The 115,343-nt window shown below is 56.1% G+C and carries 93 protein-coding genes, 1 tRNA gene and 1 pseudogene (2 of these 95 only partly in view); 57 read left to right on the forward strand and 38 right to left on the reverse strand.

The annotated features are described in order from the left end of the window. The 3 genes from ACQK2L_RS22030 to ACQK2L_RS22040 form a co-directional block, all read right to left on the reverse strand. Positions 1 to 1,676, reverse strand: partial view of an efflux RND transporter permease subunit gene (locus tag ACQK2L_RS22030; protein WP_425399206.1) — the 5' portion only. The gene continues 2,317 nt to the left of window position 1, outside the view; 1,676 of the gene's 3,993 nt are visible here — the first part of the coding sequence; it begins with the start codon at positions 1,674 to 1,676; the stop codon falls past the left edge of the window. Positions 1,677 to 1,748: 72 nt separating this feature from the next. Then, entirely contained in the window at positions 1,749 to 4,052 is a 2,304-nt protein-coding gene (locus tag ACQK2L_RS22035; RefSeq protein WP_425401117.1) for an efflux RND transporter periplasmic adaptor subunit, read from the reverse strand. A 133-nt stretch (positions 4,053 to 4,185) separates the two neighbouring features. Further along, positions 4,186 to 5,058, reverse strand: coding sequence for an anti-sigma factor family protein (locus ACQK2L_RS22040; protein WP_425399207.1), 873 nt, complete (start codon positions 5,056 to 5,058; stop codon positions 4,186 to 4,188). A gap of 271 nt (positions 5,059 to 5,329) precedes the next feature. On the opposite strand from ACQK2L_RS22040, the gene ACQK2L_RS22045 reads away from it, so the two are divergent. From ACQK2L_RS22045 to ACQK2L_RS22125, 17 genes are all read left to right on the forward strand, one after another. Beyond that, complete coding sequence (locus tag ACQK2L_RS22045; protein WP_425399208.1) at positions 5,330 to 5,746, forward strand: hypothetical protein; 417 nt, start codon at positions 5,330 to 5,332, stop codon at positions 5,744 to 5,746. 127 nt (positions 5,747 to 5,873) lie between these two features. Beyond that, positions 5,874 to 7,187 (forward strand): hypothetical protein, encoded by a 1,314-nt coding sequence (locus ACQK2L_RS22050; protein ID WP_425399209.1) that lies wholly within the window; start codon positions 5,874 to 5,876, stop codon positions 7,185 to 7,187. A 1,047-nt stretch (positions 7,188 to 8,234) separates the two neighbouring features. After that, a complete protein-coding gene (locus ACQK2L_RS22055) occupies positions 8,235 to 8,936 on the forward strand; it encodes a cation transporter (RefSeq protein ID WP_425399210.1) in 702 nt (233 codons plus the stop codon). Further along, positions 8,933 to 9,481: a hypothetical protein gene (locus tag ACQK2L_RS22060; RefSeq protein WP_425399211.1), complete on the forward strand. Its 549-nt coding sequence runs from the start codon at positions 8,933 to 8,935 to the stop codon at positions 9,479 to 9,481. The genes ACQK2L_RS22055 and ACQK2L_RS22060 overlap by 4 nt, the downstream gene beginning before the upstream one ends. Positions 9,482 to 9,546: 65 nt before the next feature. Further along, complete coding sequence (locus tag ACQK2L_RS22065; protein ID WP_425399212.1) at positions 9,547 to 10,716, forward strand: ABC transporter permease; 1,170 nt, start codon at positions 9,547 to 9,549, stop codon at positions 10,714 to 10,716. A 57-nt stretch (positions 10,717 to 10,773) separates the two neighbouring features. After that, positions 10,774 to 12,399, forward strand: coding sequence for an efflux RND transporter periplasmic adaptor subunit (locus tag ACQK2L_RS22070; RefSeq protein ID WP_425399213.1), 1,626 nt, complete (start codon positions 10,774 to 10,776; stop codon positions 12,397 to 12,399). 51 nt (positions 12,400 to 12,450) lie between these two features. Continuing rightward, on the forward strand, positions 12,451 to 13,161 hold the full coding sequence (locus ACQK2L_RS22075; RefSeq protein ID WP_425399214.1) for an ABC transporter ATP-binding protein: 711 nt from the start codon (positions 12,451 to 12,453) through the stop codon (positions 13,159 to 13,161). 16 nt (positions 13,162 to 13,177) lie between these two features. After that, on the forward strand, positions 13,178 to 14,320 hold the full coding sequence (locus ACQK2L_RS22080; protein ID WP_425399215.1) for an ABC transporter permease: 1,143 nt from the start codon (positions 13,178 to 13,180) through the stop codon (positions 14,318 to 14,320). A gap of 114 nt (positions 14,321 to 14,434) precedes the next feature. After that, a complete protein-coding gene (locus ACQK2L_RS22085) occupies positions 14,435 to 15,847 on the forward strand; it encodes a TolC family protein (RefSeq protein WP_425399216.1) in 1,413 nt (470 codons plus the stop codon). A gap of 133 nt (positions 15,848 to 15,980) precedes the next feature. Beyond that, positions 15,981 to 16,394 (forward strand): hypothetical protein, encoded by a 414-nt coding sequence (locus tag ACQK2L_RS22090; RefSeq protein ID WP_425399217.1) that lies wholly within the window; start codon positions 15,981 to 15,983, stop codon positions 16,392 to 16,394. 160 nt (positions 16,395 to 16,554) lie between these two features. After that, on the forward strand, positions 16,555 to 18,240 hold the full coding sequence (locus ACQK2L_RS22095) for an efflux RND transporter periplasmic adaptor subunit (RefSeq protein ID WP_425399218.1): 1,686 nt from the start codon (positions 16,555 to 16,557) through the stop codon (positions 18,238 to 18,240). 11 nt (positions 18,241 to 18,251) lie between these two features. Next, the gene (locus ACQK2L_RS22100) at positions 18,252 to 21,494 is read left to right on the forward strand and encodes an efflux RND transporter permease subunit (RefSeq protein WP_425399219.1); all 3,243 of its coding nucleotides are present in this window, start codon (positions 18,252 to 18,254) and stop codon (positions 21,492 to 21,494) included. Positions 21,495 to 21,520: 26 nt separating this feature from the next. Next, entirely contained in the window at positions 21,521 to 21,883 is a 363-nt protein-coding gene (locus ACQK2L_RS22105; RefSeq protein WP_425399220.1) for an RND transporter, read from the forward strand. Between the two features lie 376 nt (positions 21,884 to 22,259). Further along, on the forward strand, positions 22,260 to 22,601 hold the full coding sequence (locus tag ACQK2L_RS22110) for a heavy-metal-associated domain-containing protein (protein ID WP_425399221.1): 342 nt from the start codon (positions 22,260 to 22,262) through the stop codon (positions 22,599 to 22,601). Between the two features lie 80 nt (positions 22,602 to 22,681). After that, the gene (locus ACQK2L_RS22115) at positions 22,682 to 23,239 is read left to right on the forward strand and encodes a thioredoxin family protein (RefSeq protein ID WP_425399222.1); all 558 of its coding nucleotides are present in this window, start codon (positions 22,682 to 22,684) and stop codon (positions 23,237 to 23,239) included. A gap of 67 nt (positions 23,240 to 23,306) precedes the next feature. Next, positions 23,307 to 23,960 (forward strand): cation diffusion facilitator family transporter, encoded by a 654-nt coding sequence (locus tag ACQK2L_RS22120; RefSeq protein ID WP_425399223.1) that lies wholly within the window; start codon positions 23,307 to 23,309, stop codon positions 23,958 to 23,960. Beyond that, positions 23,957 to 24,592: a class I SAM-dependent methyltransferase gene (locus tag ACQK2L_RS22125; protein ID WP_425399224.1), complete on the forward strand. Its 636-nt coding sequence runs from the start codon at positions 23,957 to 23,959 to the stop codon at positions 24,590 to 24,592. Before ACQK2L_RS22120 ends, ACQK2L_RS22125 begins: the two co-directional genes overlap by 4 nt. Positions 24,593 to 24,723: 131 nt before the next feature. On the opposite strand, the gene ACQK2L_RS22130 is transcribed toward ACQK2L_RS22125, so the two are convergent. Continuing rightward, complete coding sequence (locus ACQK2L_RS22130; RefSeq protein ID WP_425399225.1) at positions 24,724 to 25,029, reverse strand: hypothetical protein; 306 nt, start codon at positions 25,027 to 25,029, stop codon at positions 24,724 to 24,726. 36 nt (positions 25,030 to 25,065) lie between these two features. On the opposite strand from ACQK2L_RS22130, the gene ACQK2L_RS22135 reads away from it, so the two are divergent. Beyond that, a complete protein-coding gene (locus ACQK2L_RS22135; protein WP_425399226.1) occupies positions 25,066 to 26,841 on the forward strand; it encodes a heavy metal translocating P-type ATPase in 1,776 nt (591 codons plus the stop codon). A 348-nt stretch (positions 26,842 to 27,189) separates the two neighbouring features. On the opposite strand, the gene ACQK2L_RS22140 is transcribed toward ACQK2L_RS22135, so the two are convergent. Then, positions 27,190 to 28,014 carry a hypothetical protein gene (locus ACQK2L_RS22140; RefSeq protein WP_425399227.1) on the reverse strand — a complete coding sequence of 275 codons (825 nt, stop codon included), beginning with the start codon at positions 28,012 to 28,014 and terminating at the stop codon, positions 27,190 to 27,192. Between the two features lie 1,038 nt (positions 28,015 to 29,052). On the opposite strand from ACQK2L_RS22140, the gene ACQK2L_RS22145 reads away from it, so the two are divergent. The 9 genes from ACQK2L_RS22145 (at position 29,053) to ACQK2L_RS22185 (ending at position 45,782) form a co-directional block, all read left to right on the forward strand. Further along, the gene (locus ACQK2L_RS22145; protein ID WP_425399228.1) at positions 29,053 to 30,462 is read left to right on the forward strand and encodes an efflux RND transporter periplasmic adaptor subunit; all 1,410 of its coding nucleotides are present in this window, start codon (positions 29,053 to 29,055) and stop codon (positions 30,460 to 30,462) included. Between the two features lie 54 nt (positions 30,463 to 30,516). Further along, complete coding sequence (locus ACQK2L_RS22150) at positions 30,517 to 33,705, forward strand: efflux RND transporter permease subunit (protein ID WP_425399229.1); 3,189 nt, start codon at positions 30,517 to 30,519, stop codon at positions 33,703 to 33,705. 88 nt (positions 33,706 to 33,793) lie between these two features. Further along, the gene (locus tag ACQK2L_RS22155) at positions 33,794 to 34,462 is read left to right on the forward strand and encodes a hypothetical protein (RefSeq protein WP_425399230.1); all 669 of its coding nucleotides are present in this window, start codon (positions 33,794 to 33,796) and stop codon (positions 34,460 to 34,462) included. Between the two features lie 45 nt (positions 34,463 to 34,507). Beyond that, positions 34,508 to 35,053: a hypothetical protein gene (locus tag ACQK2L_RS22160; RefSeq protein WP_425399231.1), complete on the forward strand. Its 546-nt coding sequence runs from the start codon at positions 34,508 to 34,510 to the stop codon at positions 35,051 to 35,053. 306 nt (positions 35,054 to 35,359) lie between these two features. Beyond that, on the forward strand, positions 35,360 to 36,598 hold the full coding sequence (locus ACQK2L_RS22165) for a trypsin-like peptidase domain-containing protein (RefSeq protein ID WP_425399232.1): 1,239 nt from the start codon (positions 35,360 to 35,362) through the stop codon (positions 36,596 to 36,598). A gap of 926 nt (positions 36,599 to 37,524) precedes the next feature. Further along, a complete protein-coding gene (locus tag ACQK2L_RS22170; RefSeq protein ID WP_425399233.1) occupies positions 37,525 to 38,037 on the forward strand; it encodes a hypothetical protein in 513 nt (170 codons plus the stop codon). Positions 38,038 to 38,805: 768 nt separating this feature from the next. Beyond that, entirely contained in the window at positions 38,806 to 40,773 is a 1,968-nt protein-coding gene (locus ACQK2L_RS22175; protein WP_425399234.1) for a SulP family inorganic anion transporter, read from the forward strand. Between the two features lie 323 nt (positions 40,774 to 41,096). After that, on the forward strand, positions 41,097 to 42,620 hold the full coding sequence (locus ACQK2L_RS22180) for an efflux RND transporter periplasmic adaptor subunit (RefSeq protein ID WP_425399235.1): 1,524 nt from the start codon (positions 41,097 to 41,099) through the stop codon (positions 42,618 to 42,620). Between the two features lie 6 nt (positions 42,621 to 42,626). Continuing rightward, positions 42,627 to 45,782: an efflux RND transporter permease subunit gene (locus ACQK2L_RS22185; RefSeq protein ID WP_425399236.1), complete on the forward strand. Its 3,156-nt coding sequence runs from the start codon at positions 42,627 to 42,629 to the stop codon at positions 45,780 to 45,782. 430 nt (positions 45,783 to 46,212) lie between these two features. On the opposite strand, the gene ACQK2L_RS22190 is transcribed toward ACQK2L_RS22185, so the two are convergent. After that, a complete protein-coding gene (locus ACQK2L_RS22190; protein ID WP_425399237.1) occupies positions 46,213 to 46,590 on the reverse strand; it encodes a hypothetical protein in 378 nt (125 codons plus the stop codon). Between the two features lie 811 nt (positions 46,591 to 47,401). Between ACQK2L_RS22190 and ACQK2L_RS22195 the strand changes: the two genes are divergently transcribed. From ACQK2L_RS22195 to ACQK2L_RS22225, 7 genes are all read left to right on the forward strand, one after another. Next, positions 47,402 to 48,010, forward strand: a complete 609-nt coding sequence (locus ACQK2L_RS22195) for a carbon storage regulator (RefSeq protein ID WP_425399238.1) — start codon at positions 47,402 to 47,404, stop codon at positions 48,008 to 48,010. Beyond that, positions 48,010 to 49,485, forward strand: a complete 1,476-nt coding sequence (locus ACQK2L_RS22200; RefSeq protein WP_425399239.1) for a PP2C family protein-serine/threonine phosphatase — start codon at positions 48,010 to 48,012, stop codon at positions 49,483 to 49,485. Before ACQK2L_RS22195 ends, ACQK2L_RS22200 begins: the two co-directional genes overlap by 1 nt. A 22-nt stretch (positions 49,486 to 49,507) precedes the next feature. Further along, positions 49,508 to 49,948 carry a universal stress protein gene (locus tag ACQK2L_RS22205; protein WP_425399240.1) on the forward strand — a complete coding sequence of 147 codons (441 nt, stop codon included), beginning with the start codon at positions 49,508 to 49,510 and terminating at the stop codon, positions 49,946 to 49,948. A gap of 391 nt (positions 49,949 to 50,339) precedes the next feature. After that, on the forward strand, positions 50,340 to 52,817 hold the full coding sequence (locus ACQK2L_RS22210) for a heavy metal translocating P-type ATPase (RefSeq protein WP_425399241.1): 2,478 nt from the start codon (positions 50,340 to 50,342) through the stop codon (positions 52,815 to 52,817). Between the two features lie 12 nt (positions 52,818 to 52,829). Then, complete coding sequence (locus ACQK2L_RS22215) at positions 52,830 to 53,474, forward strand: cation diffusion facilitator family transporter (protein ID WP_425399242.1); 645 nt, start codon at positions 52,830 to 52,832, stop codon at positions 53,472 to 53,474. 43 nt (positions 53,475 to 53,517) lie between these two features. Then, complete coding sequence (locus ACQK2L_RS22220) at positions 53,518 to 53,712, forward strand: hypothetical protein (protein ID WP_425399243.1); 195 nt, start codon at positions 53,518 to 53,520, stop codon at positions 53,710 to 53,712. 1 nt (position 53,713) lies between these two features. After that, positions 53,714 to 54,262: a methyltransferase family protein gene (locus ACQK2L_RS22225; protein ID WP_425399244.1), complete on the forward strand. Its 549-nt coding sequence runs from the start codon at positions 53,714 to 53,716 to the stop codon at positions 54,260 to 54,262. Between the two features lie 14 nt (positions 54,263 to 54,276). On the opposite strand, the gene ACQK2L_RS22230 is transcribed toward ACQK2L_RS22225, so the two are convergent. From ACQK2L_RS22230 to ACQK2L_RS22245, 4 genes are all read right to left on the reverse strand, one after another. Then, a complete protein-coding gene (locus ACQK2L_RS22230; RefSeq protein ID WP_425399245.1) occupies positions 54,277 to 57,450 on the reverse strand; it encodes an efflux RND transporter permease subunit in 3,174 nt (1,057 codons plus the stop codon). Between the two features lie 8 nt (positions 57,451 to 57,458). Continuing rightward, the gene (locus ACQK2L_RS22235; RefSeq protein WP_425399246.1) at positions 57,459 to 58,469 is read right to left on the reverse strand and encodes an efflux RND transporter periplasmic adaptor subunit; all 1,011 of its coding nucleotides are present in this window, start codon (positions 58,467 to 58,469) and stop codon (positions 57,459 to 57,461) included. Further along, entirely contained in the window at positions 58,459 to 59,778 is a 1,320-nt protein-coding gene (locus ACQK2L_RS22240; RefSeq protein ID WP_425399247.1) for a TolC family protein, read from the reverse strand. The genes ACQK2L_RS22235 and ACQK2L_RS22240 overlap by 11 nt, the downstream gene beginning before the upstream one ends. 561 nt (positions 59,779 to 60,339) lie before the next feature. Next, positions 60,340 to 61,353 (reverse strand): tyrosine-type recombinase/integrase, encoded by a 1,014-nt coding sequence (locus tag ACQK2L_RS22245; protein ID WP_425399248.1) that lies wholly within the window; start codon positions 61,351 to 61,353, stop codon positions 60,340 to 60,342. 418 nt (positions 61,354 to 61,771) lie between these two features. On the opposite strand from ACQK2L_RS22245, the gene ACQK2L_RS22250 reads away from it, so the two are divergent. The 3 genes from ACQK2L_RS22250 to ACQK2L_RS22260 all read left to right on the forward strand — a co-directional run bounded on the left by ACQK2L_RS22250 (position 61,772) and on the right by ACQK2L_RS22260 (position 63,358). Further along, positions 61,772 to 61,975, forward strand: coding sequence for a hypothetical protein (locus tag ACQK2L_RS22250; RefSeq protein ID WP_425399249.1), 204 nt, complete (start codon positions 61,772 to 61,774; stop codon positions 61,973 to 61,975). 361 nt (positions 61,976 to 62,336) lie between these two features. After that, complete coding sequence (locus ACQK2L_RS22255) at positions 62,337 to 62,780, forward strand: hypothetical protein (RefSeq protein ID WP_425399250.1); 444 nt, start codon at positions 62,337 to 62,339, stop codon at positions 62,778 to 62,780. Positions 62,781 to 63,076: 296 nt separating this feature from the next. Next, positions 63,077 to 63,358: a hypothetical protein gene (locus ACQK2L_RS22260; protein ID WP_425399251.1), complete on the forward strand. Its 282-nt coding sequence runs from the start codon at positions 63,077 to 63,079 to the stop codon at positions 63,356 to 63,358. Positions 63,359 to 63,447: 89 nt separating this feature from the next. On the opposite strand, the gene ACQK2L_RS22265 is transcribed toward ACQK2L_RS22260, so the two are convergent. The 5 genes from ACQK2L_RS22265 to ACQK2L_RS22285 form a co-directional block, all read right to left on the reverse strand. After that, positions 63,448 to 64,236 (reverse strand): NYN domain-containing protein, encoded by a 789-nt coding sequence (locus tag ACQK2L_RS22265; protein ID WP_425399252.1) that lies wholly within the window; start codon positions 64,234 to 64,236, stop codon positions 63,448 to 63,450. A gap of 275 nt (positions 64,237 to 64,511) precedes the next feature. Continuing rightward, complete coding sequence (locus ACQK2L_RS22270) at positions 64,512 to 65,279, reverse strand: bifunctional DNA primase/polymerase (protein WP_425399253.1); 768 nt, start codon at positions 65,277 to 65,279, stop codon at positions 64,512 to 64,514. Then, on the reverse strand, positions 65,272 to 65,691 hold the full coding sequence (locus tag ACQK2L_RS22275) for a hypothetical protein (protein WP_425399254.1): 420 nt from the start codon (positions 65,689 to 65,691) through the stop codon (positions 65,272 to 65,274). The genes ACQK2L_RS22270 and ACQK2L_RS22275 overlap by 8 nt, the downstream gene beginning before the upstream one ends. 290 nt (positions 65,692 to 65,981) lie before the next feature. After that, positions 65,982 to 66,251, reverse strand: coding sequence for a hypothetical protein (locus ACQK2L_RS22280; protein WP_425399255.1), 270 nt, complete (start codon positions 66,249 to 66,251; stop codon positions 65,982 to 65,984). A 278-nt stretch (positions 66,252 to 66,529) separates the two neighbouring features. Beyond that, positions 66,530 to 68,011, reverse strand: coding sequence for a hypothetical protein (locus tag ACQK2L_RS22285; RefSeq protein ID WP_425399256.1), 1,482 nt, complete (start codon positions 68,009 to 68,011; stop codon positions 66,530 to 66,532). A gap of 322 nt (positions 68,012 to 68,333) precedes the next feature. Between ACQK2L_RS22285 and ACQK2L_RS22290 the strand changes: the two genes are divergently transcribed. The 5 genes from ACQK2L_RS22290 to ACQK2L_RS22310 all read left to right on the forward strand — a co-directional run bounded on the left by ACQK2L_RS22290 (position 68,334) and on the right by ACQK2L_RS22310 (position 73,901). Continuing rightward, complete coding sequence (locus ACQK2L_RS22290) at positions 68,334 to 69,176, forward strand: hypothetical protein (protein ID WP_425399257.1); 843 nt, start codon at positions 68,334 to 68,336, stop codon at positions 69,174 to 69,176. A gap of 143 nt (positions 69,177 to 69,319) precedes the next feature. After that, a complete protein-coding gene (locus ACQK2L_RS22295; protein ID WP_425399258.1) occupies positions 69,320 to 70,468 on the forward strand; it encodes an AAA family ATPase in 1,149 nt (382 codons plus the stop codon). Between the two features lie 22 nt (positions 70,469 to 70,490). Then, on the forward strand, positions 70,491 to 71,480 hold the full coding sequence (locus ACQK2L_RS22300; protein WP_425399259.1) for an AAA family ATPase: 990 nt from the start codon (positions 70,491 to 70,493) through the stop codon (positions 71,478 to 71,480). Between the two features lie 10 nt (positions 71,481 to 71,490). Beyond that, positions 71,491 to 72,540: a protein kinase domain-containing protein gene (locus ACQK2L_RS22305; RefSeq protein ID WP_425399260.1), complete on the forward strand. Its 1,050-nt coding sequence runs from the start codon at positions 71,491 to 71,493 to the stop codon at positions 72,538 to 72,540. Beyond that, entirely contained in the window at positions 72,537 to 73,901 is a 1,365-nt protein-coding gene (locus ACQK2L_RS22310) for a CRISPR-associated protein Cas4 (RefSeq protein ID WP_425399261.1), read from the forward strand. Before ACQK2L_RS22305 ends, ACQK2L_RS22310 begins: the two co-directional genes overlap by 4 nt. A 16-nt stretch (positions 73,902 to 73,917) precedes the next feature. Here ACQK2L_RS22310 and ACQK2L_RS22315 read toward each other — a convergent pair whose 3' ends face one another. Next, on the reverse strand, positions 73,918 to 74,868 hold the full coding sequence (locus tag ACQK2L_RS22315; RefSeq protein ID WP_425399262.1) for a protein kinase domain-containing protein: 951 nt from the start codon (positions 74,866 to 74,868) through the stop codon (positions 73,918 to 73,920). A 651-nt stretch (positions 74,869 to 75,519) separates the two neighbouring features. Between ACQK2L_RS22315 and ACQK2L_RS22320 the strand changes: the two genes are divergently transcribed. The 12 genes from ACQK2L_RS22320 (at position 75,520) to ACQK2L_RS22375 (ending at position 85,988) form a co-directional block, all read left to right on the forward strand. After that, the gene (locus tag ACQK2L_RS22320; RefSeq protein WP_425399263.1) at positions 75,520 to 76,143 is read left to right on the forward strand and encodes a hypothetical protein; all 624 of its coding nucleotides are present in this window, start codon (positions 75,520 to 75,522) and stop codon (positions 76,141 to 76,143) included. 19 nt (positions 76,144 to 76,162) lie between these two features. Further along, positions 76,163 to 76,855: a hypothetical protein gene (locus ACQK2L_RS22325; RefSeq protein ID WP_425399264.1), complete on the forward strand. Its 693-nt coding sequence runs from the start codon at positions 76,163 to 76,165 to the stop codon at positions 76,853 to 76,855. A gap of 1 nt (position 76,856) precedes the next feature. After that, entirely contained in the window at positions 76,857 to 79,445 is a 2,589-nt protein-coding gene (locus ACQK2L_RS22330) for a type IV secretion system DNA-binding domain-containing protein (RefSeq protein WP_425399265.1), read from the forward strand. 81 nt (positions 79,446 to 79,526) lie between these two features. Beyond that, entirely contained in the window at positions 79,527 to 80,681 is a 1,155-nt protein-coding gene (locus tag ACQK2L_RS22335; protein WP_425399266.1) for a hypothetical protein, read from the forward strand. Between the two features lie 82 nt (positions 80,682 to 80,763). Then, on the forward strand, positions 80,764 to 82,152 hold the full coding sequence (locus ACQK2L_RS22340; RefSeq protein WP_425399267.1) for an ATP-binding protein: 1,389 nt from the start codon (positions 80,764 to 80,766) through the stop codon (positions 82,150 to 82,152). Between the two features lie 656 nt (positions 82,153 to 82,808). Continuing rightward, on the forward strand, positions 82,809 to 83,156 hold the full coding sequence (locus tag ACQK2L_RS22345) for a hypothetical protein (protein WP_425399268.1): 348 nt from the start codon (positions 82,809 to 82,811) through the stop codon (positions 83,154 to 83,156). Positions 83,157 to 83,298: 142 nt separating this feature from the next. Then, positions 83,299 to 83,667: a hypothetical protein gene (locus tag ACQK2L_RS22350; RefSeq protein WP_425399269.1), complete on the forward strand. Its 369-nt coding sequence runs from the start codon at positions 83,299 to 83,301 to the stop codon at positions 83,665 to 83,667. A gap of 2 nt (positions 83,668 to 83,669) precedes the next feature. After that, positions 83,670 to 83,957 carry a hypothetical protein gene (locus ACQK2L_RS22355; RefSeq protein WP_425399270.1) on the forward strand — a complete coding sequence of 96 codons (288 nt, stop codon included), beginning with the start codon at positions 83,670 to 83,672 and terminating at the stop codon, positions 83,955 to 83,957. Between the two features lie 151 nt (positions 83,958 to 84,108). Beyond that, positions 84,109 to 84,333, forward strand: coding sequence for a hypothetical protein (locus ACQK2L_RS22360; RefSeq protein WP_425399271.1), 225 nt, complete (start codon positions 84,109 to 84,111; stop codon positions 84,331 to 84,333). 512 nt (positions 84,334 to 84,845) lie between these two features. Beyond that, positions 84,846 to 85,166 carry a hypothetical protein gene (locus ACQK2L_RS22365; RefSeq protein ID WP_425399272.1) on the forward strand — a complete coding sequence of 107 codons (321 nt, stop codon included), beginning with the start codon at positions 84,846 to 84,848 and terminating at the stop codon, positions 85,164 to 85,166. After that, positions 85,159 to 85,383, forward strand: a complete 225-nt coding sequence (locus ACQK2L_RS22370) for a hypothetical protein (RefSeq protein WP_425399273.1) — start codon at positions 85,159 to 85,161, stop codon at positions 85,381 to 85,383. Before ACQK2L_RS22365 ends, ACQK2L_RS22370 begins: the two co-directional genes overlap by 8 nt. Beyond that, positions 85,380 to 85,988 (forward strand): MT-A70 family methyltransferase, encoded by a 609-nt coding sequence (locus ACQK2L_RS22375; RefSeq protein ID WP_425399274.1) that lies wholly within the window; start codon positions 85,380 to 85,382, stop codon positions 85,986 to 85,988. Before ACQK2L_RS22370 ends, ACQK2L_RS22375 begins: the two co-directional genes overlap by 4 nt. A 348-nt stretch (positions 85,989 to 86,336) precedes the next feature. Here the strand turns inward: ACQK2L_RS22375 and ACQK2L_RS22380 are convergent, their stop codons facing one another. Genes ACQK2L_RS22380 through ACQK2L_RS22400 form a run of 5 tightly spaced genes read right to left on the reverse strand, consistent with a single transcriptional unit; the run spans position 86,337 to position 92,625 of the window. Further along, positions 86,337 to 88,451 carry a hypothetical protein gene (locus ACQK2L_RS22380; RefSeq protein WP_425399275.1) on the reverse strand — a complete coding sequence of 705 codons (2,115 nt, stop codon included), beginning with the start codon at positions 88,449 to 88,451 and terminating at the stop codon, positions 86,337 to 86,339. Beyond that, on the reverse strand, positions 88,448 to 89,308 hold the full coding sequence (locus tag ACQK2L_RS22385) for a TRAFAC clade GTPase domain-containing protein (protein WP_425399276.1): 861 nt from the start codon (positions 89,306 to 89,308) through the stop codon (positions 88,448 to 88,450). Before ACQK2L_RS22385 ends, ACQK2L_RS22380 begins: the two co-directional genes overlap by 4 nt. Beyond that, positions 89,299 to 90,222, reverse strand: coding sequence for a TRAFAC clade GTPase domain-containing protein (locus tag ACQK2L_RS22390; protein WP_425399277.1), 924 nt, complete (start codon positions 90,220 to 90,222; stop codon positions 89,299 to 89,301). The genes ACQK2L_RS22385 and ACQK2L_RS22390 overlap by 10 nt, the downstream gene beginning before the upstream one ends. 19 nt (positions 90,223 to 90,241) lie before the next feature. Continuing rightward, complete coding sequence (locus ACQK2L_RS22395; RefSeq protein WP_425399278.1) at positions 90,242 to 91,306, reverse strand: GTPase-associated system all-helical protein GASH; 1,065 nt, start codon at positions 91,304 to 91,306, stop codon at positions 90,242 to 90,244. Further along, positions 91,303 to 92,625: a metallophosphoesterase gene (locus tag ACQK2L_RS22400; RefSeq protein WP_425399279.1), complete on the reverse strand. Its 1,323-nt coding sequence runs from the start codon at positions 92,623 to 92,625 to the stop codon at positions 91,303 to 91,305. Before ACQK2L_RS22400 ends, ACQK2L_RS22395 begins: the two co-directional genes overlap by 4 nt. A 1,015-nt stretch (positions 92,626 to 93,640) precedes the next feature. Between ACQK2L_RS22400 and ACQK2L_RS22405 the strand changes: the two are divergent. Beyond that, a pseudogene (locus ACQK2L_RS22405) lies at positions 93,641 to 94,837 on the forward strand (recombinase family protein); the annotation flags it as partial. Between the two features lie 303 nt (positions 94,838 to 95,140). Here the strand turns inward: ACQK2L_RS22405 and ACQK2L_RS22410 are convergent. Together ACQK2L_RS22410 and ACQK2L_RS22415 are read right to left on the reverse strand one after the other, a co-directional pair. Further along, positions 95,141 to 95,314, reverse strand: a complete 174-nt coding sequence (locus ACQK2L_RS22410) for a hypothetical protein (RefSeq protein ID WP_425399280.1) — start codon at positions 95,312 to 95,314, stop codon at positions 95,141 to 95,143. Positions 95,315 to 95,333: 19 nt separating this feature from the next. Beyond that, a tRNA-Met gene (locus tag ACQK2L_RS22415) sits at positions 95,334 to 95,407 on the reverse strand. Between the two features lie 392 nt (positions 95,408 to 95,799). On the opposite strand from ACQK2L_RS22415, the gene ACQK2L_RS22420 reads away from it, so the two are divergent. Beyond that, positions 95,800 to 97,302, forward strand: a complete 1,503-nt coding sequence (locus ACQK2L_RS22420) for a prenyltransferase/squalene oxidase repeat-containing protein (protein WP_425399281.1) — start codon at positions 95,800 to 95,802, stop codon at positions 97,300 to 97,302. A gap of 664 nt (positions 97,303 to 97,966) precedes the next feature. On the opposite strand, the gene ACQK2L_RS22425 is transcribed toward ACQK2L_RS22420, so the two are convergent. The 10 genes from ACQK2L_RS22425 to coxB form a co-directional block, all read right to left on the reverse strand. Continuing rightward, positions 97,967 to 99,640 (reverse strand): DUF7453 family protein, encoded by a 1,674-nt coding sequence (locus ACQK2L_RS22425; protein ID WP_425399282.1) that lies wholly within the window; start codon positions 99,638 to 99,640, stop codon positions 97,967 to 97,969. Then, a complete protein-coding gene (locus ACQK2L_RS22430) occupies positions 99,607 to 100,860 on the reverse strand; it encodes a leucine-rich repeat domain-containing protein (protein WP_425399283.1) in 1,254 nt (417 codons plus the stop codon). The genes ACQK2L_RS22425 and ACQK2L_RS22430 overlap by 34 nt, the downstream gene beginning before the upstream one ends. A 152-nt stretch (positions 100,861 to 101,012) precedes the next feature. Beyond that, positions 101,013 to 101,276: a hypothetical protein gene (locus ACQK2L_RS22435; RefSeq protein ID WP_425399284.1), complete on the reverse strand. Its 264-nt coding sequence runs from the start codon at positions 101,274 to 101,276 to the stop codon at positions 101,013 to 101,015. 150 nt (positions 101,277 to 101,426) lie between these two features. Next, on the reverse strand, positions 101,427 to 103,019 hold the full coding sequence (locus ACQK2L_RS22440) for an FMN-binding glutamate synthase family protein (RefSeq protein ID WP_425399285.1): 1,593 nt from the start codon (positions 103,017 to 103,019) through the stop codon (positions 101,427 to 101,429). 24 nt (positions 103,020 to 103,043) lie between these two features. Then, positions 103,044 to 104,495, reverse strand: coding sequence for a cytochrome b N-terminal domain-containing protein (locus tag ACQK2L_RS22445; protein ID WP_425399286.1), 1,452 nt, complete (start codon positions 104,493 to 104,495; stop codon positions 103,044 to 103,046). Between the two features lie 54 nt (positions 104,496 to 104,549). Next, positions 104,550 to 105,080, reverse strand: coding sequence for a ubiquinol-cytochrome c reductase iron-sulfur subunit (locus ACQK2L_RS22450; protein ID WP_425399287.1), 531 nt, complete (start codon positions 105,078 to 105,080; stop codon positions 104,550 to 104,552). Further along, on the reverse strand, positions 105,070 to 105,276 hold the full coding sequence (locus tag ACQK2L_RS22455) for a hypothetical protein (RefSeq protein WP_425399288.1): 207 nt from the start codon (positions 105,274 to 105,276) through the stop codon (positions 105,070 to 105,072). The genes ACQK2L_RS22450 and ACQK2L_RS22455 overlap by 11 nt, the downstream gene beginning before the upstream one ends. A gap of 10 nt (positions 105,277 to 105,286) precedes the next feature. Then, positions 105,287 to 106,111: a cytochrome c oxidase assembly protein gene (locus ACQK2L_RS22460; RefSeq protein ID WP_425399289.1), complete on the reverse strand. Its 825-nt coding sequence runs from the start codon at positions 106,109 to 106,111 to the stop codon at positions 105,287 to 105,289. After that, the gene (gene ctaD, locus ACQK2L_RS22465; RefSeq protein ID WP_425399290.1) at positions 106,108 to 108,336 is read right to left on the reverse strand and encodes a cytochrome c oxidase subunit I; all 2,229 of its coding nucleotides are present in this window, start codon (positions 108,334 to 108,336) and stop codon (positions 106,108 to 106,110) included. The genes ACQK2L_RS22460 and ctaD overlap by 4 nt, the downstream gene beginning before the upstream one ends. Beyond that, positions 108,333 to 109,280 (reverse strand): cytochrome c oxidase subunit II, encoded by a 948-nt coding sequence (gene coxB, locus ACQK2L_RS22470; protein WP_425399291.1) that lies wholly within the window; start codon positions 109,278 to 109,280, stop codon positions 108,333 to 108,335. Before coxB ends, ctaD begins: the two co-directional genes overlap by 4 nt. 308 nt (positions 109,281 to 109,588) lie before the next feature. On the opposite strand from coxB, the gene ACQK2L_RS22475 reads away from it, so the two are divergent. Then, a complete protein-coding gene (locus ACQK2L_RS22475) occupies positions 109,589 to 110,899 on the forward strand; it encodes an APC family permease (RefSeq protein ID WP_425399292.1) in 1,311 nt (436 codons plus the stop codon). A gap of 39 nt (positions 110,900 to 110,938) precedes the next feature. Here the strand turns inward: ACQK2L_RS22475 and ACQK2L_RS22480 are convergent, their stop codons facing one another. The 5 genes from ACQK2L_RS22480 to ACQK2L_RS22500 form a co-directional block, all read right to left on the reverse strand. Further along, positions 110,939 to 112,336, reverse strand: a complete 1,398-nt coding sequence (locus ACQK2L_RS22480) for a glutamate decarboxylase (protein ID WP_425399293.1) — start codon at positions 112,334 to 112,336, stop codon at positions 110,939 to 110,941. A gap of 126 nt (positions 112,337 to 112,462) precedes the next feature. Continuing rightward, positions 112,463 to 112,762 (reverse strand): ankyrin repeat domain-containing protein, encoded by a 300-nt coding sequence (locus tag ACQK2L_RS22485; RefSeq protein WP_425399294.1) that lies wholly within the window; start codon positions 112,760 to 112,762, stop codon positions 112,463 to 112,465. Positions 112,763 to 112,847: 85 nt separating this feature from the next. Next, positions 112,848 to 114,077, reverse strand: coding sequence for an Nramp family divalent metal transporter (locus ACQK2L_RS22490; protein WP_425399295.1), 1,230 nt, complete (start codon positions 114,075 to 114,077; stop codon positions 112,848 to 112,850). Then, positions 114,074 to 115,186 (reverse strand): DUF2891 domain-containing protein, encoded by a 1,113-nt coding sequence (locus tag ACQK2L_RS22495; protein WP_425399296.1) that lies wholly within the window; start codon positions 115,184 to 115,186, stop codon positions 114,074 to 114,076. Before ACQK2L_RS22495 ends, ACQK2L_RS22490 begins: the two co-directional genes overlap by 4 nt. A 112-nt stretch (positions 115,187 to 115,298) precedes the next feature. Further along, on the reverse strand, positions 115,299 to 115,343 hold the 3' end of the coding sequence (locus ACQK2L_RS22500) for a bacterioferritin (protein ID WP_425399297.1). Its footprint extends 447 nt past the window's final position; only the last 45 of its 492 coding nucleotides appear in the window; the start codon falls outside the window, past its right edge — the gene reads right to left on this strand; it ends in the stop codon at positions 115,299 to 115,301.

Raw genomic sequence — 115,343 nt, forward strand, 5'->3', positions numbered from 1 at the left:
GGCCGAAACAGTTTTCCTTCGGCTGCAATCATCGTAAACACGGGGAGGAAGCTGACTACCGTTGTTGAGACAGCGGTCAAGACAGCACTGGCCACTTCGTGCGATGCGCGAAAGATTACGTGGCCGCGATCTTCGTTCGGGTCCGCCTCGTCCAAGTGTTTGAGAATGTTCTCACACAGGATGATTCCCATATCGACCATCGTTCCAATAGCAATAGCAATACCAGATAAGGCGACGATATTTGCGTCGACGCCAAACGTCTTCATAGCGATGAAAACCATCAGGACGGCCAGAGGCAGCAACGCACTGATGAGAATGGAGCTGCGCAGGTGCAGCACCATCACCAGAATCACGATGATCGTAACAAGGATTTCTTCGGAGAGTGCGGTATTGAGCGTGCCCAATGTTTCATAAATCACACCGGTGCGGTCGTAAAAGGGAACCACACGGACCTGGCTTGTCGTGATCCAGTTCGGCCACTGGTCGCGTGGCGTGCCGCGTAAGTGTTGAACCCACGGGTCGTACTGCGGATCAGGTCCGGTGAGGGAAGGAAGATCGTTCGCCTTGGCGTACGCATCGACTTGGGCAGCGGTTGTCTGCGTGTAGTCCACGAGGACCTTACTCGGAAGCCCCGGCGAGACCTCAACGATCTTCTCCTTGACGTTCTTGATGGCTTCGAGTGGATTGAATCCGTAACGCACGACGGTTACTCCACCGACCGCTTCGGCTCCTGCCTTGTCCAAGGCTCCACGACGCAATGCCGGGCCAAGGGTCACCGTCGCCACATCCTTAATCGTGATAGGCACATTGTCAGCCACCTTGACGACGGTCTTTTCAATATCTTCAACATGTTCGATGAAGCCGAGTCCGCGAATGACATACTCAGCCTTGTTGAGTTCAATGGTCCTCGCACCAACATCCACGTTTGACATACGGACGGCTTGGAAAACATCCGCCAGCGACACCTTCGCGGCTCGCATCGCATCGGGATCGACGTCAATCTGGTATTCCTGAACGAAGCCGCCAATGGACGCGACTTCACTGACGCCTTCCGCAGACGCGATCGCATAGCGAACGTACCAATCCTGAATCGTCCGCAGCTCATGCAAATCCCACCCGCCGGTTGGATTACCGTCCGGGTCTTGGCCTTCTAGCGTGTACCAGAGAATCTGTCCTAGCGCCGTGGCATCTGGCCCAAGCGTAGGCTGCACACCTTCGGGCAGCGTCCCCGCCGGTAGGCTATTGAGCTTTTCCAGCACGCGTGAACGCGACCAGTAGAATTCGGCGTTCTCGTTAAAGATCACGTAGATCGTCGAGAAACCAAACATCGAGTAACTGCGGATGGTTTTGACTTCCGGGATGCCCAAGAGGGCAACCGTCATCGGATAGCCGATTTGATCTTCAACATCCTGCGGACTACGGCCCATCCATTCGGTAAAGACGATCTGCTGGTTTTCGCCAATGTCAGGAATCGCATCGACGGGAACTGGATCGCGCGGCAGACTACCGACCTGCCAGTCAAACGGGGCGACCATGATGCCCCAGCCAATGATGGCCAAGACGAGTAAGAAGACAACGAGCTTGTTGTGCAGGCAAAACCAAATGATTCCACCGAGCAGGGTTCGCCGACCGCTTTTGATATCAGGGGCTATCTCATCATTGGTAGAATCAGACATCAATGCGGTGTATTCTCTTTGTTGGTTTCCATAAAAGTTTTTGCCTCAGAGATTTGCACGCTTCTTACCTCCTTACCCGTGATTGCTCCCGGCGTGCTCATCGCGTGGCGGCTCTTTTTCACTCAGCGGCTCGACCTTGTCCGCACATTTGAGCATGGAAGCTCCGTAGTACGGGTTGCGAACTGCGTCGTCAGCTTGAATCCAACTGGCTCCGCGACCCTCAAACGCCATCGGACAATGCAACTCGAAGAGTTGATCACTATCGGGCAGTCCGAACATGCGTTGAAGCGTTAACAGTTGGTCCGACAAGAGAGCGAAGGCCGAACGGAGCGACTTGAGATCATTGGCTTTGGACAATCGCGCAGTAATTGTCGAAAGACTGTTGAGTTCTGACTTCCAACGCTCTGCGGCTTTACCTGATAACGACTGAGCGCTGATTTTGCTGACGGTCTGATGGAGACCTGCTACGGCGTTCGTTGCGGCGTTGGCATCATCTGCCGACAGCGCCTGCGAGATCGCAAGGTAAGGGTTAACGAGCCCGCTGAGTTGAGTGCGAAACTCAGCAGGGACATCGAGGCTTTCTTCAGTCATCTGGTGTCCGGCGTGAGATAGCCCAAACATTTGCTGCAACCGCTCAGCGTGTCGCTTCGTCACTAAGAAGACTCGGTCTGCATCTTGTAGTGTCCGTACGGCTTGACCTTCGATCGCATCGTTTCTTAACAGCATGGCAAACTCTTCCAGTTGCGCTCGCATGTCGCCGGACAACTGGTCAATCTTCAAGCCAGCGATGCCTTTTCCAAGTTGATTGAAGCCAGCGCGAATCGCGTCAAGTTCTGCGGACTCGATGGCTTCGCCGATTGTCTCGACCGACTCAATCGTTTGATGGAGTTGCTTTTTCAATTCCTGTGGCAGCGACATTCCCGTATGCTCGGCCATCTGCATCGGCTCTCCGTCCGCCGCAGGATTCGATTCGCCGCCGTGATCATGGCCTCCACCTCCGCCGCCACCTTCGGGAGTCATCATGGAGGGCTTGGCAGAAATTTGCAGAGCACTATCCAATTTGAAATTGCCGTTGGTGACAACCAGTTCGGCTTCTTCCAGCCCGCTTTTAACGAGGTAGTAGTCCCCGGCACGCGGACCAAGCACAACTTCACGACCTTCATACGTCGGTTCTTCGGCGTCCGGAACCTGCACGTAGACAATAGCACGCGTGCCGGTGAGTAGTGCAGCGGAAACGGGAATTACTAGCGGCTTGGCCGTGTCACTCGGTTCTGCTGTCACGTAGCCAAGCGTCTCGGCTCGCACGAGTGGCATACCACAGACATCGCAATTGCCCGGTTCGTCTTTGACGATCTCGGGGTGCATCGGGCTAATCCACTTCCCGGCGAGCGAGGAATCAAGAACTCGTCCGCCGGCAGCAATTTTGGATTCTACGACCGCGCGCACAAACATTTCCGGCTTGAGTCGTCCATCTTCGTTCGAGACGTTGACTCGCACCTTCACCGTTCGAGTCGCTTCATTGAGAACTGGGTCTATGAATGCGATGCGACCATGAAACACTTCACCAGGGTAGGCTTCCGTGGTGAACTCCACATCCTGTCCGTAGCGAAGCCACGGCAAGTCGGATTCATAAGCATCCATCTGCACCCAGAGGTGGTCTAGGTCGGCCACAGTGTAGATGCGATCTCCGGTGCGAACACGATCACCCTCCTCGCGGTGTTTCTTGACGACGATGCCGCCGGCGGGTGAGTAAATTGTCAGGTGCGTACTCGGCTTTCCACGCCGTTCGATCTCATTGATTTGCTTATCGGTGATGCCCAGCAGCCGTAGTTTCTCGCGAGCTGACTCAGCAAGATTCAACGGTTCCACGAAGCGTGACGAAGGCCGCTCGGCCTTGGATTGCAGGGCGGAGACCAGCTCTTCCTGGGCGGTATAGAGTTCTTCGCTGTAGATGTAGGCCATGTGGTCGCCTTCCTTGACTTCCACACCTTCAAAATCGACGAATAGTCTATCCAAGCGACCGGCAACCCAAGCCGTAATATGAGCCAGTCGGGTCTGGTCGTATTCAATTTTGCCTACCATGCGAACGTCGGCAGTGACATACCGATGTGCAACTGGAACTGTCTGAACTTTCATCAGTTTCTTGACGTTCGAACTAATTGAAATGGTGCGAACACCAGCGACCGACTTTTTTACCGGAACCAAGTCCATTCCGCAGATTGGACAGCTACCCGGTCCGTCACGGCGGATTTGCGGGTGCATAGAGCAAGTCCAGATTTTTGCTTCATATTCGCTGGCTGACGCATCAGCATGGCCTGAATGGTCTTCCTCGGCAGACGTGCCGTGAGTCATCAACCCATCGCCGCTCATCGACATGCCCACCAGCAAACCAATTCCCAGCAGCGCTATTGCCTGGGCAATCCACAGTTTGCTTCGATGTTGTTGGTAAAACTGACTAAGTCGATTCATTGCGGTTGATCTATCCATTTCCTCGTTTGTGAGCCCCTTCTTACAGTGCTGATCCAACTTTCGCGTCCAGCCAACTCACCAGTGTGTTGACTTCTTCCACATCCCGAACACCAACGGCAGTCAGTGATCGCGAACCCCGTCTCCAAGTGGCCGCAATGCTCGAATCAAGGTCGACCAAACAGCATTCCTTATCTCCACACATTGCCATGTTTGACGGACGATCGCCAAACCATTCTGTCTTCTCGTCGTCATGTTCAAACAAGACGAGTGTTGAACCATCTTGTCGTTTACACACCGCTTTGACGCATGTGCAGCAGGGCATTTTCAGAACGCTTGTAGAAGCCAGCGAGTAGCCATCCGGTAGTCCCTTGGAAACGGCAGGACGATAGCCAACCAAATGGACTGCCTCGTCCGCATTGACGCGTTGACCATCGTACTTATTCAAGAGGAACTGCTCAGCCGCATCGGGATCGGCAGGAAGCTGCCGCAAATAATGATCCATCGTCGCCACGAATTCGGCACTATGTGCTTGATCACCGAAGTGAGAGTGGTCTGTACCTCGACTCATCCAGTATCCAAAGCCCAACATCAGCAGCACCGATGCGGCCAATGCCAGTTGCCGCGACGATGACCACCAGTACCGGCTTTGGTTTTGGGATGATACTGGCTGTGGTTTGGCCGAGTCATGCGATTCTCCAGCCGCCAATTCGACCGCGAGACCATTCCAGACCGCTGGCGGAACCTTCGGCTGAGGCATTCGGTTCACAGCCCGCGTTACCTCCTGGAAGCCCGCAAATTCGACAGCGCATGACTCACATGCGGCCAGATGCCGAGTCATCGCGGCGTGCGACTCATCGGACAACTCGCCGTCGTAGAACGCCGAAAGCTGGTCTTGAATATCGGTGCATTTCATGGCGAAATATCCGTCGAGGAGACGTAGGAGCAAGATATACGCATTATGCCGTGCTCTCGCCGCTGGGAGAAGCGATCTTCGCGAGTACTATTTGGATGCTCGGCATGAGTATTCCTTCACGCTTTAGACAGCAAGAAACTGGAAGAAACGTGGCCGAGCAGGCTCGGCTCGCAGATTTTCAGATTTCCTGTGAAGAATCCCCGAGCATCGGCATCGAACCCTACATCGGGTCCCCAATGACCTAGTTCACCGTTTTCCTGGGAGCGAACCCATGCCGCTAAAGCTCTTGCTCACCGTCGTACTAGGATTCGGGCTGATGGTAGCCGTCTCGGGGTGCGGTTCTACCGAATTGGACACGCCAAACGCTTCAACATCGGACGCCGAGGCAGATTCGCACGCTCACGAAGATGCGGAGCATGGCCATGCCGGGCATGACCACGGGGACAGCGACGACACGGGTAAGACCGATATGGAGAAAATGAAAGATTCGCTAGCTAGCTTCTCCGAAGAAGATCGCGAATCAGCGATGAAGCAACACATCTGCCCGGTCAGCGGCGAAATGCTTGGCACGATGGGCGAGCCGCAGAAAATCGAAGTCAAAGGCCAGTCGGTTTGGATCTGCTGTGACGGCTGCAAAGACCAGCTCCTGGCCGATCTGGACAAGTATCTCGCCAAGCTCAACAACTGACCGCCATAGGAGCGGTGTCAGCGTGCTATTTTAGTCGGCTTCGACGACACCGCATGTGAATTTACAGGGAGGCCTGCTTGCTAGACTCCCTATGGAGTGTTTCCTGTTTTGAACGAAAGAGGCAAAGATGAGAACCTTATCCCTCACAACGCTGGTTGTAGTTGTGTCGATTGCCGCACAGTCCACTCGTGCCCACGAAGAACAACAAACAGAAGAGCAGGTGCGGCGCGAACAGCTACGAATTTCAGTTCAAGCGATTTGTCCAATCTCGGGTGAAGAACTCGGCTCAATGGGCGATCCAATCAAAGTGGCCGCAGGTGCAACCAAGGAAGAGATCTACCTATGTTGCGAAGCATGTACGACGGGAAAGATTAATCCGAAACTTTGGGCAAAAATACACCGCAACATCGCTGCCGCGCAAAGTAATTGCCCCGTGACGAAGAAAGCCCTTCCTAGAAAGCCAAAATCGACAGTAGTCGAAGGTCAAGTCATCTACGTCGGCCGCTCTGCGAGCATCAAAGAGGTTGAAGCTAATCCCGAAAAGGCCCTCTCGCAAGTTGATGATTACTACATTGCGTACCTTAAGCAGAACCAAGAAAAAGAGAAACAAGATCGCCCAGCTTCTCAGCATAGCCAACACGATCATGCCACGACGACAAACGACGACCACGGTGATAGCGTAAAGGGGCCACATGGCGGTACCGTTCAAACGGTCGGATCACATACGATCGAAACGGTTATTGTTCCGAAAGGCATCATGTTCATGTTGCTGGACGAGGAAGGAAAGGTGCTCGCAACTCCGAAGGCGTCTGGGGCACTAACCTTGCGAGTTGATGATAACAGCAAGGAGTACCCGTACGAATTGAAGCCACTTAAGAATAGCGCGATAGGTGTCGGCGTTGACCTATCGAAGATCATCGGTCGCACCATACATATGGACGTGACTCTCGATGGCATTGCGGCACAACCGGTTTCATTTCACGCGATGGGCACAGTGACAGACGATACGTTGGCCGATGCAGTGCTGATCAGCTTGCAGCGAACTTGTCCGGTTAGCGGCAAGAAACTCGGTTCGATGGGCTCACCGCCGAAGATTATGGTCGACGGAAAGCCGCTGTTCGTCTGCTGTGCAGGGTGCAGCGAAAAAGTGAAGAATTCCCCGCAACAGTACCTTGCAAAATACTACGAACAAAAAGGAGAGCAGGTGCGTCCCGGTGTCTTCAAAGCCACGTTGGCCGATGCCCAGGCGATCGCCGCACAAAAGGTGTGCCCGGTAATGGACGAACCGCTCGGCGGGATGGGTGCTCCGCTAAAGGTCGATGTCAAAGGTCAGGCGGTCTACATTTGCTGTGCGGGATGTGCGAAGAAATTGCACGCCGAGCCCGACGTGTATCTCGCAAAGCTCAAGAAGTTAGGGGTGAAACCTCCATCAATTGAGTAAACTCGCTATGTGCCGCTCGGGCACGAGAGACGTTGGTATTAGTCCTGTTGGGATTGCCTTTCATAGTGCCCTCGCGTTCGCTAAGCGATCAGGACTAACCTGCTGGCACAGATCGAGCGAACCGTGGGATGCGAAGTTTGAAGCCTGCTAAGCAGCAGATCGCAGTTCTGCGTGCGGCACTAAGTCACTTGTCCGTCTGGACTTAGGATGTCTGGCTACGGCGGATGTGCGGAAGTCCTGGAAGCCTGTGAAGTGGATTTGTCCCTCAGATGCAAAGCGTCTAAACTTAGGGACTGTGCCGAACCGATTGGTTAGGTAGGTACGCATGCCTTTCAGGCCATCCCAAAAGTGAGACCAGCGTGTTTCGTCGTTACGACAACTTGAAGCGTGGAGTTGCCCTACTCGGGGTAGTGCTCGCGTTGTTGTCTGGCGTGGAGCATACGCATTTGCTTTGCCAATTAGGCGGATGTGCGGAAGTCGTTGCGGACCAGTCGTGTAAGCATCGTGATGCGGATGAGTCTGCGGCAACGACCTGCTCACACTCTTGCAAGTCATCCGTTCCACGGATAGCTGCAAAATCTACGACTGCGAAGCTAGCCGATAGTGGCTGCGGGCTGGTTCACGAAGACGGCTCATGTCCTTGTCCTCCTGACTGCTGGTGCAACCGAGCACCGCAGCCGTTGGAGCTGCCTCGGGGGCCGTCGGAATCGAGCGTAGCTCAGTTAATCGTTCTGCTATCGAGTGGTTGCTTCACATCTGTCGCTATCAGCGTTGATGCAGAGCCGTACAACGGTACTAACGAATCAAGTCTGCTCGCGCAGACTTCGCCAGAGCGTTGCGCTTCGCTTTGTCGCTTTCTAATCTGATTTCTTTGCCGCAAGCCTTCTGCTTGCCGCCTGCGTTTCCGCTGCTCAAAGCCGTCCCTTAGAGGCCGTGTCGATTGAGCTATTCGCGGATACCTAGTTTCCTGATTTGCTGGCAGTCCTCGCTTCGTTTAGTTGCGCGCACTGTACCTCTACAGTCAGTTCAATTTACAAATAGGAGAAGATGATGCACAGGAAGTATTTTTCAACCTACGACTTTGCTACGGTGTTGGCGATCGGCGTCTTAGCAATCAATTCAACTGCTGCGGTCGCAGCTCCACGTTTGGCTGCGACTCAAGTACAAATTGTCGATGAGGCAATGTGCTGTGCTGGTTGTGCCCGCAAGGTATCGGGACAGCTTTACGCCACGCGTGGCGTCAAGGAAGTGGGCGTGGATATGAAGTCACGCACGCTGACAGTTTCGCTGCCAGAATCGACTCCCGCGATGCTCGGCCAACTCTGGCACGCCGTCGAAAAGGGTGAGGGAACCCCGACAAAGTTAGTCACCGCAGAGGCGACTTACACCCTGCTCAGTCCCAAAGTCGATCCGACAAATCCGCAGCCACGCGTCGCGTCGCCGCTAACCATTGTGATCGACAATCTCCACTGCCAAGGCTGTGCGAAGAAAATCGCGGCTCAAATCTACACGCTCAAGGGTGTTACCAAGGTTAGCGTGGATATGAAAAAGGGAATGCTGTTTGTGGAGACGCACCGTGATGTGCAGATCTCGCCGTGGGCCCTAGTTGACGCAGTGTCGAAGGCCAAAGAACGGCCCCTGGCCATCCTCGGCAGTCATGGCGAACTCAGAGTTGAGTATGCGTCCAAAGCAGCCGCGAAAAACCATCACCAAGCTCAACAAACTAACTTAGGAGGTCTTCAAAGATGAAAGTCATCTATTCCACACTACTGATTTGCTCACTGACCATTGTCACCGCGACTGGCTGTGGTACCGCCGCGAATTCCGCAACGAATACGACATCCAACACGACAACGACTGCGGCAGACATTGATGCGAGTCAGTACCAACTCGCCGAAGAACCCGCTGACGCGATAGGCGTGATCGCCGCTCGTGAATCTGCCGTAGACGGTGCGCCCTTAGTGCTTGTAGGTCGTGTCGGAGGCTCCGCCAAACCCTGGATTGATGGCCGGGCTGCTTTCACGCTGCTTGACGCTTCGATGTCGGTCGTAGCTGAAGGAGAAGATTCTGGCGAAGAGGGCGAACTATGCATGGGAGATTGCTGCGCCTTGGAACGTAAAGGATGCACCACGCTCGTGAAAGTCGTCGATTCGCAGGGCAAGCTCGTGCCGATGGACTCACGAGAACTGCTGGGCTTGAAAGAGTCTGACATGGTCGTGGTCCAGGGGACCGCCCAGAAGGACCAGACCGGGAATTTTGTGATGCTCGCCACGGGCGTCTTCATCCGTAAGTAGGCGCGAGGCGAGCAATCGCCCGCTAATCCCGAAGCCGGGTATCACGAACACTGGAGACAGCAACCATGTTAGGTCAAAAACTACTGCCGTGGGACTACGGCGTACGGAACTTGTTCCGCCGTCCGTCCCGAAGCGCACTCACGCTTGGCGGCCTGACGATCGTAGTGCTTTTGGTGTTGGTCGTGGTAGGATTTATCCGGGGACTAGAAAAGTCACTGGCCGCCACGGGTAATCCCAACGTGGTTTTGGTCTACGCCCTTTCGTCGGGGGCTGATATTGAGAATTCGTCCATACCCGGACGAACGCCCGCGTTGCTTTCGGCAAGTGTGGATGGCGTGCGGCGTCAGCATGGTGTTGAGTACGTTTCACCGGAACTGTATCTCGGGACGCGGATCACGACGGCAGGCATGACCGAGCCGGGCATGGGGCTCGTGCGTGGCGTCACCACGACCGCGCCACTTGTTCGTGGCCAAGTGCAAATCATCGAAGGTGCCTGGCCTCAGCGTGGCGAGGTGATGGTGGGCCGGCTCGCCCACTCCAAACTCAGTGCAAGCAAGGAAGACCTGGCGGTAGGCCAGCAGGTGACGTTCGATGGCCAGTCCTGGACCATCAGCGGCCTGTTCAACGCCGCCGGTTCAGCATTTGAGTCAGAGATTTGGGCGCCACTGGAAGAATTGCAGACGGTCCTCAAGCGGCAGGATCTGAGCATGGTCGCAGTGAGTATGGATTCGCCCGACGGTGCTGCCGATGTCGAGTTATTCTGTCGCGAACGGATTGACCTAGAACTGAAAGCCGTTGCCGAAAGTTCTTACTACGCAGCAATGCAGAAGCACTATAAACCGGTTCGCATGCTGGGCTGGGTCGTGGTGGCTTTGGTAGCCGGTTCCGGAATCTTCGCGGGGCTCAACACAATGTACGGCGCGGTGGTGGGCCGGATACGCGAACTGGCGACGCTCCAGGCTCTTGGCTTTCGCCGTCGAGCAATCCTGCTGACGCTGGTGCAGGAGGCAACGCTGCTAGCGTGTGCCGGCGCTATCATGGCCTGTCTCACCGGGCTGTTGCTTGTCGACGGCACGGCGGTCCGTTTCACGATGGGGGCATTTATGCTGTCGGTCGACAGTGTCGGTATCGCTGTAGCCTGCGGAGTTGCAGCGCTGCTCGGCGTGGTCGGCGCGTTGCCTCCAGCGATCAAGGCAATGCGGCTCCCGGTCGTCGAAGCTATTAAATCCATTTAGCCGGTGATCCGAATGCGATCCCGGTTCGTTGCATAAGCGAAAGACCTCGGAGTATACATGTCAGATTCATCTTCACCGCTTGATCTCAGCCAACTCGCTGTTGACCGTAGTGGGTCGGCTAGGAAGACAGTCATTCAAGTCAGACGGTCGTGGTTCACGAAGTACGTGCTGCCGCTCGGCATTCTAGTTGGGTTTTTGAGTCTCTTCGGCTGGGCAGCCAGAGATAGTTTCCTGCCGGCTCAGTCGATCACGATCACCCCGGTCGTAGTGAGTCGGGCCGAAGTGAAGCAGGAGGGGACTCCGCTATTCCAAGCAGCAGGTTGGATCGAGCCTAGGCCTACTCCCGTGATGGCGTCCGCGCTTGCAGCAGGGGTAATTGAGGAGTTGCTCGTTATCGAGGGCCAACACGTGAAGCAAGGCGAGCCGGTTGCTAAGCTGATTGACGCCGACGCACAACTAGCTCTCGCCGAGGCGCGCGCCGCTCACGCCTTACAGGTGGCCGAGGTGAATCGTGCCGAAGCCACGCTTGTTGCGGCAAGGACGAACTTTGATCAGCCGACCGAGCTACAAGCGACTCTGGCAGAGGCAGGGGCCAAGCTACACGAAACCGAAGTGGCAATTAGCAATCTGCCCTACGCGATCGAAACCGCCCGATCACGGCTCCAGCTAGCCACGGAGAATGAACGTCGTAAAAAACTAGCCGGGCAGGCCATCTCTGGTCGAGTGCTACGCGAAGCGCGTGCCGAGCTAGCGGCTGCGAAGAACACTGTAGCCGAGCTTGTTGCCCGCAAGCCGAAGCTCGAAGCACAAGCCAAATCGCTCCGTGAAAAGCGAGATGCTCTAGGCGTACAACTTCGCCTGCTAACCAACGAAACGCGGGCCGTCGCTGAAGCGGAGGCCAATCTCGCTGCGGCCCAGGCTAAGCTCGATCAGACCCGGCTTCGGGTAGAAACGATGGAGCTTCAACTGGAGCGAATGATTGTTCGATCCCCCATTGAAGGGTGTGTGCTGAGCCTAGACGCGCGTCCGGGACAATGGCTTTCTGGAGTGGGCTCCAGTTCCTCACAAGGTTCAAGTGCCGTCGCTGGACTCTACGATCCTGAGAACCTCCAGGTGCGGGTCGATGTTCGCCTGGAGGATGTACCCCAGGTGCAAATTGGTCAGCCGGCGCAGATTGAGACAGCAGCCCTTGCCGCGCCCATTGAGGGCGAAGTGATTTCCGTCACTACCTTTGCGGACATTCAGAAGAACACGTTGCAAGTGAAGGTGGCCATCAACGCTCCCCCGGCAGTCATCAAGCCCGAGATGCTTGGCAAGGTGACTTTTCTGGCACCCCCGTCCCCCGTTGTACAAGACGAACCGGGCGAGTCGCCGCTCAAACTCTTTGTGCCGCAAGCATTGGTTTCGATGGGCGAGGGGAATTCAGCCGTGTGGGTCGTCGACCTCACCGCAGGGATTGCCAACCAGAAAGCGGTAGAGGTGGGGCGGGGCGCTACCGAGAGCGGACTGGTAGAGATCACCAGTGGCCTCCAACCGACCGATAAGCTGATCGTCGCGGGCCGCGAGTCGCTCGTGGAAGGGACGCGCGTTCGCGTTTCAGGCGAAGACCGCACTCTGGGGGGGAGCGGCAGGAATAGCAGCACCAACAGTCCCGTAGCCCGCACCGCCCAAGCCAATCCATAGCACAAGACCACTCTCCCCTCTCACGCATTCACTCAGAAAGCAGGCCCCACTATGTCCCTTGTAGAAGTCATCAATGTCACTAAAGAGTATGCCAACGGCGAGGAGATGATCCGTCCATTGGACGGGGTCAGCCTCAACGTGAACGAGGGCGACTATGTTTCTCTGATGGGAGCGAGTGGCTCGGGCAAGAGTACGCTCCTTAACCTCATCGCGGGGATCGACCAGGCGACCTCCGGCGAGATTGTCGTCGCCGAGACCGACATCACAAAACTCTCGCGAGGCAAGCTGGCCGATTGGCGAGCAGCCCACATTGGCTATGTCTTTCAAACGCACAACCTGATTCCCGTCCTGACCGCTTACGAGAACGTCGAAATGCCGCTGCTGCTATTACCCATGTCGGCTTCCGAACGGCGCAAGCGGGTTGAGATTGCGATGGAAGCCGTGGACCTCACTTCAAGAGCGACTCACTACCCACGACAAATGTCGGGTGGTCAAGAGCAACGGGTCGGTATCGCTAGGGCTATTGTCTCCAATCCTACGGTTGTTGTTGCCGACGAACCGACCGGTAGCCTTGATGATGAGACGACCGAACAAATTCTCTTGCTACTGAGCCGCATTAACGAGGAACTCGGCATGACCTTGCTGATGGTCACTCACGATGCGGAAGCAGGAAAGCGTGCCAAACGCCAGATCCGTCTCGAACGAGGCCGCTTGATGGAAAACGGCAAACAAGTGCAGACGACTCAACTACGGACCGCCTAGGAAGGAACTACTCCCCATGCACAAGTTTATTCCCTACGTCTTCAAGAGCCTTTGGCGGCACCGCGCTCGTACGCTACTGACCGTGAGTGGCACTGCGGTGGCGTTGCTGGTGTTCTGCTTCATTGGAGCCGTGCAGCAAGGGCTACTGGCCCTGACCTCCGGTGATGACGCAGGAAGAACGCTGATTGTCTTCCAGGAAAACCGCTTCTGCCCGCAAAGCAGCAGGTTGCCACAGGACTATGCGGGTGACATCAAGAAAATGTCCGGCGTGGTGGATGTTGTGCCTATCAAAGTTTTCACGAACAACTGCCGAGCGAGCCTTGACTCAATCGTGTTTCAAGGGATGGAACCGGAAAATATCAAAGCGTGGCGAGACTTTAACTTGCAATCGGGAGACTGGTCATCGTTCTCGGGCCAGGACGACGCCGCTTTGGTGGGCGCTGACGTCGCTGCGCGGCGTAACCTGAGTGTGGGAGATAAGTTCACGATTGGCGATGTGACCGTTGTCGTACGAGGGATCTTTCAGTCAGCCACAGCTGCCGAGAACAATCTGATCTTTACTCAGCTTGATTTTTTGCAGCGTGCTCGTGGGGCGAGCGATGTGGGGACTGTCACACAGCTAGAAGTTCACCTCAACGATTCGGCCGATCCCGAGGCATTGGCAAAGCAGATCGATCAAACCTTCCATGCCGGTCCGGTCGGTACGACGACTCGGACCAAAGGGATGTTCCAGGCCGACACGCTGGCTGACCTAGCAGAATTGATCGGATTTGTGCATTGGCTCGGTTACGCTTGTGTTGGGCTCGTGTTGTCGCTGGTTGCGACGACGACTGTGATGGCCGTACAGGACCGAATCAAGGAGCATGCCGTGCTTCAAACCTTGGGTCTTCGCCCGTTGCGGGTATTTGGTTTGGTGCTGACCGAGAGCCTCTTGCTCAGCACATTGGGTGGCATTCTTGGCGTGGTGGGGAGCGTGTTGCTTCTATCTTTGAGCGGGATGTCGGTGGCGGCCGAGGGAGTTACCATTGCCTTTGAACCTTCGCTAACACTAGCAATTCAGGGAGTCGTGGTAGCCGTTGTTGTCGGCATCCTGGCCGGGATCGCGCCCGGGTGGCAAGCATCGCGTACCGAGATTGTCTCGGCTTTGCGTCACGCCTAGTGGTTAGAATTCGAATTAAATTGGCGGAATACCGTTGATAAAACCGATAGAATGCACAGAGTAGATAAAATCATTTCACGGAGGTCAAGGATGACCCAATATCGAATCTACGGCGTGGTAATCCTGTTGCTAGCAACAGGATGTGCCGCGGGACCACAGCATTTCGCCTCGCAAACGGAAACGCCGGACGCAGAGAGTGTCGTCCTGAACAAGCCTACAATCACCAAAGTGGATTATGAAGAATCCATAGCGCCCGAGCTGATTCAACCCTCAGCAGTAGCCGAGAATCCTGCGTCCGAACCACTTGGCGGCCAGCCAGAGCGGTTGCCGGCGACGAACGACATGTCTCCCGTAAGCGGACTGTCGCTAGAGGCGCTTGAGCAAATCGCCTTTAGCAACAATCCAGCTATAGCTCAATCTTCGGCTCGCGTACGTGCTCTGCGAGGGAAATGGGTCCAGGTCGGTCTAGCACCCAATCCGACCCTTGGATACACAGCTGGCGAAATCGGTAACGACGGCGCTGCAGGACAACAAGGCGGATTTGCGGGACAGACGTTCATTACTGGTGGAAAGCTGGAATTGAACAGAGCGGTCGTTGCAGCGGAGATTGAACAAGCGGAGTCACAACTTAGCGCAATGCGTCAGCGAGTTCGCACGGATGTTCGTTCCAGCTTTTACAACACCCTACTGGCGCAACGTCGAGTGGAACTCGCCACAGAGATAGTGAAACTCACCTCCGAAGCTGCGTCGGCTTCGAAATCACTTGTCGATGCCGAAGAAATACCCGTCGCGGGCTTGCTCCAAACCGAGATTCAGGAGCAAAACGCGGAAGTGCTGCTGAGAACAGCGGAAAATGGGCTCGACCAATCGTGGCGGCAACTTTCCACTGTTATCGCTGCCGTTGATCTCCCGAGAGGGCCGCTGCAGGGTGATGTGAGCCAAATTCCCGAAGGGCTTGACTGGCAGGAGCAACTCGCCCGATTGCAATCAATGAGTCCCGAGCTGGCTGCCGCTATGGCGAACGTTGAGCGGGCGCGTCGAGCACTGAACCGCGCTTGCGTAGAACCAGTGCCGGACGTCAGCACACAACTGAGCGTTCAGTACGACGATTCTTCGGGTGATACGATTGCTGGTGTCCAGGTAGGCCTGCCAATTCCGATTTGGAACCGCAACCAAGGCGGCATTCGCCAGGCCCAGGCGGAAGTAAGCGAGGCTATAAGGAATCTGGAGCGTACGGAACTCAATCTAGGGAGCCGGCTTGCAGATACCTTTCGTCAATATGCTGATGCACATATCACAGCGGAGAGGTACGCCAGCGACATCCTGCCACGTTCGCAAAGAACGCTGGGCCTCGTCCAGCGGGGCTACGAGCAAGGAGAACTTGGCTACCTTGATCTACTGACGGCTCAGCAAACATTTTCACAGACGAATCTCGCCTACCTGAACGCATTGGGCGACCTGTGGCGAAGCTACGCCCAGATCGACGGACTGCTCCTCTCAGATAGCCTGAGTGTAAACAGCCAGTAGATACTCGAAGCTACTTCAATGCCGAAATACTACGGCATTTCTTGAATATCACTCGTGATTCTTGACGCAAAGTAAGAACGAGCCTACACTTGCAGAGTGGCCGACTACTCTTGGTGCAACATACAAAACACTTGTGTTCCGAATCCCGATCATCGCGATTATCACCCTGCGGGTGACCTTCTGCCCGTTGCTCTGCATCGGTTGCGATGACGGTGCGCAGTCGTTCCAGACGACGGAAGCTCATGTTTGCAGTTGCGCTGATAGCGACCGTGAACCGTGCGACAGCGATCAATCTCAGTTCCCCTTCGACGCTCCGACTGACTGCCCGTGCCCTTGCGACACTGGCTGCGTCTGTCAGGTGACACCGGAACTGAACAACCGCACGGCCTCGATTGACTTCGCATTGGCGGTCGATTTCCTGCCCGTTTGCTTCGACACGCTTGACTTCTCGCAGAAGATTGCGTTACGCGGCGAGGACCTGTCGCATCGACTCGACGTGATGTCGGGGCGATCGGTGCGACTCGCCCACGCTTCTCTATTGCTCTAGGCCCTGCTGGCCGTCGCTCGCTGACCAGCGAGTCGCTCTTTGAAATCGCGGGTTTTTCCGTGCGCTCATGAGTTCCTAGCCGGTCAGCCTGCCCTCGCTGCACTTGTCGCTTTGTATGCGGCTCGTGCTTGTCCGGGATTTCACCAGCAGGAGTTCTACCATGAGCCAATCAGTCGTCCGTTCGACTACCGAAGAGTCGCTACAACAATCCTCCGCACCGTCTGCCAACGGTCGCTCGGTGCAGACCTCTCCGTCGGAGACAAGACAAAAGCCACGCGGTTTCGTACGGGGAACCGTTGGGCTGACCCTCTCCAGCATTGGCCCGACGTTGGTGCTGATCGGTTTTGCGGCGGTGTTCTACTACGGACACCACAACGATTGGCGGATACCGAAGTTTGCGGCACTGACTGGCGAAGTTGAACCAGTCGTTGACGATTGGTGTGAAGAACACGCGGTGCCGGAGTCTATCTGCGTCGAATGCGATCCGACGCTGATGCCCAAGGGGCCGGACTACGGCTGGTGTCCCAATCATGGCGTTCACAATTGTACGCTGCATCATCCCGATGTGGCTCAGTTGAAAGAATCGCCGTCACCGGGAGAACTCGCTGCCGACTTGCAACGCGCCGAGCGAGCGTTGGCAGTTGCTCCACGCAAGGAGAACAATAGCGGCTGCGACGTTTATCAAACGCGAATCCAGTTTGAATCGGTGGAGGCGGTGCAGCAGGCCGGAGTTGACGTTGAATTGGTCGAACGAAAACCGATCGTTGAGTCCATCACGGGCAACGGCGAAATCGTCTATGACCCGACCCGACAGGCCAGTCTCGCGTCTCGCGTTCCCGGTAGTGTTTGGACCGTCAACAAGCAGGTTGGCGATCGGGTCACGAAGGGAGAGGTACTGGGGATTGTGGACGCCGTCGAAGTAGGGGACCTGAAGACTCGCCTCCTGCGTTCACTTGCCGAAGAGAAACTTCAACGACAAAACGTCTCCCGGCTCACTGAGGCTCGCAATGCAATCGCCGGCTCGCGAATTCTCGATGCTGAAGCAGCTCTCGCAAAGGCGCAGGCCGATGTGTTGAGTGCCGAGCAGTCGCTGCGAAATCTTGGACTGCCGGTGCTGGTCGAACGCCTGCGTCAGATGACGGAACCACAGGTCCTTGATCACCTGCGATTGCTGGGAATTCCCGATTCGGCGCGATCCCAGCTCGACCCGCAGACATCGACGGCAAATCTGCTGCCCGTCGTCTCACCGATGAACGGCGTTGTCATCGAGCGCTCGGTAACGCCCGGTGAAGTCGTCGACCCAACACGTATCCTGTTTCAAGTGGCCGACACGAGTCAGATGTGGCTCCGGCTCAGTGTGCCGCTAGAGAACATAGACCAACTCGCGATCGGGCAAGCGATTCGTTTCACTCCCGATGGCAGCCGTCGTGTAATCGAAGGCCGATTGAATTGGATCAGCACATCGGCTGATACGGAAACGCGGATGTTGGAAGTCCGTGCAGTGCTGGCCAATACCGACGGTCGGCTGCGAAACGAAACCTTCGGTACGGGTGACGTCGTTCTCCGCGAAGAACCCGCAGCGATTGTGATTCCCAAAGGCTCATCGCACTGGGAAGGCTGTTGCCAAGTCGTCTTCGTTCGCAACAAGCACTACTTCGATAGCCCCGACAGCCCCAAGGTGTTTCACGTTCGCAGCGTTCGCTTGGGGGCGTCGAATGAAGATTACACGGAAGTGATCTCAGGTGTTTTACCCGGCGAAATCATCGCGACAGCGGGTAGTGACGTGCTGAAGGCACAGTTACTGAAAAACAACCTTGGTGCAGGCTGCGACTGCGTCGCTGAATAGGGAGAGCAAGGATGCTGAACTGGTTAATTGATTTTTCGCTGCGTCACCGGGCGTTGGTGATTCTGGCCGCCGGACTGTTCGCCGTGGTGGGCGCGTTCTCACTCCAGCAACTTGATATCGACGCATTTCCAGACACCACGCCGGTACAAATCCAAATCAATACGGTCGCTCCGTCACTAGCTTCCGAAGAAATTGAACGGCAGATTACCTTTCCGGTCGAACAGGCCATCAGCGGTCTGCCGGGGCTGCATGAGCTGCGTTCGATCTCCAAGTTCGGTCTGTCGCAGGTCGTCGTGATCTTTGATGACGGCATCGACATCTATTTCGCACGGCAGCTTATTAACGAGCGACTATCCACAGTGGAACTGCCGGACGGGATTGGCAGACCACAGATGGGGCCGGTCTCCACGGGACTTGGTGAAGTCTTCCATTACGTTGTCGTCTACGACGGTGTCGATCTCTCGCAAGTCTCGCGGGAAGAGCGAGTCAAGCGGCTGACAGAACTGCGAACGATTCACGATTGGGTGATCAAACCTCAGTTGAGGTCAGTTCGTGGTGTGGCCGAGGTCAACAGTTGGGGCGGCTATGAGAAGCAATACCAAGTTCGCATCGACCCTGATTTGCTTCTGAAATACGGCTTGACGTTCGAGCAGGTCAGCGAAGCGATTCAGGCGAATAACGAAAATGTCGGCGGCGGGACGGTGACCGATGGCAGCGAGATGCTGTTGGTGCATGGTGTCGGACGGACGGTGAACATCGAACAAATCGAGGAAGTCATTGTCACGGCCAAGGATGGAGTTCCGATTCGCGTTCGTGATGTAGCCGAAGTTCAGATTGGACATGAAATACGCCGAGGGGCGGTGACGGCAAACGGTCAAGGTGAAGCCGTGCTGGGCCTTGGATTCATGTTGATGGGCGAGAACAGCGATCAGGTGACATGGGCGCTCAAAGAGAAGCTGGAGCACATCAAAGAAACACTTCCGGCGGGAGTCACGATTCAAACGGTTTACGACCGCACGGAATTGATTGACCACGTCATCCACACGGTTCAAAAGAATCTATTCGAGGGCGGTCTACTCGTCATCGCCATTCTGTTCATCTTCCTTGGCAACCTACGTGCCGGCTTGATCGTTGCCTTGGCGATCCCCCTTTCAATGCTGTTCGCGTTTTCTGGAATGCTGAAGTTTGGCATCGCTGCCAGTCTACTAAGTCTCGGGGCAATCGACTTTGGATTAGTCGTCGATAGTTCAGTCGTGATGATCGAGAACTGCGTGCGACACCTCTCGCACCCTAAATCCGGCAAGAGTCGATTGGAGATCATTCGCGATGCGGCGATCGAAGTTCGCAAGCCGACGATGTTTGGTGAGCTGATCATCATGATCGTCTATTTACCGATCCTGACGCTGGAGGGAATCGAAGGCAAGCTATTCCGACCGATGGCCTTGACGGTGATCATGGCCCTCGCCGGTTCGATGGTCCTCTCGCTCACGCTGATGCCGGTTCTGGCAAGTATCTTCTTGCCGAAGAACATCAAAGAAAAAGAGCCTCTGCTGATTCGGGTACTCAAATGGCTCTACGCACCCGTGCTGCGTTTCACAATGCACCACAAGACTTTCGTCATCGGGTCCGCGTTACTTCTGCTCGTCAGCGTGTTCAGTTTGGTGGCTCCTAACCTTGGCAGCGAGTTCATACCCCGGCTTTCTGAAGGGGCGATCACACTCAATGTGGTCCGGCTCGCGGGAACGCCGCTGGAAGAGTCGATGCGCTACAACACCCGCATGGAGCAGGTGTTGTTGGAGAAGTTTCCCGATGAGGTCAATCAGGTCTGGAGCAGAATCGGTACGGCCGAAGTGGCCACAGATCCAATGGGCACGGAACTGACCGACTTGTTTATCACTCTGCATCCTCGCGAGCTGTGGACACGAGCGGAAACACAGGAAGAGTTGACGATGCTCGTGCAACGGGAGCTTCGTGACTTGCCCGGTCCGCGACTCGCACTTTCGCAGCCTATTGAAATGCGGATGAACGAGATGATCTCGGGTGTTCGCAGCGATGTGGCGGCGATTCTCTACGGTGATGATCTTGACTTAATGAATGAGAAGGCCGTTGAAATCGAGCGTGCCTTGAACTCGATCGGTGGGGCAGAAGACGTCAAAATTGAGCAGATCTCCGGCCAGCCGGTGCTGCAAATTCAGGTCAAGAAAGACGAGATTGCCCGCTACGGAATTCCCGCTCAGACGGTGATGAATCTCGTTCGCTCGCTCGGCAGCAATCATGTGGGCGAGGTGTACGAAGGGCAACTTCGATTCCCCTTGGTGATTCGTCTGCCCGAAGCTGCACGAGCCAATCCGGAAGCAATCGGCGAGATTTTGGTCGCGACACCTTCGGGGCAGCGAATTCCGCTCTCGCGACTTGCGTCCATCGAACGCGTCGAAGGATTCAATACGATCAAACGAGACTGGTATCAGCGACGCATCACCATCGAGGCCAACGTTCGCGGACGTGACCTCGGCAGCTTCGTCGCCGAAGCACAGCGATTTGTGGATGAAAAGGTACAACTTCCCGCTGGACGTTACCGCATCGAATGGGGTGGGCAGTTTGAGAATCTGCAACGTGCTCAAACGCGGCTACTAATCGTCGTGCCGATTGCACTGCTAATGATCCTCTCGCTGCTATACATGACCTACCGCAACTGGGTCGACTCGTTGCGAGTCTTCACAGGCGTTCCCTTTGCTTGGATAGGCGGCGTATTGGCGTTGTGGATTCGGGATATGCCGTTTTCGATTTCCGCAGCAGTCGGCTTCATCGCGTTGTCCGGTGTAGCGGTGCTGGATGACATGCTGCTCGTGTCCACGATTCGTCAGCTTCGACGTCGTGGTCGCTCGCTGGACGAGGCAGTCGAAGAGGCTGCGATGATGAGGCTGCGACCGATCCTGATGACCACGCTGGTGGCGAGTCTCGGTTTTGTGCCGATGGCGTTAAGCACGGGAATGGGAGCCGAAGTGCAACGGCCCTTGGCGACCGTTGTGATCGGTGGGGTGTGTAGCGCCATGATCATGAGCCTACTTGTGTTGAGAGTCCTCTACGTCGTGTTCAATCTGCCGACGGAGAGTCATGATGAAGATGGAGGAGGCGATGACGGTCATCGTCTTGAACCGGAAGAACCGATCGACCCGGAGGCCGGACTATCGTTTGACTCAGAGCAACAGCATGAGTCCCAGCGATGGTCCGAACCGACGGTGGTCTCACCCTGAATTCGGCAACGCCGAAGGAGAACAAAATGAATTGGATGATGAGCCTCAAACGTCTGCCGCTGGCACTGGCCGCTGTGTTGGCAGTCGGAGTTACCGGATGCGGCAACACCGAAACGGCTTCCGAGCCTGCCGAATCCTCGGCAGCCGCCACTACGCAAGTCGATCACAGTCACGGCGGCTATTGGTGTGTTGAACACGGAGTGCCAGAAGGTGAGTGTGCTCGCTGTGACAAGTCGTTGGTAGCCAAGTTCAAAGAGGACGGCGACTGGTGCGATGAGCATGACCGCCCCGAATCGCAGTGCTTCATTTGCAGCCCAAAACGAGCGGATAAGTTCATTGCCCAGTACGAAGCCAAGACTGGTCGCAAGCCACCGGAGCCGACGGAGTAACGAATGCTTGAAACCAACACGCCGAGCGTTTTGGGGTCGCTCCATGCGACGAACAACCAGCATGTTGCTTTCCCTTGGACTGCTCATTCAGCCGGGTTGCATGTGCGGTTGTTTGTCGCCGCAACACACGGCATGCCACGTAGAAGACTGTCAGCAGCCAGTCTGCTCGCGAATCGCGGACCTCACGCCGCCATTTCCTGCGGCAGTTGAACGTAATGAAGACAACATCACGCCAGCCCAGTGAAAACGCTCGGCCCCAGCCACATTTGTCGACGAATCACATCACTCAAACCGAAGGAGGAATTCGCCATGTGACGCAGACAAGTAAGCCACTGACCATTTTACCAAACCAAGTCCAAGAGAAAGGAATCTCACAATGTACCGAACCTCCCTGTGTATCGCCCTGACGTTTGCCTTTGCCCTGTGCCTGTCAACGACAAGCTCTGCCGCTCCAGCGGAAACAACAACCAAGACTACCATCACGCTCAAAGTGCTGAGCTGCGAAGGCTGTGCGAAGCGAGTGCGTGAAAAGTTGTCGGCAGTAAGCAGTGTTGGTGATGTCAAAACAGATTTGAAAACAAAGTCCGCTATCGTCGTGCCCAAACGCGATGCAAAGCTCTCGCCTCGACAGCTTTGGGAAGCCGTGGAGAAGGCAGGTAAAACGCCGGTCAAACTGCATGGCCCCAGTGGAACCTTCACATCCAAGCCCAAGGCATGATAGGTGTGATAGCTGCATGAACGCGTTGCGGCTACCGGAACGGTCTCGTTCCGGTAGCCGTTTTATCAACAACAGTAACGATGACCTTGGCAAAACAAAACATTGAACGAGCAAACAACATGAACTGCGGCTGTATCGGATTCGCAGACAGAGGACACCATGAAGTCGGCAAGAGTGGATCACGTTCTATCGAACGGGTTGCTCTAATGACTTCGGTTCCCCTGATATTCGTCCTTACTGGTTGCAACAATTTCAGCCCGAACAGTCTGGAGCATCAACAGCCGACTCCACTGACGCTCACGGACAAGAACTTTCATCAGCAGGTCATCGAGAGCGAGTTGCCGGTGCTCGTCGATATGTGGGCGCCTTGGTGCCAGCCGTGCATCGAGATGAAACCAACCCTCCGCCATCTCGCGGGCGAGCTTGATGGTCAGGTGAACGTGGGCGAGTTAAACGTCGCTGACAACCCTTTCATTAGAGAGAAATATCGCGTCAGCCAATACCCAATGCTGCTCCTGTTCGTCGACGGGGAGGAAGTGAAACGCATCATCGGATCGCAATCGAAAGACTCGCTGCAAGAGAGTCTTCGCGAGCACATCAGTAACGAAGAAGACCACCAAGGTAGAGTTCAACAATGAAGACTATCATGACTGACAGCATCTGTGATCGTGACAGACTGCTGAAGGCCACCGGGGTTTCCAAAGCATGAAGGAGGACTCGAAGAAAATCCAAGGCATTCGTCGTGGCATGTACGTCGAGATCGCCAGCCTGCTTTACAACATCGCTGAAGTGGCAGTGTCGTTGACGGCCGGTTTCATGACAGGCAGTTCGGCTCTAATCAGTTGGGGCGTCGACAGCATTGTCGAAGGCAACTCGGCTGCTTTCATGATCTGGCGGCTCAATGGTGAAGTGCAGGGAATCCCCGAACAGCAGGTCTTGAAGCGAAAAAAAGTGGCGTTGTCGGTGCTCTCTTTGGCATTCACAATTGCGGCTCTGTTTATCTGTTACGAAGCGATCGGCAAGTTCATCAGCGGCGAGAAGTCGGATATGTCTTGGTGGGGCATCGGCATCCTGCTTGTTTCGCTTGTTGTGAATCCGTTGTTGGCGTGGGGCAAATACTACTACGGAAGAAAGACGGATTCACCAACGCTGAAGTACGACGCGATCGACACGATGATTTGCGAGTACCAAACGATTGTCGTCTTGATCGGCATCGGCTTGACCCAGTGGCAAGGCTGGTGGTGGGCTGATCCTGTTGCTGCGTTGCTGATCGTTCCCTATGTCGCGTGGGAAGCCTTTGAAGCCGGACGTGATGCTTGGAACGTCAATCCGACAAGGGCTCAAGGTGAGAACGGATGAACAGATCAACGACAAACCACGTCCAGAGAGAGTACGACAGACTTGCACCAACGTACGATGATCGCTGGAGCAGTTATATCGACGTTACGCTGAGTAGGACACTCGACTCGCTTCAATTTGACGGGAATGAGCATGTTCTTGATGTACCGGTCGGCACTGGTGAACTTGCGGTGAGACTGCTGAAAACGTGGCCACGCCTCCGAATCGACGGCGTTGACCTCAGTCCCCAGATGTTACAACAGGCAGCGGCCAAGAGATCTCTGTCAACCGTAGAACTACACGAAGCCTGCGTGACAGAACTTCCGTTCCCGGACAACGAATTCGACTGCGTGTTCTGCGTCAACAGCTTCCACTACTTTCGGGAGCCACGATCTGCCCTCGCTGAGATCCGTCGCGTGCTTCGTGATGGCGGACGACTGGTTCTTGCCGATTGGTGCGATGACTATCTCGCATGCAAACTGTGCAGCTTTTGGTTGCGGATTGTCGATCCGGCGTTTCATCGTACCTATACGCAGCGAAGTTGTGAAACACTGCTAGCGAAAAGCGACTTTCAGATCTTGGATGTAAGGCGATTTCGAGTCGATTGGGTTTGGGGCATGATGCGATTCGAGACGCGCGCTGGATTGGGCTGAGTCCAACGATGAACAGATTCGCGAGTGGAACGTTTGGTCCACTACGTTTTATCAAGCGACAATACAAGTCGCTTATGACATCAAGAGAGGAATTGTGAGTGAATAGTGTAGAAGACAAGTCCAGATTACAGCTACGCATACACGGCATGGACTGTGCCGAGGAAGTTTCCCTCATCAAGCGTGAATTGGTTCCGCTGCTGGGCGACGAGGACCGACTCGCGTTTGATTTGATACGCGGCAAGCTGACTGTTGATCTCACCGGAACCGATAAAGTACAGGGCGACATTGTTGCCGCTGTCCACCGTAGCGGCCTGAGAGCGGAGGTGTGGGACGACGATCCACAGCCAGATCGTGAGCTGACGTTTTGGCAACGCAACCAGCGAGCGATATTTACGACCGTTAGCGGCGTGGCCGGATTGATCGGTCTTCTGCTTCACCTCAGTTTACGACCCAGCGAAGAGGTCGTACCGACGGTGGCCATCGTGTTTTATTTGATCGGCATCGTGGCGGGATTGGTGCTCGTCGCACCTAAAGCGTGGCGTTCGCTGATTGCCCTGCGTCCCGACATGAACCTGCTGATGACGGTAGCGGTCACTGGGGCCGTGCTGATTGGCGAATGGTTCGAGGGGGCTGCCGTCGCGTTTCTGTTCGCGGTGTCACTACTGCTGGAATCATGGAGCGTTGGCCGGGCGCGTCGTGCGATTGCTTCATTGATGGACTTGACACCACCAACGGCCCACCTACGAGATGAAACTGGCGCGGTGAGTGATGTGACTCCGGCGGATGTGCCAGTTGGTTCCACAGTCATTGTGCGTCCCGGTGAAAAGATTCCGCTTGATGGTCGCGTTCTCAGCGGAATCAGTGGCGTGAATCAGGCACCGATTACCGGAGAAAGCGTGCCTGTCGAAAAAGAAATCGGTGATGAAGTGTTTGCCGGAACTATCAATGGCGACGGCTTGCTGGAAATTGAAACAACCAAAGCTGCCGACGATACGACGCTCGCTCGCATCATCAAGATGGTCGGTGACGCCAGTTCCAAACGTGCTCCATCGGAAAAATGGGTGGAGAAGTTCGCGGCAATTTATACACCGATAGTCATGATCGTCGCCTTATTGATGCTCGTGATCCCACCGCTGGTTTTCAGTGCTGAGTGGTCGGTATGGCTGTATCGATCGCTTGTTCTGCTGGTCATCGCGTGCCCCTGTGCGTTGGTCATCTCGACTCCTGTTAGCGTGGTCGCATCGTTGGCGGCTGCGGCCAGAAACGGCGTGCTCATCAAAGGTGGCGTGTTCGTCGAGGTACCTGCGCACCTAAAAGCAATAGCAATGGATAAGACGGGAACTCTCACACAGGGTGCGCCCGCTGTCGTTGACGTTGTTCCCATGAACGGACACGACGAAGCAGAGCTACTGATGCGAGCCGGGGCGTTGGAGTTGAATAGCAATCATCCGCTGGCCCGAGCGATTGTTGAGGAAACCAAACGCCGGAACCTTGAGGTTGATCCGGCCGATGAATTTGAGACGATTCAGGGGAAGGGGGCGTCAGGCGTCATCAACGGGAAACGATTCTGGCTTGGATCGCATCGCTATCTGGAGCAACGCGGGCAGGAAACACCCGAGGTTCACAAACAATTAGAGTCGATGCAGGAAGCGGGACGAACCGTCGTTGTGGTTGGAAACGATGAACACGTTTGTGGTTTCATCACACTGGCCGACGCCATTCGGGAAGAAGCCCGCGATGCGATTCGTCAGCTCCACGAAGCAGGTGTCGAGCAACTGGTGATGCTGACCGGTGACAATGAAGGCACAGCCAAAGCAATCGCGAAAGAAGCAGGTATCGACGAAGTTCACGCTGAATTATTGCCTGAAGACAAAGTTGTAGCGGTCGAGAGACTGGTCAATCAGTATCAACACGTCGCAATGATCGGCGATGGCGTCAACGATGCCCCGGCACTGGCGCGTGCGTCGCTTGGACTCGCAATGGGTGCCGCCGGTAGTGATGCGGCCATTGAAACGGCAGACATCGCGCTAATGTCCGATGATCTCTCAAAACTGCCGTGGTTGATTCACCATTCACGCCGCACCCTGCGCGTAATTCGCCAGAACATTATCTTTTCGCTCGCCATCAAGGTGCTATTCGTGGTGCTTACCTTTGCTGGGTTCGCATCATTATGGGCCGCTATCGCTGCCGACATGGGAGCGTCTCTACTGGTGATTGCCAACGGGCTACGCTTGCTCAAATCGCAATAATTATTAGGTTCTACCGTTTTCGGCAGCACACGCACCCGTGATGAGACTGTGGCTCCAATGAAAAAAGGTTGGAAGCAAGTCGCTTGCAGATTTCCAATTTGCAAATATTCATGAATCGCATGGGCGTACTACGCCCAGTGCTTGGAGCTGGAACGAACAACAAAAGACGACGTCCCAGGACTTGGCACGTCAGGAGTTTCGTTTCTGCATCACATGTGAGCGGCAAAGCCGATCGCTGCTTTACCGCCGTTTCCCTAATGTTCAGCGATCGGCTGTCGGGTGAATTCGTAGCTTGTCGCCACATGGCAGCGCGCCACAGCAATCACGCTTCAGAACGAGGTCGGCTAGCTACGGCACTGTAGGCGGCGGAGGAACGTTGACCGCCGCGGGCGGTGGAGGAGGTGGGGCAACCTCCTCGCTCTGTGGGGCAGGCGCCGATTCCGTAGCATCCCCATCATGAGGCTTGACCCCGATGTCATTCATCAGATGGTGTAGTAACGCTTCCATCGAATCTATTTTTGTGACGATGCCCGCCTGACCAATCTGCTTTTGATGTTTCCTACTCCACCCACGGACTTCGCCCTGCACGTGATGAAACAGAGGATCAAGTGCCTGAACTTGGCGTGCAATTTCCTCCCGGTCGTCCTGATGTTCCTTCACATGCATGGATTTGGCGGCGTCAAGAATCTGATACGCTTCACGATAAGTCTCGTTGAAACCTGGGTTGTGTGCGTAGTTGTAATGCAGATCAAGGCAGAGTTCATTCGCTAGACGCTCGAGACGTCCTGACAAGTCGTCCACCTGTGAAAATCCCCCAAACTCGATGGCGATCGGCTTGGCGACAACGTGAGTGTTCGGGGTGACCGCGTACGTCCGAGGCTGGTAATAGTAGGCCCCGGAGTCTACCCAGTAGCTGCCGTGGTGATGGCGGTCGTAGTGAGGAACAACGAAATGTCGTCCGATATGAACATCGACATGACCGAAGCTGTGGCCAAATCCATGGCCGCCATGATGGTCATGCCCCCCGTAATGACCACCGCCGATATGTCCACCGAAGTGGCCGTGGCCGCCATGGTGTCCGTGTCCATGCTGAGCCACGGCAACAGGTGTTTGCCAGAGCAGGAGCGTAGTAGCGGCTACAACCGAGAAGAGTCGTGCAGGGAATTTGTTCATTGTTTTTCTCCTCATTCGACCATCGTCAGTTATCGGTCCACATGAGCACGCGAACAGCGGAATCTCGGTAAGAAAGGACTATTCCCAGTTGGATTGTGCGGGGGATAGCGAAAGGACCGCGGATTCGTCCCTGCTAGCACTATACGCCTTCGACTAGATCGTTAGTAGGCATGTGTAGTGTGATGTGAGCCTACGGTTGAGCAGAAGAGTCTTGCAAACCTCGAGGAAGAGGTCATTTGGGAACTACACGGGGCCGCAGGCTCTGAACTATGGCTTCCCTCCTGGCGAAAAACGGAAGTTGATATCGCAAACGGAAGAAACCGGGAAAAACGGGGCGAATATCCCTATTTGCCTGAACGGGGCCAATAGGTACAATTCACACTCAAATCAATTGCCCCCGTGGGACAGTTCTGTTGAATTCCTTTCTGCGTAGTATGACCGCCTCAGCAATCCTAATACACGGATTGGTGGGATGCTGCGCGCATAGTGCTCATGGCGCCGCGTCAGAAGGCTGTTCGGATCACGCTGACGTATCGTGCTTCCACGCCGATGACGACGACTGCCACGAACTGGCAGGTGACCTACATGGTGAACCGCAGGCTTCGGATATTTTGACACTAGGAGATTCCTGTGATCACCAGCCGAACCCCGCTACGCCGCACGAGTGCCGCCACGGTTCATGCCAATGGACGGTCGCTGATTTCAGCGGCCTCCAGCTGCTTACGCAGCATGTGCAACTGAATTACGACGGACTTGAAATCAATTCAGGCGACAGCCAAGCTTGGAAGTCCGTTACTTCTTCTCGCTCTCTTGGAAAGTCGCCGCACCCGCTGCCGGTGCGCGCACATCTAGCTAAAAACGTGCTTCTAATTTGAAGCAGCGTTCTCGCCTTTGACAGCGCTATTCGCTGTTTGGTTTGGCGATTCTTCGAAATGCCTTCGCCTGAGTGCGTAGGTGTTGTCTGAAAATCAGTATGCGCTATTTGCGCTATAGACTGATTGCCTCATCCTTTCGGGTAACTTCCAGAGTCCCTTGACTATGTCTACGAATCCACTCCGAAATCGACTAACGCTCGGCATTGCACTGGCGGTCTTGCTAGTCGCTTCGCTTGGCGCAGCTGTGCTCACAAAAGACCGCTGGCTGCCGCAACTACGATCCGCACTGGGGCAAGAGGCGTTGCACAATAGTGCCGCCACCGATGAGCACGCCGGCCACGATCACGGAGATGCCCACAACCACGGACACGAAGGTCATAGTGAGTCGGCATCGATCGAGCTAAGCGACAAAGGGCTGAAAAACATAGGTTTTGAACCTTACTCCATCGAGCCGACGGCGTACGAACGGACGCTCACCCTGCCGGCGATCGTTGTAGAGCGACCCGGCCGGTCTCAGGTTCATGTCACCGCTCCCTTGACGGGCATAGTGACCACGATCCATGCGGTTAATGGAGAGGCCGTCGAACCTGGCGCGCCCCTGTTTGAACTTCGATTGACTCACGAGGAGCTGGTCACCGCGCAACGGGACTATCTTACTACCCAAGCCAATCTTGGAATCGTGGAACAGGAGATAGCGCGGCTTGAAGGACTCGGGGAGGGAGTCATTGCTGGCAAGCGGATCTTGGAGCAAGAGTACGAAAAGCAAAAGTTGGAGGTGGCGTTCTTGGCAGAGGAGCAGGCGATGCTGCTGCATGGCCTTAGTGAGGAACAAATCACCGAGATTCGCCAGTCGCGACGTCTCTTCCGTAGCCTGACAGTGCGTGCGCCAGCCCTCGCAGACGCAGGCAGCGCTTGTCAAGGACCTCACTTATTCACGGTGCAGAGGCTGGGGGTCGCCAAAGGCGAACAGGTGGAGGTGGGACACGAGTTGGCAGTGTTGTCCGACCACTGCGAGTTACATGTCGAAGGACAAGCGTTTGAGGATGACGCGTCTCGGATTCGAACTGCCGCCGACGCAAGAAAGAGCGTATCCGCGCGTCTGCTCAAGGGCGAATCACCGGGAGCGGTCGTGAAGGGATTGGAAGTGCTTTACGTGGCGGACCAGATTGATCCAGAATCGCGAGCCTTAAAGGTTTACCTGCGTCTCGCCAACCAGGTGGCTGCAGATCGGTCCGGCGGCGATGGCAAACGATTCGTGGAGTGGCGATACAAGCCGGGGCAACGAATGCAAATCGGCATACCGGTCGAGACATGGGAAAACCAACTGGTGCTTCCGGCGACTGCTGTCGTCGACGAGGGCGCCGAGGCCTACGCCTATCGGCAGAATGGCGACCATTTCGACCAAGTGGCGGTGCATGTGCTGTACCGAGACCAAGACTCTTTGGTAATTGCTAATGACGGGGCGCTCTTCCCTGGCGACACCATCGCCGGTGAAGGCGCCTATCAAATGCACCTTGCCTTAAAAAATAAGGCGGGTGGAGGCGTTGATCCCCACGCTGGCCACAATCACTAATGGCGTCCTTACAGTCGCTTCAAAATTAATCACTTAGGTCTACCGCAACACGCCATGCTCAATGCCATTATTAGATTCGCTCTCCAAAACCGCCTGCTGGTTATCGCTGCCGCGGTCTTGATGTTGGGCTACGGTGGATGGCAAGCAACACAGCTGCCGATCGACGTCTTCCCAAATCTCAATCGCCCTCGGGTTGTGGTGATGACCGAGGCCCACGGTCTAGCGCCCGAGGAAGTCGAAACTCTGGTGACGTTTCCTATCGAAACTGTTCTGAACGGCGCCACGGGTGTCCAGGATGTGCGGACTTCCTCAGGCATCGGTCTTTCTGTGGTCTATGTTGAGTTCGATTGGGGGACGAATATCTATAACGACCGCCAGATCGTCGCCGAGCGTCTGGCCTTAGCCAGTGATGTTCTACCAGATGACGTATCACCACAACTAATGCCAATTTCGTCAATCATGGGCCAAATCATGATCGTTGGCGTGGCTGCCGAAGGGAGTACGACCCCGATGCAGTTGCGCACGCTATCAGACTGGGTGATCCGCCAACGCCTCCTGACAATTCCTGGCGTCTCGCAGGTTATCGTTATGGGAGGAGATCGCAAGCAATTTCAGGTACTAGTCGATCCCGACCTTTTGCTGCGTTTTGGGGTTACGCTGCATGAAGTCAAAGAGGCTATCCAAGGCAGCAATCAGAACACGGCCGGTGGATATCTCGACGAGCAAGGACCGAATGAATTCTTGGTTCGTTCTCTAGGGCGAGTCAATACCATCGACGAGATTGGTGACATTGTGGTCAAGCAACGCGATCGGCAGTCGATCACGCTGTCTCAAATCGCAAAGATTGCCGAGGGCGCCCAAGTAAAGCGTGGAGATAGCTCGGCATTTGCACGTAATGCCGGGGGCGAAATGACCGGGGGACGTTCAGTCGTATTGACCATCCTCAAGCAACCCGACGCCGATACTAGGGCGGTTACGAACAAGGTGACCGAGGCACTGGAAGAAATGCGGCCTTCGCTACCAAGCGACGTTCGTATTCTTCCTGAACTCTATCAGCAGAAGGAATTCATTGACCTAGCCATCGAGAACGTAATCGAGGCGCTTCGGGATGGCGCTATCCTCGTCGTTATCATTCTGTTTCTATTCTTGATGAACCTGCGAACGACATTGATCACACTCACCGCGATTCCCCTGTCGATCGTCATCACCGCCATGGTTTTCACCCTTTTTGGCTTATCGGTCAATACGATGACGCTTGGCGGACTCGCCGTGGCGATTGGCGAACTTGTCGATGACGCGATTGTTGATGTTGAGAATATTTTTCGTCGATTGCGCGAGAACCGTCACTCTGCCAAACACAAGAACCCGCTTGTAGTTGTTTTCCAAGCGAGTGTCGAGATACGTAACTCGATCGTCTATGGCACACTCATCGTCATGCTCGTGTTCGTTCCCTTGTTCGCCCTTTCTGGCATGGAAGGGCGTCTCTTCACGCCGCTTGGCGTGGCATACATCGTATCGATCGCCTCTTCACTGTTTGTGTCGCTCACCGTGACGCCTGTCCTGAGCTACTGGTTGCTGAGGGGGTCCGCAACCGAAGGTCAGGAGCGCGATGGAATATTGCTACGTGGCCTCAAGTGGCTGGCGGACTTGGTAATTCGCCTGAGCCTGAGGCTCGCGTGGCCGATTCTCATCGTTGCCGCCATCGTGGTCGGAATCGCCGGTTGGAGCGTCTGGCAATTGGAAAGCGACTTCCTGCCGCCGTTCAACGAGGGGGCGGTACAGATCAATGTCTTGCTTCCACCTGGAACGTCCCTGGAGACAAACAATCAAGTCGCCGCGCGGGTCGAGCAACGACTGGCCAAAATCGACGACTTGGTCGCTTTCGTCCGTAAAACGGGTCGGGCAGAACTGGACGAGCATGCCGAAGGGGTCAATGTTTCTGAATTCGTCGCAACCGTAGACCCCAATACGGAGCGTTCCCGTGAGGAGGTCATTGAAGAGATCAGCGAAGCGCTCGCCGACATTCCGGGAATTGTGACAGCGGTAGAGCAACCGTTGGCTCACCTCATCTCGCATATGCTCTCGGGTGTTAAAGCGCAGGTAGCAATTAAGCTGTATGGTGACGATCTCGATGTGTTGCGTCGTGAAGCTGAGGGGATGAAAGCGGCGATTGCCGACATTGAGGGTATCCGTGACTTACAAGTCGAGCAGCAAGTGATCATTCCTCAGCTTCGCATAGAAGCCGATGGGCAAAAGCTCAAAACGTTTGGCCTACTACGTAGCGAGGTCAACGAGTTCGTGGAGACCGCTATGCAAGGAGAAGTCATTTCTCAAGTGCTTGAAGGCCAACGGACATTCGATTTGATGGTGCGACTCGGTGAGGAATTCCGCGAGGATCTCGAAGCCCTTAAACGCCTGCAGATCGACTTGCCAGATGGCGGTAGCGTCAAGTTAGAAGACGTGGCCCGCATCTATAAAGCTGGGGGACCGAACACTGTAAACCGCGAGCAAGTGCGACGCCGGATCGTTGTTCAATGCAACGTATCTGGGCGTGGTCTGGTGGACGTCGTCGGCGACATCAAAGAGCGACTGGCGCCGATCCGCGCCGAGTTGCCGACCGGGTATTTCGTCGAGTTCAGCGGTCAATTCGAGAGTCAACAATCGGCCTCGCGGATGATCGCAATACTGTTCGCAGTTTCACTGGTGGGCATGTTCCTCGTGCTTTTCAAGATGTTTCACTCAGCGAACCTAGCCCTCCAAGTGATGGTGGCGTTGCCGATGGCGTTCATTGGTAGCGTGGCCTCGCTCTACCTGACCGGACAGACACTGACCGTTGCTAGCATGGTCGGGTTTATTTCGCTTTGCGGAATCGCCTCTCGAAACGGCATCTTACTGATCAACCACTATTTGCACCTTGTCAAATACGAAGGGGAGCAATGGACACGCGAGATGGTGGTCCGCGCCGGCAAAGACCGACTGGCGCCTGTCTTAATGACGGCCCTGACGTCGGGTATTGGACTGGTGCCGCTAGCGCTAGCTGCCGGGGAGCCGGGCAAGGAGATCCTTTATCCAGTTGCGACCGTAATTATAGGCGGGCTTATCACCAGCACCCTGCTTGAGTTCCTGGTTCGCCCAGCCTTGTTTTGGAAAGTAGGCATTGGAGCAGCGAGGCGAGTTGTCGAGTCTAGTCGCGACCGGGTCGAACTTGTGGAAGAAGATCATTTAATCGAGGAGGGGCATTAGCATGAAGTGTAAACCCGGTTTGCGAATGATGCGTGGAACAGTTGTCGTTGGCTGTTCCGATATGGTTTCTCTACAAGGAGGAAGAAAAATGAAGTACGTGATGTCACTATCGGTTGCGATCGTTAGCGTGATGGCGTCGGCAACCTTCGCTCAAACGCCGGTAGGCGAGGAGAAAGAGGTTGTCATTGCTCATCGTCTACAAGAATGGCAAACGAAGCACTTCGACGACCCCGCCAAGGCTCAGCAACACGCGGATGCCCTCAAGAAGCTTGGCGCCGAAGTCCGCTTCGATCAGCACAGCGGTCATACGGATGTGGCTTATCGCTCCGTAGGCTGGAAGCCGTTCCGAGTTGGATCGGACGAACTGGCACACCAATGGGAAGACTGGCTGAAGGCATCCGGTTTCGAAACGATTCATGGACATAGCCCGGACCATGAAAAACACGCCCATCATGAAGGACACGATCATGATAGCGAACATCACGAAGTTATTCTCTTCCGCTCTATTCGCCAACAATCGCAGCACTTTAACGATGCGGCTGCTGCCAACGAGTTCGTCACGATTGTTCAGGCACTTGGGTGCGATGCTGACAAGAGCGAGCACGCCGGCCACACGGACGTTCGCTTTGTTTGTCCGACATGGATGGCGGTCGAGTTTCCCGACCACAAGACAGCCGAGGGATGGATGAAGTGGTTGAAGTCAGCCGGCTTCGAGGTTCAGCACGACGACGATCACGAACAAGGGCATGACCACTAAACGCGAGCATTAACATACGCTTGCACAATTCACACTAGGAGAACCATGATGAATACATTGCAAACAAATCGTTTATTTAGCCTTTCGGTCGGCTTCGGAATTGCGTTACTTGCGTTGTCTGGGTGTGGTAAGAGCACCGATAATAGCGCGTCCGAGACATCCGCACCTCCGGCGACAGTCGATACTCACAATCACCCCACAGAAGGTCCTCACCATGGTGGACTCATTGAATTGGGTAACGAAGAGTACCACGCAGAATTAGTACACGATGAAGCTGGCGGAAGCGTGACCATCTATCTTCTTGACTCGGCAGCAAAGTCTGCGGTTCCAATCAAAACCGCTGAATTGACCGTGAACCTCACCCACGACGGCCAGGCTGAACAATTCAAGTTGACCGCAAAGCCAGACGCGGGCGATCCGAGCGGCACGTCGTCCCGCTTTGTATCCACCGATGCAGAACTTGCGGAAGAACTTGACCATGAAGGAGTCAAAGCCCAATTAGTTGTTTCGATTGGAGGCAAGCAGTTTCGCGGAGAGATAAGTCACGACCACGACCATGAAGAGCACGCTGATGAAGAGCACGATCACTAAGCCTCGCTGGCCACTACTCGTAGCGTATTATAAGAAGGAGGAACAATGGGCGCAGTAAGTTGCTTCAGAGGACGAGCGGTTCTGTGCGCATGTATCGGGATAGCGTCTTTGGGACTACCAAGTAGGGCTGAAGAACCTAGAGGTCTTCCCGAAACGGACAAGGAATCCACAGCCCACAACCTGTCGGAAGCCTTTCGGAATGCAGCCGACCGAGCATCGCCGGCGCTGGTGAGCGTCTACTCGATGCGAGGTCCGCGAATGACGGCTCGATGGCGACAGAGAGAAGCGTCGCGACATGGACATTTCATGTCAAATGACAAGAGGCCAACGGGACCATTGTCATCGAGAAGCCGGACAGACGATCAAGGGTCGGGAATCGTCATCGATAGCGATGGGACGATTCTCACCTGCAATCATTTGGTTGCGGCTGCTGATGCACTCATGGTCGTGCTCCCCGACGGGAGCACTTTCGAGCCGGTAACGGTCTTCAGTGATCCCACTGCGGATTTGGCCTTAATCCGTATTCAAGGAGCCGGTGAACTGGCCAATGTGGATTTCGGAGATTCGGACGCATTGCAGATGGGGGATTGGGTCGTGACGCTCGCAAACCCATATGAATTGAAACATTCTCTCAGCGCCGGAGTCGTCGGCTCCACAAATCGCTGGGTACCAGGTACGCACCATCCGTTGATTCAATACGACGCCTCAACCAATCCTGGAAGCTCTGGTGGTGCGTTGCTCAATCTTCGTGGCGAAGTCGTCGGGATTATCACTGGTAGCTTTGGCCAAAGCGAAAGCTTTCAAGGCATCGGGTTGGCCGTTCCCATGAGTGTTGTGAAACGGTCCATAGAACAGATGCGTGATCCCAAAAAGTCGCAGCATGCGTACTATGGTTGGCAGACCAAAGCACTGTCGCCTGTGGTGGCAAAGCAGCTAGGTTTACCAGTGGCAGGAGGACTCTACGTTGAGGATGTGGAACACGAGTCACCTGCGGCAAGAGCCGGAATTGAAGAGGGTGACGTGATAACCCACAGCGGCGACCAACCCCTGGATGCACATTTCGACCCGACACAACTTTATGAGAACCGAGTTTCGGGAGAGAAGCATTATTTCACGCTGTTTCGTGCAGGCAAAGCCATCGAGGTGAATGTTCGGATAGATGTGACGGAAGACCGGAACGGTGCATTAGAGCACCATGAGAAGCGGCCGCAACAACACACATCAGTCTATTTTGATGATCGACTCGGCCTGGGCCTTGATGAGCTAGACGGCAGCATCGCTCGCGAACTAGGCTTTCCCGAGGATACGCGAGGCGCGCTGATTAGCTACGTGGAAATTGGAAGCCCGGCGTACAAGGAGGGAATTGCCGCGGGAATGATTGTAGTACGCATGAACGAGTCCGCCATTCGCGACCTTGACCGGTACAAACAAGTCGCCTCGACAAGCCCGCGTAAAAGCCCGCTGTTGATGCTGATTGAGACTAACGAAGGAAAACACTTGGTGGTGTTCGAAGACATAAGAAATGCCACCGCCGTTGGGCATTGAGGCCAATGGTGAACATACAGATTGAAAGTAACCTTTATCGAAAACGAACAGGACCGCAGAGGCGTTTTCAATGTACATTACTTACCAGCTCGTGGAGCTGCGCCCCCCAAAGCGAATGCAAGAGTTAAATGCTAGCACAATAACGCAAGTGAGAGAAACGCTGAGCGAGGGCATCCATCAAATTGGCGTATACGGCAACTTTGACTTTTTGATGTAATGAAATTAATGGCGAATCGACGATATTACCTGAAATGATGTTCCTTCGATCTACCAACCCTTAACGTGCATGATGCTCAGAAACGCCCAACTTGTCCGAAAGGCCGTGGCCATATGCCTCGCGGTCTTGCTGTCGTGCCAAACGGCACTGGCGGGACGGTGCGTTTGCTCAGAGCGCCCGGGGGAATGCATTGCTAGCTGTACGTGCAGAAGCGACTTAACGCATCGCAATGCGGGTGCCTCATGTGCTGGGTGTCTACAAGGAGCGTGTTCCGGCACTTCGGAGCCCGGAGATGTGCCAGTACACCCGTGCCACTGCCAGTGTCATCAAGCTCCACTTGCTGCCCTACCGCAGTCGTCTGTGACGGTAGTAGGATTATCTGATCTGGTACAGTTCTTCGACTTTCCGTCGCACATATTGCCGGCAGTACACGGGAATCTTTCACTTTCCGCAATCCGATTACTTGATGTAGGCGGTGCCTGGTCACCGCTGGACACTTGTGTCCTCTTCTGCCGCTTCTTGGCTTGAAAAACGTCCACTGTTTCCGTTGGTCGCACGCAATGCTTGCCGAACAGCGGGTGTCATGACGTTTGTGTTCATCTGAGCTGTCGCCTGCGTACCTAAAGCGATACTGCTGGTAGGCATCTACTGGCATCCTTACAGATGCCGGCGGCTCTCCATTTCCAAGCCTATAAAAGGGAGTTTTACAATGTTAGCCTCTACATGCGCGCTGCGCGGTCTTGAAGGATACGCAAAAAGTGTTGAGTTCGTTGGTCAAAACAGCATTCGTCGCCGGGAACAGCCCATGCGATCCCGTGGGCGTTCTGCGGCGATTGGAGCAGTTATCGTCGCAGAGTTTCGTGATGAGGTCTATGCGTCGATTCAACAACTGTTGCGTCGCTATGGGATAACGACCTATCGGGCCCAGAATGCAACCGAGCTTGCTGGGGCGATGGTGCGTCACCGGACGGAACTTGTTTTATTGAGTGCTACGCAGCCTGACGAGAGCGCCTGGCTGTCGTCGGCAAAGCTAAGAATTCTCGATTCGCACCGGTCGGTCTGGATCTACACACCAACGCGACCTAGCGCACTTGACGAATGGCTGAGTATGGCAGGCGCCGACGATGTCATCGTTTATGGCGGCGTGCTTCATTCGCTGATCGATTCGTTGCAGCTAAGACTTGGCTACCGAGAGTTCAGGGCTGAATCTATCTCCGCGTAAGTCATGTAGCGAATCCAGTGTTTTGTCGAACTGTATCGTGCTGCCTGTGTGAGGCAGTGAGTGTTTTCCCCGAATCATGGAGGATTCAATCAATGTTGAGGACCAGTGTACTAATGCTGTTTATTGCAGCCACGTTGTGTCTAGCCGCGACTGGCTGTCAAACCACAGGTAAGAACCATCGTCCCGGAAGTTGTCCCAGTTGCGGACCTTAGTCCTGCCTCATACTCCTAGCTGAAAGGAAGGGAAATGTTCGGAGTGGGCGGGGCGCTAGGATGCACCCCGCCCAGTCTGGCATCTGCCAACAAAAGTAAATTTTAGCAGGCATTTTAGCGACGGTGTGGCAAGTCAGGTGCTTTTCTCAATTTTGCATTGCTACAAGCATCCAATTGTTTAAGGAGATGATATGAGACTACGAGTAATCTTACGCGCCGTGCATCGACTCGCGAGTAATTGGGATGAAGAACTCTTGCTGTGCTTCGGCGCTGCGATAGTCTGTTTCCTACTTGGCGCTATCGGCTGGGTTGCTAATCAAATTGCGCCGGGCGCGACGTCGCTGCACGGACTGCTAGTTGTTAGTGTGTTCTACTTCGGACTTAGCGTCGTCCGGATGTTGAAAGATATCTGGCATGGCGCACGGCGCGGGTCGATCCACGCCAGCTTTAGCTCGTTAAATCATGATCCATCAGTCGAGAACGAGGCAACCCGGTCTGCTGCCTAGTCGCAAGACTGGTTCACTAGCGAACAACACCATTTTGTGGAAAGCGTACGATGACGACATTTTGGACGAAACTCTACCAGGATCTTCCGGCCTCCTTTGTCGTGTTCCTCGTAGCGCTGCCACTCTGCATGGGGATTGCCATAGCTTCTGGAGTTCCCGTCGCAGCAGGCTTGATCACCGGCATTGTGGGCGGCTTGGTTGTAGGGTGGCTGGCAGGATGTCCGCTACAGGTAAGCGGACCAGCGGCGGGTCTAACGGTCATTGTCTACGAGGCAGTGCAAACCTACGGATTACAATCATTAGGATTGATTGTCCTCTTCGCCGGATTGATTCAGATTACAGCCGGTGCTCTACGGCTTGGCCAATGGTTCCGCGCCGTTTCACCAGCCGTCATTAAGGGAATGCTGGCGGGAATTGGCTTCCTGATCATGGCTAGCCAGTTTCACGTCATGATCGATGACGCTCCCAAGGGCAGTGGCGCAGAGAATCTGACCAGCATTCCTGCAGCGGTAGCGGAGATATTCGCTCCGCCAAGTTTCCCGAACAACAGCGTGCGCGCCTTGCGTTCGCAAGCGCTGCACGAGATTGGCGAACTGCATCGCCAGCAATTACAAATTCAAGAACGCCTTCGCGAGTTGTCCGACCAGGAGAGCCAGTCAGCAGTCAGTGGTTTGCAGAAACAACAAGAAAAAGTCGCTGCTCGATTGAGGGAAGCTATTGTCCCTCTGCAAACCGCTGACAACGCGGGAACTGCCTCTACACCCGACGCAGAGATTCTCACTGCTGCGTTGCGTTCGTGCCAATCAGCTACAGAGATACTGGAGGTAGGGTCGCTCAGCGCCGCACTTCAAGCTCAGGATCGCGCGGTGGAATCCTTAAAGTCACTCTTGGACGGCTTAAAGAATCACCAGCTAGCAGCCTATATCGGTCTGTTGACAATCGCCTTGATCATCCTTTGGCAAACACTCGCACCTAAGTCTTTGAAAGTCATTCCGGCGCCGTTAGTCGCCATCTTGGCCGCTTCCATCTTGGCCACAGTTACAACGCTCCCGGTACTATATGTTGAAGCTCCCACGAATCTTTTGGAAGATGTCCGCATTCCAACTGTGCAACTACTTACCAATTCTTGGTCGAGTCTACTATCCACTGCCCTCCTTATGGCAATCGTGGCCAGCGCAGAAACACTGCTTTGTGCGACTGCCGTTGACCAGCTTCAGCATGGGCCACGCACCAACTATGACCGCGAACTCATGGCCCAGGGGGTGGGAAACAGCATTTGTGGGCTGCTCGGCGCTTTGCCTATGACAGGGGTGATCGTACGAAGTTCGGCCAATGTTCAGGCCGGAGCAACGAGCCGATACTCGGCCATTTTGCACGGGATGTGGCTCTTGTTGTTCGTCGTCGGACTCACTTTTCTGCTTCACTCGATCCCTACGGCAAGCCTAGCGGCCATGCTCGTGTTCACTGGGTACAAACTTGTGGATGTTAAGGCTATGAGCGAGCTGCGCCGCCATGGGTGGGGCGAAGTTGCCATCTACGCTGCGACAGTCGGCACGATTGTATTCGCCGACCTCTTAACTGGAGTCATGGTCGGTATGTGCCTGTCGGCAGCGAAGCTGCTTTACAGATTCACTCAGATGACCACGACACTCGAACTTGACACGGCGCGTTCTGCCACGGTGTTAAACCTGCAAGGATCCGCTACGTTTCTCCGGCTACCCACTCTTGCCGCAAGCCTGGATCAGGTGCCTCAAGGAACTGAGCTACATGTCAACATCGAGAACCTCAACTATATTGATCACGCCTGTCTCGAACTGGTGAAGACATGGGCAAAGCGGCACGAATGTTCCGGTGGAAGTCTAATAATCGATTGGATTACACTACGATCACGGTCTTCGCACGTCAACGAACGCCAGAAAGTGGGCACTCCCGTCAATCAGCGCTTACAAAACACGGACGTGAGTGCTGGACAAGTCAGGCCGTTAAGCGAGAATGTCACGATGAATCCAAGTGTTTAACAAGCAAGACGACATGAATAATTACTTGTGCAGACGTGGCGTGAGCTGCAGGACGAGAGTAAATGATGGTGTGCTAAGAATGCATGCTGCCAGGCCATTGTTGACGCAGTTTCGCTGCTTAGACTCGTCGCCGCGTTACGCGTTAAAAGCGATGAACAATGGCTAACATGAAACCGCTGCTTGATCAACAATGCCGACTCGCAGTGAGAGTTACAGAACCGCACGGACTTTTTCCGTTATTCAAAGCTCGAAATGCTCTCGCCTACTGATCAAGCCCATAACACCGAACAGCTCCGTTACAACCAAGTTACCTGGTCGCTCATATGAAGAACAAATTCTCACAAAGTCAGACGCTCGTAGGAGCCTGTATTGCGTCGGCCATCATCGCGGGAACTGCCATGTATTTCTTGTTGCTGTATTGGCCCGGTGACGTACCCATTGAGAGCAGCACAGCGATCACAAACGACCATGGCGAGGAAGGTCATGCAGAATCTGGGCGCGGTGATGACGCGGATGAGCGCAGCGTGCTACTTCCCAAGGAGATGCAGGACGCTGCTAAGCTGAAAGTCGAGACCGTTACGCGCCGTTCAATCACCGGAGAAACGTGGGCGACTGGCAAAATAATGCTTAATGAAGACCGGACCGCTCACATTTATTCCATTACCGAGGGCCGTGTCCATAAGGTACTCGTCGGCCTTGGTGACCGGGTAAAAGAAGGGCAAGTCCTTGCAGTCATTGACAGCCGAGAAGTCGGTACGGCAAAGCTGGAATTGTATCAGGCTCGCCTTCAGGAAGACTTCGCGAAGCAAGCTGACGATTTTGCACAACGAGTCAAACAGAATGCGTTACAGTTGATTGATTCCCTCGACGAAAGGGCATCACCGGAGCAGATTGAGGAGACACTAAGCGATAAGCCTATCGGCAAATACCGCGAGCAACTACTCGGCGCCTACGCGGGTTTTATCGAAGCTCGAAGCAACTATGAGCGTCTCAAGCCTATCGCTGAAAGTGGAGTCGTTGCCGGCAAAAGATTGATCGAAGCTGAGGCCAACTACAATGGAGCGAAGGCGACTTTTGACGCCGTCGTCGAACAACTGCGTTTTGCTGTTCCGCAAGATGCGCTAGATGCAAAGCAGGCTCTTCAGCAGGCCACGCAGTCAGTGGCTGTGGCGAAAGCAAAGTTAGAGATTTTGGGTTACTCGGACGAGCAGCTGAAAGATATTGAGCCTGATCCTGAAGACGGCCATTTGTCTCACTACGAAGTGGTGGCGCCGTTTGCCGGAACAATCATCGCTAAGAATGTCGTGTTGGCTGAACGAGTCGGTACAGATACAGAAATGTTTCAACTGGCCGATCTTTCTACTGTCTGGATTCAAGCGGACATCTATCAAAAAGACCTCTCGGCGATTCCTAAGCTGGGAGACACACTGACATTCCGTGCTCCACGAATTGACGACGGATCGATGCATACGCACGCGGCAGACATCTTTTATCGAGGCGATGTCCTTGATCCTGATACTCGGACGCTACTTTTGCGAGCAGTGTCCAAGAACGAAGATCGCCATTTAAAGCCCGGCATGTTCGTGGAAATTGAGATTCCGCAGGAAGAGTCAAGAGAGGTCGTGACGGTACCTGCCGAAGCTGTTCAAGACTTCGACGGTCAGTCGACTGTCTTTGTTCAAGAGTCGGAAACAAAGTTTCGAGCCGTGCCGGTCGTTGTGGGTGAACGGACAGGTGACTTCATTGCCATCCGCAGCGGCGTCAAACCGGGTGATAAGGTCGCAACATCGGGTGCCTTTGCTCTCAAGTCGGAAATGATGAAGGGAGAGATCGGCCACGGCCACTGATTCGCCATGATAAATCGCGTTATCGATATCTCATTGAATAATCGCATCGTCGTCCTACTGGGGGTCGTGCTGCTGGTGGTAGCTGGTATCTACTCGATGCTCCGACTACCCGTGGACGCTGTGCCCGACTTGACCAACGTTCAGGTACAGGTCCTGACAACCTCGCCGGCACTTGGACCGGTGGAAATGGAACAGTTTGTCACCTTCCCGGTCGAAACCGCAATGAGTGGTATTCCGAAGGTGACGGAAATTCGCAGTGTCACCCGGTTCGGGCTCTCCAACGTGACAGTCGTCTTCGAGGAAGGCACCGATATCTACTGGGCGAGACAGTTGGTCGGAGAACGATTGACCCAGGCACGCGCTGAGATCCCCGCAGCTATAGGCGTGCCGACGATGGGTCCGATCGCCACGGGGATGGGGGAAATCTATCAGTTCGAGGTGCGATCTGAAGCCGGATACGACTACAGTCTGCAGGACCTTCGCACAATTCTCGACTGGAACATCGCCTTTCAGTTGCGCGGCGTTCCCGGTGTGATCGAAGTCAACACGTTTGGCGGCGAATTGAAAACCTACGAGGTCCAGATTGACCCGACCGCGATGTTGAACTACGGAATTTCGCTTCAACAGGTCTTCGATGCCCTCGACCGCAACAATGCCAATGCTGGTGGCGGATACATCCAGCACTATGAAGAGCAGCGTTTGATTCGTGCGGAAGGGTTGGTTGAATCCCTTGAAGACATTGGAGATATCGTTCTGGACAGCCGCGAAGACGGCACGCCGATTCTGATTCGCGACATCGGCGAGGTTCAGTTCGCACCGCTACTGCGTCAGGGATACGTCACTCGCGATGGTCGCGGCGAAGCAGTCGTCGGTATTGTGATGATGCTGATCGGCGAAAATTCCCGTGTCGTCGTCGAGGACGTCAAGGCTGAAGTGGCCGAGATCGCCAAGACGCTTCCCGAAGGTGTCGTTATCGACCCGTTCTACGACCGTACCGAATTGGTTCAACGAGCCGTCGATACGGTCGTTGAGAATGTCAGCGGTGGCGCAATCCTGGTTATCATCATGCTATTTCTGTTGGTGGGTGACTGGCGGGCCGGTTTGATCGTCGCCTCGGCAATTCCGCTGTCGGCGTTGTTCACGTTCATGTCAATGAAATACTTCGGTGTATCGGCCAACCTGCTCAGCCTCGGGGCGTTGGACTTCGGCATCATCGTCGACGGCGCTGTCGTGATGATTGAGAATGTGATCCGGCAAGTCGCGTTGGCGAAGCAACGCAATCCCGACTTGCAAAAAGCACCACTGAGCGTATTTCGCGAAGCCGGACATGAGGTGGCTCGTCCGATCCTCTTTGCTGGCGCGATCGTTATCATCGTGTTCTTTCCAATCCTGTCGCTCCAAGGTATTGAAGGAAAGATGTTTGGTCCGATGGCGTTCAGCTTTATGTCGGCGCTGGTTGGTGCGTTAATCGTCTCGCTGACGGTGATGCCGGTACTGGCTTCACTGTTCCTCGCACGCAAATTTACGCAAAAAGACCCGCTGCTGGTTCGCTGGGCCAAGCGTGGCTATGAACCGTTATTGCGAAACAGCATGAAACATCCTGTGGCGGTCGTGTGTCTGGCAACCGCTTCGCTTGCCATCGGAATCTTCATGGCCAGTCACTTCGGCGCGGAGTTCGTTCCGAAATTAGACGAAGGCGACATGGCGATCCAAGCCGTTCGCCTGCCAAGCGTTTCGCTGGAACGGTCCATCGAAATGACGACCGACATCGAGAAGACTTTGATGGAAGAGTTCGGCGAGGAGGTCGAATCGGTGGTTTCCAAAACGGGCCGCCCGGAAATCGCGACCGACCCCATGGGTGTCGAAGCAAGTGACATCTTTGTCATCATGAAACCGCGGGATGAGTGGCGGTTTGATGACAAACAGGCATTGATTGCTGCGATGAGCGAATCGCTCAACAAACGTATTCCCGGAAACAACTTCAGTTTTACACAACCGATTGAACTGCGAGTCCAGGAATTATTATCCGGCGTCCGCAGCGACATTGGAATCAGTCTCTATGGCGACGATCTCGAGAAGTTGCAGAAGATTGGTAACGAGATCGCCGGAGTAGTCGCCCAGGTGCCAGGTGCGGCGGATGTTCAGCCCGAGCAAACAGGCGGCTTGCCGTACATTCAAGTGAAAATTTTACGAGACCAGATTGCGCGTTATGGCATTAACGCCGGCGATGTACTCGACGCCGTCGCAACCATTGGAGGAAAAGATGCCGGTGAAGTCTTCGAAGGTCAAAAGCGATTTCCGCTGATGGTTCGCTTGGCGCCAAGGTTTCGCAAAGACCTAGAGACGCTCAAGAAGCTTCGAATTGCCGATAAGAGTGGGCGTCAAATCCCGCTTGAGCAATTGGCGAACATTACCGTGGGACCCGGCATCGCACAAATCAGTCGCGACGAAATAAGACGCCGCTTTCTTGTCCAGGTCAACGTTCGTGGTCGCGATCTGGCCAGTTTCGTGGGGGAGGCTCAAGCCGCGGTTGAATCCAAGGTTAACCTGCCGCCCGGTTATCGCGTGACGTGGGGAGGCCAATTCAAGAACCTGCAAGACGCGGTGGGCCGATTGTCTGTCGCTGTACCGCTAGCGCTCTTTCTGATTGGATCGCTGCTGTATCTAACTTTCAACTCGGTCAAACTGGCGTTGCTGATTTTCCTCAACGTTCCCATCGCGACCGTCGGCGGGATTCTTGCGTTATGGATCCGTGGTATGCCGTTCTCAATTTCCGCGGGTGTGGGGTTCATCGCGCTATTCGGCATCGCAGTGATGAACGGCGTTGTGTTAATCGAACATGTTCGCGCGTTGCGCGAATCCGGCAAGGAAGTGGGCGACGCGGTCTTCACTGGCGCGGTCGACCGGTTGCGTCCCGTGCTGATGACGGCAACTACCGACGCATTGGGCTTCTTGCCGATGGCGTTTTCGACCAGCAGCGGTGCCGAAGTGCAACGACCACTGGCGACCGTCGTCATCGGCGGCGTCATCACGTCCAGCCTGCTGACCTTAATTGTGCTTCCATCCATCTATCACTGGTTCGAACCTGCCGAAGAAGCGGCGGAGTCAGACGGTCCCGAACAAGGCGGAGTCTCAACTCCTAACTCACATGCTCCTCATTGAAGAATTCGAACGATCCGGAGCTTGGCTGTTCCGTTGGCGCAGCTACCTTCCATTCGTCTTACTGCCGATGATCGTCGGTGCCGCGTCGCGATACACGACGATTGAAACTAATCCGAGTTTGCATTTCGCTTGGGGTGCCTTCAGTCTCGGCATTCCGCTGCTTTGGCTTGTCCTGCGATGCCATACCGTCGGGCACGCAGCAGAAGGAACATCGGGTCGAAATACGAAAAAACAGAAAGCCGAGTCACTGAACACGTCCGGGTTTTACTCGGCCCTTCCGCATCCTTTGTACGTCGAAAATTTTCAGATTGCTTCGGGGATTGTGATGCATTCACTGTCGCCGTGGCGATCTGCAGATTGCAAATTGAAGTCCACCGAGAATGGGGGTATGGCAAACTCGTTTCCCCCATTCTCAATTTGCAATCTGCTATTAGTGATGACCGCCAACGCCCAGGTGCAGACGTCCGACATCAAGGTGAACTCCGCCGTGGCCGCGGTAGGCCGGTCGGTAAGAGCGATAGCTGGTTGCGTCGTGGCCACCATAGCTGGGCGTGTAACCGCCGTATCCCGAACCATAGTAGCGGGAGGTTACACCGTGTCCCGTGACGCCATGACCACCATAGTACGCGCGACGGCCGGAGTAGCCGTGTCCGGAGCTAGCGTGACCGCCGCCATGACCAACATAGCCGTGGCCGCCGCCGTAGCCGTGGCCACCGCCGTGATGCAAGTCAGCAGCCGTTGCGTCAGCCGATGGAATCAGAATGGTCAAAGCAGCACCAGTGAAGGCAACCATCAAAAAGCGTTTCATTTTTCGAGTCCTCTAGAGGGAGCGGGGGGTGAACGAGATATCGTTAACGCTCATGGCGTGCCAAACAGTGCAACACCCGTAAAACACGGCGTTTTGACGTTCCCCAGCCAATCAGAGACGACGGAGCGCAGTCCATACGACGGCACGTTGCCGTCAGTTGGGAGTCATTATTTTAGTTCTTCACCTGCGAGTGGGGCGATTCGATGAACGGAAAGGGCGACTCGCGAGTCACCAGACAAGGGCTGAGGTTTCATCAAGCAGCGGTGTGCGTCGCCGGCGCAGCCATCTTGTTTGCTGCCTTGACCGGCCCTCAGTGCCACTGCCGATTCGCCAACGCACACCAGGCGGAACTGGGGCGTGGCGAATTAGCATCACAGGCATCGACGTGCGACTGTAGCGGAACTCGCCGAGAGTTTGGGCAGGTGCGATCAACCTCTTGCAACGCCGAAAGCCTTGGCTGCTTCCGCCCCTGTTGTCAGGAAAAGTCCTGTCCATGCACCCCGTGCACCTGCTGTGACGCCAATCCTTTGGTGTATGCGGAATTCGTCACTTCATCGCTAAAACCCATCTCGCCGTCGACGCAATACTCGTGTTTGCCACCCCTGCGACCCACGATGACGGTATTGATTCGTCGTCGAGACGGACGCGGTGCGGTTCAGTTTGAAACCCCTTCGAAGCTTTGTGCGCGACTTTGTCGTTATTTGATTTGAGTCATCACTCGATCGAAAACCGTCACGTCGGTCGGAAATGTTCCCGGCATCACAACATTCAAGGCGGAATGGTTCTGCCAACGCTTCGAGGATATTGAACCATGTTAGTTCTTTCAAGAAAAATTGGACAATCGATTTGTTTGCCCGGTTCCGAAACCACCATCACTGTCACCAAGGCAGCTCGCCATCGAGTGAGTCTGGCGATCCAGGCTCCTCGCAAAATCAAGATTTCGCGTGGCGAGTTGGAATGGCCTGATAAAGAAGATACGGTCGTCGAGGAAGACACCACACTTCACTGGCGACCGAAGCCCAAATCACGGGCGATCCAAACGGCAAAATCATGCAGTGCCCAGCGAGAGCGGGCAAGCATCCTGGTGGCCATCACTGATTCTGACGAGCGGCGACGTTATGCCGACGCCTTATGTGGGGCTGGCTATCGTACAAGCGAAGCTACCGATGGCTTGTCCTGCTTGCTTGCACTCCGTAGCACCCCACTGGACATGTTGGTCATCGATCAACATTTGCTGTGGGGCAGCGGAGACGGTGTCATCGAAGTAATGCATCACGACCCTTCGATTAAGGAGATCCCGGTAGTGCTGCTGACCTTTCCAAAGCCGGACGAACCCACGACGGCTCTACCCAGTCAACGAGAGTTAGATTGTGACGAGATCATCAACATCGTGCAACGAAGTCTTGCTGGCAGTATGTGATGACCGACAACGCAACAAGGAAACACCGTAGTACACATTCGACTGTGACGCTGTTGTTGTTGGCGGTGAACCTGCCGCTGGTTCTGCTCGTCGGACTCTTGCTGGCGTGGGATTATCACCGAGAGATACGGCGTGCGATAGATGTGCGGCGTGTCACGCTCACCGACGAGGCGAGTGTCATTGGCAATGCGCTCTTGCGATTGAGTGAGCCAGATGACATTGCCGCCATCTCGGCCTTTCTAGAAAGGAGTTGCGCCGAAACCGCGGACCCCGAAACACCACGACACTGGATTGACGTGCGTTGGAAGGGCAAGCTGATCCACGCCCATTCCGGACCCCAGGGCGCACCGCTAAACCGGCAGACCGGAGACACTATCGTGGGTCGTTTCACGGACGACGACTTGAATGTCGAAGTTATCGAACGTGCCGTGGAGATTCGACGCAGTGCCAGGGGCGAGATGCTGGTGCACCTGAGCGGCATCGCTGCACTGGCAACGCTGGCGGCACTGATCGTTGACATTGTCTTGGTGATGCTGATTGCCAATCCCACGAGGCGACTGATCGCGGTGGTTGAGAACATTCAGTCCGGTCAGTTCGAGCTACAACCACAATCGTTTACTAGCCGTGAACTTAACGATTTGAGTTCAGGGATCGTTGAGATGGCGGAAGCACTGCGTAGTGCCCAGGTCAATCGAACGCTCGCGATGAGTCGTGCGCGAAACATCCAAAACCATCTGCTTCCACGACATATTTGCGTCCCCGGATTGGCATTCGCGACTCATTATCAGCCAGCTGAGGACGTCGCCGGCGATGTCTACGGGGTGATGAAACTGCGGGACAACTCATGGGTGATATACATTGCCGACTTGGTCGGTCACGGCGTCCCTGCCGCGATCAGCGCGACCGTCCTAAAAATGCTGATCGACTCCACCGCCAATTGTACAACGGACCCTGGCGGGATCCTGAATCGCGTCAATCGACTACTGCCGCAGTACCTAGCCGACAGCGAGTTCGCGACTGCGGCAATTCTACGTTGGAATCCGGAAAAAGCCGAGTTGTCATTTGCAAGTGCAGGGCATGAACCGGTCTTACTCATGACCCAACATCGCCTAGTCACGTTGGACGCAACTGGTATTCCGCTGGGAATTGATCCGGCGGCCTGCTGGTCAACAACACATCACGTTTTGGTTCCTGGAGACCGACTCTTGTTGGCGACCGATGGCGTCGCGGAAACGCACGATCCCGATGATAAAGAGTTCAGCCGATCTCGGATGACAGAGATGTTCAACAGCAGTCACACCGCTGATATAGAAAGTTTTGCCACGTATCTCAAGAAAGAAATCGCGTTGCATCGAAGCACCGCGTCAATTGAGGACGACATCACGTTCTTGGTCGCCGAATGCCAGGTCGTGGAAAAAACGAAATACTGTGCCAGGAGACTTGGCAATGAAAGAACCCCTTCACGAAATGACTGAATCCGCGCCAAAGGAGAGAACCATGTTTAATAAGATTCTGTACACAACTGATTTTTCGGATGAATCAAAACGTGCCTTCGCTCTGGCCACCTCCATCGCGGCAACGCACCAGTCGAAATTGTTCATCGTTCACGTCACTGAAACAACGGTGCCGGTCACCGTTCTGCCTCCCGCCAGCGCGGCCACCAGTTTGCCACCGGTCGTTCCAACACGCGACGAGCTATCAGAGCAACTTAATAGAATCACCCCAGGCGATCCGATCGTCCAGTACGAACAGGAACTGTTGTCCGGTGTTGCCGGCAACGAGATCGTCAGTTTTACAATAGACACAGCGATCAATTTGACTGTGATGTCGACCCACGGTCGAAGCGGCCTGGAGCGATTTTTGTTGGGTAGCGTTGCGGAGTATGTCGTCCGTCACGCAACTCGCCCCGTTTTGACCTGCAATGCCGAGTTCCAATGATCCAACACAATCGCACCCGAATCGTTGCCGTTGGACGGGCTTTGCTGTTTGCGTGTCTTTTGGTTCCCGGACTGTTCCGTGCAGCCAGCGCCCAGGCCACACAGACCGCCGCGCAAGCGCCAGGGGTCGAGTTCGATGCGATCGATGGCACCGACGTCCATGAACCCGCGGATCACGGACTTCCATTCCCACCGATCATTCTCGAATTGGGAGTTGTGATCGTCGTTGCCGCGACCGGACGTTGGGCTACAAAACCCCCGAAGCATTCGAAGCCGAATACGCCCCGGCTGTAGCGGCGTAACAATCATGGCCCGCTGCTGTCCGAAAGTATTGGGTTATCGCAATGGCGGATGTCGATTCACTGGCGGATGACGAATAACGAAAGAGTAATATGACACAAAAAATTACACTAAGCCTTGAACCATTACTGCCAGACATTGCGGATTCACAGGACCAATGTGTTGAACGACTCGCAAAACTGTTGCAAGCTAAAGCCGGGATCGATTCGGCGCATGCGCTGACGACGACTGATGCTGAAAATCAGTTGTGCATACACTTCGACCCCGCAATGGTTTCGGTAGGCGAAGTTCGCGAGTTCGCACGACGTGCCGGCGCCACGTTGAACCAGCGATACGGTCACCTGCTACTGAGAGGAGATGCGACTCACGCTCGTCGCGCGTCAGCAATTGAAGCGAGGCTTTCCCGGATTGACGGTGTCCTCGAAGGAGTCGTCAGCCCGGACGGAACTGTGCGAGTGGAGTTTGATCGCGAGGTGACCACGAAGGAGGCTATTGAGTCAGCACTGGGAGACGGGACACAGCCAGTTGAGCCCGCATCAGACGATCATGTCGGCCACGACCACGACGATGAGGGGCATGAAGCGGACCATGATCACACCGGCCACGATCACGCACACGGCGGGATATTTGGACCGAAGACTGAGCTAATCTTTGCAATTCTCTGCGGCCTATTCTTGCTCATTGGTTGGTTGCTTGAAACATTCACCGAAGTGGCTGAATGGATTCCCGTATCCACACTAATTATTGCGTATTTCTTCGGCGGCTACTTTACCGTTAAGGAAGCAATCGAGAAGATTCGTAGCGGCAAATTCGAGATCGACTTTCTGATGTTGATTGCCGCTGCTGGAGCCGCTGCATTGGGCGCCTGGGCTGAAGGCGCCTTGCTACTCTTCCTGTTTAGCATCGGTCATGCTTTGGAAGGCTATGCAATGGGCCGAGCCAAGCGGGCTATCGAAGCCCTCTCGGAACTGGCTCCGCGAACGGCTCGCGTTCGTAGAAATGGACAAGAAACGGAAGTTGTCGTCGAAGAATTGCAAGTGGACGACATCGTGATTGTGAAGCCCGATGAACGTATTCCAGCGGATGGATTTGTCATCGAAGGCGAAACCAGTGTCGACCAAGCACCCATCACGGGTGAAAGCGTGCCAGTCGATAAGCAGCCGGTGGGCAATCGCGATTCCGCCGCAGCCGACCCCGAGTCGATTGCCGCTGAGCATCGCGTATTCGCTGGGACGATTAACCAGGCGGGCGCCATCGAAATTCAAGTCACCAAGACTGCCGCTGAGAATACGCTCGCCCGCGTGGTCACGATGGTGAGTGAAGCGGAAACACGGGTATCACCCACCCAGAAATTCACGAAACGGTTTGAACGCTACTTCGTGCCGTCGGTTATCGTTACCGTCGTGCTGCTGTTGTTCGCACCACTCGTTCTGGATGAGTCGTTTAGCGATTCGTTCTACCGGGCAATGGCGGTCCTCGTTGCCGCCAGTCCGTGCGCCTTGGCGATTGCTACGCCTAGTGCGGTGCTGAGCGGTGTGGCGCGTGCAGCGCGTGGCGGAGTCCTCGTAAAAGGTGGGGGACCGCTGGAAAGTCTCGGTCGATTGGATGCAGTCGCTTTCGATAAGACAGGGACATTGACTGAGGGCGAGCCTCGCGTGACCGACGTTGCCCCCGCAGAAGGCGTCAGCGAGTCCGAACTACTTCGCATTGCCATCGCGGTGGAGGATCTTAGCAAGCACCCGCTGGCCAAAGCGGTCGTTCGTGACGGCAAAGCACGGCTTGCCGAGGACAGCGGTGGGATTCCCGAGGCGACTGATCTTAAAAGTATTACTGGACGCGGTATTCAGGCCGAGGTTGAAGGACAACTGGTTCACATCGGGAAGGACGATTTATTCGCAGAAGTCGATGGGCCGGCCTTGCCCGAAGCGATTCGCGCCGCGGTTGAATCCCTAGAAAGCGAAGGCCGCACCACAATGATCGTGCGTCATGCTGAGCGCTATCTCGGCGTGGTGGGTCTGATGGATACGCCACGAGAGGCCGCCAAGCGAACGATCCAGACGCTTCGCGACTTGGGTATCAAGCGAATGATCATGATTTCTGGCGACAACCAGCAGGTCGCCGATGCAGTCGCTCGCGAAGTCGGTTTGGATGAAGCGCGCGGGGACTTAATGCCCGAAGACAAAGTGGAGGAAATTAAGAAGCTCAATAGTCAGTCAGGGGTCGCGATGGTCGGCGATGGGGTGAATGACGCGCCCGCTATGGCATCGGCGTTAGTCGGCATCGCGATGGGGGCGGCTGGCAGTGATGTCGCCTTAGAAACCGCAGACGTTGCTTTGATGGCTGATAACCTCGACCACTTGCCGCTGGCCATTGGCCTCAGTCGAGCCACACGACGCATCATCCGTCAAAACCTGTGGATGAGCTTAGGGATGGTCGCCTTCCTGGTGCCAGCCACGATGTTTGGGCTCAATATCGGACCAGCGGTCACCCTCCACGAGGGTTCTACACTGGTTGTGGTCTTTAACGCCCTGCGTCTGCTTGGCTACAAAGCGGAAAATGCGAAAGGGTAATGGGGTAGAAGCATGGAGCAGCAATACATCCAAAATATTCGCCGCGGTCGGTACGTCGAGACAGCCAGTCTGATCTACAACCTGATCGAAGTCTTTATTTCTCTCACGGCAGGTTTTCTGACGGGCAGCTCAGCGCTCGTAAGCTGGGGAGCGGACAGCATCGTCGAATCAAACTCTGCGGCCTTCATGATCTGGCGATTGTACGGAGAGGAAAAGGGCATTAGCGATCAAGAAGTAGCCAAGCGAAAGAAAACCGCTTTGGGCGTTCTGTCCGGAGCGTTTACTGTTGCTGCGCTATTCATACTGTATGAAGCCATCAGCAAGCTTATCAGCGGCGAGACATCAAGCATGACCTGGTGGGGCATTGGCATCTTGTTGGTTTCACTGGTGATAAACCCATGCCTCGCTTGGGCCAAGTTCCACTATGGCAAAAAGACCAATTCGCCCTCTCTGAAATACGATGCGATCGACACAATGATTTGCGAGTATCAAACGATCGTCGTGCTGGTAGGCATTGCGCTGGTCCAGTGGAAAGGATGGTGGTGGGCCGATCCGGTTGCGGCGCTGTTGATCGTACCTTACGTGGCATGGGAAGCATTCGAAGCTGGGCGCGACGCTTGGCAGGTTGATATCGCCATACACGCCGATGACAAGTAGTCCGTCGCCGCTTTACGAGTTCTTACGAAAGGAGTGAATGGCAGTGGAACTGAAACACCTAATTCTTGGCTTGTTGGAGGGGGTCGTGTGGTATGCGTTCATCTACTGTTTACTCGACACGATGAGGAAGCCTGAGCGCAACCTTTGGGTCGTCTCCGCCATCCTACTTGCCCTGTTCTATCTCGGTTTCGTGCTCTGCCCTTGGGTACGGCACACGCCGGCATGGCAGCAACTCTAAGATGATCTATTCAGTAGCATTCGCGACAGGTGTGCTGGTTATCGCGGTCAATGCGATACTGGTTTACTCGATCGTGAGACCCACCCGTCGCATTTGGCCGCCTCCGGCGCAAAAGACTTGGCAGTACTATACTGTCTGGTTGTTGACGATTCTCTCGTTCGGCGGGTTTATCGTCGTCGGCATTTTGGACTGGAACAGCTTTGATTGGCCGAGCGTTGTGCGCTGGCCAATTGGAGCGACGTTGATCTTGCTTGGAAACATCTTGGCTTGGGTCGGAGTGCGTCAACTCAGCATGAAGACTACTTCGGGTGGTGCGGGCCCGTTGGTCACAAACGGGCTGTATCGCTATAGCCGCAACCCTCAGTACAGCGGTGACATCGCTATCATAGCGGGCTGGGCAATCTTGTCGGCATCATGGTGGGCGTTTCCACTCTGCATTGGCGGCATCGTGGCATTCGTCATCACACCTTTCGCGGAGGAACCGTGGCTGGAAGAGCTTCACGGGGAAGAATACACCGAATATCGCAGGAAGGTTCCTCGATTCCTGTAGTTGGCATTGCCAAGCTAGTCGAGAGTATCGCTATCTGGATGCCGGTAGAACGTAGCATAGAGTGTCGGCAACAATAGAAGCGTCAAAATTGTCGCCGACATGATTCCGCCAATGACAACTGTCGCCAGTGGGCGTTGAACTTCTGCTCCAGTGCCCGTTGCCAGAGCCATCGGAATGAAGCCCAGAGCGTCAGTAACCGCTGTCATCAACACTGGTCGCAGTCGCGTGACTGCGCCATCGACGACAGCGGTGCGAATGTCTCTCCCGTCCTCCAGTAGCTGCCGTATGAAGCTCACCATCACGACACCGTTCAGCACCGCGACGCCGGAAAGGGCGATGAAGCCGACTCCTGCGGAAATCGAGAAGGGGATGTCTCGGATCGCAAGAGCCACAATCCCGCCGGTCAACGCAAACGGAACGCCCGAGAAAATTAGGAGGGCATCACGGGTTGAATTGAAGGTCGAAAACAGGATGACGAAGATTAGGAGCAGGGAGACTGGGACCACAATCATCAGGCGATTCGAGGCCCGCTCCAGATTTTCGAACTGTCCACCCCAGCCATACCAGTATCCTGATGGGAACTGGACTTGCTGCTCAATCAACTTCGACGCGTCAGCCACAAATGATCCCATATCGCGGCCTCGGACGTTGGCCTGAACAACGATTCGCCGCTTAGCGTTCTCGCGACTTACCTGATTCTGCCCCTCGACGATGGAGATATCTGCCAGTTGTTTCAGCGCGACGACACGTGCCTCGTAAACTGGATTGTGACCACCCATCTTCGACTCGCCGCCGCCGTCACCTCGAAGTGGAATCGGCAACTGCTCAATCATCCGCAGGTTTTCACGCAGTGATTCCGGCAGCCGCAGGACGATATCGAATCGCTGATCTCCGTCAAAAACCTGACCGACGGTTCTTCCACCGATCGCCATCGAAACGACTTCCTGCACGTCAGCCACATCCAGCCCGAAGCGTGCGAGCTTCTCACGGTTCATGTCGATGCGTAGCGTCGGAAGTCCGCTGACCTGTTCGACCTTCACATCACTGGCACCTACAATTTGGCTCAAAAGCTTGCTGACTTCGTTCGCTTTGGCCTGCATGACGCTCATGTCGTCACCGAAGATTTTGAAGGCCACATCACTGCGAACACCGGAAATCAGTTCATTGAAGCGAAGCTCAATCGGTTGAGAAATCTCGTAGGCGTTGCCGGGAATCTCTTCGATGGCTTCTTCTACCTCAACAATCAATGCGGCTTTCGATTTACTCGGGTCTGGCCATTGGTCTTTCGGCTTCATAATGATGTAGCCGTCAGCAATGTTGGGGGGCATTGGGTCGGTGGCCACTTCCGCCGTTCCGATTCGAGCAAAGACGGTTTCGATCTCCGGGAACTCAAGCAAGCGTTTTTCAAGTCGCTCTTGCATCTCAATGGATTGGCTCAGCGAGGTCGCCGGAATTCGCAGCGACTGGATGGCAAAGTCTTGCTCATCCAGCGAGGGAACAAACTCGCTCCCCAGTCCGGTCGCAATCCACCCGGACACCAAAAGTATGGCGACCGCGACTCCAATGAACGCTTTTCTGAACCGCAGTGACGCGAGCAAAGCACGCCGATACCAGTGTTTAGCAAACGACATGATGCGGCCATCGCCTTCGCTGACCTTGCCGGTGAGAAACAACGCCGCCATCGCGGGGATGAATGTGAACGAGAGAATCAGTGAGCCAAGCAGAGCGAGCAAAACGACTTTGGCCATTGGCACAAACATCTTTCCCTCGATGCCCGTCAAGGTCAGGATCGGTAGATAGACAATCATAATGATGCCCACTCCTGAAAACACTGGCGGTGCGACTTCGCGAGCGGCCTTGAACGTCTCGGTGAGGCGTTCAGAGCGGGTCAGCGTTCTTCCAAGGACATGTTGTTTCTCCGCAAATCGGCGGATGATGTTCTCAGCCATCACGACCGAGCCGTCGATGATGATTCCAAAGTCGATCGCACCGAGACTCAATAGGTTTCCACTGATCTTGTTGCTGACCATGCCGGTGACGGCAAACAACATGGAAAGCGGAATGGAGAGTGCGACAAACAATGCCACCTTGAAGTTGCCGAGAATGGCAAACAATACTGCGATGACAAGGATCGCTCCTTCCATCAGGTTGTTCTGGATGGTCTCGATGGTTGCATCGACCAGTCGCGTTCGGTTGTAGACGGTTTTCGCGTGAACTCCCGTCGGCAATGTGCGGTTGACCTGTTGCATGGCTTCGTCGACCGCCTTAGCGACAGTACGACTGTTTTCACCCACAAGCATCATTGCCGTACCGACTACGGATTCAGCTCCGTCAAGCGTTGCAGCGCCGGTCCGCAGTTCCTTGCCAAATTCGACGCCAGCCACGTCCTCGACGAGAATCGGAATGCTGTCGCGAGTCACCACGGGAATCTTGCGTATCTGCTCCAGCGTCGAAACAAGTCCGCTCATCTTGACGATATATTGCTCGCCACGATGTTCAATGTAGCCGCCGCCTGCGAATGCGTTATTGCGTTCAAGAGCCTCGGCTACGTCCTGAAAGGTCAAGCCAAGTGAGAGCAGGCGAGCCGGGTGCGGGGTTATATGAAACTGTTTGGCGAACCCGCCGATTGAATTGACCTCAGCAACACCGGGGACTGTCAGCAACTGCGGTCGTATGATCCAATCCTGAATCGTTCGTAGGTCGGTGGGGGTGTAGGCGGTGCCATCAGGTTTCGTCGCGTCCGGTTCGGCTTCCACCGCCCACATATAGATTTCACCAAGCCCGGTACTGATCGGACTCATCGACGGTTCTGCTAAACCTCGCGGTAGCGCATCCTTTGCCGTTTGCAGGCGTTCGCTAACCAATTGGCGAGCCAGATACAGATCCGTGCCGTCTTCAAAGACAACAGTGACCTGCGACAGTCCATACCGAGAAATCGAGCGAAGTTCTTCCAAGTGAGGAAGGCCGCTCATGGAGACTTCGATCGGGAACGTGACTCGCTTCTCAATTTCGATGGGAGATAGTGCAGGCACCGAAGTGTTGATCTGCACCTGTACGTTGGTAATGTCGGGAACGGCGTCAATCGGAAGCCGCGTGAAGTTGTAGGCTCCAAGGACTGCGACAAAGAAGGACGCAAGGACGACAAGAATGCGGTGTTTAATGGAGAATCGAATGATCGCTGTCAGCACGGTCCCTCTTAGTGACTATGTTCAGCAGAAGATTTTCCCATCTCCGCCTTGAGTAAGAACGTGTTTCCGGCTGCCACGATTTCGTTAGGTCTCAAACCATCTTTGATTTCAACGAAGCGCCCATCTGAACGCCCTGTTTTCAGGTGCCGCAACTCAAAGCCCTCGTCTCCATCCGGAGCTTTGGCTTTCATAAATACCGAAGGTTTGTTTTCGATCAGCATGACGGAACTGTCAGGCACGGCCAAAGGAACATTACGCTCGGATAGCGAAACCTCCACGGTGACGAACATTCCTGGCGGCCACTGATGCTGTTGGTTCGGCAGTTCCAAGCGCGCGTGCCCCGATCTGGTCGCTTCTGACAGAGTGGGACGGATGTAGCTGATCTGAGTATCAAGTCGGGCATCTGTCGATTGCGAGATCACGGTTGCTGGTGTGCCGACTTGGAGTGACGCGAGCAATCTCGGTGGGACGGCAATGTTGGCCCAGGTGGTTTCGAGATTTGCCAGTTTGAACAGTACCTTTTCGCTCGATACGAATTCTCCCTTGGTGGCATCCTGATCAATGATGACGCCATCAATCTCGGCCTTTACTTGGTAGTTGGAAAGACTTTCATTGCTTTGAACCGTCGCCAAGACCTCTCCTGCTTGAACGGTATCACCAAGCATCTTAGAGACTCGAGTGAGCGTGCCGGGAAACCGGGGCACAACGTGAACCAACGTATTGCCGTTGATGACTGTTTCACCGTAGAAGCTTTGCTTCTCCTGAATGACGGCTGGGCCAACCGCGACTACTTCAATGCCTTCGTGTTCTGCCTTCTTCCACGAAAACTCTAAAAACTCATCGGAGGTGTCGCCGTGTTCATCGTGGCCATGCCCGTCATGCTTCTCGTTCTTATCCGCGTGGTCGTCGTGGTCGTGGCCAGCGTGGTCCGTTTCTTCCTCCGCATGGACGAATCCTCCGATGGACACGCAAAGGAGAACTGCGAAGACGTAACGTGTAATTAAGAATTTATTGGGCATGGCATTCTCCTTGATCCATTAGCGTGAGTCGTTCGTGAAGCGTTCCGGTGAGTCGTTGAATTGCGACTTGAACGCGAATCGCTGAGAGTGTGACGGTGACAAGGCGCTCGCGGCGATCGAGATAAGTCGTCTGAGCATCGAGGTAGTCGAGATAACTGATACGCCCGAGCCGGTAGGCATCGGTTGCAGACGCAAGCACTTTCTCGGTCTGCGGCAAAAGGCGTTGCCGAAGGAGCTTTCGCTCACGCAAGTGCAATCGCAGTCGGTCACGAAGAGATTTAAGTTCGGTCTCGACCGCGATCTGCGTGTTGGCCAGATCGAACTGACTTGCCTTCAGTCGCTCATCGGCACCCTGTGTGGCGAATTGATTTCGGTCAAAAAGTGGCAGAGGGATCGCAATGTCCGCCACAAAGGCGTGATCATCGGTGGCATCAAACCGCCGATAACCGCCTGATACCGTGATATCGGGAACGGCCAAAGCACGTTGCAGGCCGGCAGACTTCGTTGCTGCTTCTCGCTTCGCCGTTGCGTAAGCGACATCAGGTATCCTATGCATATCTGTCGGCGAAAGCTCTAGTTCAGGTTTGTGTAGTCGCAACACTTGGTTGGTAAAAACCACATCCGAACCATTGGCACCCCACAGTGAAGTCAGAGTGCGTTTCGCGATCTGCAATTCCTGAACTCTCCGGTCGCGGACAACTTCGGCGGATTGCAGTGCCACTTCCGCCTTATCCACTTCAAGTCTCAAGGCTCCGCCGTGCGAAGACTTGCGTGAAATGAGTCGCTGGGCTTTCCTGCGAATTGCGACCTCTTTTTCGGATAGAGCCAATCGAGATTTGGCGGCGATCACTTCCGCATACGCGACGCGAGCCTTCGCAAGCAATTCTGCCGTGGCGATTCCACGACCTAGCTCAAATGCGTCGGCATTGGCCTTCGCCAGTAAAGTGCGTGCCCTCCGCTTGCCCGCCGTCTCGATTAACTGAGAAAGACCGCCGGTGTATTCCACATCGTCATCGGAATGGCTTCCGCCAAAGTTCTCTGCCTCAAAAGTAATGACGGGATTCGGTAGCAGTGCGGCCTGCTGAGCCTGAGCACGAAGCGAACCAAGCAGCGCCGATTCGCGCTTCAATTGAGGGTTTCCCGCAAGCATTCGTTCTTTGACCTGCGAAAAACAGGAAATCGAAGAAGTTGTTTGTCTGCGGGAGAGCAGTTCGTTTGCTGATGAGGGGTTCTGAGCCTGAGTTGCATTGACAAAAGTCAACGCTACCACTCCAGACGCAAGCAACCCGAATGTTGGATGCCATTTCATAGTCTGCTTCACAATCGAATAGAGTCATAAAGCGGGGCGTTGCCGTCCCGAGCATGAACTAGATGTATTCGATGGGATCAGATTATAAGGACGGTAATCCTGCGGGTATGCAAATGCGGCGACGGGACTTGGTCAGGAGGGACGACAGACTGCACGTAGGCGACGATGCTCGTAGTTAAAGCATCATGCAGGGGATCGGTTGCAACGGCGACTGGCGGAAGGGTCGTTTCCTCGACAGATTTCCACTCTACGGCGAGAGTCGGTTGGTGAAGGGAACAGGGACATAGCTCACATTCACATGGTGCGCTCTTGTGAGCCGGCCCATTTGTCCAGTCATCCGCATGGGACGCGTGAGCATCACAAGCCAGATGTGACGATGTCACGGCAATGAGAATGGTTGCCGATAAGGTCGCTAATAAGCGTTGGACGATTTTGCTGAACACCCAGACTCCGTTAGCATTTACGAAGCACCCATGCAATGACTTTGCGTTCTAGCGCAAGGTAGGGGGCTCGATGTGTTTTCTTGGCCCATCCACCAACGGAGCAGGATAGGCATTTCCGTCATACGGAAATACGTTCAACGATGTTGCGGGTGACCTTTCGTTTCCGTCGGTCGTAGAGTCGAGTCGTGCGTGGATCGGCGTGGCCAGCCAGATTCTGTACGTCCTCAAGAGGAACTCCTTGGCTGAGCAGGTCCGTAATCGTGGTCACTCGGAAGGAATGCGGTGAAAGACGTGACGGCAGACCGGCATCCTTCATCCGCCGCTTGACCATGCGAGCCATGTCGCCGGCTGTCATCGGATTCTGAGTGAGAGTCTTGGTCTTTCGGACGGTTGTGCGAAATAGAGGCGTCGACTTATCCGCGTATTCCATTCCACCAGCCGCGAGGTACTCCCCGATGAACTTCTGCAAGTCGTGTCGCACGGGAATCTCACGGGATTTGCCGCCCTTCTCACTGAATCGAAGACAGTGCTGGTTTCCCAAGTCGTAGAAGTCACCGCGTCGCAGTGCGGCAACGGCGCCGACGCGAGCCGCCGTGTAAATCATGATCGTGATGATGGCGCGATCTCGAAGCCCGACGATGTGACTGGTGTCGAGTGACTGCATCAGTTGTCGGGCCTGTGGAACCGTGATTTCGGGAGTCTTTCCTTCAACAACCTGCAATCGCTCCCCGCGCACCGAGTGGGCGGGATTCAACATGATGACATGCCTTGTCACCAGTACGTCGAAGAAGTTGCGAATTGCTGATAGGTGCAGTTTCTTGGTGGCGGGTGCGTAGTCCTGCTCGTCGAGATAGCTTCCCACGTCGCGTGGCGACACTGTGGGAAGTTCTTTGTTTAAGGTCTCACAGTGGGCTAAGAATCTCTTTATTGCCCGTTCGTAGGCGGCACGGGTATGAGGATTGCGAATTCGCCCGTAGATGAACTCTTCCCAGGCGAATCGAGCTGCGGCGCCTGCGCTCGCGACGAGAACCGGAGCAGAATCGTCATGACCGATGGCGACGATGGGCGTCGGCGCCACCACAGGCGTTTGCTTGTTTATTCCAACGTCTGCTTTGTCAACTGATTTCTTCACTGCCTACTCAATAAATTGCAGGACTCCACTAGCAACCCGTTTGCTCATACGGCTGCGCGGAAATCACGATGCGGTGAGTTTTGGATTGGCTCTACCTTAGCGCAACATAACGTCCTTTGTCATGCACTAAGTTCGTGCCAGAGAGAGGCCATGTCGATAAACGTCGAAAGGCGATTCTTGACCGGCTTAGTTGCTTTTCGCCCTTGGCTTGTGCTAATTCTGAGGGAGCTAGTCGGGAAATAGCGCGCTGCCCAAGCCGTTCCCCTCGGCATTCTCTTTTCCGCTTTGAGTAGAAGCCTGACCTTGCGGTTCGGTCGACCCGCCATCGACGGAGCCGCCGGCTTGTGTTCTGCGGTTTTCTATTTATTTGCGCGGCGCCACTCTGGGCCGTGAACTCTTGAAATGGAAAGGAACCCCTATGGACCCCAACGCTTGCTATCGAGAAATGTGTGATGCATTTGAGGAAGCGCATCGGCAGTTGGCCAATGCACGTGAGCGTGCGCTCGCGCTGCACGGTTGGTTGGCGAAAGGCGGAAGCTATCCGGCCGATGTTCCGGAATCGGAAGTCCGTACTGTTATTAACCAGGTGTTTTTTTCCACCGAGGAGGCTGATGATGAGTAGCCAAGTAACAGAGCAATCGACGGCACACGCCGATATTCGAGAGAGAATGTCGAAACTAGCGCAGGAATTTCCTACGCTGCGTGAAGAAGTCCCCGGAGTCGCCACTTGGGACGCCTGGTTAATTGACGATTGGTCTGCCACTAGCGGCCAAGCAACTTCGGGGTCTCGCTGTGCAGTGCAGTTCTTGCTTTATGTGTGGGACCCTGGGGCGGAATGGCGGTCAGGACCGTTCTCGCTTCGAGAGGCATACGGCACCTGGGATTACGCTCACTGGCAAGTGCTGGAGCGTTTCATTCGAGTTCCGTTTTTCCCGTGATGTTCCGTGATTTTGACGGCCACACTGCTCTGGAAGGAGATTGCTATGTCGACTTCGTTCACTTGGAAGCGGGCAAATCTGCCGATGCCAGAACCTCTCAGAGAAGCGGTGCAGGCAGGGATGTTCGGAGTTTGCGCGGATGGTACGCTCACACCCAGTCCCGCAGAAGTGGCATCGCTCACGGAAGAGCAAGCCCGCGAATTGGTAAGCACTCTGTGCGACCTAGGTCATCTGAGGCGATGCCTGGAGCGACATCTGAATCCCCATACCCGACTACCACTGCGGAGCTGGGAAATTAGGGAAAAAATTGAGCGGTCGATGCGGCAGGGCGTCGAGAATCTTGAGGCTCGTTACGCAGCGAGTCTGGAGGCCTATGTGGCAGCATTCGGCGCCAACGCAGGTGAGCAACTGGATATGTGCGTTCATCGTCTGCTCCAACGACCGGAATTTGCTCTGGAGCCGATCGAGATTCAGCGGTCTCTATTCTAGCGACCGGGTAGACCGGCGGTTTTGTTGAGGTTTTGACCCACACCGCCGGCTCTATTTTTTAGACATCAAGCCTCTCCTCGAACGCATAACCATCTAACAGATCGCTCTTTGGCAGTTATTGAGTGTAAATTGGCTCTCAACGGAGTCGCCGCGAAGGAACGTCTTTCGCAGTGAGTCCGGAAATGGAAAGGTTTTAGAAGAGTTTTTTGGGCATAGGTTTCGGACGAGGAGTGGGATCACTTGAACGCTGGCAACGCTGCAAGTGTTCTTCGATTCCACTTGCCCCGAGGAGAACTATGAATTCCCAAACTGAGGTGAACGCGTCGAGACTGAACAATGAAAACGCAGTGCAGGCAACACGCTCCGACATCGTAGCGTTGACCGGTGCGGTATACTTCCTGACTGCTGCGGTGCTGTTCGTTGCCCTGCTGGTCTTCGTGTCGTCGCTCGACATGCAGCTTACAGCGGATGATTCTGCCCGTAACATCGCCCGCTGGATCATGGGAGCGATTTTCCTAGCTGGCGCTTTTGGCGGCTACAGCATGTGGATCGCCAAGAGGTTTGCCCCCAGCAAGTAGCGAATTTGGTCTCTGCGCCTATTGTGCCGCCTGTAAATGTCATTCATCGAGCGGCCTACCCGCGAGCCCATTCCGGACTCGCATTTCTTTCATTCGAGCGACTGCGGGGGGGCGTCACTCGACAGAGTGTTGCCGCCAATCGTATCAGCGAATGCGATGTTGTCTGAAGACCTACATCGAGATCTGGTCCTACGACGTGTTCTCATTTGTCCACCGCAGTACCTAGCGACATCAAAGCACCCGAGGTCGCGGAGCAATTTGCTCAATGTGCGATAGCCCCATTTGTCTTTTGAGTAGCTCTCGGAATGGCACCGCAAGTAATCGGAGACCGCGGACAGCTTGGCCCAGCCATTCTTGTTCTTGTGCAGAGCGATGGCATCGTTGAGGAGCATGAGCTGGAGAGAACTGAGGTCGCTTGGGTTGGGTGGCTGGAAGTGGCCATCTAAAGCGACATACTGGTCGCAGGCATCGACCAGTTTGCGTGACGCAAGCGCAGGAGCCGCAACTAGGAACAGTCGCTGGGCCTGCTGGAACGTGTCCTCCAGACAGGCAAAGTCTCCATCGGAACTTGCAACGCAAATGCCATCGACCGTCGCAGTCTTGGCTAACGCTTTGGCATGAGCGATAAGCGCAACGTCTGTGGCTTTACTGCCTTGATGTCGCCGATCTACATGGACTGACTCGATGCCGAGCGCTCGAACCGCTGGTGAAATCCAATCGGTAGACTCCTCCCCTAGAAAATCTCCAAACACCTGCCGAATCACGACGTCACCCTCCGCGACTAACTTCGTCACGATTTCCTCAGCGTAATGGGGCGAGATATTATCGCCATCAATCAGCAACGCGAGTCGAATTCGTTCCTGGCTGGGGTCGTACATTATCATTAAGGGTGAACGAGGGCTGCGAACTTATCGGACGGAAGTGAATTACGCAGCATTGTCGGCGAGTGAATGCTTCCAGATTCGGACACGTCCGACCATTTACCAAATTATACAAACGTCGCCGCATCGCGAGCAAATGCAAACCTGGGCGTACTCGGTAGACAAAGTCAGCGCGTCAGTGGGATGACTTAACGCTTCTGCGGAAAACTATGCACAGGGAGGGCGGTTAGAATGGCCGTTGGCGTGCAGAGCAAACCTTCGGCCAGAGTAGTCTACGACTGCCGGTAGGCGTCATCGACCTTGTGGCCTAGTTCTTTTGGCGACCACGACGGCGATGCGTTCGTCTCATTCCAAGCGAGCATCGCGTCGAGGGCCTCGGCGGCGGTGAGTCCAGAGTCCCGGAGCTTGCACGCTGCACGAAACGTGGCGTTGTGCCCGCCATTGCCGGCGACTGCTTTGATACGACCGATGTAGGCCACGCCGTTGCGAATCATAGCTTCGTGACGGCAAGAATACGAACGCCGGATTGGCGATCTGCGCTCGCAGTCAGCAATCCATTCCACCTCGAAAACTGGAACCTTTTCAATCCGGCACTGGAATCCATCCTTCCATTGGTAAGCCCTCCCGGTTTCCGGATGAATGGAGGGTGGAGCAATCACTAGCCCGCCTTCGGCACGCAGATCAATAGCGCGGCCGAACAATCGTGAGCGATTGCGAACCATGTCTTGCGGATAGCGATAGTAGCAGTGTGCTCCGCCACCACCCGTCGCGACAACAAGCGGTGTAGCGGGAAACGTTGCCTGCCACCACTGCGAGTCGTGCTTGGAGTCGCAGTCCACTACCACGAGGCCAGCCAGACGCCCTGTAATCACTGCTAGATTGTATTCCTGGCTGAGACTGAACCACTCGCGCACCTGATCGGTCGTCGGCAATTTGCGTTGGTAAATCGCCCACGACTCAACCGGTTGCTTGCCTCTAGCCGGGATCACCGGCCAGCCATGCCGAAGATATTCTAAGGCATGCTGCAATACGTCAGTCATGGGTGACCTCCTCTTGAGCATGAAGAAAACGGGCACCCAACCAGCGGAACACATAATCGACAATGCTGTGAGCAGTACGAACTTCCGGGTTCTTGGTGAGTCCAGAAGGCTCGAAACGGACGTAGGAGAGCTTATCGACCAGTGTCTTCAGCGGTACGCCATGCTGCAAAGCGACTGACGTGAGGATGCCAACCGCGTCGAGCAGACCTCCCAGCGTCGAACCTTCTTTACCGATCTTGAGAAAGACCTCGCCGGGCCGGCCGTCCTCGTAGAGACCGACGATGATGTAGCCGTCTTGGTCGGCGATCTCGAATTTGTGATTGATGGCCGTTCTAGTGATGGGAAGACGCTCGCGCTGCGGTAAAAGTGAAGCCGCTTCCACGGAGGGCGCCTCGATTCTTTCGCTGCACATGGTGGTGAATCTCCTTCGGAAAAAGAATCATAAAACCGTTCTATACGCCAAACGGCGGACGAGTGAGAACACTCGACCGTCGTTTGCAGGTGTGCTTCCCCAAGAGATAGAGCAAAGAACGGGCGCGCCCGACAGATTGTGGGGCTAGTCTGGGTTGAAGCATCGTCTTCGACGCTTCACCAGACGAGGATGAGAGAAGGGGCCAGCGGTCTCGAACCGTGTCAAAACCGTTGGCCAAGTGTGGGGACTGAGACGCGCATCCGACATTTCGGAGCGCACACAACTCGAACTCACGCCACCGCTTGTCGCGATTCGCTCGTTTCGCTCCCTCCGGTCTGCTGGAAGATCCACAGGTGCGCTTGGTCAGCGACCTTGGCTACCAGCGGTAAATCATCGCGGCCGAAGCTGGGCGAATCCTTCCATTCTTCACCATCCTTATAGAGCCGGCTGAGGGTCACATTGTGCCGCGTGCCGTTCTGGGTATCGTTTTCCCAGATAGCCGCACGAATGCGCCCCAAGCGAATCTCATGGACCGGGCGAGTCTTTGTGGAACGTGCCATTTTCATACCTCCAAAAATAGAACACAAAAAAGTCTGTGTCCGACATACGCAGTCGGGCCACCGATCACCTCAACAGGTAATCGACAACCCGGCCGATGATGGAAGTATCGAGAATGTTTGAGAAAACCTGATGAGACGACCGGCCTCCCAATCTCAAGACTTATTCAAGACTGGGAAGCGGTGTTTGGGCTACTACTTATCTGAGGACGGCAGAGAACAACATGCTTCGTATTTCCCTACCATACTCCTCGGCAAATGTCACGTCGCAACCCATTTACCTACTGACTGGCGGCTGGGGCCAGCACGGCTTCATCGTCAACGACCTCCGAGTTCGCTGCACCCTCGTCCAGCTCGAAGATGTGGAGAACTCCTTTGGCAAACGCGACCATGTGACCGCCGGTGGGAGAGAACTCGATCATTTCCGGCTTGGCCCCCAAAATGTTATCGCCAATCAACCCAACTCGTTCTTTCGATTCAAGGCTCGCCATCACGATTTCCCCAGTCTCTGAACCGACCGCCAAAGTGCCGTGGGGCGAAACATCGAACAAGGCAAGCGAAGCGGGTTTAGAATACACGACCTCTCGCGATGTTGTGTACAGATCTCCTGGCAGACCAAGGCCGAGCGGAATTCGGCGATTAACGACGCGGCCTGCATCGGCATCTTCTGGCGGCGTGAGGACCACGGGATCAAGCCATTGATCTTGCTCGATGTCGTAGACTTCGATGGTGTCACGGGTGCCGACAAGTATCTGGGTCGAATCAGGCGAGAATCGCAGGTGACGATAGTTGTTCACGTCGAGTATTGTCGATCGTTTGAGCTTTCCAGTCGCCAGATTGTGAACCTCGACACAAAACTCTCGACCGTTGACAGGCTGGGACAACGCTCCAAAAAGCCGGGCATTCGGTGAAATGGCAAATTGCCCCCGTTGCTTCAAATCGCGGAGCGATATGAATGCGACCATCTGCATCGTGTCTGCTGACAAAAACTGCAACGCACCGCGAGACAGTGAACGTGCCAAGCTCTCATTGCTGTTAGGCAATTTGGGTTTTGTGCCCGCCGGCCACTGACGCTGGACGGAAATGTCGATAGGCTCTGATTTTCCCCGTCGGCTGAGACGCAACTGCACCCAGGTCCCCGGCTTACCCTTCATGGCTTCAAGCGCTTTTTTGAGCGATTTGCCGGCAATCATCTGCCATTCGCGGGAATCGTCGTAGCGCGTCGGCTTTTCTCCCGCGTTGATAGCGAGTACCTCGTCACCAACTCGTAATTGGTCGTCGATTGTAGGATTGCTCTCCGCATCGACTTTCGTAATTAGCAGCTTGCCGTTTTTCTCTTCCAGACTAATGCCAATTTTGCCCTGCACATCGGGCACGTTAAGTTTCTGGCCGCGAAGACTCTGCACATCGATGCGTTGAAATCCGGCGTAGTTACCGATCCCTGCGACCTTGCTCGAATCACTGGAGAAGGCAAGCGTGAAGAATGAAAAGCTGCCGGTTTGACCGACCAGTTCCTGGTTTTTCAAATCGACGATCGAAACGCCCGACTTTGACCCGGTGTTGCGGGAATTGAAACTCAGAGCCAAGTAACGACCGTTTGGCGAGAATGCATAAGCATTGACTTGCTCTGGCTTACTATTCTTGGTGTAGAAGCGGATGGTTTCATAGTCAACTTCCCGCTGGCCCCAAGCTTCGGCAGGAAGAACCGCAGCGATTGTGAGAATAACGCCCAACAGAAAGATTCGACTCGGAGACGATGACATACGGCTCGATCCTTAATTGGATGGTTGCGGCATCGGCTCCTTCCACCGGGAAGCACCATCATCGTGTGGCGTAAAACCCGTAAGCATAACCGGTTTAGTGAGAAGTACAATCGCTCGTCGGGCTGGGGCTGACGGTCAGTTTTTCGCCAGCCGCCCCCTCGAATCAGGCCTGATCGAGGTTCGACCATCTAGCACCGTTTGAGCGGCGAAAAACGGCCGAAAGCAAGACTTGTGCCGGTAATCCGTAGCGGCGATACTTACTGGTTTCGTTTTCCCAACTCCCAGCCACAGGAGGTGGCCCTGGCGCAGAAGGACGCCCCCTATGCCTGAACGCGATCTGTCGCCCCTTTCTGACTCGCCCCGACCGCACTCGGCGGGACGCAAGCGCGTTGATGACGACATCGAACTGCCACCCCTACGTGAATCTGAGGTGGGCAGTGATGCAACCGGGAACTGGACTGCCGAGCATGACGGCCCGCCAAAGTCGAACGGGTTCGCTTCATTTCTTGGGGCAGCGGCCCTAATTGCTGCGATCGCGGTGGGCGGCTGGTTTTTCTTGGACAGTGGTGCGGCCGAAGACCAGCATCCAAACTGGCAGCATGTGGCTGCGGCCACGGATGCCTCGGGCGCCGATGCCAACCAACTCGTACGTCTGGACGCCACTGGTGAGACGCAAACGCTTCCAACCATCGAAGTCGCTTCGGCGGACCGAGATCGCACCGCCACTCGAAAAATTCGCGCTGCACTAAGGCGCGACAACCTCGTTTTGGCTACGGCGGAATTACAAGCGGCCCAAAGCCTCGCCAGCGCGTCACAAAATCCAGAAGTCCGTCCCCCGGAACTGGTCGCCAACTCGGACGTCGTCGCAGCCCTCAGGGAGGGGCGACAAGAGCTGTTCGAGATCGAACTGTTCGACTGCTGCGACGAGGATGGCGACGTGGTGGAGGTCATCGTCAACGGCTCGCTATTCGCGACGGTTCCCATACTCCACAGCGGCACGAAGGTATCGGTCCCCTTAGCACCGGGCAACAACAAGATCGCCATTCGCGGAGTGAAAGACGGCGGCGGGGGAGTGACGTTGTCGTTTCGCACCAGTCGCGGCGACTACTACGCCCGCTCCATGAGAGTCGGCCAGCAGTACGAAATGGGAGTCGTCGTGCGATGAGTTTCCGATCCGCTTCGACATTCGTTTCGCTGTGGCGTGAGTCGTGGTTTTTCCGAGCCAACGTGGTGCTTTCGGCGATGGGTATGTTGTACCTCCTAACCCGCTAAACGAAAATCTACTGTGTCCCTTAAGTTGAGTCTGCCGTGCGTGCCTTTCAGCTATTTCGGATCATCGCCTACGCCCTTGTGGCGTGGCTCGTGGTTTCGATGCTGGGCCGCTGGCACTGGCTGTTGGCGCTACTTGCAACGGTGTTGGCGATCTCAAACGTCGCCATCGTGTGGATGCTGCGAGATGCTCGCCGGCCGCTCGCAATTCTCTGCCGACGTCGTCTAGTCAGGACCTACGTCGGTTGGATCTGCTATCTCACGGGAGAGTTGCTTCCGCTTGAAACAGAGCAACCGACGAATCGAAAGGTGTTGTTGCGCACGAAACGCGACTTTGAGGAGGCGGCCTCGCGGGCCAAGCAAGTCGTCCGTGGACACGACGACGTTATTGTCGCCGCACTTGCTCGCATCTACGAGAATCTGACGCTGCGGAAATCGCGAGGAAATTCTCGGACCGGCAGCCCGCTGGCGTCATTCTTAATCGTCGGCCCAGAAGGGGTCGGCAAACGCTACCTGGCTCGGGTCGTTTCCAAAGTTCTCTATGGCACCAGCGCGATTGAATTGTTCGATTGCGAAAAGCTCCATGTCGATACGCTTATTGGGTCGAAGGATCGCGAAGACCCGCTCCTTGAATCGGTGCGGTCACATCCTTGCACACTGCTACTCTTTGAAAAGATTGAGCACGCGTCTCCCGACGTGGCTGAACTGCTCACCGGACTCATCTCTTCCGGACAAATCAAGCAACCCGGCAGCGATGCCAAGACCTCGTTTCACGATACGACGGTTCTGTTCTCCACAACCCAGTCGGCGGATTCCCTCGCATCGCTCGTTGACACGGGCCTCGGAGAAGCCGTCTTGCAGCAGCGAGTCATGGAAACGCTCAGCGGCGAAACTGCGATCGACTCCAGCCTCTTAAACGTGCTGAGTGAAGTTCTGGTCTGCCAGCCCGTAACCGACCGCACTAAAGCCGAAGTCGTGGCGCTGCTGATGCAAAAAGAGTGCCGCGAACATGGCGTCGAGTTGTCAAACGTGGACCCCGAAATTCTCGCTACCCAAGTCATTCAGCTTGAGGACCAAGACGGATTCGCTCCAGCGCCCGCGCGCGTCAAGAAACTGCTTCGCAAGCCGCTGGTGGCGGCAACTCCTGAGCGCCCGCCCTCGCTCTCTCTCCGCGTAAAGGCTCCCTAGCGGCGCCAAAAAAGGAACTGAAATGGACCCCCTCGACATCACCGATAAAGATCGCCTGTTTGACATGCTGGCTGCCCGCCGCAAAGGCAAGGCCCGCGTCATCGATGAAGCCGATATGCAAGCGGCCCTCAAGCGTCGCGTGCAAGGTCAGGATCATATCGTTGACGCTCTTTGTAAGTTTATCCGCCTGCAATGGGGCAAAGAGCAGCGCGGCAAGCCCATCGCGAATTTGCTCTTTGTCGGCCCGCCCGCGACGGGCAAGACGGAACTCGCCAAAGCGATGGCGGAATATCTGTTTGACGACGAAAAGCACATGCTCCGTTTCGATTGCAGTGAGTTTTCCGGTGCGGAAGGGAAGACACGGCTGATCGGAACCCCGACCGGATACCAAGGCGCCGAACAGGGCGGTCAGTTGACGCGGCCCATGTTTGCCAATCCCCGGCGACTGGTGTTGTTCGATGAAATTGAGAAAGCGTATGCGGGCGTGTTCGACTTGATGCTCTCATTGATGGGAGAGGGGCGACTAACCGAACAAGGCTCTGGCCGCGTCGCCGACTTTACCCAAGCAGTGATCGTGCTGACCAGCAACGCAGAACACGACAGCATCGGGCGGTTGGCCGAGCAGATCGACAAGCCGCAGGAACTCGACGCTGCTGTGCGAAGCGTGCTGAAAGAGTCGAAAACATTCCGTCCAGAGATCATCAGCCGCTTTGATCACGTGTTTGTCTTCAAGCCGCTCGATGACCAAACCCAGGCCCGCATTGCGGGACTCAAGATCGCCAAAGCTGGCGAGGAGTACGGCGTCACCATCCAGCAGATTGCCCCAGAAATCGTCTTTGAAATTGTAACCGTCGGCGAGGAAGAACAAGACGCCAGAGAACTGACTCGGCTGGTTGATGCGAAGCTCGGCGAACTACTGCTCGAAGCCCGTGAGAAGGGATTTACGTGCGTCACCATTCATGTCGGTGAAGATGGCCAACCGGTCGTCGAACAAGCGGCAGAGGACCGGTGAGGACGCAACGATGGAACTCGAACAACGCAACTTTCGCGCTGATCCCTTGAAGCTCAAGCGGCTCCGCATCGCGGCAAGTCTGTCGGCCAAAGACTTTCAGAAGGTGTCGGGGCTCAACAAGGACACGACGCGAAAGTTGCTGCGCGGCGAGCCCGTCTTTTTGAGTACGCTCTCGCAAGCGGTTCAGGAAGCGTTTGGCATCGAGAACCCGCTCGAAGTACTCCACCCAGACGAGCTGGCTGCTCTGGGAGTGCAGACTGAAGTGCCGTCCCCGGGACATGTGTTGGAATGGGAAATTGAGGAGTACTTGAGTGGCTGGCAGAAGACTTCCAATGGGTTGCAATATCAACTGCTCCGCTTGCAGCATCGCTTCTTAGCAGGCCGACTGGCACGCGGAAAGTGCTACGAACTGCGGCATATGTCGAGTGCCGAACAAACGCGCGTGGAAGGGTATTTGCGGCGGCACGTGGAGGTGTGCGAGCAGATTGGCGGCCACGACAACATTACCGAGAATCTGACGGCGGCCCTGGTCGATGGGCTGTGGTGGGTGCTTGATCGCTGGGAAGCGGGAGAATCGTTGGCGGAACGACTGCAAGCGGGTCCGCTCGGTGACTATGAATTGCAGTTCATTATGAAGGGGATCGCAGAGGGGCTGGCTGTGTTACACAAGAGCGGCGTCATTCGCCGCGAATTATCGCCGCAGTCAGTGCTCCTGCGCGAAAGTAGCGATCGACCGATTCTCACCGATATGGAATTGGCCAAGGTCGCTACGGGTGGACCGACAGTGTCGCCAGAGGAGTGGCCAGACGACCCGTATCGCGCGCCGGAAGTGGCTGGCGACGGTCCCTTCGATGTGCGGGCCGACATCTATAGTTGGGGACGCATCTTTGTGCATGGGGTGACAGGAAAACTCTGCGAGCGCGGGCAGGAGAAACTGCCCACTGGTAGTGCGATTCCCAACGCGGTGCGAGAGGTTGTTCTGCAAGCGGTTGAAGTGCTGCCGTCCGCGCGGCCAAGCGATCTCAAGCCGGTTCTCAAGGCGCTCAGGAGCTGGCAATGAGTCGTAAAGTCTTTGAGTATTTTTTTGACCCAGACGACTTGGAGCCGTTCTATTCCGAGCTGCCTCGGTCCAAGCTCACCGCGATCAACCCACTTGAGATGCGAGACGAACGCCTCGCTGAAACCGTCGCGGATTTGGCTGACGGGGAAGGTTCCTCCGTTGGCGACACAACTGCGTCGCCCATGGGAAATGGCGACAATCATTCCCCAGCTAACAAGCCGCCGAAGTCGCAGCGGACAACCAACGAAACAACGAGAGTGGCGAGCGATTCAACAGCAATGCAAATCGGGGGTGCCGTTGCTGGTAATAATCCGGCTGACCAATCCGGCGTGGCGCATCATACGCGAGTCCGTCGCCTGATCAGCGTCCATGCACTCGGACAGTACGTATTCTGTGTCCGATCCGCGATTCTGTCAGCCGAGCTAGGCGACCAGCGAGACATTGACGAACCGCTGGGTCGCTTTACCTATTTGCCGAATTTTGATCGTGAGAGAATTGAAGAGCTGCTCTCGGCGAAGATCACGCAGTTGGGCTTTTTCGTGCTTTACGGAGTTTGCCTAGCGGTGCTGATGAAAATGGGACTTGCCGAGCAAAAACGGTGGGTGTTCTACCCGAGTTTAGCAGGGCTATTGACGCTGACCTTTTGGTCGCTGAGCGTCTTCGTTTGCATCCTCGACTTGGCACTCCGCCGCCGCGCGGCGATCCATGCCGAAGCCCGCGAGCCCGAGCCCAGCATCACGAGTATTGAGCGGATCAACTGGTGGTCAATGCTGCAAGCGGGCTTCGAGCCGGTCGCATACGAGCGGCCGTTTCAGCACCCCGAGTTGCCGCTGGAAGGCTCCCCGTGGCGTGTGTTGCAGCGGGATAGCCGCCGTATTCCGGTCATCAAGTCGGGCGCCCGCGAGCTGGGTCCGAAGCAGGGAGAACTCTACGCCAAACATCAAGTTCGCTTGGTCGCCTACGCGCTGCTGTTAGAAGCGGTGAGTCATATCGAGGTTCCTTATGGCCTAGTGTTTCCCGTCGATTCACCTCACGGTCTTGCCTTTCCGATTTCCGATGAATTGAGAGAGCGTTGCCGGAAGCTGCTCTATGATTTCGAGCAGAAACTGGGCGAGTCTCAGCATGAGAACATCCAGCCGGGGCTACCGGACAACCGTAACCGCTGCTCGCGATGTGACTTCGGAAAACCAGTGCAAACAACGCTCAAAGAAATCGAGAATGCTGACAAAGCAGGGGAGCAACTGGTGGTCTTGCAACATTCCTCGGGCGACCTTTTTCGATGCCAGTGTGCGGATCGATTTGGCTCGGCGCCCCCGCACGAACAAATCGTGAAGCGGGGACTTAGAGTGGTGGTCAGGTAGATGCGAAGTAGATCCGCTACGGTGTTTTCCGCGTCAGATATTTTGCTACGGCGTCGATTCCCGCGACAATAACTGTTTCGATCCGCGAAAGCCGCGCCCCTTTTTGCAGGCTCAAGTGGAGCTTATCCCAGGCGGTTAGCCATTCACTCGACGTAGCAAATCTTTCATCGGGATGAAGTTTGAGGCCGCCACCGACGCATAAATCGAGTAGGCGTAGCGTGCTGCTCGTGATGCGATCCCGCGATGGAATCTTGCGCGACGGATCGCAGTAGGCACTAGCCGCCTTGTTCGCCAGTTGCGGCGTTCCTGCCTGACCGCCAAGCCCATCGTAGGGCAACATGAGCGTCAGCAATTCGTATGCAATCGCGGTGAGCGAAAACATGTCAGAGCGAAAGTCTTCTACCGCGTGCTTGGCGATCCGTTCAGGCGCAGCATAGGGCTGCGTATAGGCGTCTTGTTGTCGCTGGGCAGCTCGCTCGATCGGCCAAGCGGCCCCAAAATCGATCAAAACGAGATTCGATGTGCCCGATGTGATGACGATGTTTGCTGGCGATAGATCGCCATGAATCACGTTCGTTCGGCGATGGTAGTGTGAAAGTCCATGCACCAGTCCGCGTACCAGTCGCACAACCTCACGAACATTCGGGCGAGGCGTTTTTTCATCTCGAATGGAAGCCAGATAGGTGCGCAGATCGACGCCGTGAACCCAGTCAATGATGATGAATAGATCGCCGCGCTGCCTCACAAAATCGACGAGGGCAGGGAAGTTCCGATTTGCGCTCGGTCCGCCCAGTCGTCGCAAAACTTCGAGTTGTTCACGCGATATTTGAGACTGGGACACTTGATGCAAGACGCGGTAGTCACCTTGCGGGCCGGCATGCGGATCGAACACCCGATACGTCCCGCGACTACTGAGTTTTTCGAGTGCGAAATAGGTTCGGCCCCGGACATGAAACGACTCGATCACGGGCTCGGTACGGCCCCGAAATCGGATCGTTTTGCTGTGAGGGCTCGCCATAGATGTCGCTACGTGCCGCTGATCGCTCAGCCGAGCCGGCCTATGCGTTTACGGCGCAACTTTGGGGATCAATGGTTGTGTCTTATGAAATTGGTCAGGAATCCACCCAAAGGCTGATTCTACAAGAGCTTAAAGGCCCTGTGGGGCCAATTCTTTCTCGTCTGGGCCGGACGCATTTTTCGCGGGCACTGCTGCGGCGCAAGTTGCGGGGCCCGAACGAAGCAATTCTCGCCCCAGAATAGCCCCAACATCGTCACTTCTCGGCGGCTACCCGGCGGACAATGCCTAGCAGTTGATTCGCCACGGCTAGGGAGCTTCGCCGATGCTGACCTTTTTTGATTACCTGCGACAACGAGCCTACGAGTCGATCCTCTCCGGTGCTCAGGAAGCACTGGAGGAAATGGAAACCCAGCAAAATCGCAAGGTAGGGAAATCACGGAACCTCAAGTTACCCGCAGCCGCGCAGGACACTCAAGCCGAACGGTCTGGGGAGAAGTCGAATCAACCGTCCTCTCCAGCGAGCGATTCCGAGAGTGACGAAGAACTGCTGCCAGCCCCACGTCGCCGTGGCCGACCGAGAAAACAATCGAAGGGGAAACCGTGACAAGCCACGAAAAACAGATCGTCCGGGTGCTCGCCGAACGGGTCCGCGTTCTCACCATGCGTCAGATCGCCGTCACATGGTGGACCGACACGCGGTGGGGACGCGGCCGAGCTAGCGCCGCCATGAGAAAGTTGGCCGACGCAGGTTGGCTGCATGACCAGCAAGTTCTCACCAGACCGGTCCAGTCATTCGGCACTCCGTTTGTTGCGTGGCGTCCAGGTGATCATTGCCCTGACCTTGCCGCAGTCGCAAGGTCGCTTCACCGTCGCGCGATGGTCGACGCCAAGCCAGTAAAAGTTGTGTTTGCTACGGCCCGCGCTACGACTCTTTTTAGTTCTGGGCGGGCTCCCTCGGTGAAGCTGACTCAGATGACGCATGACCTCAACGTCGCGGAACTCTTCTTGCACTACTTACGGAGCGGCTTACCGGGTGACCGCTGGACGAGCGAAGACCGTTTGCCTCGCGACTGGCCAATCAAAGCACGACCAGACGCATTGGTGCGAAACGAAGCGGGTGAGATTCTCCGCGCGCTCGAATACGGCGGCGACTATCCGGTCAGTCGTTTGGCCGAGCTGCACGATGGACTGTCGAGCATCCACTTAGCCTACGAGATTTGGTAGCCGACCGAGCGAGCCCCTGATGAAACCTTACCAGCGCCATTTGACCGAGCGGGACCACGACATCTTGGAGTTTGTCGTTCGCTACCGCATCGGCACCACGGACTTACTGCGTCAGGCGTGCTTCGAGCCAAACACAACCACTGAGAACGTCGCTCGCGTACTTCAGCGGCTCCAACGCCGGGAGCTGATTCACCGAGTTGTCGCTCCCAGCGGATTCTCTTACTGCACCGCGACGCGGAGGACGTTGGAACTTCTCGGCGCGGAACCCCGCACCCCACGACCGCTGACGGAGCAGACTTTGCCCGTCTTGTTGGCGGTCGCAACTTACTGCGTAGCCAAGGACATCCGCCGACTGACCAGTCACGAATTCTCTGACCTCTACCCAGAGCTTTGGCGGCCCGGAATGCGATCGTCGAGCTATGTGCTGGTCGAGATCGATGAAAAGTTGCGACTAGAACTGCTCATCGTCGATCGCGGGGGCGCTGCCCACCGCATCAACTCGCGAGTTCGTCGCGTGATCGCCCAGCGAAAGGGGCTGCCCAAATTTCATGCCTTGATGAAAGCGGGCCGCTTTCGCATCGCAGTCCTCACCGGCACGCCGGAGCAAGCCGAGAAGATTAACCGCCGCGTCCATCGTCGCCCCTTTGGTCCGATCGAAGTAACGACATTCGTGATTCCCGAACTGGCCGAACTCTTAATGAGAAAGAGATAACATGTTTCAGATTTTTCCTGGTGGCGCCGACGACCTGCTCGATGCTCAAGCGTTGCCGCCTACCGGCAACACCGAACTCAATTACCGAACCCGCCCGCTGTCCCCAGGGCAGGAGTTGCGGCTCACGCTACTGCTCCTGTTCACGACGCTGCCCATGCTCGCCGTTTTAGGCGTCACGCTGCACTTCATCTGTGAACTCATTCCAGTGCTGCGGCACGCTGTGGTGGCGGTTGGAATTCTGCTGCTGATCTGGATCGCCGGTCGCAAGTTGAGCGGGGCGCTCCAAAAACATGATGTCTATGCGGGGCTTGTCTTCGCGGTGATGTGTCTGAGTAGCCTCGCTTGGCACGGGGCCAGTTTGTCAGGCGCTTGGTCGCTGCGAACGGGTTTGATCGCCTGTTGGCTTGCCAGTAGTCTCATCGCGCGTCAGGCGGCAGCCTGGATTCTAGTTGCACCCACGGTGGACCACGAGCGAATGAAACGGTGGCGAGTCAATCTTCCGCAGATCGTTCCGCACGGCGTCTCGCTAGACTGCCCGGAACTGCTGACCTACGCCGTCAGTCCGTTGCTTGTGTTGGTGTCCTGGTATCTGTCGCTGTGGATACTGATTCAGGTCGATGCCGACCTCTGGTTTTGGCCAGTGGCGTTCATCGCCAGCGTGCAAGGGGTTTGGTTCGCTTGGCACCTTCTCGCCGTCGTCTTGGTGCCGTTTCCCAGCCCAGACGAATCGCTGCGGGCAACTTGGCGGGCATTGGTGAACTTTGCCACCTACGACGTTTATCAGACACCGGCAGCCGGCGTGTTTCGCTTTCCAACGCGATGGCTTCGTTCGCCGTGGCGCCGGTGGGCACTGCTGACTACGGCGCTGGTCACACTGGGCTACGGCTACGGTGTTCAGTGCCCTTCGCCGATTGCGATCCTTCAGCAAGGCGGTTCATTTTCGATGCAGGTGCTGGGCAACTTGGTGCTGATGAGTCTGGCTGCTCCGCTGGTGCTGCTGGCAATCATGTGGCTCTCGACGGGATCGCTGCTAGCCCGCTTCGAGAAAGACCTATCCGAGCATCAAGACGAGGAAACTACCGACTGGGATAACTACGTCGAACGGATTGTCAACTCAAGCGACTCGCTCGAACGCGAGCATCTGCTATTGGGAACCAGCGAAACGGGCGACTACCCGATTCTCGTACACCGGGAAATTCACGACCAGCACGGTCATATCTTAGGCGACAGTGGGGCCAGCAAGACAGCGCTGGCAATGGGTCCGCAGGCAACCCAACTGATCGCGCGGGCCGACTCGACGGTCGTGATTGTCGATCTCAAGGGGGACAAGGCGCTGTTTGAAAGTTGCCGCCGCGAGGCGGCCCGCACCCGCAAGTTGCGTTTTCGCTGGATTTCCAACGAAGTCGGCAAATCGACCTTCGCCTTCAATCCGTTCACGCAGTCGCACAACTCGCAACTGTCAGTCGAACAACTTTCGCAGCAGCTCCTCCAAGGACTATCGCTCGACTACGGCATCCAGTACGGAGCGGGCTACTTCACGGCGATGAACGAGATCGTGCTCAACAACGTGCTTCGCCAGACTGGCTCGCGATCGTTTAGGGAACTGAGCGGTCACTTGGCGGACCGCGACTGGTATCGGAGGATTGGTTACGAAGAGGATTGGAAGCAAGCCCGCCACTTGGCGGCGCTCGTCGCCCGGCTAGGAGGCAGCCAAGCGATGAATGTGGTGCCTAGCATGTTCACCGACCAGCCGGAAGTTCACAACCAGGCGATCGATGTCGCTAACTTGTATGAGGAGCCGCAGGTGATCTATCTCTGGTTGCGCTCGGCGGTCGAACCGACCAACGCGCCGGCGATGGCCCGGCTGTTCTTGTGGGCCATGTTCACCGCCGCCAGTCACCAGCCGCAGGACCAGAATCGGGTCTACTTTTTCATCGACGAAATGCAGCAGATTATCAGCGACGGGATTAAGCTCATCTTCGAGCAGTTCCGTGATCTGGGTGGCACCATCATTGCCGCCCATCAAACGGCGGGCCAACTCCGACGGCAAGGGACTGACTTGGGAGATACCATCGACTCCTGCACGGCGGTAAAGCAGGTGTTCCGAGCGTCGGACCTCCATTCACTCGAACGGCTGGAAAAACTCTCCGGCATCAAACGAGAAGCAGCCGCTACGTGGTATCAAGCCTACGAGCGAGGCAGCGGCGACCTAACGGATCGGTACGATGAAATCCACGCGGAGGAGGGGATGGTCCGGGTCTCCGAGAAAGATCAGAGTCGCTATGACCGCGAAGCCCTGCAAGCAATCAGCTCACGGCGGCATTCGAGCCTGGTTCGCTTTACCTTCGGGAGCGGCTACACCCAGTTTGCCGGCAGGTCGATCCCGATGAAATCCGAATACCACATCAGTTATGAGCAGTACCTCAAGCGTCGTCAGCAGCCGTGGCCCACGGCTCCCGGAGCCTTTGTCATCCAGCCGCCGACTCCCGACGAGCCTTCGGCAACCATTCCGCAAGAAGCCTCGATGGATGAAGGGGAAAAGGAATTTGGCGGGGAATTTCAAGATCGGGGCCGACCTGCAACAATATAGGCGTCGTTTTGGTCGAGTACGTGCTCGCTGGCGTCACTTGACCACGGTTCGCCCGTGAGGTTGTCGCGGAAGGTTCGCAATATGCATTATCTGTTCTACAAAGCGCGTTGGTACATCGGCGTTGCGCTCCTGCTCTGTCTGGCGATCACCGTGATGAAATACTCGGCCTGGATCGATCGCAAGTTCTTCGGCAATTCCCGTCAACCGGCAAACGTCTCACAACAAACCGCGCCGGGCGGCCTGCCCAGCAACGCGATCTCATCGACAAATCAACATTCACTGTTGGCATCGCCATCGTCGCCGAGCGACATTCGCACACAACTTGGTCAGGCCCAGTCGCTGTTAAGCAAGGCGTCGAATTATGCGTCCGATGCACTGGAACAGACCTTCACATGGGAAAGTGAAATCGAGTCGCTCAACGAGCAAGCAATGGTGGAACCGTTCGCTGGGGAAGAGGGCGGGGAGACGTCAAAGTTGTTTGATCGACTCGCCTACGTGGTCCGGCGAGAACGAACGAGCGCAGAGGAGCTTCGCGAGGCGACAACAAAGATTGAGTCGCTCCAGGCGAAAGTCGAAAACCTGATGAATCAATCGAGTCCGGCGGCACTCTCGCCCATCGAACTTGCCGACATCAGCCAGCTTCACGCGACCAGCAAGAATGCGAGCGAAGATTGGAAACGGGACGTCGAACAGGCATTGGCAATCAAGCACCTCATCGAAACGCGAAGCCAGAAGGCTGATAGCGAACTGGCGCCTGCGACCGTGGGCGGCAAACTCAAAGACGCCGAAGCCCAGGCAGCCCTCGATGCCCTGGAGAACCAAATCGAACGCGAAGCGGAGCAAGAAGAAGCGCGTCGAGAAAAAGAAGTTCGCGAGGCGGAACTACTCGCCAGAGCCACTTCTCCAGATGTGAAGGCGATCCTAGCGCCTTTCCTCCAGCCACGGGATGTCCAGCCGAGAATGTCGGGCGCGTCGATTGCCTTCACGCGAACCACCGACAAGAAGCCAATGTCGCTCTCGGCGCTCTATGGCATCAACGCCCTGGGGGACTCGATCGAAGGCTTAAAACGACTCGCAAAGTTGGGTGGCCATCGCAAACTGTCCGAACCACGGTGGTCCGTGCATTCTCAGCCGAATAATTGGAGTGAGGATGACAAAGCGATGCTCCAAGAAGCTCAACAATTGCTTCGCGATTACGGCCCGGTGCTGGTGAAGGCGGGGTTGCTCTCGGAATGAACGGCCATCAGGCGAGGTCTCGCGGATAGGAGTAAAGAATGATTGACTTGGGAGACAGGATGATCTGACAAGTAGATGGCATATGGATAGCGAATCATTACGACAACTGGTGGCTGGCGGAGAATCGGACCGACTGGAATTCAAGCGGACGACGGGTGAGTTGCGGCCTGCGATGGAGTCACTGTGCGCGTTTCTCAACGGCAGCGGCGGGCAAGTCCTGATCGGCGTTTCCGATTCCGGAAAAATACTTGGTCAGCAAGTGGCCGATTCAACATTACGCGAGGTAGGCCAAGCTCTCCAACGCCTTGAGCCGCCAGCAGTCATCGAGCAAGAGCGAATCCCCGTCGGCAACAATTTGGAAGTCTTACGTTTTGCCGTCGGTCCAGGTGACTCGCAACCGTTCATGTACGACGGTCGCGCTTGGCGGCGTGTGGGGACAACGACTCAGCGGATGCCCGCGGCGGAGTACGAACAACGCTTGTTGAGCCGTCTCCATTCGCAGCATCGTTGGGAGAACCGCGTTGCCGAAGGCTTCGCTGTCAAAGAACTCGATACAGGAGAAATCGTCGCGACCGTGAAGTCAGCCATTGACGGCGGTCGCTTAGACGCCTCAATTACGACCGCCGACGAAGTGCTTACCCGCCTCGGACTGGTAGTTGACGGCCAAGTGCTGCAAGCGGCGGTCGTCGCCTTCGCCAGCGACGTCTTGCCCAAGTATCCGCAATGCGGACTTCGCTTGGCCCGCTTTCGCGGCGTCACAAAGACCGAATTTCTTGATCAGAACCAATTGACGGGTCATGCGTTTGATTTGCTGAGTGAGGCAAACCTGTTTATCAGGCGTCATCTGCCAGTAGCGGGAAGAATCGATCCGGGTGTGTTTGATCGGGAGGATCAGCCGATATTTCCACCACTCGCCTTGCGGGAAGCACTCGTCAACGCATTCTGCCATCGTGACTATTCGATTCCCGGCGGCGCAGTCAGCGTAGGCATTTTCGACGATCGCTTGGAAATCACGAGCACGGGCGTTCTCCCACAAGGTATTACTGTCGACGACCTCAAACGCGAGCATACTTCCCAGCCCAGAAACCCGTTGTTGGCCGAAGTGTTTTATCGCCGGGGTCTGATTGAACGGTGGGGACGCGGAACGCAAAAGATCGTCGAGTTGTGTCAGGCAGCCGGCCACCCCGAACCAGAATTTGAGGAGCGGGCAGGCGAGGTTGTAGTACGATTTATCGCTGGCGACTACACGCCGCCGCATCGTGTCGGCCACGATCTAAACGAGCGACAACGGGAACTATTGCAGATTCTGGCCGATGGCGGGACGAAACGGTTCAGTGACATCTACCAGCAGATCCAAAAGCCGCCTGCGGAGCGAACCGTCCGCGAAGACCTTCGGCTGCTGCGGGAACTGGGGATGGTCGAACTGAGCGGCCATGGCGCCGGGGCGCGTTGGAAGCTGGCCGAACAATAAGGCAGTCCGCCGAACTCAATGCACTGGAGCAGGCCCTCTCGCGGTGAAGTAAGCCTTGTCATTTCAACGGGTTAGGGCGACTGGTGAATAAGGCAGAATAAGGCAATTCTGGCCCTCCTCAGTGTGCCACGTCCTCGCCGCTGCGTCGCGAATCCACTGCACCCGCGACTCTTCTCCATCGAGCTGCGTGGGCCGAGTCGAATCGGCGCCAGCTCACCGATTCGCCTCGGGCGATTGCCTCAGAATCGCCCCAGAATCGTCTCTCTCGCCGCATCCGCGATCCTAAACTTAGGGCATCACTGAACTCTCTTACCTGTCTCCGAGAGACGCTTAAAGAAGGGAGACGACTTCCGACACCTGCCCGGAAGAAAAACTTGGCAGCAGACATACGCAAACGCTTACGCCGGAGAGATTCAACGCGGCAATCAACGTTTCGTGGCGAGTTCCAACGGCCAAAGTGTGTATGTCGGCAAGTGGCTCCATTGTGGAGCCATTTGCATAGAGTGTTCTCGCGAGGACCCAAAGCGATGTTCGTTCGACGATCCACGACGGAACGAGATCGCGGTAACGCCGTTAGGCGTCGCCGGGGAATTCAGACCGAATTCCATGAACTAACTTGTGGCTGCAAGCCGCAACTAACAACAGGAGACATCGCCATGGCATTGGAAGCTGGTGGTCAAAGGTTTTGCAAGGTTGTTCACTCCGAGAACGGGCGAACTTCGACGCGGAGGATTCACACCATGACGGTGCAAGCTGCTGACGGCAGACTGCATCATCTCGATGGTCGTAGTCTTCCCGATTCGATTTCGCTGTATTCGGGCGTCTCTTATCGCGGTGCGCACTTGGCCGAAGTGCTGTTGAACCCTAAGGACGCGAAGGCTTCTCCGATTCTGCCAACCACCGGTTGGATATCGAAACGGGACGCTTTCTTTTTGGTGTTGGGCTTTTTCTTTTTCAGCGCGATTCGTTTTCTCGCTGAAGAAACAGCCCTAGCACTGATGTAATGCTTAGCACATGAGAGACCAATTCGGCCTGGTCCTCTCGTGTGCTTTTTTTCGCGGCGAACAGCCACTTAATGTGGCTCGCTTGCGACCTAGAGTCTGAGTTTCAGAGTCGACGTAGGACGGCGACTTTGGGAGCGCGTGATTGGCTATGCCATTCACATGGTTGAAAAACAAAGCGGTCGGCACGGGTATGGATTCGGTCGGTCGCGCAACGAAAGGAGGTGTCATGGGGAAAAAACAACCTGCCCATGAGATCAAGTTGGGGAAAATCAGAGTCGCGATTTGGGCGAACGAAACGGAGGATCAGAAAATCTGGTTCACCGCAGTCGTCTCGCGAATCTACAAAAGTGGTGACCAGTGGCGGGGCACGACGACGCTCAAGCATGATGACTTGCCGATCGCGATGAAGGCGATCGACATGGCGTATGCGTGGATTTGGGAGAAGAATGTCCAAGTCGAACGAGCCGAGCGTAGTGCAGCCAGCGAAGTGCTGGCAGACGCTGGGAGGTAGCCATGTCAAGAATCCCAATCACGCTCATGGCAATGCAGCTTGGTACCCACTACGTGTCGCGGAAGGCAGCGGGGCGTCTCAACTCGAAAGACGCAATGGATAGCCTAGACCGTCACATGATTGGTGATTACGGGGACGTGGATGAGTTCGATTGGAAAACGAACGACCTTGCTTGGGAATATGGTTTCCCGGTCGTCTCGTCTTACGTCGATCGCAAGAAAACCCGTTTTCTGATCATTACGGAAGCGGATCGTTCAGCAACAACGATCCTACTCCCGGAAGAATACTGAGCTGATTGGTAGGTTTGTTTCCAAGGTTTTTGAGGGGGAGTGTTCACAGCACTCCCTCTCGCCCTGGTTTTCACGATTAACCGTGCCAGAGTATCGCAGCGATGGCAACTCCCGAGAGCAACACGAAAGACTCTTCAACAAGGATCATGTCATGGCCAATAAGTTGTCCGACGCGAAGCAATCACTCATCCGTGCTCAGGACGCCGCCCACACACGACTAGAAGAATTGGACGCTGAACGCCGCGAGATCAAGGCGTCTATCAGGTCGCTTGCTGCGGCCCTCAAAGCGCTCGACAAACCAAGCCGGCGTGAACCGAACAAGCAAACGGCGGATTCTGGCCCGGTGCGGCCCGAGCCGACCAGTCGCGAGCCGTAGTTTCTCGTCGCCACACGCATCGGACGCCTGGAGCACCAAGCAATATCGTTTGTTTATTGCTTGGCGGATTCTGACGCCGAACTTCTTGCGGATGCGCCTTTCGGAAACGGCTCACCGGTACAGACAATCTGCGCCATAGCACAACGCTCGTCGCGGCGAAAACTCTCAGGTCTGAGATTGGCCCCAGAATCGGATTCTTGCTGGCCGCTTTCCTGCGAACATAGCAGTAACAGACTTTGACTCCTACAGCCTCGCTAGATTCGTAATCGGAGTGATGATGCACAGCAACAAACGCCCCGCGCATGAGTTTCGCCTAGGGTCCATCCGCGCGTCGATTTGGGCGAATGCGAACGACCGACAAAATGTGTGGTTCAACGTCTCCATCGTGCGTTGTTATCGAGACGGCGAGGAGTGGAAGACAACCAGTTCGTTTGGGCGTGATGATCTACCGCTGGTCGCGAAAGCGTCTGAAATGGCGTACGCGTGGATTTGGAACCAACGGGGAGAAGACAATGCCTCTTGAACAGCAACGCCGTTCGCAGCCCGTAGCAGTCTTGGGGGCTGGACAGTTGGTCTCCCATCTTTATCGGCACGATGGGGAAAGCGGCCCGTCGGAATATCGGTTCAGCGTGTGCCGAATAGCCGAATCGTTGCAAACGACCCACGGGCTCCGTGCGGGTGATCTACGGGACTTGGTCAAGCTCTGTCAGGTGCTGGCCTTTGCCATCGAAGACGACGGTTGGCTGTCACCGGCAATGCAAACGGAGCTACGAATCCTGTTCGACGAACTGGATGAAATCACTCGCCGCTGGAGCGAGGCAGCACATGGCTAGGCCAATCCTGGAACTACGACGAGGTTTGATCAAGGTCCGTGTCTGGCGACGCAGGTCGAAGCGAGGCGGCTTTTCGCTGAGCGTAGTGCGTTTGTTCCGCAACGGTGATCAATGGAAGGAATCATCCCGGCTAGGTCGGGACGACCTCCCGCTGGTCCGCCTCGTACTTGACGAGGCATACGAGTGGATGCTGACCAACGAGGAACGGGCGAAGTGAAACAGGGACTTGGCAATTCGGAAATCGAATCGGGTGCGTCTGCGGCCGCATCGCCGCCAACGATCGCGACCGACTTGCCCGCGTTAATAAGCACCGGCGTCAAGTTCGCCACGGTGTTGGCCGATCCGCCGTGGCGTTATTCCAACACCGCCTCGCGTGCGGCGGCCGAGAACCATTATCGCACGATGACGATCGCGGAGATTTGCAGCGAGCCGATTTGTGAATTGGTGCTAGACCAAGCGCATCTTCATCTCTGGACGACCAACGCATTTCTCGAAGCCGCCTTCCGTGTGATTCGTGCCTGGGGATTTCAATACAAGTCGTGCATGGTGTGGGCGAAGCCGACGATCGGCATGGGGAACTACTGGCGTGTATCGCATGAATACTTACTGCTGGGCGTCCGTGGCCGCCTTCGCTTCCGCCGCAATGACCTAGCGAGTTGGCAGGTCGAGCAGAGAACGCAACACAGCCGCAAACCGTTTCGCTTCCGCGAGCTTATTGAAGAAGTCAGCCCCGGTCCGTACTTGGAACTCTACGGCCGTGAAGAACAGCCTGGCACGGGCTGGACTGTCTATGGCGATCAAGTGGAACGCCGGTTGTTTTGAAAAGCGACTCGCGATTATACCTCTCGATTTCACAATAGAATAATCGATCACTTTTCGAAGTGCCGCTTTGAGTCTCAAGCGACGCGGCAAGAAAGTGCGCTACACGACCGTTGACAAAATCGCTCGTTTTCTGACGGCCAAGCCACGCTGGGGTGCGTATGCGCTGATGACGTAAGTTCGGCAATCGAAGCGGCGCTGGCTAAGGCTGGTGTTAAGCCAGTAGCGGCTATGCGTCCTCTAGGGGCGGAAGGGGACGTGGAAATGCAGGAACCGCCGAATAGGGAATTATCATAAGTCGATACGACCGCAGATGCATGTTACTGATGCGGCAGCGGGCTCTGTAGATACTCAAAACCAGTAACTGTACCTTTCTGCCGCCCTTTGTTGGTCCGTATTCGCATCCACATCCCCCCGCTTTACTTTGTCGATCGCCTGTCCCAGGAATACTTTCTCTATCTGGTCTAGTCCCCAGCTCCCCAAGACTTGCTCAAATGCGAATCCCAAAGACGTACAATGGATGAAGGTCTCAACTGACCAGTTCTTCTTTACGCAATATTCTAATAACCCCATCCGTAGTTTCTTGCATCGATCCCACCACATGCCACTCTGTGGCAATCGTGCTTGAAGCATATCCCAATGGCGATCGGATACCTCATTTTGCATCGCTGCTTCGTACACGGCAGGGAAACACACACGAGTAACCGACTCTGCCAATTGCTCGTCAGTTGTGTCAAAAGCAGCGCAGAGCATTATCACGTAGGCGTGGCAAAGCGTTTGCCGAGTCAGGTCTGGGGTTCTGGAATGCGCTTGCTGCCAAGCTTCAAGTAACGCAACGTCGAACTTGTCCTTCGATATATTCGTGCCCAGCAACGCTAAGCAAGCGGCCTCCGCACTCGCCTCGCCTTGACTCCTCAGCCAAGCCAAGCATTCATCGCTATTGTTCCGAAGTGCGGCATGCCACTCTCCGGCCTGTCTGTCCATTAGCGATAGACTACACGGCTGCAAGGATAGTAGTAGGGGGACGATGCTCGGGCCGATCGAGTCTGTCAATTCCTTCCCGCAGTCTTGCCGGCCAGCAACGATCCATGCTGCGAGGACACGTTTTGCAGAGTCCGCATTCAACTTTGCTTGTTGAATAAACTCGTCGCTGAGAGATGACAACGTCAACTCTGGACATCTCCAGACCTCGCTTACGCCAGCAAGCGATATGTTTTTTTTCACCACCTCCGCTGCCAAATCGCAACGCTCCGCCGCCATTCTGGCGATGCTGTCTTTGCTCATGACCTCAGCAACAGCGGCTGTGAGGTAACTCACCATTTCTGACTGCTTTCGGTTCGCCACTTCTATGAGCAAACTCCAAGCCTCTTCCTCTTGTCCCGTCCACAACGTGCTGAACCGATCGCAGACTGCCAGCGATGATAGATCGTATGCGCTAGACGCCCTCTTTTGCAGCAGAAGGGCCCGTAGTACGTCTGCGTCCTTCATCTTCTCGAAAAAAGTTCGCTGCGGTTGTGGTCCGGCAATTGCAGTCTTGAGCGTCCCAGCTTCCTTCTTCTTCGGAAACTCTCTGGCAACAGCAGCGACAATTTCCGTCAACTGTTTGTCACTGGTCAATTCGGCAAAACACACGCTATAGCGTTGGAAATCAGCCCGAGTGTAATGTTCTGAATCTGCATACACTTTGAGGAATCTCTTTAAGCTGCCGTCACTTTCATCGAGAAGGTCTCTGGTGGCCGCTATCATCCATACATGGTCTCTGTGTCTATCGTGCCTTTCATTCAAATCTACGACTCTCGCTTTGCTGCTCGCCTTCTGCACAAGTCGCTTCTCATTGGGGATGGACTGGACATCGAGGCGGTTTTCGCCAACACGTAGCTCCAACGCACCAGTGCAAAATGAGAAATGGTTGCGGAGTGATGGCCATTGTTGTCGCCAGATTGCGAGCATAAGCCCCTCATACTCTCCCGAACTTTTCGTTGGAATGGCAACGATCTCTTCAGGGTATCCGTAGACAGCGTCGACTACATGCTTGATACGGTCGAATTGGTCGGTGGTTTGTATCCGTCCGCCTGACTCTGGGAGCAGCACAGGTCTTGAGTACTCCTTCACATCGTCGCCGCTAGGCTTACGAAAAGCCGCTAGCAATTTGTCGAATGCTTCGAAGCGGCCCAGGTCCGCGAATTGAATAAGGAGTGTATGCGTCCACACGCAACCAGGCCTAGGTTGCTCCTTGGCAAACCAAGTCCTAGCAACCGCGAACAACTCGTCTTCTTTGAGCGGGTATCCTGTTAGGTAACCATCGAATCCTGACTTGTATGAAGCACCTGACAGATCGCTCATCATCCTGGCATGTCGTTCTCCGGACTTGGAAAGTGAGCAAGATGCAGACAGTAATCTATGTCCCCCGGAGTAACCGTGCAGCATTTGCTCCATGCAGATTGTGTTTTCGCCGGTCGCGCTCATAGGTCCACCGCCGTCATCAGCCAGCGAAGCGGTGTTGTAATGTCATTGCCTGTTTCGCCGCCTTCACCAACAATGTGAATTCGTTCGATGGGGCGATCTAGTTCTCGCAGTCTTTCGGCATCGCGGGGAAGCTGTCCTCCCTGCGCGCTGACGCCGAAAAAAGCGACTTCCAGACAGTCGTCATTGCAGCACAGAAACTGCCACAGCAGCGGCAATTCGCGTTTGATCCAGTCAGAGGGGGAATTCACCGCGTCGATCCGATCCCACGCCGACACGACCACGCCCAACCGCAGGGGTCGGTTTGCGTTCAACCGGAGCACACACTGAAGCAGGTCCACCAGTTGTACCTGAGTTGGCGACTGCTGAGCGTCCCATTCCGTCAACTCCTCTACATCGTCTTCCTCGTCACCATCCTCTTCCAATTCCTCGACGATTTCGGCGGTTTCGCTGATGAGGATTTCTTTCTCGACCTGATCAGGATGCACGAAAAGCAGCATTCCTTCCGCACTGATTATCGCTTCGGCACGTTCGCGATTGAGCTTTCTGTAACTCCAAATCGACTCGTAGGATTCCCCCGACAGGTCAGGGATGCAGACCTCTAGTTCGCCGTCTATCGCATCACAAGCCAGAATCATTGACACTTGGCTTTCAGCACTCGGCACAGTTCGATCTTGGATTTCTGCGTTTACCCATCTCTCCCGAATGGAATTTAGATACTCGTGATCGTCGTGGAACCGTTCCAGGCGCAAGTCAGTACCGGAATTCGCGGAACTGAGTACGTGCCACAAAGCCGCAAGGAAGGTGGTCTTGCCTGTTTCTGGCAGCCCGATCAGTACATGCTCTTGTTTCACGGACATTCGCGACCTCCATCGACTTCGGCGCCTTGACGGAGGAGAAGCCGATCGAATTCAGAATGACAATTCGCGTCGGACACGCTGCTAGTAAGGTCAATTTGCCGCTGCGGACGTTCTAACCACGAGGCAAAGGGTGAGCTCAATCCGTGGCCAAGCCGAAATTCTGACGTCTCTCGTCTTGGTCGTGCGGCAATATCGCCTACCGATAAAATTGCGACCTTGCCCTGGAATCGGCCGACGATTTCATCCTTCAGCAGATCTGAAAACCGCTTTGCTGCCTCGTCGGCAAGCAAATCGCATTTCCCCACCAACACATGAACATTGCAGTTACGGTCGAAATGCCCAGCGTCGTGCAGAAAACCCAGAAACTGTTCCACTTCGACCTTGGCTGCATGCTTCTGACCGGAGTCGGCGATGCGTGCACCGTCAACGAGAATGACAATGTGGTCGGCCCGTTGAAACAGTGCAAACTTTCGACACTCATCCATCGAGTGCCGAATGTCCTCATACTCTTCTCCAGATATGTCTGTAATCAAGACGTCTCGTGCCTCTTCGGTCAGATCCTCTGACCGTACGCGGAAATGAATCAGCCTCTGCTCTGTGCCGACCTTCGTTCGCTCCATATTCGGTTCTATTCCACGGGAGATCGTCCTCCCTAAGAAGCAACGCCGATCCAATCCGATGCAAGTATCCGATCCGGCGAACATGAACCCTGCAAACGGTCCGCGCTGGAAGCAATGGAAGAGACTGGCGATGAGAGTCGTCTTGCCTGATCCTGGTGATCCAGCCACCACTACCAGTGAAGTTTCTCTGGCGCATGTGATCTGGCGTGACTCAGCGATCGTCAACGCTTCGCCCGAGTATAGCGCAACGTGCTGCTCCTCCTTTGTTTGCCTTTCGGGCGTTGCCTCGCTCATTGAGCCACTCCGTCGTTACTTATCCTAACTTCCGAAACATGCACTCGCGGTACATTTGGTATGCCAACTCAGTTCCACTAAGCTTTGTGTTGGCCGCAACACCCGTGAGCGACTGGGCTGCACTACCCCACGACCCATCTATGTCGACCGAGTGCCTAATGGCTGCCGTCAGCGGACAGAGCGAAAGCAAATCCCGGTTCCCGTCGGCCGCAAACCACTGATTTCTCCATTCCGGCGGGGCCTTGTTGACTGCGGTCGTCAGCGTTACTGATTCGGACGGATTACCTCCGACATCCTCTAAGCATCGATTTAGTACTGCTTGCGTCGCGACAGGTCCCGGTTGTTGTTCGATCAAATCGGCAAGCTCCTTGCCAATCACGATTGCCGCACCCGGAAGCCCGATGTCCTTCAATGGTTGACTGAGATCCCTGCTGTAACGTCCTGTCATCCACCACAGAATATCCGAGTCTTCCCGATACAACGCCTGTGCTTTTTCCAGTCGATTGGCTTTCTCCGATACTGCGGCAATGCTGCTTCTGAGTTTTTCGAGTGCCGCCCGCACGTGTGGCCCGCCTTGCTGGAAGTTGTTCGCGGTCTCCGCCTCCTCAATTTTCGCCGCTTCGTCTGCAAGTTTGGAGACCGGGGCTCTCTTCGTAGGAACGTGCTGGCGAAGCAGACTAGAAGCGCGGTCCAGGATGCCGCTTGCCGCCTCGGGAATCGAGGGGGCGAATATCTTGCTCCTTCTGCCGAGCAGCGTCGGACACACAAGAGCATACGCTGCCATATGTCCGGTTTGATCATTTTGCTGCGCTGCGACATGAAATAGACACACCCCAGCGAGTAGCCTGACTTCGACCGTGTTCTTAGTGGAGAAAGCGTTGTCTGCCTCGAATAGGGCTTTGTGGAGGACATCGCGCGTCGCACCGCTCTCCGTGAGCCCGTGAAACAACCGACCAAGGCCGACGATTCCTGAATCGTCGATATCCTCCGCCGACAGCTCAATCGCAGTCCAGCGCTTCGTCAGCGTTTCGTGCTCAGGTTGAATGTCGGCTTCCCTGTACCAGTCACCGAATTGTTCGTTCATGTAGACTCCTCCTGAGTGCGGTATGGGTTAGCTTTGTATTCTCCGTCCCCGTGCTGTTCCTGTACCTTGTCCCACAAGTCTGCTAAGACGCCTTCGTCGCGTGCTCGCAACATGATGCTGTGAAACAATTCCGTATCAGAAAGCCCTTCATCCTCATCTCGAATAAGGTCTAAGTCGCGGACAACATCAAGGCGCCTTACGTGGGGAAGTTCGAAGAACCGGTACGTCAAAATTCTGCTCTTCTTCATCGCATTGCCCTCCTCGTCCAAGGGCTCGCTCTTCTCCGATCCTCGGTCGCCCTCAGTTTCTGCCGCAATCGGTTTCTGCGCGCTCCAAGGCTCAAGATCAAGAGTATGCTCTACGCATTGCTGACCGCCGCAGCTATTTGAGTCGGCAATAAACTTGGTGGCTTGTGAAGACCATACCCGCGGAAAGACATTTACTACGAGCTTTCGCGAATCGCCTTCGCCGACCACGGACACCGAGAGCCAGTTGTACCGGGGTTCCCATCCATCCTCACGACGATCCGGATGAACTGCCCCTGCCGCTAGCACAACGCTGTTGTCTATTCGCTTTAACCGATGGTGGTGTTTATGACCGAACAACTGCACATGGCATCGATTTCCCATGTCATCCGAAAGTTGCTCTGAGTCCTGCCACCAATCCGGGGGATGATGGCAAAGTAAGAGATCAGTGACGCCGTCATTCCGGTTCGGGAGTTGGTATCTACCGAGAATTATCTTCTTGTGGATATTGTCCTGGTGATCAGACACGATGGTGGAATTCACGCCGTTGATGCGCAACTTCGAGGAGTCGTTGAGCGTGAAGGTTTCCGACCAACACGGCTGTTGGAAGGTGATCTCACATCCGAATTTGCGCCCGAACCATGTGTTATATCCCTCGATTGTTGAGTAAAGCGGCTCTCCGGCTGCGGAATCGCCGAGGAGGTCCGCGAGCACAGCGTCGATCTCGTTCTCACCAGCCTTCCGAAGGCTTTCGTGAAGTTGCTTCAGTAAGCCACTCCGCTTTACCGTACCTTGGTCCACATCGTGGTTTCCGGGAACACACCACACATAGAGGCCATCCCGACCTACCGCCTCACAGAGTTGGTCGACCCACGCTTCGGCAATTTCGTACTCTCGTTGCTGACCGCTGAAGCCGATGTCTCCCGAAATCAGAATCCCGTCTGGCTTCCCGTGCTCGCCTACAAATGCCTTCGCATCGAGCACAAGTTCATTCCGTAAGTCCTCATCGATGTCGGTTACATCGCCGCTGGACTTGCGGAAGTGGATATCCGAGATGTGCAAAAACAAAGTCATATAAGAGGCAGCCCCAACGTAAACCCTTTCTTGAGAAGAGTTTAGTGAATATACCGGCGGCTGCTCGGTAATTCAATCGCACATGATATTTCGCACCGACGAAGGCACTGGTAAACCAGCGGTTTTCGCGAAGGCAGACGACGCATCAAGGTCGCCTATTTGCTAATGCATGCGGTCAGGAATGGCCCTTCCGCCAACTTTCCGAGCTACCTGCTTGTCCAACTCTAGATTCCGCTCAGCGTCACCTGAGTGACATCGGCCGTCTCGTAGCCGCAGATCACCTGGGCGGCTGCGATTCCGAAGCGACGGCGAATCTCGGTCGCCAAGATGTGTCGCAGCCTGTTTGGCGCCCAGCGTTCAATGTCGTGCCCTTTCCACCGCGGTGGATCGCCCGCCAGTAGCTACCAGTGCTGCTTTGCTCCTTGGGTTTCCGCTTGGGGTTGGCCTTGCCGTTCGAGCCTCATCGGTTCCTGCTGGGGAGGAGGAGTCTTGCGCTCGGCAGTTGGTTCACGCAATCGTGTGACGCTCATCGTGGGGGGGATTCTCGGGTCTGAGATTGGCCCCAGAATCGGATTCTTATTGATCCTTTGCGAGCGAACATAGAGGTAACAGGTTTTTGCCCATACGGCCTGGATTGTCTCGATAACAACCGAACACCGCCTGGACTGTGCATGGCAATCGAATTGAAAGGCGTTTGTTCTGACACGTCACGGAAGCTAGACCATTGAAGAAACCCGTTGAACTAGCCGCTGCGAAGAACGAGTCCGCACAGGGTAGCGATATGTCTGCCGATGGGCGTAGCGGACTACGAGCTATCGGCACGGAATTGTCATCGGACGGGCTAGAGCAAATCGCCATCCTTCTGTTGGCGCTTGGTCGCGAGAACAAGCCTGCGTCTAGGGGGCGCTCCAAACCGAAGTAAACGCGGCTGAGTAGAAAACGCGGCCAGCGATCTTGAAAGTCGGAGAAAGTACGCGACAATTTCGGTATTCCCCCACATATGAAAGGAACGCCGATGTACAAGGCAGTTGGTTATTTACGTCGCAGCACCGACGATAAGCAGGCTGACTCCATCGAAATTCAGCGGGAAGAGATTCAAGTCTACGCCGCCCAGCATGGGTACGAAATACTCCGTTGGTACATGGATGACGGCGTCTCTGGCCACAACGTCGATCGTGACGACTTTGTTCGCATGATCGAAGACGCAGAACTCAAAAATGATTTCGACTTTGTGTTGGTTCGGCATCAGAGCCGATTTGCCAGATTTCGTCCTGCCAAGACGATCCGCTATCTCGATCGTCTGGACGATGTCGGAGTGAGGCTCGTTACGAGCAAGCAAGGCGTCATCGACATTAACGATTTAGCGCAGTTCTTGATCGCTTCGATCGAAGCGCAAACGGACCACGCATTCAGCAAAACGCTCTCAGAGCTAACGATCCGAGGACAGTCGAAGCAAGCCAATAGCGGTTACTCGGCAGGACAGGCGGCGCCCTACGGCTATGACCGAATGCTTGTCGATGAGGAAGGCAATCACCGCACGCGCATTCAACGTGGCGAGAAAGTCGCAAAACCCGATGGCTGGCATACGACATTCGTGCCTGGCGACCCAGCGCTTGTTGCTCACGTCCAATGGATATTTGCCCAATACCTGAGCGGCGACAGTCCCTGGACGATCGCCAAATCTCTGAACAAACGCGGTGTGCCTTCGCCACGGGGCGGCAAGTGGAACAAAGGCACTATCCGCGACATGCTCAAGAATGAAATCTACTGCGGCGACTTCGCTTGGAACAAGACTCGCCAAGGCAGGTTTCATTCACTCGTGGACGGCAAGGCGACCGAACGGACGCGAAGTGAGAATGCGCCGACGAAGACCGGAAGGCGTAAGCACAAGGTTCTTGCGAACGACCGCGAGGATTGGGTTATTGTGGAGCAGAGCCACGAAGCGATCATCGAAAAGTCAGATTGGCTGGCGGTTCAGGTGAGAATGCGAAAGAACGCCACGCATCCTGGCGGGGCCCATGCAAAAAAGGGCTACGAGTATTTGGTTCGCGGTCTGGTGCATTGCGAATGCGGCGCAAAAATGCACGGCCGCATCACGAGGCGACGAAAGAATGGCAAAGTCTACGAAGCCCGTAAATATGTCTGTGCTGCCTATGACTCAAACGGCACATGCAAACATAACTGGGTCGCTGCTGACGAACTCCACGAAAAAGTGGTAACCCAATTTGTTGGAATCCTGAGAGACCCGCAAAATCTTGCTAGGCTTACGGCAATGATCAATCACCGCTTGGCAGCTCCCAATTCAGACGACGCCCAGGTTCAGTCTCTAACTCGTCAGCTCGCTGCGGCGGACCAGAAGCTCCAGGCCGGGGAAGACCGGCTGTTGAGCGTTCCTGAAGACATGTTGGAATCGGTCTACGAACAGATTCGCAAGGCAAAAGCCCAACGGAGGCATATCGAAGAAGAATTTCGCACACTCCAGGCAAAATCCAAGAAAGCTGATTCGGCTTGCTGGTCAGTTGACGACGTGCTGGCGACCATCGAGAAGCTGGCTGAGCAACTCGGCTCCAGTGAGCCGAAAGCGGTCCAGGCTGCTCTGCAAGCGAATATCGAGACAATTCAGCTTAGATTCCGGACCGAGCAAGACGGAAAACGCCGAATCCAGCGGCTTGCTGGGGGCGAAATTCATCTTGTTACGGAACGGCAAGTGGCGGGGGCCGGATTCGAACCGACGACCTCGAGGTTATGAGCCTCGCGAGCTACCTGGCTGCTCCACCCCGCGATAGGTGATTTGCTCAGCGGACGGTTTGCGATAACCGTTCCGCGTGAGTCCCACATTCTATGCCCGCTTACGGGTCTCTTCAATGGGGGACCGTGCCGATTTCCCGCTGCGACTGCCCGAATCGCCCGCGGAAGACTGCCCAAACGGCCATCTGCGATGGTTCGGGCGGCTACGGTATCTGATGGTTTTCGGCTCTCCGGCGGGAATGCTTGAGGGCGATTTGGCGAACTAACGGGAAAGACACCCTCGGCAGCCCGCTGGTTCGGGTGAAAATGCCGGTTGTCTTGCGAGTTCTGGTTGCCCGCGGGCCAGGAGGCCGATACCGTGAATGTGTACACCCCAGCGGCATGCCTCCTCTTGCGGCATCCATCCAATTTGCTCCACGCAATCCCATGCCGACAGCGGACCTCGAACTCGACTACCTGCAACGAGCCTCGGTCGAGACGCGTCCCGACCGCACCGCTCCGTCGTCGAGTGCCACGGCCGAGTTGCCGCCCGAGCCGCAAACCGCTTCGCTCATCGACCTCAGTGCGTGGATGCAGGAATCGCCGCCGTGGTTGATTAGTGCTGTCGTTCACATGGTAGCGCTCATCGTGCTTGGTCTGCTGGCCATGGCGAGTGTGGTAGAAGCTCCTTTCCTGCTCAACGCTCGCTACGGGGAGGAACTGGGCGAGATCGACCTCGACTCGATCGACGATCTCAACGTGCCGCAAGACGTTGTGATTGAACAAAGCGAACTGGCGCCGAACGAACTGCCCGAGGTGGTCGATCCGCTGAGCATGCCCGACCTGGTTCCGCTGAGCCCCGACGGACTGCTGGCTGCAAGCGATAGCCCATCCATCAGCGTCGGCCTGGCACTCAGTGGTCGGAACCCCGGCATGCGCGAGGCGCTGCGCGACGCGTATGGCGGAACCGCGTTGACCGACCAGGCGGTGATGGAAGGCCTGCGATGGCTCGCCCGCCAGCAGCGCAGTAATGGATCGTGGAGCCTCCGCGGGCCGTACCGCGACGGTGGCAATCGCGAGAACCGCGAAGCCGCCACGGCCATGGCGCTCCTGGCGTTCCAAGGGCACGGTCACACTCACAAGCCGCTGCCGGGCGATGAGTTTCCCAATGTCGTTGCCCGCGGCTGGAACTGGCTGCTCGCCCAACAATACGACGACGGGCACTTCTATGGCGACGTCGGCGACGCCCGGTTGTACACGCATGCCCAGTGCACGATCGCCATTTGCGAACTCTACGCCATGACTCGCGACGAGGACCTTCGCAAGCCGGCGCAGAAGGCGGTCGACTACTGCGTGAAGTACCAAACCTCGGCCGGCGGATGGCGGTACGAGCCCGGACGCGACGAGGACCTCTCGGTCACCGGTTGGTTCGCCATGGCGTTGCAGAGCGCTCGCATGGCGGGACTCGAAGTACCCAGCGAAACGTTCCAGCGACTTAGCGACTACCTCGACACCGTGCAGCACGAGTACGGAAGTCGCTACTCGTACCGCGCGCGCGGACGAGGAGCCACCCCAGCGATGACCGCCGAGGGGCTGTTGTGTCGGCAATACCTGGGGTGGGAACGGGACGATCAGCGTCTCCAGGACGGGGTTAGTTACTTGCTCAAGTTTTTGCCGGAGTGGGACGAACGCAACGTTTACCACTGGTACTACGCCACGCAGGTGATGCACCACATGGAAGGCAAACCCTGGCGGGAGTGGAATAATGTCATGCGGCAGCTGCTCCCCGAGCAGCAGGAAAAACGCGGCCGCGAACGAGGCAGCTGGGACCCCAACGGAGACCGCTGGGGCTCGCAAGGCGGGCGGTTGTTCACCACCTGCCTGTCGATCTACATGCTCGAGGTGTACTACCGCCACCTGCCGCTCTACAGCCACGAAGCGGCTCAATAATTCTCTGGGCACGTCTCCTATGTTTAGTTTGCGTAGCCACGACCAAGTTTGGTCGGGGCTCTTCGCGTCATTTGATTGTTCCGCTTTGTCCCAACAATTGATCCATTGGCCCAAAACCGGGGGTTTTGTCCCCTACATCGATCCATTGGCCCAAAACCCCAGGCGTTTTGGTCCCGCTCAAGTGGCGAAACCCCTTGTTTTCTCGCTAGAACCATTCGGGGGGTGCGACAAAACCCTTCGCGTTGTTCCCCGCATGTTTTGCGGTGGGACAAAACCATAGTCGCCGTTCGCTCCGCCGCTCCGAGCGTCCGTATCCCCTCCTCCGGGTGATTTGGCGAAGGCGACGCTTCGCTACCAATCAACTCTTCCCGCCAAATCGTTTGGGGGAGGGTTAGGGAGGGGGCCTAACTCACCAGAATACGTGAACACCCCAAACACCGCAGCAGTCCATCCGCCGTCTGGCGACGGCAGCTACGATTCCCATGAATACATTAGGCTGCGAACCTATTAGATCACACGGGCGCGCGGTTTCAACGGCGATTTTTTTACAACTGGCATTTCTTACCAAGGTGTCAATGACGACCGCCAGTAAAGCCAGGATACCGAAGCAGGTCCAACCGCTGAGACGTACTTCGATCGAGGCAGTCCCCAGAAAGAGAATGCGTCAGGCCACACAGCATTTCTCGTGTGAGGACATGCACGCTACAACAAAACAGGCAACTGCTATTGTAGTTGTCACAATAGAACTCGGTTCGGCCACAGCGACAGCGTTAGCGACGAAGAATCCACTTGAGCCGTCAGTAAACTCAGCATAAAAGGCCAGCTGTCCCAGGTCATTGAATCCACTACGGCGTCCGTCAGCGTTACCGCTTTGCTCAGTCATAACCAGCCGCGTTACGGTCCGAAGATCCTGAACGAACGGGTCGTCACTTACATTCATCTCTTCACCAGCGGCGACAATCAGCTGGAGATTTCCTCGAATGTCCTCTGCAAAGATCGCCGTCCGCCCTCGCCGATCCGTTAGCGGCTGCGTCAACCACGCTTCAAACGCGGTCTGACCGAGGCGATTGGTTGACACGGGCTGAAACGAATAGAATCGCTCGCCTTGAGCCACGCCAGGGGCTTGCTGACCGGCCAGCGCAACGATCGCGATTTCACCTACAGTGTCTTCCTTGAACACTCCCTCGCCACTGAGTTCCCCAAACTCTATGCCGGCAACTTCTCCATTGAATGCAAGATGGCCTTTGCTGTTCACTACCAACGAATATGCGTCGAATAGAGTCAAGCCATCGGGACCGTTGTTGAATGCGTCTCCCTGTTTGATTACCAATTCAACGTCGTCGACATCGCCCCGAAATATCGCGTTGCGAGATGTTGTCGCGCCTCTGAGTTCGGCATGAAAAACAACTTCTCCTGACGGTCCTACTACAGGTGTCGACCCGAGATCGTCGTAAAATACGTCGGCGTAGAGGAACCCTGGAGCAACTAAACCTTCTCTGGCAATTAACAAAGGCTGGCTGGATATCGAAGATCCAAAAACGGCAGTATCGTTTCCGATTATTCGCCGTGGGTCATCAACCTCCGCTAAGAATGCCAAATGACCGTATTGATTAATAGCGACTGAACTTATGGCACGACCGTACTTCTCTCCAGCCGTCGTGGCAGGCAGTGGATCTCCTTCTCGCAAGATGATATCTAAACTACCAGATTCCGTTAAACGATAGAGAATGTTGTCGTTATCACTCGTAACGTTAGGCCCACGCAATGTCCCGCGAGCGGCCAGGAAATTGCCGCTAGCTGAGAAACCATTTACGCCTACTGACGTAATCGATGCCAAGGCGACCTCCGATTGACCTGTCGGCATGTCACCCTCTCTTAGTAGGATATCGGTGCGCCCATCGGTTCGTGTGGCTGCAACGACTCCGATGATCTCCGGTCCATCAAGAGCGGCCAATACGAGCGTATCTCCAATATTGTTCAGACTAAAGAAATTCGCACTCAACAAACGGCGCGATTCTGCTGGCGAGTCTGGTAACGGGAATCCCTCCCTCGCCACAATACGAAGTCCATTGCCCACCGACTCGCTAAGGATAGCGCGATCGTTCGACTCATTGACTCCCGGGCCCGTCAAGAACCCTTCGAACGCTACATTCCCACGGGCGTCAACTACTACCCGCGATAGTCCGCTCTTTCGGATGCCAAGTTGCGTGTCGTTGCGAATTGGAACATCAGACAAAGCCACGGTCCGCACAAGATCTGCGGCGACCACTGCTTGCCCAGAAAGACACGCGAGCAATACAAAACTCAGGAATCGATAGTTGCTAGTGAATGTGTCCATGAGATTCGATCGTGGGAGCGGCATGATGGCGAAGCTTCCGTCTGGTACTTGTGCCGGTAGAATAGCCCGCACGCGCCGGCCAGTATCAGCACCAGAGTGCTCGGTTCGGGGACGACGGTCACGGTGTTTCCCTCGATGGCGTCGAAGGCGTCCAACTCGGCCGCATACAGCGCGTAGAGCGCCGGATCGACCCTCACGTTGTCGAGCGTGGAGATACTCAACAGCGAGCTTAGGTCGCTAGGGCTCGAATCCGCGAAACTCAGTCCGACTAACGACGCATCGATGACTTCGGTCGTTTCGCCGAGTATTGTCTCCCACGATTCCTGCGACAGTTCAGCGTCGTCAAGGCGCAGTGTGGCAATCTCGGCACTGTCGATGAACAATTGGATGAGATTATGTAACGTTGCCTGGGTGAGGTCGAGTTCGTTCAGATCATTCGTGTCAAGATAAAGCCCTCTTAACTCCGTCAACCCTGCCAGCGCACCCGACTCAATGCTCGTGATCTGATTCCGCGACAAGATGAGCCACCTCAAATTGGGCAGCCCGCTGAAGTCGCCCGACTCGACGCTCGTAAGTTCATTGTACTCCAAGTCGATCTCTTCCAAGTTGCTCAACGCACTGAAGTTACCCGACTCGATGCTCGTTAAATGATTGCCGTACAGCTCGATCCACTTCAGGCTCGTCAGCCCGCTGAAACTGCCCAACTCGATGCTTGTCAGTTCATTCTCGCGTACTTTGAGCGACAGTAGATTGGTCAGCCCACTGAAGTCGTCGAGCTCGATGCTTGCAAGTTCATTGTAGTCCAAGTTGACCCCTTGCAGGTTGGTCAGCCCGATGAAGCCGCCCGACTCGATGCTCGTGAGCTTATTGTGCTCCAAGTTGAGCCATTGCAGGTTGTTCAGACCGCCGAAGTCGCCTGTTTCGATACTCGTTACTTCATTGTATTCTAAGCCTAGCGATTGCAGGTTGGTCAGCAGGTTGGTTCCATCGAGATCCTGGATGGACCGCCTGTCAAGAGTGAGTCCACCGGTAGCTGCGGCGGGGTCGGCAGGAAAGCCAGGCGCTTCGCCGACGTCGAGCAGGCCATCGCCGTCGTCTACAAACGCCCGTGCCTGGCTAGGACTCAAGAGCGCAGCAAGCAGAAGCCCTGCTGCGCACGTGCGGAACCGTCGAATGTAAGAAGATTGGTGCGACGTGATCGAAATAATGAAGCGAATCATTAGCAAATTCCGGTAGGTGCGTTCTCACTAACAGATTCGCAGTATATCTTCAGCGGCGGGAACCTGCAAAGCTACGCTGACCAATCGGTTTTGCCGCGGCGTGTTCCCTACCCTCTGCACCCAGAATGTCTCCGCCGAGGCTCGCCGCCAGCTCAACTCGAGCCATGGAAGCGCGCGGGGGCCTCCAGAGTGGCAAGTTCCAACCACTCTGATTCGTGTTCGTCCGCCAGATCGAACTCGAACTCGCTCCACACCTGCTTGCCGCTCAGTGGCAAGCAGGAGCGAGTGGCTGGACTGGTGCTTGATAGAGTATCCGCACCGAGTTGCTCGAACCACGCATCAACCGGTGCTTCGTTGGGTTGCGCCGGCGGTCGCGATACACCTTCACGCGACTGGTTCGACGTGGTTGACTTCAATCAGACGACTCTCGCTGAAAGCCAATGGGACAGCTTAAATTGACACTGACCTTCACGCAATCAAATGGCCAAGACGGGCGGCGTCAGAAAGACAACCTCCAGGATCACCGTCGCTGCGCAGATCTAGCACCGAGCAGTAGCTGGTTGCTCCTACCCCTGCGCCCGGAAAGTCTCCGCTGAGGCTCGCCGCCAGCTCATGTCGATCAATGGGTGGCCGCACTTGCCGTCGAGAAGTTCGCCATCGGTCAGAAAGTCGTAAGCCTCTTCGTACGACATGACTTTGGTGGGGCTGATCCGTTTGTAGACGTGCAGCGGCTTGAGTCCGTCGGGGGTTTCGAGGCCCATGGCGGCCACCATTTCGGCCAGCGTCTCCATCGTGTTCTTGTGGAACCGGTAGGCGCGTTCCGACTTGCCGGCCACGTCGAGCGCGCGATAGCGCTTCGGGTCCTGCGTCGCCACGCCCACGGGGCAGGCGTTGGTGTGGCACGCTTGGGCTTGGATGCAACCGACCGACAGCATGAAGCCGCGGGCGACGTTGCACCAGTCGGCGCCGATGGCGACGTTGCGAATGATGTCGGCCGCGGACGAGACCTTGCCCGCGCACGCGATCTTGATCTTGTCTCGCAAACCGCAACCGACAAGGGCGTTGTGAACGAACACCAGCCCTTCGACCAGCGGCGCGCCCATGCTGTCGGAGAACTCCAACGGCGCGGCGCCTGTTCCGCCTTCGCCGCCGTCGACGTTGATGAAGTCGGGCAGCTGTCCGGTCTCGAGCATCGCCTTGCAGATGGCCAGGAACTCGTGGGGCATGCCGATGCAGAGCTTGAAGCCGACTGGCTTGCCGCCGCACAGATCGCGCAGTTGCTGCACCCACTGGCACAGCTCCTTTGGCGTGTGGAACGTGGAGTGGCCGGGCGGCGAGATGCAGTCCTGCCCCATCGGCACTTTTCGCGTCTCGGCGATCTCCGCAGTGATCTTGGCCGCCGGCAGTACGCCGCCGTGGCCCGGCTTGGCGCCCTGCGAGATCTTGATCTCGATCATCTTGATCTGCTCGTCCACCGCCTGCTCGGCAAACAGGTCGGCGTTGAAGGTTCCATCGTCGTTGCGGCAACCAAAGTAGCCGGTGCCAATCTGCCACACGACATCACCGCCGGGCCGCCGATGGTAAGGGCTGAAGCCGCCCTCGCCGGTCCAATGGGCAAAGCCACCCTTCTTCGCCCCGGCGTTGAGCGCGAGAATCGCGTTCGGGCTGATCGCCCCAAAGCTCATCGACGAGACGTTGAGGAGCGAGCAGGAGTAGGGCTGCTTGCACTCGGGCCCTCCTACCATGGTGCGAAAGTACTCGCTGCTCTTCTCGCACGGCGCGATCGAGTGCGGGCTCCACTCGTACTCGTCGGAATAGACGTCGAGCTCCGTGCCAAACGGCTTGAGGCCTTCGATGTTCTTGGAGCGCTCGTAAATCAGCGAGCGCTCATCGCGATTAAACGGCCGCCCACTGGTGTCGTCTTCGATGAAGTACTGGTGGATCTCTGGGCGGATCATCTCGAACAGAAAGCGAAAGTGCGCGGCCAGCGGATAGTTGCGCAAGATGCTGTGAGGTTTCTGCACCAAGTCGTACACGCCGAGCAGGGCGAGCGGGCCGCAGATTACCGCGCCGATCAGCCACCACGGTGATACAAGGCCACCCAACGCGAGAAACATCGCGGTTAGCAGCACGACAACAACGAACGGAAGGAAGCGCATGTAGGTAGTTCCTGAGCGGCAGAATCAATTGGCCGGTGATGGTGGATCGGAGGTTGGCTTGGGCGCTGGCGCGTCTTTGGGGCGGCGGGTTTCGAGGAAGTCGACGATGTCTTTCAGTTCGTCGGCGGTCACGGAACCCGCGAAGGCAGGCATGTTGTAGCCCCCGTTGTTGATGCGAATGATCAAGTCCTGCCGCGTTAACTGCTGGCCAATCGTGGAAAGCTCCGGCCCGCGATGGCCGCCGTGGCCGTCGATGTTGTGGCAGTAGAGACAGCCCTTGGAATGCACCAGCGCCCCCCCATGCGCCACGGGGCCCGTATCGGTGCCGATGATCTCTTTCGTCAGCGGTTTCACACCGAAGTCGGGCGACCAGGGTTCGTGGTAGCCATAGATGGTCAGCACCACCAAGCCCGTCAGGCCGGCGACGACGATGCCAATCGCCCAAGGCCGCTTGCTCGGCGCCCGATGCCCTTTGTTGGAAATCAGCGGGAGCAAGAAGAGTATTAGGAACCCCACGACCGGAGCGCCGAGGATGACCCACGTCTCGAGTTCGGCGGGCAGCATCGAAAGCACCGCGAAGTACCACCAGAAGTACCAATCGGGCATGGGGTTGGCTTCGATGCTACTGGGATTCGGCGGGTGGTCGAGCGACGGCGGCCCGATGAAGACCGAGCACAGCAAAATCACACCCACGACGATCGTGGAGAACACCACGTCGCGCCACATGGCATTTGGCCAGAACGGCACGCCGGACTTTTTGAGTCGCCCTTCGTACTCTTCTTTATAGGTCTTGGGATCGACCGGCTGGTCGGGCTTGGGCATCTCGGATACGCCATGCCGGAACAGCAACAACAGATGCAGCCCGACGCCGGCGAAAATCAGCGCCGGAAAGATGAACACATGAATCGCAAAGAACCGCGTGAGCGTGGAGCCGCCAACGGTGGTTCCGCCCATGATGAACTCGGCCATCGCCGGCCCGATGATCGGCGCGCGACCCGCCATCTCGGCAGCCACGGCCACGGACCAGACGCCGTTGGCGTCCCAACGCAGCAGCTGCCCGGTGAACGCCATGCCGAGCACGACGAACAGCACCACAACGCCGCTCATCCAATTGAGTTCGCGCGGGTACTTGTAGGTGGCGTGCAGGTAGACCTGCAGCATGTGAACGACCGCGAGCATCACCATGGCCGAAGCGCCGTAGTAGTGCATGCCGCGGACCACGCTGCCCAGCGGCGCGGTCTCGGTGATGTACTTCAAGCTCTCATACGCCTGATCGCCGCCCGGCACATAGGTCATCGCCAGGCAGATGCCGGTGACGACTTGCACGAAGAACGCGGTGAGCGTGGCGCTGCCGAACACGTACCACCACCGAGCGTCGCGGGGCACGATGTGCGTGACCAGCGGCACGACGTAGTCGGAGAAGCCCGACCGCTCGTCGAGCCATTTCCCCATGTTGCGTAGCAGTTGTCGGACCATGGATTAACGATCGATAGCTGGCGGTTGTTGGTGAAACGTGGGACGAGAAGGCAATTACACTGGGGTGGTGGTGAGCGGCACAGGACCCGTTTCGATCTGCACTTCGTCGTTCCGCACTCGTACGGCGAGCCTCTTGAGCGGCTTCGGTGGCGGACCACCCGCCACGGTGCCGTCGGAGTAGTAGACACCCCCGTGACAAGGACACATAAACAAGTTGGCGTCGTCCACCCAGCGCACGGGGCAGCCAAGGTGGCGGCAGTTGATCGAAAAAGCGATAAAGTGCGAGTCGTCCACACGTCGGAGCCACGCCCCGGTCTTCGCCGTGACGCCCGCCCACGGAACCGACGAGGCGTCTTCGAAGTTCACTAGCGACGTGGAGCCAACCTTGAACTGGTCGACCTTGCCCACAGTGCGCCAGTCGCGTGGCGGTTTGCGCACAATCGGCGCGAGGACGTAGGCGAGTCCCGGCACGACCATCATCGCACCGATGACCAGCGACAGGCCGACCGACAGCTTGGTGTAAAACGAACGCCGCGAAAGCTCCTCGGGGCACTCGGTCGTGTTCTCGTCCGCTTCATGCTTCATCTTGTCGTCTCCACTGATGGCAAATCTCGCTCATCCAACTCCATAGCGCCCAGACAAACAGCCCTGCGCCGGCCAGCGACATCACCCAATGCGTAAGGATGCCCCACACCAACATTGCGATCCCGAGCGCCATCGCGACCGGTACGTAGGTCGGGTCGGGCGGGAGTTCTGGCGGCAGTTCGTTTTTAACAGTCATGATGATTCTCTCACTCCGTCGAGCTATTGAGCGGGCGCCCTAAGCCAGCCGTGGCGTTAGGCGGGGTAATCGTTTCGATATGGGAATACCAACGGCACAACAGGCTCACGATGACGCAGACATACAAGCTACAAGGCGGCACCCACATCAGCAGCCCGCCCAATTGCTGGTCGATCGCCGGCGTCAGTCCAGCATCGTATAGCGACGTAAGGATATGTAGTCGGTCAACCGGGTTGGCGAACGCGGGGCACACGGTGATGGTGGTGAACGTAATGTAAATGCCCAGCAGCGTACACCCGATGCAGGCGGAGAAGAGGTACGCGATGCCATTTAGCGGCGGCAGGCGGTATCGTTTGACCGGCGAGAAGATGGGCCACCAGAACGCGAGCCCGGCGAGGATAAACGAAGCGTCGCGTAAACCGCCGATGGCGGGATTCAAAGTCGCCGCCGAACACAGCACCGGCACGTGCCAGAACCACATCGCACCCACCCCACATACCCAACCGGGCACGGGACGCGCCAGCATTTGCCCCACTCGATCGAGCCGCGCGCCTTCGAACCACTGGGTGAGCTTCTCTCGCGGCAAAGCAATCAACAAGCACATTGGCACCACCAGCAGCAGCAACAAGTGTTGCACCATGTGGGCGCTGAAGAGGTAGCCATCGGCCAACACACCAATCGGCGACACGAACGCCAACGCGAGGAAACCCACGCCCAGCACCAGAATCAGCAGTCCCTTCGCGCGGCGGAACGCCACCAGATACAGCGCGACCAGTCCCAAGGCGACCAGCCACACGGGCGACGTCCAGTTCCAGAGTGCTTGGTCCCAGATCATTGCAAGAATCCCAAGTAAACGATCACAAACACGGCGATCCAAACTACGTCGACAAAGTGCCAATACACGCCAATCGCACCGAACACTTTTGAACGCTTCGGAGTGAGGTAGCCACTGCGCGCCATCAGCAGCATGATGCCCAGCGCGACTAACCCACCGGTAACGTGCAAGCCGTGAAAACCGGTTAAAGTGAAGAACGTGGAGGCGAACAAATTACGACTGATGGTGACGCCATCCTGAATCAACTCGTTGTATTCGACCGCCTGACCAAAGAGAAAAACCACGCCCAACCCTATGGTGATCGACAGGAACTTGCGGAACGCAGCCGTATCGCCGCGGCGAAGGTGCTGCTCCGCCATCCAGAACGTGACACTGCTGGAGAGCAAGAACAGGCTGTAGATACCCGTTCGTGTCACGTTCAACGCGGTTGCGGCCGTGGGTCCGTCGCTTTCGGCTTGTGCGTTGAACACCACGTAGGAGACGAGCAGCAGAATGAAGAAGATCGCCTCGGAGACAATAAACGCCCACGCGCTGACCTTCGCCTTGTCGGGGCGGTGGCCGCTGTCTTCGGGCGTTTGCGACGACTTCCAGTCCGCAAACTCCGGATGGCTTTCATCCCACACCGGGCGGCGACTCTTAATCTCCGGCAGCGGCGACTCAAAGTTCTCTACCGGCGGCGGGGAAGTCGTGGCCCACTCCAGTGTAAACGCGTCCCAAGGGTTGTTGCCGGCCGACTGACCACGCAGCAGGCTACGGATGACATTCCACACCAGCACCAACGTGCCGGCCGCCATGAAGAAGGCGGAGACGGATGAAATCGCATTTAGCGTGGCCCAGCCAGGGTTGTCCGCGTAGGTGTAAACGCGCCGCGGCATGCCCATGAATCCCAGTACGTGCTGCACGCCAAAAGTGCCATTGAAACCGATGACCCACAACCAGAATTGAATCTTGCCCAAACGCTCGTCGAGCATCTTCCCGGTGATTTTTGGGAACCAATAATACGTAGCCGCAAACAGGGCGAAGACAATGCCGCCGATCAATACGTAGTGGAAGTGAGCCACCACAAAGTAGGTATCGGTCAACTGCCAGTCGATCGGCACGGTGGCGAACATGATACCCGTCAAGCCGCCGACGACAAACTGAATCAAGAACGCAATGGCGAACAGCATCGACGCGGTCAGGCGGATCGACCCACCCCACAGCGTGGCGGTCCAGTTGAACACCTTGATGCCGGTAGGAATCGCGATCAACAGCGTCGCAGCGGCGAAGAAGATATTCGCCCCCATGCCCAGCCCCACCGCAAACATGTGGTGCGCCCAGACACTGTAACTCAACAGCACAATCACCGACGACGAACCCGCCACGAACGCGTAGCCGTAGATCGGCTTGCGTGAGAAGACGGGAATCACCTCGGAGATCATTGCGAATGCCGGCAGGGCGAATACGTAGACTTCGGGATGCCCGAACATCCAGAAGAAATGCTGCCACAACAAGGCCGAGCCACCACGAGCGGGCTCGAAGAAGGCCGCGTCGAGCCAGCGGTCGATCAGCAGCATGGCCAGCGCCGAGTTGAGCGGCGGGATCGTGATCACGATCAGGATCGCCTGCATCAGCATGATCCACACAAACAGCGGCACTCGTTGCAGGCTCATCCCCGGCGCCCGGCAGCAAAACACCGTGGCGATGATGTTGATCGCGCCGGCGACCGAGCCAATGCCCATGACCGCCAGGCTGATGATCCAGTAATCCACGCCGGGCAGCGAACTGTACGGCTTGGTGGAGAGCGGGGCGTAGGAAAACCAGCCCGCGTCTGGCGCCGAGCCGGTGAGGAAACTCCAATACAGCAGCACCGCCCCGAACGGCAGCATCCAGAAGCTCATCGCGTTCAAGCGTGGAAATGCAACGTCTTTGGCGCCGATCATCAAAGGAATCATGTAGTTGGCGAAGCCAGTGAACACCGGCATGCCGACCAAAAACACCATGGTCGTGCCATGCATGGTGAACAGCTGATTGAAGAACTGCGGCGAAAGGAACGTGTTGTTCGGCACCAGCAGTTGAACACGGATCAACAACGCTTCGACTCCACCCACCACCAGAAACACCACGGCCAGCAGCATGTACATCAGACCGATGCGTTTATGGTCGACCGACGCTACCCATGACAGCAGCCCCCAATCGGAGCTGGCTTCGGCCGTTTCGAGTTGTGGGACCGCTTCCGTGCTCACTTCATCGAATCCAAATAGGCGACCAGTTGTTGGACCTGCTCGTCCGTGAGATTGAAATTGGGCATCTTGCAGCCCGGCTTGAACTCTTGTGGATCCTTCAGCCAACGGCCTAGGTTCTCCGGCGAATTCTCCAGCACCCCCCCGCCGAGTTCCTTGCGTCGGGCAATGTACGTCAAATCGGGGCCAATATTTGCCATCGCTGCGGTGCCCTCAATCGTGTGGCAGTTCACACAGGTGTAGGAGAAGAACAACTGTTTGCCAGCCTCGGCAATCGCGCTGGGGGTATCGGTGGGCTTGGCCGACTGCTCCGCCAGCCAGGCATCGTACTCTTGGGCATGGTGCGCGTAGACTTTGAAGTTCATCCACGCATGTTGCGTGCCACAGTACTCCGAACAAAGCCCCTGATACACGCCCGGCTTGCTCGCTTCGAGCCAAATGTAGTTGTCGCGGCCCGGAATGACGTCCATTTTTCGCGCGAGCTGCGGTACCCAGAAACAATGCACCACATCGGCCGACTGAAGCTTCACCCGAATCTTCTTGCCGGTCGGGATATGAATCTCGTTGGCGCTTTTCACTCCGGAGCCATTGTACTGGATCTCCCACCACCATTGGTGGCCGGTGACCGTCAACTCGGTATCTGCCGGCGCATCGCGAGGCGGATGCACCCTGGGCACCGCGTTCATGGTGAGGATGAGCTTGGTACTGATGGCGGCCAGCCAGAGCACGACCAACACCGGACCGACCATCCAGAAGATTTCTTTCTTGTGACTGCCAAAATCTTGCTTGGGCAGCTCGGTTCGCTTCCGCCCACGGAGAATCGCCACGACAATCAGCCCGGTGACGATGAAGAAAATGCCGGCGCTGATCCATATCACCTGCAAGAAGACATCGTAGATCGCCTGAGCTTGGGGTGATTCTGGCTGTAAGACAGGTAGATCAGACATGCCCTCCCTCTATGGGCAAGTGGGTGTCTGCTGGCGGAGGAACCCAAGCACTTGAGATTAAAGCGGGCAAGGCACGGTTGCGTCAAGAACGGGCTGTTCAAAAAACACAAGAAACTGACAACTTTGGTGCGCATTGTGAATTTGGATTGACCTTTAGAGAAACTGTGAGCGTTGCCAACGCTTGGCGATCGCATACAAGTCGTTCGGCTTGACAGTCTGGGCAACTCCCAACGAAAATTGCCCCGGCAACGAATGCAACGCGGTTCGTTGTCAGGCAATCAGGCGTACTTCAGATAGACCGGTTTGTGATGGATAGTGAGTCAGGAAAGCTGGGCACCCTGTCTGCGCTGTCGATTGGCATTGGCGGCATGGTGGGCGGCGGCATCTTCGCCACCACGGGGCTGGCGGTGCAGTTGACCAAAGGGGCGGTGCCCATCGCATTCATCGTCGCCGGGATCGTCGCCCTGTTGACCAGTTATTCCTACTTAAAGCTATCCATTGCATTCCCCGGCGAAGGGGGCACCGTCGAGTTCCTCAATCGTGGGTTCGGCACCGGCATTCTGACCGGTGCCTCGAACATTCTGCTCTGCTTCAGCTACATGGTGCTGGTGGCCATCTATGCGTACGCGCTGGGAAGCTACGGAGCGAGCTTCTTCCCCGCCGATCAAGTCGATCTGTGGCAGCACCTCATCCTCAGCGGCGCGATCGTGCTGCTAACGATCGTGAACGTGCTGGGAGGCAGCTACGTCATCCGTTCGGAGAACGCATTGAACTTGGCCAAAATGGTCATCCTGGCGGTGTTCGTCGTGGTTGGATTCTGCACGCCGATGGCGTGGCAGCGGTTGGGGCCAGAGCACTACGTGCCACCGGTCGCGATGGTCTCCGGGGCGATGATCGTGTTCTTCAACTACGAAGGGTTCGAACTGATCGCCAACGCGGCCGGTCGAATGAAGGACCGCCGCCGCGCACTGCCGGTAGCATACGTCGGCGGAGTGCTGCTGGTGATCGTGTTCTATGTATTGATCACCATGGTGGCCGTGGGACATCTTTCCTTTGACCAGATGTCCACGGCCGGCGACCACGCCCTGGCCGCGGTCGCCAATCGCCTGATGGGCCTGCCCGGACAGATGATGATCGCCGTAGCGGCGGTACTCGCCTGCGGATCTGCGATCAACGCCACACTCTACAGCGCAGGCCCTTTGACCTATACCGTAGCGCGGTCGGGCGAGTTGCCGAAGGAGCTGGAACGCAATATTCGCGGTCTGCCACTAGAGGGGATGTTCGCATTCGCCATCGTGGCGCTCGTCTTGGCCAACTTTGTTCCCCTCGACGCGATCTCCACCATGGCAAGCGCCGGATTCCTATTTATATTCATGGCCGTAAACGTCGCCAATGTACGGCTGGCGAAAGAGACGCAATCCCGGCGGTGGATCTCGGCGCTCGGAGCCATCGTCTGCGGCGCGGCGCTGGTGACGATGTGCGTTCAAATCGACGAGAACTCCAAGAGTCGCATGCAATTGTGGATTCTCATTGGCATGGTCGTCCTCTCGCTACTCATCGAAGTCGCCTACCGCGCCTGGAGCGGACGCTCGATCCACTTGGTGCGGCGGCGTCCTTGAACAACTGCTTGAACGCATGAGCCCACTGCAATTTTTCTTCTAGTGGTGGAAACCGGTCGCTTCGTCCGCCGTCATCGGCGTCTCGATGGGATGCTTCTCGAAGTGCTCGAGCGCTTGCTTCATGTCTTGCAGCAACAGCGAACCAAGATCGCGGCTGACGCCGTGCCGCACCAGGATTCGCTGAATGGCAATGTCCTGGCAGTTGGCCGGCAGGGAATAGGCCGGAACCTGCCATCCGCGGGCGCGAAGGCGATCGGCCAGGTCGAACAGGCTGAAACCCGGTTTCGCTCCTTCGCGGATCTTCCAACACAGCGCGGGGATGCCTCCGCCCATGTCGCCGTTATACAGCATCTCGAACGGACCAAGCTTCTCGATCTCGCCAGCCAAGTACTGCGCTGTCTCGTAGCACGCCGAGTGGATCTTGCGGTACCCTTCCCTGCCCAGCCGCAGGAAGTTGTAGTACTGGCAAACCACTTGCCCACCCGGTCGCGAGAAGTTCAGCGCGATGTCCCTCATGTTGCCGCCCAGGTAGTTCACCCAGAAGACCAGATCGTCCGGCAGATCGGCTGCGTCGCGCCACAGCACCCAACCCACGCCCAGCGGAGCGAGACCGAACTTGTGGCCCGAACTGTTGATCGACCTGACGCGCGGGAGTCGAAAATCCCACTCCAAGTCGGGTGCACAGAACGGCGCCAAGAACCCACCGCTGGCTGCGTCGACGTGGATGGGAATGTCCCAACCTTTGTCCTTTTGCAGTTCATCCAGCGCGGCGGCCACTGCTTTCACCGGTTCGTACTGGCAGGTAAACGTCACGCCCAACGTTGGCACCACGCCGATCGTGTTTTCGTCGCAGCGACTCAAGACCTCCTCGGGCGTCATGATCAACCGCCCCGCGTCCATCGGGATCTCGCGATGCTCGATGTCCCAGTAGCGCGTGAACTTGTGCCAGCATACTTGCACGGGGCCGGTCACTAGGTTCGGCTTGACCGTCGGCTTGCCGGCCGCCTTACGCCCGGCCTCCCACCGTCGCTTCATCGCCATGCCGCCCAGCATCGCCGCTTCGCTGGAGCCGGTCGTTGAGCAGCCAATATGATTCGCGTCCGCGGGTGCGTTCCACAATTCGCCCAGCATGTTCACGCACCGCGATTCGATCTCTGCGGTTTGCGGATACTCGTCCTTGTCGACCATGTTCTTGTCGACGCACTCGTTCATCAACTGGTGAACTTCCGGCTCGAGCCACGTTTGGCAGAAGGTTGCCAGATTCTGGCGGGAGTTGCCGTCGAGCATCAGTTCGTCGTGCACCACCGAGTAGGCGTGCCGCGGCTCGTGCTCCTTCAAGGGAAACCTGTGCTTGGGCAACGCCGTGGAGAGATCGACCGACGCGTAAATGTCGTCTTCGAGTTCGTCTTTAAACGTGTGTTTTTCGTGTAGCGTCATCGCTTGCGATCCTTCCAGGTTGGCTAACTCCAACGGAGACTGTCATCGTCAGATTACTAATAGAGCTCTCGCCCACCATGCTCAAGGCTCACATGACTCTCTTTACGGGTAGGCGTAATACTGGGTTCAATTCTGTTCCACCATGCGAAGAAACTCCTCCGCCTCTACGCTGCCACTTAGCTTGGCCAAGTCGCGGGAAGTCTCGCCGCTCTCCATTCTTGGCTGAATCTCCGCACCCTGCTGAACTAGAAACTCCAGGACGCTTAGGTGGTTGTTTTCGGCAGCGGCATGCATTGCCGTGTATCCATCCTTCGCCACTGCGTTGATATCATGCCCCTCTCGCACCGCGCGCTCCACCATCCTCAGATTTCCCAACGAAGCCCAATACTCTACTTCGTTAGCTTCAATGTCGTTGTCATCAACCATTTTTCCTAACTCAGGGTAGGTACACTCACCAACGTCGATGTTGTAGCACAGCAGTGATCCTTGGTCGACTCCGCTGGCCCCCTCGCTAGTAGATAAGACTGATTAACTTCTTAAGCCCCAGAACTACCGCGACAATGACCACGACGATCGCTGCGACATTGAGCCCCCTGCTGTTGCAGTACTCACCCAGGAGTTGGGGTCGGTTCATTGTCCAGAGAAGAAACACCGCCACGAGTGGCAACAAGAGGCCGTTGGCGGCCTGGGCAAAAACGATGGTTGCTTGCGGGCTGCTGCCGAACGCGGCCGCCAACCCGGTTCCCAACAGCACCACGGCTATCGAGGCTTGCTTGGCTAGCGACGCAGACCCGTTCGGCACCGACTCGGCGACAACGTACCCGGCCGCCAGCGGCGCGGTGATGGCGCTCGTCAGGCCAGCGGCCAGCAAGCCTGCGGCGAACAGGTACTTGCCCTTCGACCCAAGCAGCGGCTGGAGTTGCTCGGCGAGTTCGTCGGCTGTGAACGCACCATTCGGATCGCCCCCATACGCCACGGCGGCCGTGACAAGAATCGACATGGTCACCAGCCCGCCAAGTGTGACGGCCAACATAGTGTCCACGCGAGATTCGCGTAGCGATTCTCCGAGGCCATCGGCCTGACTCCAGCGCTCCTGGACGACTCGCGCCTGCAGGAACAGGTTGTACGGAACAACCGTAGTGCCAATGAGCGCCATGGCGGTGAGCAGCGACCCCGCAGGCAGCGAAAACGTGGCGGCTTCCTCGAGCATCTGCGATGCGTCGGGCCTGGCGAGAAGCGCGGTGCCGACGAACGCGATGCTCATCAATAGCACGATCGCGACGAGCAAATTCATCAAATGCCGTGGCCCCGTGCCGAACGCCAATAGCAACGCAACGACGACGCCACTTGCGACCGCTCCTAAGCGCGGTGGCAAGTCGGTCAGGATCGAAAGCCCCAACCCGGCGCCTGTCAGGTTGCCGGTCTGATAGGCGGTGTTTCCCACCACGATGGCCGACAGGACCAAAGCAACCGCAAGCCGCCTGAACGAAGCATTAGGCATCGACTCGCTGATCGCCGCGGCCAGCCCGCTTCGCGCCACCAACCCCAGCCGCCCGGCCATCTCTTGCAAGACGATGGTCGCGACGATCGCCAGTAGCAGCGTCCATAGCAAGGAGTAGCCAAACATCGCGCCGGCGCGGCCGGCGGTGATCACCGTGCCCGGGCCGATGAACGCAGCGGTGACGACAAACCCCGGGCCGAATCTCCAGCGGCGCGCCGAGGTGCGTTGGTCGCTGCTCATGGCTCGCAACCAACCTGGGTTAGCAAGTAAACGGAGAACGTCGCCAGCCAATGTTCGCCCTCGTAATGGCCGCTGAACACGTACTTCATTCCCGCTTGGGTGTGGGCCGCAACCGATCGTTGCAGGACCTCGCGGCGAGGATCGTCGGCCGGCAGCGCCGAAAGCACTCCCTGCTGCGTCCAACCGCGCGACAGGTTCAGTCCCACCAGATGTACGATCTTGGGATCGGTCACATCGGATACCTCCGCCGGCTGGAGAAGATTCGCTGCGTCGGAGTTGGCATCGGCCAGTTTAGGCAAGAATTGCTCAAGCCACTCGGCGAATTCGTCCGGCGGTAGCACTCGCCGCATCAGGTCGGCTTCATTCCAAGCGGTCGAGAAGAAATCTTCGCCCGAAGGCTCGAACCGACTGGGATAGTTGCGATCCGACAAGTACTTCTCGCGACTGTATGACGTGATGAGCGTCTCGAGTTCCTCGTTGTCCACCATCCGCGCGTAGTCGAGCATCTGCCCGAGCGCGAACGCGGTATCGGGGTGCACTCCCGTGCGGATTGGATACGTCAGGCGAGGTAAGTAGCTCTTCGTCAGTTCGACGATGCGATTTTCCAGCGGCGCCAGGTTCTCCGCCCATCGCTTGGCGTCGGGGTCGTCCCACTGTCGCAGCTCGGCGGCCAGTCGTAACGTCCACGCCCAGCCGTAGGTGCGTTCGAAGCTGAGGTTTTCCTTGGCGTCGAAGTACTGCGCCTCGACCAGCAGTTTGTCGGCAGTCAGTTGATCGTTGAGCAGCGTCCGAATCTCGCCCACCACCGGCGCATCGGGATACAGCTTCGCCAGTCGCACGAGCATCCAGTGCCCGTGCACTGAAGAATGCCAGTCAAAACACCCGTAGAACACGGGGTGCATCTCCTTCGGCGATTGCAGCGACTCCCGCCCGATCATCACGTTGCTGGGCTTATTGGGATACTCGCGCACGATCCCGTCGAGCGCCAGTCGGGCAAACCGCGACACCTGCTCGTCGGAGAGCTTCCCGCCGGGCAGCAGTTCATCTGGTTTACACGGAGTCGTCGTCATCGAGATGCCGATCAAGACCAAGAACAGAGTCAAACGCATTGCACTACACTTTCCTGAGACTACTCAGGATTACTTTCACACAAATATGAAAAGAGAGACGCGGTTGGCTACCAGCGTCTCTCTATGGAATTCTAATGCTGAACCTCGATGATTAGCCCTCCGCGCCCTCGTTCGGCGCGGACATGTGCTTGGCGAT

Source organism: Aeoliella sp. (genome assembly GCF_965227375.1).
Lineage (GTDB): Bacteria > Planctomycetota > Planctomycetia > Pirellulales > Lacipirellulaceae > Aeoliella.

Bases quoted from the DNA above. Each gene is read 5' to 3' on its own strand.
- ACQK2L_RS22035 (WP_425401117.1), bottom strand. From the start codon at position 4,052: ATGTCGATGAGCGGCGATGGGTTGATGACTCACGGCACGTCTGCCGAG.
- ACQK2L_RS22040 (WP_425399207.1), bottom strand. From the start codon at position 5,058: ATGAAATGCACCGATATTCAAGACCAGCTTTCGGCGTTCTACGACGGC.
- ACQK2L_RS22045 (WP_425399208.1), top strand. From the start codon at position 5,330: ATGCCGCTAAAGCTCTTGCTCACCGTCGTACTAGGATTCGGGCTGATG.
- ACQK2L_RS22050 (WP_425399209.1), top strand. From the start codon at position 5,874: ATGAGAACCTTATCCCTCACAACGCTGGTTGTAGTTGTGTCGATTGCC.
- ACQK2L_RS22055 (WP_425399210.1), top strand. From the start codon at position 8,235: ATGATGCACAGGAAGTATTTTTCAACCTACGACTTTGCTACGGTGTTG.
- ACQK2L_RS22060 (WP_425399211.1), top strand. From the start codon at position 8,933: ATGAAAGTCATCTATTCCACACTACTGATTTGCTCACTGACCATTGTC.
- ACQK2L_RS22065 (WP_425399212.1), top strand. From the start codon at position 9,547: ATGTTAGGTCAAAAACTACTGCCGTGGGACTACGGCGTACGGAACTTG.
- ACQK2L_RS22070 (WP_425399213.1), top strand. From the start codon at position 10,774: ATGTCAGATTCATCTTCACCGCTTGATCTCAGCCAACTCGCTGTTGAC.
- ACQK2L_RS22075 (WP_425399214.1), top strand. From the start codon at position 12,451: ATGTCCCTTGTAGAAGTCATCAATGTCACTAAAGAGTATGCCAACGGC.
- ACQK2L_RS22080 (WP_425399215.1), top strand. From the start codon at position 13,178: ATGCACAAGTTTATTCCCTACGTCTTCAAGAGCCTTTGGCGGCACCGC.
- ACQK2L_RS22095 (WP_425399218.1), top strand. From the start codon at position 16,555: ATGAGCCAATCAGTCGTCCGTTCGACTACCGAAGAGTCGCTACAACAA.
- ACQK2L_RS22100 (WP_425399219.1), top strand. From the start codon at position 18,252: ATGCTGAACTGGTTAATTGATTTTTCGCTGCGTCACCGGGCGTTGGTG.
- ACQK2L_RS22105 (WP_425399220.1), top strand. From the start codon at position 21,521: ATGAATTGGATGATGAGCCTCAAACGTCTGCCGCTGGCACTGGCCGCT.
- ACQK2L_RS22110 (WP_425399221.1), top strand. From the start codon at position 22,260: ATGTACCGAACCTCCCTGTGTATCGCCCTGACGTTTGCCTTTGCCCTG.
- ACQK2L_RS22115 (WP_425399222.1), top strand. From the start codon at position 22,682: ATGACCTTGGCAAAACAAAACATTGAACGAGCAAACAACATGAACTGC.
- ACQK2L_RS22120 (WP_425399223.1), top strand. From the start codon at position 23,307: ATGAAGGAGGACTCGAAGAAAATCCAAGGCATTCGTCGTGGCATGTAC.
- ACQK2L_RS22125 (WP_425399224.1), top strand. From the start codon at position 23,957: ATGAACAGATCAACGACAAACCACGTCCAGAGAGAGTACGACAGACTT.
- ACQK2L_RS22140 (WP_425399227.1), bottom strand. From the start codon at position 28,014: ATGAACAAATTCCCTGCACGACTCTTCTCGGTTGTAGCCGCTACTACG.
- ACQK2L_RS22145 (WP_425399228.1), top strand. From the start codon at position 29,053: ATGTCTACGAATCCACTCCGAAATCGACTAACGCTCGGCATTGCACTG.
- ACQK2L_RS22150 (WP_425399229.1), top strand. From the start codon at position 30,517: ATGCTCAATGCCATTATTAGATTCGCTCTCCAAAACCGCCTGCTGGTT.
- ACQK2L_RS22155 (WP_425399230.1), top strand. From the start codon at position 33,794: ATGAAGTACGTGATGTCACTATCGGTTGCGATCGTTAGCGTGATGGCG.
- ACQK2L_RS22160 (WP_425399231.1), top strand. From the start codon at position 34,508: ATGATGAATACATTGCAAACAAATCGTTTATTTAGCCTTTCGGTCGGC.
- ACQK2L_RS22165 (WP_425399232.1), top strand. From the start codon at position 35,360: ATGTCAAATGACAAGAGGCCAACGGGACCATTGTCATCGAGAAGCCGG.
- ACQK2L_RS22170 (WP_425399233.1), top strand. From the start codon at position 37,525: ATGTTAGCCTCTACATGCGCGCTGCGCGGTCTTGAAGGATACGCAAAA.
- ACQK2L_RS22175 (WP_425399234.1), top strand. From the start codon at position 38,806: ATGACGACATTTTGGACGAAACTCTACCAGGATCTTCCGGCCTCCTTT.
- ACQK2L_RS22180 (WP_425399235.1), top strand. From the start codon at position 41,097: ATGAAGAACAAATTCTCACAAAGTCAGACGCTCGTAGGAGCCTGTATT.
- ACQK2L_RS22185 (WP_425399236.1), top strand. From the start codon at position 42,627: ATGATAAATCGCGTTATCGATATCTCATTGAATAATCGCATCGTCGTC.
- ACQK2L_RS22190 (WP_425399237.1), bottom strand. From the start codon at position 46,590: ATGAAACGCTTTTTGATGGTTGCCTTCACTGGTGCTGCTTTGACCATT.
- ACQK2L_RS22195 (WP_425399238.1), top strand. From the start codon at position 47,402: ATGTTAGTTCTTTCAAGAAAAATTGGACAATCGATTTGTTTGCCCGGT.
- ACQK2L_RS22200 (WP_425399239.1), top strand. From the start codon at position 48,010: ATGACCGACAACGCAACAAGGAAACACCGTAGTACACATTCGACTGTG.
- ACQK2L_RS22205 (WP_425399240.1), top strand. From the start codon at position 49,508: ATGTTTAATAAGATTCTGTACACAACTGATTTTTCGGATGAATCAAAA.
- ACQK2L_RS22210 (WP_425399241.1), top strand. From the start codon at position 50,340: ATGACACAAAAAATTACACTAAGCCTTGAACCATTACTGCCAGACATT.
- ACQK2L_RS22215 (WP_425399242.1), top strand. From the start codon at position 52,830: ATGGAGCAGCAATACATCCAAAATATTCGCCGCGGTCGGTACGTCGAG.
- ACQK2L_RS22225 (WP_425399244.1), top strand. From the start codon at position 53,714: ATGATCTATTCAGTAGCATTCGCGACAGGTGTGCTGGTTATCGCGGTC.
- ACQK2L_RS22235 (WP_425399246.1), bottom strand. From the start codon at position 58,469: ATGCCCAATAAATTCTTAATTACACGTTACGTCTTCGCAGTTCTCCTT.
- ACQK2L_RS22240 (WP_425399247.1), bottom strand. From the start codon at position 59,778: ATGAAATGGCATCCAACATTCGGGTTGCTTGCGTCTGGAGTGGTAGCG.
- ACQK2L_RS22250 (WP_425399249.1), top strand. From the start codon at position 61,772: ATGGACCCCAACGCTTGCTATCGAGAAATGTGTGATGCATTTGAGGAA.
- ACQK2L_RS22255 (WP_425399250.1), top strand. From the start codon at position 62,337: ATGTCGACTTCGTTCACTTGGAAGCGGGCAAATCTGCCGATGCCAGAA.
- ACQK2L_RS22260 (WP_425399251.1), top strand. From the start codon at position 63,077: ATGAATTCCCAAACTGAGGTGAACGCGTCGAGACTGAACAATGAAAAC.
- ACQK2L_RS22265 (WP_425399252.1), bottom strand. From the start codon at position 64,236: ATGTACGACCCCAGCCAGGAACGAATTCGACTCGCGTTGCTGATTGAT.
- ACQK2L_RS22270 (WP_425399253.1), bottom strand. From the start codon at position 65,279: ATGACTGACGTATTGCAGCATGCCTTAGAATATCTTCGGCATGGCTGG.
- ACQK2L_RS22275 (WP_425399254.1), bottom strand. From the start codon at position 65,691: ATGTGCAGCGAAAGAATCGAGGCGCCCTCCGTGGAAGCGGCTTCACTT.
- ACQK2L_RS22280 (WP_425399255.1), bottom strand. From the start codon at position 66,251: ATGGCACGTTCCACAAAGACTCGCCCGGTCCATGAGATTCGCTTGGGG.
- ACQK2L_RS22285 (WP_425399256.1), bottom strand. From the start codon at position 68,011: ATGTCATCGTCTCCGAGTCGAATCTTTCTGTTGGGCGTTATTCTCACA.
- ACQK2L_RS22290 (WP_425399257.1), top strand. From the start codon at position 68,334: ATGCCTGAACGCGATCTGTCGCCCCTTTCTGACTCGCCCCGACCGCAC.
- ACQK2L_RS22300 (WP_425399259.1), top strand. From the start codon at position 70,491: ATGGACCCCCTCGACATCACCGATAAAGATCGCCTGTTTGACATGCTG.
- ACQK2L_RS22305 (WP_425399260.1), top strand. From the start codon at position 71,491: ATGGAACTCGAACAACGCAACTTTCGCGCTGATCCCTTGAAGCTCAAG.
- ACQK2L_RS22310 (WP_425399261.1), top strand. From the start codon at position 72,537: ATGAGTCGTAAAGTCTTTGAGTATTTTTTTGACCCAGACGACTTGGAG.
- ACQK2L_RS22325 (WP_425399264.1), top strand. From the start codon at position 76,163: ATGAAACCTTACCAGCGCCATTTGACCGAGCGGGACCACGACATCTTG.
- ACQK2L_RS22330 (WP_425399265.1), top strand. From the start codon at position 76,857: ATGTTTCAGATTTTTCCTGGTGGCGCCGACGACCTGCTCGATGCTCAA.
- ACQK2L_RS22335 (WP_425399266.1), top strand. From the start codon at position 79,527: ATGCATTATCTGTTCTACAAAGCGCGTTGGTACATCGGCGTTGCGCTC.
- ACQK2L_RS22340 (WP_425399267.1), top strand. From the start codon at position 80,764: ATGGATAGCGAATCATTACGACAACTGGTGGCTGGCGGAGAATCGGAC.
- ACQK2L_RS22345 (WP_425399268.1), top strand. From the start codon at position 82,809: ATGGCATTGGAAGCTGGTGGTCAAAGGTTTTGCAAGGTTGTTCACTCC.
- ACQK2L_RS22355 (WP_425399270.1), top strand. From the start codon at position 83,670: ATGTCAAGAATCCCAATCACGCTCATGGCAATGCAGCTTGGTACCCAC.
- ACQK2L_RS22360 (WP_425399271.1), top strand. From the start codon at position 84,109: ATGGCCAATAAGTTGTCCGACGCGAAGCAATCACTCATCCGTGCTCAG.
- ACQK2L_RS22365 (WP_425399272.1), top strand. From the start codon at position 84,846: ATGCCTCTTGAACAGCAACGCCGTTCGCAGCCCGTAGCAGTCTTGGGG.
- ACQK2L_RS22370 (WP_425399273.1), top strand. From the start codon at position 85,159: ATGGCTAGGCCAATCCTGGAACTACGACGAGGTTTGATCAAGGTCCGT.
- ACQK2L_RS22380 (WP_425399275.1), bottom strand. From the start codon at position 88,451: ATGAGCGCGACCGGCGAAAACACAATCTGCATGGAGCAAATGCTGCAC.
- ACQK2L_RS22385 (WP_425399276.1), bottom strand. From the start codon at position 89,308: ATGTCCGTGAAACAAGAGCATGTACTGATCGGGCTGCCAGAAACAGGC.
- ACQK2L_RS22390 (WP_425399277.1), bottom strand. From the start codon at position 90,222: ATGAGCGAGGCAACGCCCGAAAGGCAAACAAAGGAGGAGCAGCACGTT.
- ACQK2L_RS22395 (WP_425399278.1), bottom strand. From the start codon at position 91,306: ATGAACGAACAATTCGGTGACTGGTACAGGGAAGCCGACATTCAACCT.
- ACQK2L_RS22400 (WP_425399279.1), bottom strand. From the start codon at position 92,625: ATGACTTTGTTTTTGCACATCTCGGATATCCACTTCCGCAAGTCCAGC.
- ACQK2L_RS22410 (WP_425399280.1), bottom strand. From the start codon at position 95,314: ATGAATTTCGCCCCCAGCAAGCCGCTGGATTCGGCGTTTTCCGTCTTG.
- ACQK2L_RS22420 (WP_425399281.1), top strand. From the start codon at position 95,800: ATGCCGACAGCGGACCTCGAACTCGACTACCTGCAACGAGCCTCGGTC.
- ACQK2L_RS22425 (WP_425399282.1), bottom strand. From the start codon at position 99,640: ATGGACACATTCACTAGCAACTATCGATTCCTGAGTTTTGTATTGCTC.
- ACQK2L_RS22430 (WP_425399283.1), bottom strand. From the start codon at position 100,860: ATGATTCGCTTCATTATTTCGATCACGTCGCACCAATCTTCTTACATT.
- ACQK2L_RS22440 (WP_425399285.1), bottom strand. From the start codon at position 103,019: ATGCGCTTCCTTCCGTTCGTTGTTGTCGTGCTGCTAACCGCGATGTTT.
- ACQK2L_RS22445 (WP_425399286.1), bottom strand. From the start codon at position 104,495: ATGGTCCGACAACTGCTACGCAACATGGGGAAATGGCTCGACGAGCGG.
- ACQK2L_RS22450 (WP_425399287.1), bottom strand. From the start codon at position 105,080: ATGAAGCATGAAGCGGACGAGAACACGACCGAGTGCCCCGAGGAGCTT.
- ACQK2L_RS22455 (WP_425399288.1), bottom strand. From the start codon at position 105,276: ATGACTGTTAAAAACGAACTGCCGCCAGAACTCCCGCCCGACCCGACC.
- ACQK2L_RS22460 (WP_425399289.1), bottom strand. From the start codon at position 106,111: ATGATCTGGGACCAAGCACTCTGGAACTGGACGTCGCCCGTGTGGCTG.
- coxB (WP_425399291.1), bottom strand. From the start codon at position 109,280: ATGTCTGATCTACCTGTCTTACAGCCAGAATCACCCCAAGCTCAGGCG.
- ACQK2L_RS22475 (WP_425399292.1), top strand. From the start codon at position 109,589: ATGGATAGTGAGTCAGGAAAGCTGGGCACCCTGTCTGCGCTGTCGATT.
- ACQK2L_RS22480 (WP_425399293.1), bottom strand. From the start codon at position 112,336: ATGACGCTACACGAAAAACACACGTTTAAAGACGAACTCGAAGACGAC.
- ACQK2L_RS22485 (WP_425399294.1), bottom strand. From the start codon at position 112,762: ATGGTTGATGACAACGACATTGAAGCTAACGAAGTAGAGTATTGGGCT.
- ACQK2L_RS22490 (WP_425399295.1), bottom strand. From the start codon at position 114,077: ATGAGCAGCGACCAACGCACCTCGGCGCGCCGCTGGAGATTCGGCCCG.
- ACQK2L_RS22495 (WP_425399296.1), bottom strand. From the start codon at position 115,186: ATGCGTTTGACTCTGTTCTTGGTCTTGATCGGCATCTCGATGACGACG.